A 115,343-nucleotide genomic window follows, 5' to 3' on the forward strand; every position below is an offset into this window, starting at 1 on the left:
CCTGGCCAGCACGCAGTTGCGGCAGGCGAATGCCGACCTGGCCGCACGGGCCGCGCAAGACGGCTTGACGGGCCTGGCCAACCGCCGCTGTTTCGACGAAACGCTGGCACATGAACTCCATCGCGCCCAGCGCAGCGGCCATCCGGTGTCGCTGATCATGCTGGACGTGGATTTCTTTAAAAAATTTAACGACCAGTACGGCCACGTGGCCGGTGACGCCTGCCTGCAGGCCGTTGCCGGCGCCGTGGCACGCAGCGTGGGCCGGGCCGAAGACCTGGCGGCCCGCTATGGCGGCGAAGAGTTCGCCGTGATCATGCCTGGCACCCATGCCGCAGGCGCGCTGGAAGTGGCCGAAGCCATCCGCTCGGCCGTCGAGGCGCTGCAAGTCCCCCACGCGGCCAGCGCGAACGGCGTCGTGACCGTCAGCCTGGGCGCGGCCACGCTCCTGCCCGGCCAGGAGAAGCGCACGGATAGCAGCGAGCTGATACGCCAGGCCGATGACTTGCTGTACCAGTCGAAAAACAGCGGCCGCAACCGCGTCACCATCCATGCACCAGCAACATGACATCGAGATTTTCCATGCAAAAAATTCATATCACCATGCCGCTTGCCCTGGGTGCGCTGGCCGTCTGGCTGGCCCTGAGCATGGGCGGCCGCTGGCTGGAAGCGGCCGGCTACGCCTTGCCGGGCGCCGCCGTCACCGGCCGTATCGGCCTGTCGTGGGCGCTGGCCGCCGTGTTCGCACTGGCGCTGCTGCTGGCCTCCAGCCGGCCCCGCGAAGCGGGCCTGTGCGCGCCGCAGCCGTGGAAAAGCATGTGGCTGGTCTGGCCGCCGCTGCTGTATGCGCTGCTGATGCTGTTGCTGGCCTGGGCCGGCGGCTGGCCGCAGCCGCGCGTGCTGCTGATCGTGGCCTGCAACGCGGCGCTGGTGGCCATCTCGGAAGAGCTGATGTTCCGCGCCATCTTGCTGCAGGGCATGCTGGAGCGCTACACCGTCTGGCCCGCCGTGCTGATGTCCTCGGCGCTGTTCGGCCTGGCCCATACGGCCAACGGCCTGGCCTCGGGCGACGTCAGCGGCGCCCTGTGGCAAGCCGTCGCGGCGACACTGCAAGGCATCGGCTACGCGGCCATCCGCCTGCGCACGCGCTCCATCTGGCCGATGGTGCTCGTGCATGGACTGTGGGACTACGCGCTCGTGACGGCCACCTTGCCGCACCCGGCCGAGGATGGCGCATCGATCCTGCCGTATATCGCCCTGCTGGCCGTGCTGCCCTTGTGCCTGTATGGCGTCTACCTGCTGCGCCCCAGCCAGCGGGCGGCCATATCTCAACTGCAACGATAAGGACTGTGCATGGCGTTTTTTTCACGTGATTACGAGGTATTCCTGCTGCTGGCCGCGCCCGATGCCGCGCCGCTGTGGGATGCGGCGCAATGGACGCCGTTTGCCGCCAGCCTCGACGGCCTCGTGGCGCAAGCGCGGGGCAAGGCCGGCGTGCGCAGCCATCAATACAATCCCAAGGGCAAGCCGATTCCCTTTGGCCGCCTGGGCTGGAACGACAAATCGCACGCGAAGTGGACGCATACGCCGGCCACGACGGATGCGCGCTTCATGAGCCTGGAAGCATGGGCACCCACCTGGACCGTCTGCGAAAAGGACGACCAGGCGCCCGACCTGTTCCTCGCCCTGGCCAATGAATCGCTGCTGGGACTGGCAGGCAAGCGCCTGCAGTTCAGCCAGCGCCTCGTGTGCGCCATCGCCACGGACCTGGGCCCGGAAGCGGCCACCACCTTGCGGCAAGCGCTGGCGCAACTGGCCGCGCAGCAAGACGCCGTCGTCTTCGCTCACACGCGGCGCCAGTGGGGCCGCGCCTCGTCGTATGGCGGTTTCACGGGCGCCATCCAGGACATGCTGATCGGCGGCCTGTTCCGGCAGGACGATCCGCATGCGCGGCCGCTCGATGCGGCCGCGTTCCGCGAAACCTGGACCTTGCTCGACATACCCCATGCATGAACGGACTCCGATGCCACGCCTGACCTTCGCCATCCTGCTGTGCTGGAGCGTCCATGCGGGCGCCTTCGAACTGAGCGGCGCCATCCGCAGCAACGGCCCGCCGCTGCCGCCAGCCATCAGCATCGTTGCCGAGCGCATGCACGGCGAGCCGCAGATACATGGCACGGTCGAGCATGGCCGCTACCGCATTGATGTACCGGAAGGCACCTTGCTGGCGCTGGTCGCGCGGGCGCCGCAATGGGAAGCGGAACCGAAGATCATCCACGACGCCACCACGGCGAGCGCACTGGACATCCTGCTGTATCCGGCGGCAGTGCCGGAACCGGCGCTGGCGCAGGAATTGCTGGCCATGGAAAAGGAAGACCAGGCCGCGCGCACGGCGTGGCCGGCAACGGGATCCGATGCGCAGGCACGCCGGCGCATGCGCGAGACGGACGACAAAAACGAAGCGCGGCTGCGCCACATCATCGCCAGCAAGGGCTGGCCCACGCAAACGATGGTCGGCCACAAGGCGGCAGGCAGCGCCTGGCTGATCGCCCAGCATGGATCCAATGCCTTCCTCAAAAGCAGCCTGGTCCTGATGCGCGCAGCAGCGGCACGGGGAGAGATCACGCCCTCGAAGCTGGCACTGGCGATCGACCGCGACTTGAGCAATGACAAGCTGCCGCAGCTGTACGGCAGCCAGTTCCGCACGGATAGCACCGGCAAGACGGTTCCCTTTCCCATCGCGGATCCACTGCACTTGGATCAGCGCCGCGCCAGCATGGGGCTCGAACCGTATGCGCAATACCGGCAGCTATTCGAACAGGACAATTGACAACGCCATCCGTCGCATGGCATCGTTAGCCCATGCCATCGCCATTCCCGCCCCTGCCATCGATTATTGCCGCCATTTCACACATGGTGGCTGGGCAGGAATGACATTGACCAAGCCGCCTGCAAGGCGGCTTGGATCGGCAACAAACAATCAAGACGTCTCGCAGGTTTTATTTTTTTCTTTCAGCGAGCGACCATGCACACCACTTCCAGCACCCTGCTTACCCCCACCCTGCACCTCGTGTGCGGCAAGATTGCCTCGGGCAAATCCACCTTGACCAGCCAGCTTGCGCAAGCGCCACATACCGTGCGCATCAGCGAAGACAGCCTGCTGGCGCAGCTGTATCCGGGCCAGATCGCCAGCCTGGCCGACTATGTCGATTGCGCGGCGCGGCTGCGCGCGGCCGTCGCGCCTTTGGCCCTGCAGATGCTGCGGGCGGGCGTGTCCGTCGTGCTCGATTTCCCCGCAAATACGCCCGCCAGCCGGGCCTGGATGCGCGAACTGTTCCAGCAGGCAGGCGTGCCGCACGTGCTGCACTACCTCGACGTGACGGACGACGAATGCAAGGCGCGCTTGCGCCGGCGCAATGCCAGCGGACTGCACCCGTTCTCCACCAGCGACGCGCAATTTGATGAAATCACGCGCCACTTCACGCCGCCCGACACCTCGGAAGGCTTTGATATCGTGCGGATTGCCGCTTAAAAAGTCCCCGGCAGCAGGATCTTATTGTCCACCTGCTGCAGGTCGCGCAAGCCGCAAAAGGCCATCGTCAAGTCGAGTTCGTTGCGGATGATGTCCAGGCATTTGGTCACGCCCGGGCCGCCCATGGCGCCCAGGCCATACAGGAACGGGCGCCCGATGTAGACGCCCTTGGCGCCCAGCGCCACGGCCTTGATCACATCCTGGCCCGAGCGGATGCCGCCGTCCATGTGCACTTCGATCTGGCTGCCGACGGCGTCGACGATGGCGGGCAAGGCTGCGATCGACGATTGCGCGCCGTCAAGCTGGCGCCCGCCGTGGTTCGAGACGATCAGCGCGTCGGCGCCGCTGTTGACGGCCAGGCGCGCGTCTTCCGGGTCCATGATGCCCTTGATGATGAGTTTGCCGCCCCAGCGCTGCTTGATCCATTCCACGTCGGCCCACGACAGGCTCAGGTCGAACTGCTGCTGCGTCCAGGCCGACAGCGACGACATGTCCGACACGGACGTGGCATGGCCGACGATATTGCCGAAACCGCGGCGTTTCGTGCCCAGCATGCCCGCCACCCAGCGCGGCTTGGTGGCCATGTTGAGAATGTTCGGAATGGTGAGCTTGGGCGGCGCCGATAGGCCGTTGCGCAAGTCCTTGTGGCGCTGGCCCAGCACCTGCAAATCCAGCGTCAATACGAGCGCGCCGCATTTGGCCGCCTTGGCGCGGTCGATCAGGCGGTTGATGAATTCGCGGTCCTTCATCACGTACAGCTGGAACCAGAACGGCTTTGTCGTGTTCGCCGCCACGTCCTCGATCGAGCAGATGCTCATGGTCGACAGCGTGAACGGCACGCCAAACTTCTCGGCCGCCTGGGCCGCGAGGATTTCGCCATCGGCATGCTGCATGCCCGTCAAGCCCGTGGGCGACAGGGCCACCGGCATGGAAACGGCCTGTCCGACCATGGTCGAGGCCAGGCTGCGGTTTTCCAGGTTGACGGCCACGCGCTGGCGGAACTTGATCTTGGCGAAATCGCTGTTGTTGGCGCGGTACGTCGATTCCGTCCAGGAGCCGGAATCGGCGTAGTCGTAAAACATGCGCGGCACCCGTTTCTGGGCCAGCACGCGCAAGTCTTCGATGCAGGTGATGATACTCATGCGTTTCCTCGGTCGATGGCTAGTCAGGCCATGATCGTGCATTTGCCGGCAATTGTCTATCCGGCAGGCAAGCCTGACGGACAGCGCGTGGCTTACCAGTCGCGCGCGCCGAGGATCTGCTCGCCCAGCTCGGTCAAGCGCGCCTGCGGATAGCGCAGCTTTTCCTTTTCCTCGGGGTCGCCGGGAAAGGCATAGCCCTGCGGCGCGCTGCGTTCGCGCCAGCTTTGCACCCTCCAGTCGCGCAAGGCCTGCTTGTCTTGCTGGGCGGGCGTAAAGGAAATGTATTGCGCCAGGCGCACCTGGTCCGTCGACGTGTTCGGGCGGATGCCGTGCGCCAGCAGGCTGTTGAAGATCAACAGTTCGCCCTTCTGCATGGCGATGAATTCCATCGGGTACGGCACCGTCGCCAGGTCCGGCTGCCACGGGTTGCGGTCTTGCGGCACGGTCTTGCGCCATGCGAGCAAGTTGTTGAACAGTTCCGGATAGCACTGGAAACCGCCGCTCTCGGGCGAGGTGTCGGACAGGGCCAGCACGCCCTGCACGTTGACGGGCAGCGGGTCGAGCGTGGTATCGGCATCCCAGTGGATGAAGCCGCCAAACTTGCGCTTGCCATGGTTGGGCGTATTCAGGTTGGCGCGGTCGATGGTGACCCACAGATCCTGGCGGTCCCAGATGTCGACAAAGGCGTCAACCACGCGCGGGGTCTGGCGGTTATCCCACAGGGTCTGGTGGTGATAGGCCTCGACCATGCCGGAGCCGTTGAGTTCCTTCATCGCGTGGTCGCGCAATTGCTCCCGGTTCCAGGTGGAGGGATCGTTCTCGTCGAGTCCCTGGAATTCCCACAGGAAATCGGTCGTGCGCCGCACCTGCTCGGGCGACACGGCATCCTTGACGATGACGTAGCCATAGGTTTGCCAGTGTAAAAAATCGCTGGCGGACAGCACGCGCAGGGGCAGCTGTTTGCGGATGTCGCGCAACTGGGTCTGTTCCGTGTAGGCCACGGACGGGTTGCCGGGACGGTCTTCGCCGTATTGATATCGATCTTCTTGCATCGCTGTCTCCTGTGTTGGTGTGAGACAGATTGTGCGATGGCGCGGCCCGCTGAAATGCGCGCCAGGCAGCCAATACTGATACTATCCTGACCATTGACACCTTCAAAACGTCACAATGACGCCTTTATTCGAACAGGTCACGATCCCGGCGGGCCACTCCTGGGGCTTGCTGTGGCGCGAACTCGATGCCATCCCCTTCCTCTGGCACTACCACCCGCAGTTCGAGCTGACCCTGACGGTGAATGCACGGGGGCAACGCTACATCGGCGACCACCTGGGCGACTTCGAACCGGGCGACCTGGTGCTGCTGGGGCCGAATTTGCCGCACACCTGGTCGGCCAGCGAACGCATCGACAGCGCGCAACCGATGCTGGCCGTCGTCGTGTGGTTTACGCTGGAGTGGCTGGAGCGGCTGGCGGCCTGCTTTCCGGAGTTGCACGGCGTGCGGCAACTGGCGGCCCGCGCCGGCCCCGCCCTGCATTTTTCGCCGCAGACGAGCGCGCGCTGCGCCGCTCAGCTGCTGCAACTGAACGCCCTGCCCGTGCCGCGGCGCCTGCCGCTGCTGCTCGACGTGCTGCTGGACCTGGCGGGCGATACGGGCGCCCGGCCGCTGGCCTCGACGGCGCAGGCGCCGCTGCCCCATGGGCAGCATCAGCGCATGGCGGCCGTGTTCGATTTCATGCACGCGCATTTCCGGGAAGAGATCGCATTGGACACCCTGGCGCAGAAGGCGGCCCTGTCGCTGGGCGCGTTTCACCGCTGTTTCAAGCGCCACGCGCATTGCACGCCGGGCGACTACCTGGCGCGGCTGCGCATCGGCCGCGCCTGCCAACAGCTGATCGAGAGCAATCTCGCCATCGCCGTCATCGCGCAAGAGGCGGGCTATCGCAACCTCGCGCATTTCAACCGCCAGTTCCGCGCCGCCAAGCGCCTCACGCCGCGCGCGTTTCGCCAGCAGTACCGGCACGGCGCCAAAGACCTGTCGTAAATCCGTTCGGAAACGAAAAAGGGGACCAGATTTTACAATCTGATCCCCGATATTCTGGTGCGGCTGGCAGGAATTGAACCCACGACCCCTTGGTTCGTAGCCAAGTACTCTATCCAGCTGAGCTACAGCCGCCTAAGACAAGATTATAGCAGGGCTTTGCAGAATGGCAAAGGGCGTGGCGATGATATTTCACAATTAGGCGCGCCCCTATTGAAGACCGGTCTGCGGTCAAGTGCGGCAGCAAGAAAATGGCCGCACTGGCATACCGGCATTCCGTCGAATGCAAAAATGGCAACGCGATGAGAATATGATAGTATAAAAACAAGAAAATACCCTTTCGAGCCTGTCTCCCCCACCCCATCTGACGAGGAAACGATGCGCCTTATCCTATCCACACTCATCCTGGCCAGCACGGCTGTCACGCCTGTGCTGCATGCGCAAACCATGATGACCATCAGCGCGCTGCAAACCAATGCGGCGCCGCCGCCCGTGGTATTCATTTCGGATGCAGGCCGCGAAGGCCTGTTTTACCTGTCCGGCACGGGCACGGCCGCTGATGCGGACGGCGCGACGGCCATCTTGAGCGGCAACAAGCTGTACAAACGCTCGTACAGCGGGGCGCTCAATGCCAAATGGTTTGGCTTGTCCGAAGCGTCGAACAACAATACGCCAGCCGTCACTGCGGCGATCCAGCGCATGAAAAAGGGCCAGGAATTGCTGATTGACGCAGGCGAATACCAATTCCAGGGCTCCCTGCATCTGCCCGCCAACAAGCGCATCCGTTTCACGGCACTGGGCACGCTCGTCTTCGGCGCCGGCGATGGCCTGATCGTCGAAAATACGCATGATGTGTTTCTCGAACGCGTGATCGGACGGCCATGGACTGAAACGCCGGACTACAGCACCTATACGGGGTCGGGCGTGACCTTGCTCAATGCCAGCAATACCAATCTTACCGCGCGCTGGATCTCGGGATTCAAGCATGCCATCAAGCTCACCGGCGACGGCGTGCGCCACGGCTCGCAATATAACAAGGTCACATTCGACCTGCTGTATCAGAATGCCGTGGGCCTCTACTTAACCACCGAAAGTGGTGGCAGCCTGAACTGGGTGAACGAAAACACCTTCACCGGCGGCCGGATTGCGGGAGAAACAGGCTTATTGGCCGAAAAAGGTCCGAACCAGACCGATCATTTCAACGGCAATAAATTCTATAACATCGGCTTCGAAAGCCTCGTCAACGGCATTGTCGTCGACCACTTCAGCCACAACACCATCATCGCCCCCCGCTATGAACAGGTACAGCATGGCATCAACCTGAAATCCAACACGTATTACAATACATTCGTCAGCAGCAGCATCTACGAGGCCAGCTTTGTCGGCAATGGCACGCCCGGCTATGCGGGCAAATATACGACGGTGCTGGGAAATTTGCTGACGACGGGTGGCATCATGTCGGGCGCGCTCAGCGTTTCGAACGGCGAAGGTAAATTCCTTTCCGTCAACAGAGATCCCAGCCAGAGCGCGAATGGCGAAACGCTGGGCAAAATCCTCAGCCTGTCCAACTTGCTGAACGTCACGCCATAAGGGACGGGGTCGGACAGCAATCGGACAGCAATCGGGCAGTAAACAAAAAAAACCCCGGAAAGCGAACTTTCCGGGGCGTTTCTTTACTGCTGATACTGGTGCGGCTGGCAGGAATTGAACCCACGACCCCTTGGTTCGTAGCCAAGTACTCTATCCAGCTGAGCTACAGCCGCAAACTCTGACACACTTCGCCGGACGGCGCGAAGCTTGAAACTTTCATCGGAACGAAACGAACTTCATTCCGGCAACGATACTAATCAATACTGGTGCGGCTGGCAGGAATTGAACCCACGACCCCTTGGTTCGTAGCCAAGTACTCTATCCAGCTGAGCTACAGCCGCAAAACTTCTACAACATTCCATTGACAACATGGAGGTGAAACTTGGTACAACAAAACCAGGTAAAGTCTGATTTTCAGTATTCTGGTGCGGCTGGCAGGAATTGAACCCACGACCCCTTGGTTCGTAGCCAAGTACTCTATCCAGCTGAGCTACAGCCGCGCAGGCAAACATTATAGCGTATTCATTTCGCTTTGAAAAGTTCGATTTTTCAATCGCTTAGCTGATTTTGCAGAATACCGCCCCGCATCCCCAACCCTCTTTTCACTGCTAAAACATGCACGCCTTTTATCGGTGGCCACGCCTGCTTGCACAGGCGCTTCCAGCGAATCGAGAAGTTGCTGTCTCGAAAGAAGCGGGATTATAGGGACTGCACTCCCGCCTGTCCAGTGCTATCTGCGATGAAACGGAAAACGGACCTGCCGCCGCCGACCGGCGCCAAGCGTGTGGTGGTGGCCAGGCGCTTGGGACTACAATACCCTTCATCTACGGGGCGCTTGCGCTTTCAAAAAAACATGACGGTGTCGATTTCCATCATGACCCATTTAACTGAACTCAGCGACGGCACCACGGTGCGCCGGCCCGTGCGGCAGGCTGACTGTTGCAGGATTCCCGATGGCCAAGCATGAACACAAGCACAATCTGCTACCGCCATCGGCGCCGTTGAGCCTATCGGACGAACGCCTCGCCAATTTGCTCGAAGGTATCACCGACGGCTTTTGCCTGCTCGACCGCGACTGGACCATCCGCTATATCAATACGCGCGGCGCCGACATGCTGGCGCCGCGACGCCCGCCTGGCGCCGTGCTGGCAGGCAGCATCCTGTGGCAAGCCTGTCCCGAACTGCTGGGCAGCGAGCTGGAAACGCACTACCGGCGCGCCATGGCGCAACAGCAAAGCTGCAACTTCGAATGGCGCTACCAGCCGCTGGGCCGCTGGCTGGAAGTGCGCATCTTTCCGTCCAGCGAAGGCCTCACCACGTATATCCAGGACATCAGCCAGCGCAAGGCGGTCGAGGACACCTTGCGCCAGAGCGAGGAAGACTTGCGCGCGCTGGCCAACTCGATACCGCAGCTGGCCTGGATCGCCAGCTTCGACGGCACCATGTCCTGGTACAACCAGCGCTGGCACGACTACACGGGCACCACGGCCGAGCAGATGGCGGGCGACGGCTGGGCCATGGCCTATGACCCGGCCCACCTGCCGCAGATGCTGCAGGGCTGGAAGGCCGCGTTACGTGACGGCAAGCCCTTCGAGATGGAGTTCCCCATCCGAGGCAGCGACGGCCAGTACCGCTGGTTCCTCACGCGCGCCAACCCCGTGCGCGACCGTGGCGGCCAGCTGCTGCGCTGGTTCGGCACGAGCACCGATGTCGACCAGGTCAAGCGGGCCCAGGAAGCATTGCGCGATGAAACGCGCGTGCTCGAACTGCTCAACAACACGGGCGCGGCACTGGCGGGCACGCTCGATCTGCCCGCCCTGCTGCAGGAAACGGTCGACGCGGCCACGCGCATCACGGGCGCGCGCTTTGGCGTGTTCTTCTATGCCGACGACCATGTGCCCCACCACGCGGCCGGGTCCGGCGATACGCCGGCGCAGTCCCTGCCCCCGGCACAGGCCGTGACCGGCATCAGCCTGCGCCAGGCCGACGCCATCGCCACGGAACTGCGCGTGGGACCGACGCTGCGCGAAAACGACCTGCTGACGGCGCCCGAACATCGCAGCGACGAGGCGCCGCCCTTGCGCAGCTGCCTGAGCCTGCCGGTCAGGTCGCGCTCCGGCCAGCCGCTGGGACGCTTGCTGCTGGGCCATGCGCAGGCGGGCATGTTCAGCGCGCGCAGCGAACGCATCGTCGCCGCCATCGCGGCCCAGGCCGCCGTCGCGCTCGACAACACCAGCCTGTATGCGGCCGCCAGGCGCGCCGCCGAGGAACGCAAGGTGCTGCTCGACAGCGAACGCGAGGCGCGCGCCGAGGCCGAGCGCACCAACCAGCTGAAAGATGATTTTCTTGCCACGCTGTCGCACGAATTGCGCACGCCGCTGTCGGCCATCCTGGGCTGGGCCCAGGTGCTGCGGCGCGGCACGCGCGACCAGGCCGATCTGCACCGCGGCCTGCAAAGCATCGAACGCAATGCGCGCGCGCAGGCGCAGCTGATCGAAGACTTGCTCGACATGAGCCGCATCACCTCCGACAAGGTGCTGCTCGACCTGCAAACCATCATCCCGGCCACCGTCATCGCCTCGGCCATCGAAACCTTGCGGCCGGCGGCCGAGGCCAAGCACATCACCTTGCGCACGGCCATCGCGCCCGATGCGGGCACCATCAATGGCGACCCGAGCCGCATACAGCAGGTGATCTGGAACCTGCTGTCGAATGCACTGAAATTCACCCCGCAGGGCGGCAAGGTCGATATCGACGTGTACCGCGACGGCTCGCGCCTGGCCATCACCGTGGCCGACAATGGCGTAGGCATACGCGCCGATTTCCTGCCCCATGTTTTCGACCGTTTCCGCCAGGCCGATGCCTCGACCACGCGCAAGCACGGCGGCCTGGGACTGGGGCTGGCCATCGCCAAGCACCTGGTGGAGCAGCATGGCGGCAGCATCGCGGCCAGCAGCGCCGGCGAAATGCAGGGCAGCCGCTTTACCGTGCGCCTGCCCCTGAGCGGCCGCCCCACGACGGCGGACGCCGCCGACGCGCTGCCGCCCGCCGCCCACGACCTGAGCGGCGTCAAGGTGCTGGTGGTCGATGACGAAGCCGATGCGCGCGAACTGGCCGAACGCATCTTGCGTGACGGCAACGCCGACGTCCGTTGCGCCGCCAGCGCGGAGCAGGCGCTGCAATGGATGCTCGACGAACGGCCCGATGTCTTGGTCAGCGATATCGGCATGCCCGACGTCGACGGCTTCGACTTGCTGGCGCAACTGCGCGCGCGCGAGTCCCGCGGCGGCGGCACCCTGCCCGCGCTGGCCCTGACGGCGTTTGCCCGCCCGCAAGACCGCCAGCGCGCGCTCGACAGCGGCTTCCAGGCCTACGTCTCGAAGCCGCTGGACCCTGAGGAACTGCTGGCGGCCGTGGCGCGCCTGGCGGCACCGCGCCGGACAGCCCCCCAGCCCTAGACATGCCGTCAACAGATGATGCAAAGAAATACATCATTCAGGACAAAAAGACTATTTTCCCGGGTTACCCTTCCTACTTTCAGACGCGGCACTGTCCTACAAGCAACTTGCGCCAAATTTGCTACACTGAAATGCAGCAGCACATGGCAGCCTGGACGGCAGCGGCGACCCCGACGCTGTCGTGCGCCCTCTGTTGCTGCAAGGCGCTACTATTATTCTGACCCGCCGTCAGCCGATTAGCTGCGGTAAAAGCCAGCGTTGCATACACCGTATTAACCGAGACTACACATGCCCAGCCAAGATGAGATTTTGAAAGCCAAAATTTTGGTCGTCGACGACTCCCCCGACAATGTCGACCTGATGCTGGAAATCCTGCGCGATGCCGGTTATACCAACGTCACGGCCACCATGCGTCCGGCCCAGGTCTGCCCCTTGCACCAGGAACATTGCTATGACCTGATACTGCTGGACTTGCAGATGCCGGAACTGAATGGTTTTCAGGTCATGAAAGGCTTGAAGGAAATCGAGCATGGCGGCTACCTGCCCGTGCTGGCCCTGACGGCGCAACCGAGTTTCAAGATCGCCGCGCTGGAAGCGGGCGCGCGCGACTTCATCAGCAAGCCCTTCGACCTGATGGAAGTGCACAAGCGCATCCACAACATGCTGGAGGTGCGCCTGCTATACAAGGAGCTGGCGCAGTACAGCAAGCAGCAGCAGGAACTGGCGCTGCACGATCCACTGACGGGCTTGCCCAACCGCCGCCTGCTGGAGGACCGCATCGGCCACACGCTGCAGCATTCGGCCCGCAACCGGGGCAAATCGGCCATCCTGTACCTGGACCTCGATGGCTTCAAGGCCATCAACGATACCTATGGCCATGGCTATGGCGATGAAATCCTGAAAATGGTGGCGGCGCGCCTGGTGGGCGCCTCGCGCAAGGAAGATACGGTAGCCCGTATCGGTGGCGACGAATTCGTCATCGTGCTGAGCAACCTGGCCGGCAAGGGCGACGCGCGCGAGCCGGCCGCCAAGCTGATCGAAGTCATTTCCGAGCCCTATTTCATCAACGACCTGACCTTGCGCCTGTCCACCAGCATCGGCATCAGCATCTATCCGGACGACGCCACCTCCGTCGAATCGCTGCTGAGCGCGGCCGACACGGCCCTGTACGAAGCCAAGCGCGCCGGCAAGAACCGCTTTTGCTGCTCACCGCACGACGTGATCGTGCCGCAAATCAATATGCAGAAAAGCAGCATCGCCTCGATCGCCTGAGCCGCATTGCCCGCTGCCAACAAAAAAACCCGGCAAGCCACGCAGGCTTGCCGGGTTTTTTGCTGGCGCCGGGCGCTTACTTCTTGCCGGCCGCAGCCGCATGCTGGCCCGCATGCTGGTGATCCGTCTGCGCATCGACCGTTTCCGGCGCCACTTCGATACGCGTGATGCCGGCATCGACGGAAATCGGATCGCTGGCGGGGAAAGTCATTTCGACCGCATCGTCGAGCAACTCTTCCTTGGCCCGCTCTTCGCCGCTCATGCCCTCCTCGTCGGCCAGGATGGCCAGCGCACTGGCCCATTTGACGAAATTCAGGTTGGACAGCTCGCGCACGGTGCTCACGCCAAACGCCTGCTGCAGCGCCTTGGCATCCTTCGCACTGACGCCGCGCAGGGCGCTGATGGGGGCATTGACGATGTCGCGGAAGCTTTTGTCCGCATATTCCTGGTCAACAATAGTATCGATATTCATGGCATGTCCTTTCGTTGCAGTGGAAGGGCCGGTGACGCACCCTGCGCCACGATGGCGGTGCTTGCTGCATAGTGATTACGCACAAGCACACTATGGCAGCGCCGCGCGCGCCGGTATGTGCGCAGCCGTACGTAACTGCATACTGCGTGCGCGGCCATGGCGGGCGCCAAAAGTTATGCATACTACAAAAATGATGGGTGGAGATTAAAATTGCCGAAAAGACAGAAATTTTTCATCCATGCGCCTTGCAATGAAATCCTCATGTATGATCCACACCTTGAATCCGGCCGTATCATTTTTACTATTCCACGGGGCGCTATGTCCGCACAAACAGATCCGAACAAGGAAACGACCCAGGCCGATGCGGAACGCGCCGCCGATCTCAGCGAATTGCTGGGCCATGTCAATACCAGCTGGGACAATGAACGGCGCGCCCTGTCGCGCCAGCTGCACGACAGCCTGGGCTCCTCGCTGACGGCGCTGACCATGCACCTGTCGCTGCTGACGCAAAAGATGCCCCAGGAAGCCGCCCTGCTCGACCGCGCGGCAACGATGAAGCAATTGCTGCTGAACGTGATCGAAACCAATCGCCAGATGCAGATGAAGCTGTGGAATGACAAGCTGGAGTTTCTGGGCGTCAATGTCGCGCTGGGCGAACTGGCCACGCAATTTGCCGATCAACACAAGATCACCGTGCGCTGCAGCCTGCCCGAAGATGAGCTGATTTGCCCGCGCAACGTGGGCGTGGCCCTGCTGCGCACGCTGGAAGAAGCCCTGAGCAACATCGCCACGCACGCCCGGGCCACGGAAGTGGACATCATCGTCGACGACAATGAAGATGCGCTGATGCTCACCATCAAGGACAATGGCGTGGGCCTGCCTGCCAGCGAAGCGGTGGAAATGAGCAAGCACGGCCTGCGCGCCGTGCGCGAGCGCGTGCACTATCTGGGTGGCACGCTGAGCCTGGCGGCCAATCCGCCAGGCGGCACGGCCCTGAGCGTGGTCTTGCCGCGCATTAGCCCGAAGGAATAGTCTCGGCGGTGCCTGGCCAGGACGCCACAGGCGCGCACCGGATGCGGCAAACGACGCAAGGACAGCTGAGGGCATGCCATGCCATCGCCGTGCCCATGACACGGGGCCGCCGCGAAGCGGCGCCCGTCGCGCATCGCCAATAAAAAGGGCAGCAAGGCCCTTTTTTGATACGGCGCAAACCGCTTAATGCAACTTGACCTGCGGCGTGCTGCGCTTGATCAGGAAGCGGCCCATGGCCATGACGGCCGTGCGCACGCTGCCCAGCACGGCATTGTGGTGCATCAGGTGCAGGCTCACATACATCATGCGCGCGATAAAACCCTCGACGAACCAGCTCAGGCCCTTCAACGAACCCATCAGGGTGCCCACCGACGTCGTGCGGCCGAACGACACCAGCGAACCGTAATCGAGGTATTCATACGGTTTCGTCTGCGGTGGCCTGCCCTTCGCCTGCAGCAGGAACGTTTTCAACAGGTAATCGGCCTGCTGGTGGGCCGCCTGGGCGCGCGGCGGCACCAGCTTGCCGTCCGGTCCCATGCAGGCGGCGCAGTCGCCCAGCGCGAAGATATTCGCATGGCCCTGCACATTGAGCATGCCCGTCACTTCCAGCTGGCCGGCGCGATTGGTCGGCAAGCCCAGCGTGGCCAGGAATTCCGGCGCGCGGATGCCGGCGGCCCACACGCAGATGTCGGCCGCATAGCTGGTGCCGCTGGCCACCGTCACCTGGTCGGGGCCGATGGACGTCACGCGCGTCTCGGTCACCACCGTGATGCCGTGCTGGTGCAACAGTTTCGAGGCGGCGATGGAAACGCGCTCGGGCAGCGGCGCCAGGATGCGCGGCGCCCCTTCGAGCAGGGTGATGCGCACATCCTTGATGGCGTTGAGGTTCTGGAAACCATACGCGGCATACACGCCGCTCGCTTCGCGCAATTCGGCCGCCAGTTCCACGCCCGTGGCGCCGCCGCCGATGATGACGATGTCGACGCCCGGATGGCCCGCGTCGCCCTGGCGCTGCTCGGCCATGGCCAGCAGTTTGAGCAGGGTCAAACGGAAACGTTCGGCGTCTTCCGTGGCATTCAGGGAAATCGTGTTTTCCTGGGCGCCGGGCACGCCGAAGTAATTCGAGGTACTGCCCACGGCCAGCACCAGCTGGTCATAGCTGACAGTGCGCTGCGGCAAGAGCTGCTCATCCTTGTCGGTGGCGATGGCGCCCACGGTCAGGCTGTTCGAGCCGGCGTCGAGCGCGATCAGGGGGCCATAGACATAGGTGAAGCCATTGTCATGCGCCAGCATCTGGTACGACAGCCCCTCCTGGTGGATGTCCAGCGTGCCGGCCGCCACTTCATGCAGCGACGGCTTCCAGATATGGTACAGGCGGCTGTCGACCAGGGTGACCTGGCCGGGGCCGAGCTTGCGGCTGAGTTTGCAGGCCAGCTCCAGGCCGCCCGCACCTCCCCCCACGATGACGATTTTACTATGCAAAGATCCTCCTGCTAACGCGTTTAATCCCGGTGCCCGTTGCCATGGCCGTTGCCGTTGCCGTTGCCGTTGCCGTTGCCGTTGCCATGGCCCTTGCCCGGCTTGTTGTCATGCTTGTCGCGCTTGTCATCGCGGCGGTCGTCATGACGGTCGTGGTCGCGGTAATCGGGACGGCCATGGTCGCCATGCTGCTGGCGGTAACGGGGCGCATATTGGTTGTTATACCAACTATCCTGAACGAAATATACTTCTTGGTTACAGGCATTATACTTGCGGCAGTGCTTGGACCAGTGTTTCGCATGGCCGGGCGGCACGCGCAGGTAGATGGGGTGGCCCGCATAATATTGCGGGCGTTGCACGATGACGGGCTGGGCATAGATCAATTGCGGCGCGGGATAGTCGCCGATGTCGAGGCGTCCGTAAAAGCCTGGCTGGCCGACGGTGACGGAGACGCCGACCTGGGCGACGGCGGCGGTACCGGCCGACAGCAGGACGGCGGCGAGAATGAGGGTTTTCATGGGGCACTCCTTTTATAGGTTATGCCTGAATTGTAGACCTTGTGCGACCAACTGTTTGTTCGCAAGGACACATAAGGTTCGCCGTGACAATCTCACCACAGCTTGCCCAAAGGCACTACCAATCCGCTGAACAGCGACCAGTCCGCCGACGCGCCCGTCAAGCCGCGCGCCATGCCGACGTCGATGGCCAGCCGGGGCGTGGGGCTGTAGGTGGCGGCCAGCAAGAGCTGCGCCGTGGCCGGCGCGCCGCGCAATCGCGTGCCGGACAGCTCGGCCGTGGCGCCCCAGCGGGCGCTGACGGGCGTGGAAAACGAGGCTGCCCAGCCCGTCTGCACGGTGCCCGTGCCCGGATCGGATGCGCCCAGGCGCGTGGCGCCCAGGTTGGCATCCATGTGCACGACGCCCAGGTCGCGGCTGACAATGCCGTTCAGCGACACGTCGCTCTTGCCGCTGCCGATGGCATTCTTGGCTGTTGGCAACTTCCAGCCCAGTTCCAGGCCCAGGGCCGTGGCGCTGTCAAGCAGGAAGGCGCGCTTGAGCACGAGCGTCGTGTCGCCCACGCCCGTCTCGCGCCGCCCGATAGCGTCGCGCGCGCCCACGGCCGCCTCGCCTTCCAGCAGCACGCCCCATGCGGGGGTGAAAGCCAGCTTGAACGTGTAGGGCAGGCTGGCGCGGCGCGTGGCGCCCGTCTTCGTGGCCAGGCCGCCCGCCTCGAATTCCAGCTGGCCCGGCACGCTCAGCTGTGCCGGGCTGGCCACCGAGGGACGGTACGGCAGGATGGCGTCGGCGGCATCGGCCTGCTGCGCCTGCAGCGGCGGCGCCAGCATGGCCAGGGGCAAGGTCAGGGCAGGCAGGAAGTGGCGCAGGCGCGACATGGCAGTCCGATACAAGTCAAAGACCACAGCCTACCACTGGCGGCCCTTGCGTGCAGGAACGCCAGCCCCGCCATGCTTCAGGCCAGGCGCCGCAGGGGGCGCGGCATCACCGGCACGGGGCGGCGCAAGGGAGTGACCTTGCCCGCCGCCGGCGCGCCGTCGGCCTGGCCGCCGAGACGGAACACCCCCACCAGTTCCGTCAGCGCATGGGCCTGGTCTTGCAGCGATTCGGCCGCGGCGGCCGCTTCCTCCACGAGCGCCGCATTTTGCTGCGTCACCTGGTCCATCTGCACGACGGCCTGGTTGACCTGCTCGATGCCGGCGCTCTGCTCGCTGCTGGCGGCCGTGATTTCCTGCATGATATCGGCCACCCGGCGCACGCTGGTGACCACCTCGTCCATCGTGTGTCCCGCATCGCGCACCAGCCGGGCGCCCACTTCCACCTGTTCGACGGAGTCGCCGATCAGGATCTTGATTTCCTTCGCGGCGCTCGCTGAGCGCTGCGCCAGGTTGCGCACCTCGGATGCCACGACGGCAAAGCCGCGCCCCTCCTCGCCCGCCCGGGCCGCTTCCACGGCCGCGTTCAAGGCCAGGATATTCGTCTGGAAGGCGATGCCGTCGATGACGCTGATGATGTCAACGATCTTGCGCGACGAGGCGTTGATCGACTCCATCGTCTGCACCACCTGCCCGACCGCCGCGCCGCCCTTGCCGGCCACCTCGGATGCGGCGCCGGCCAGCGCATTGGCCTGGCGCGCGTTATCCGCGTTCTGCCGCACGGCGGAAGTCAGTTCTTCCATCGACGAGGCCGTTTCTTCCAGCGAACTGGCCTGCTCTTCCGTGCGCGACGACAGGTCCAGGTTGCCCTGCGCGATTTCGCTGGAGGCCGTATGGATGGTTTCCGTGCCCGAACGCACCTGGCTGACGATGCCCACCAGCTTGTCGCGCATGGTTTGCATGGCAAAGATCAGGCTGTTGCTGTCATGGCCGGCCGTGCGGATATCCACCGTCAGGTCGCCTTCGGCAATGGCGCCCGCGATCTGCACGGCATATGCGGGTTCGCCGCCGAGCTGGCGCGTCAGGCCGCGCGTGATCAGCGCGCCCAGCGCCAGTCCCGCCGCCACGCTGCCCAGCACCAGGGCGATCATGAAAGTACGGCTGGCCCGGTACACCCTGCCGGCCTGGTCGGCGGCCGCCTTGGCCCGCTCTTCCTTCTGCTGCGAGAGTTGATCCAGCACGCTGTCGAGTTCGTCAGCGTGCCGGCGCGTCTGGGTCAGCAAAGCCGTCAACTGGGGACTGCGCTGCGCCAGCGGCTCGGCCGCCGCCAGCGCCAGCGCCTGCTGCATGGTGTGCACGTATTCGGCTTCGACCGTGGCGAAGCGGGCAAACAGGTCCTTGGCCGCCTGCGTGACGAACAGGGGCTGGGCCTTGGCCAGGTTTGTCTTGTTCAGTTCGATGAATTTGGCGATATCGGCCTGGCGCGTGGCGCGCTCCTCGGCAGTAGTGGCCAGCAAGAAATTACTGCGTGCCCGTCCCACCTTGATGAGGGCGATATTCGCCTCCTTGATGTACGACAGGCCCAGCAATTCATTGTTGTACATCTGCCCCGCCATGGTGTCGATCTTGCCCATGTTGAAGATGCCGATACCGGCCACGACGGCCCCCAGCAGCGCCACGCAAAAAAACGCCGCGATCAGGCGCGTGCCGACCTTCATCCGATTCAACATGATTCCTCCGTAATCCGCAGCCAGTACCCGATGAAGCGTATTGACTTGAATATAAAGAAAAACCACGCAAGAAAATGCTCGGATTGTCACCAAGTAATAAATCATTGATTTAAAGCAACACCCGCAACGACTTGCCGTGCTAGGCAAGCCGTCTTGCCGCTATCGTTCGCGGCCGGGATCAGTGCCCGGCATGGCCCTTAGGCTTGCGCACCGTCATCTCGACGCTGCCCCTGGCCACCGGCTTGCCCGCGCCCTGGCCGCGCACCGGTTCCGGCAAGGCGCCCGTCCATTCATAGGCCACGCTGCCGGCAGGATGCTTGTACCAGCCCGGGTCGCGGTAGTCGCCGGCTTTTTGGTCCTTGCGCACCTTCACCGTGGTAAACATGCCGCCCATGCCGATGGCGCCGAACGGACCGTCGCCGGCCATCATCGGCAAGGTGTTGTCGGGGATCGGCATCTGCATCTCGCCCATGTCGGCCATGCCCCGCTCGCCCATCACCATGTAGCCGGGCACGAGCTGGTTGATCTTCGCCGCCACGCCCTGGTGGTCGACGCCGATCATGGTGGGCACGTCATGCCCCATGGCATTCATCGTGTGGTGCGACTTGTGGCAGTGGAAGGCCCAGTCGCCCAGGTCCGTGGCGGTGAACTCCACGGCGCGCATCTGGCCCACGGCGATATCGGTCGTCACTTCGGGCCAGCGCGATTCGGGGCGCGTCCAGCCGCCATCCGTGCCCGTCACCTCGAATTCATGGCCATGCATGTGAATCGGGTGATTCGTCATGGTCAGGTTGCCCACGCGCACGCGCACCTTGTCGCCCTGGCGCACGACCATGGGATCGATGCCGGGGAAGACGCGGCTGTTGAAGGTGAACAAATTGAAATCCGTCATGGTCATGATCTTCGGCGTGTAGCTGCCGGGATCGATGTCGTAGTTGCTGAGAAGGAAGACGAAATCGCGGTCCACCTTCATGGCATGCGGGTCTTTCGGGTGCGTCACCCAGAAACCCATCATGCCCATGGCCATCTGCGTCATTTCGTCCGCATGCGGGTGGTACATGAAGGTGCCGGGCCGCTTGGCGACGAATTCATAGACGAAAGTCTTGCCGGGTGGAATGCCCGGCTGGGTCAGGCCCGTGACGCCGTCCATGCCGTTGGGCAAGCGCTGCCCATGCCAGTGCACGCTCGTGTGTTCCGGCAACTTGTTGGTGACAAAGATGCGCACGCGGTCGCCCTCGACCACTTCGATGGTGGGACCGGGCGACTGGCCGTTGTAGCCCCACAGGTTGGCCATCATGCCGGGTGCCAGTTCGCGCACGACGGGTTCGGCCACCAGATGAAATTCCTTGACGTTGTTGTTCATGCGCCAAGGCAAGGACCAGCCATTCAGGGTGACGACGGGATTGTACGGGCGCCCGTTCGGCGGCGGTGGCGGCGCCTTGGTCTGCGCGCCGGCCATGCTGACGGCTTCCGGCAACGACGCCGCCCCCACGCGGCTGACCGCTGCGGCACTCAGGGCGACGGCGCCCGCGTTCATGAAAAAGTTTCTACGTGTAATCATCATTATTCCTTTGCCGCAGCTGCCACGCCTGGGCCGCTGCCATTGATGGCCGATTGCAATTCGGTTTGGGCTATCCAGAAATCGCGCTGGGTCTCGATGGCGCCGTTCACGCTGGCAACCTGCTCGCGCGCGTCGGCCAGCAGCTCGAACACGCTGGCCAGCATGCCGTTGTAACGCAGCAACACTTCATGCGAGATCGTCTTGCGCAAGGGCACGACTTCATCGCGGTAGTGGCGCGCCAGGTCGTAGGCCGTGCGGTAGCTGGAATACGCCTCGCGCACTTCCGAGCGGGCCCGCACGGCCGTGCCAGCCGTGCGCTGCAGCGACTGTTCATACAGCGCTTGCGCCTTGGCATTGCGCGCCGCGCCCCAGTCGAACAGCGGCAGTTCCAGCGACACCTCGTAGCCGTTTTCGCGCGGCGCCTCGCTGCTGCTCTTGTTGGTATAGCCCACGTCGAGCACATTGATAACTCCTGTCACCTTGGCCAGGCCCAGCGCGTCCGCCGTCGCCTGCGCGTCGAGTTTCGCTCCTTGCACGTCCAGGCGCTGCTCCATGGCCTGCGCCTCGATATTGCCCGCGTCCGCCGGCTGGGCCGGCAAGTCGGGCAAACGCGACGGTAAAGTAAAGCTGGTCTGTTTGCCCCACAGGCCCAGCAAGCGCGTCAGGTGCTCGCGCGTCACCAATGCCTGGTGGCGGGCACGGGCCAGGTCGCTGACGGCATCGGCATAAAACACTTGCTGGCGCGCCTGGTCGAGGCGGCTCCAGTTGCCCGCCTGCCGCAGGCGCGTGGCCAGCTCGGCGCCCGCCTCGGCCGACAGCAGCGCCCGCTGCATGAATGCTTCCGTCTGCACGGCGGCGACCGCACTGAAATAGGCGCGGCGCGTGTCGCCGGCCAGCTGCACGGCACTGCTGGCGGCCTGCAGCTTGGCCTGCTCGAAACGGCCGCGCTCGATGTTCACGCGCATCGGCATGGTCAAGAGGCCCGCCAGGTCGAAGCTGACGCCCCGGTCGATTTCATTGCCATGGCTGCCGTGCGAGCGGCCGAACGACAGGCCCGGGTTGCGCAAGCGCCCCGCTTGCACCAGGTCCGCCTCGGACGCGCCCAGTTCGGCCAGCGCCACTTTCATGCCGTGGTTGTGCATCAGGGCGATGCGCACGGCGCTGTCGGCATCCAAGGGCTGGGCCAGCAGTTGCGCCAGTTTTTCCTCACCGCCCGTGTCCGACAATGCCGCGGGGGCGCCCGTGCGGACGTCGGCCAGCGTGGACACGGTCCGCATGCCGCCATCGGGGCTGAAGCTGGCGCAGCCGCTGAGCAGCACGGCGGCCGCCAGCGCCAGCGGCGTGAGGTAAGTTGATTTTATGAAACGTGCCATCTCAGTGTCCCTCATGCTGGTGTTGCGGGGCGGGCTTGGCATCGGGCTTGGCATCGGGCTTGGGGCCGGGCTTTTCCATCGGCATGGTGTGCCCTTCCATCTTGTGGCCCTGCATCTTGTGGCCCTGCATCTTCATCATGCCCATGTGGCCGCCGGCGTCGCCGACTTTCTGGTTCAGGGCGCGCCAGGTCTGGTCAGGCGTGGCATCGTCCTCGGCGGCGGGACGGTAGCCGGCGAAGGCGGAACGGTAGGTGGTGGCCGGCACGGACGCTTGCGCCTCGTGCGGAGCGGACGGGGATTGCGCTGCGGCGGCCAGCGGCAGTACAGCCAGCACAAAGCTGAACAGGTGTTTCATGGTATTCCTTGATGGACAGAGGATAGCGCGGCGGGCGCGCGACTGGAACGCCGGGGACCGGCCGGCACGGCCGCGATGGGCGTGCTGCGGCCGCACCGCCGGGTTCACGGGCGGTCAGGCGGAGCGCGTGCTTCTCGGGGGACGTTCCAGGCCGGACGGGATATGCCCGGCGAACAGGGAATCGGGCGCCAGCGCCGGGGGCGGCGCGCGCAGGGTCAAGGCTTGCACGGGGGCCATGCCGGGCGGCGCCGTGGCGCCCACGGTGCAGGCGCCATGGTTGCTGCAATCGTGTCCATGGTGGGTGGCGCCGCCATCGGCCATGGCCATGTCCAGCGGCCGGTCCTGCATCCGCATGTCGGCCATGTCGTGGCATTGGGGCGCCGGCATGGCCGCGACGGTGACGGTGACGGTGACCGCGGCCGCCAGCTCGTCCACGCAGCAGCTGCGCATGGCCGACGCAAAGCCCTGCAAGGGCAAGGTGACGGCCAGCAGCCAGAGCAGCGAGCGGGCGAGTGAGCGGAAAAAGGCGCGGTTCATGGCATGACTATAAACCTTCCCACGCACGGAAGGTCAAGCCCCTATTTGCGCCTGTAGCCGTGCGTCAGCCAGATGACGTAGGCGCCGTAATAGCCCTGCCCCTCGAAGATGGCCTGGCCATCGGCAAAATGGATGGTCTCGACTTGATTGATGGTGAAATACGCGCGGCCATCGGCCGCCTCCACGTCGCCCCAGTAACGGGCGCGGGGTGGAAGGTAGCCGCTGGCGCGCCCGATGGCCGACAGCAGGTCGCCGATCATGAAGTCATGCAGCATGTCGGCCAGCAGCGGACGGTGGCCCGCCAGCATGGCCGTGATGTCCGGGTAGCCCGTTTCCTTGAGTTCAGGCAAGTCGCTTTCCTCGTCCTGCAGGTCGTCTTCGCGGCAAGTCTGCACGAAACTGTTGAACGGCTCGTCGAGCAGGCCCGCCAGCGCCGCTTCCGGCACGCTCAGGCGGAACGGGTGCAGCGGCAGCGCGCTGTGCTGGCCGTAATTGAGTTCGCGGCAGCCGAGGAAGGCCAGCGGGTGCGGCTGGCCAGCGACCTCGCAGCGGATGCCCGGCACCTGCAATACCTGCGCCATCAGCTGCCCATCCCCGCCGCCCGCATCAGCAGGCGCATCGCCCAGGCCGCCAGGCCCAGGGTCGCCACGCTCGCCAGCCAGATGCCGGCCATCCACGCCAGTCGCTTGCGCCATATGTGTTGTCCCTGTTTACAATGTTCCATCAGTGATAACCATCTTCCGGCAAGACTTTGCCACGAAACACATAATATGACCACACCGTATACATCAGGATGATGGGAATGATGAACAGCGCGCCCACCAGGGTAAAGCCCTGGCTTTGCGGCGGCGAGGACGCCTCCCAGATCGATACCGACGGCGGAATGATGTTGGGCCACACGCTGATGCCCAGGCCCGTGTAGCCGAGGAAAACCAGGGCCAGGGTGCACAGGAACGGCGCCGTTTGCTGGCCGCGCCGCAGGGCGCGCAGCAGCAGCCAGCCCGCGCCCAGCACCAGCAGCGGCACGGGCAGGAAGCAGAACAGTTGCGGCAGCGCAAACCAGCGCGCGGCGATGGCCGGATCGACCAGCGGCGTCCAGGCGCTGATGACGGCGATCACGGCCAGCAGCAGCCACACCAGCGTGCGCGTGATGCGCGCCGCGCGCGCCTGCAGGCCACCCTGCGTCTTCATGATCAGCCAGGTACTGCCCAGCAAGGCATACGCCACCACCAGCCCCGCGCCCGTGAACAGGGAAAACGGCGTGAGCCAGTCCAGCGCGCCGCCCGCATAGCTGCGCCCCGCCACCGGCATGCCCTGGATGTAGGCGCCCAGGGTCACGCCCTGGAAGAAGGCGGCCGCCACCGAGCCGGCGATAAACGCCTTGTCCCACACATGGCGCTCGTGTTCGCGCGCCTTGAAGCGGAATTCGAAGGCCACGCCGCGGAAGATCAGGCCCATCAGCATGAAGCTGAGCGGCAAATAGCAGGCGCTCAGCACCACGGAATAGGCGAGCGGAAAGGCCGCCAGCATGCCGGCGCCGCCCAGCACCAGCCAGGTTTCGTTGCCGTCCCAGACGGGCGCGACCGTATTCATCATCACGTCGCGCTCGCTCTTCTCCTGGAAAAACGGATACAGGATGCCGATGCCCAGGTCAAAGCCATCCATCACCACATACATCATGATGCTGAACAGGATAATGACGGCCCACAGTAGTGGCAGATCAATGCCCATGCGAATTTCCTCCTTGTGCTTGCTCTTCAAGATGCGCGGCCGACAGGGGCCGCGCGGGCGTGCGTTCCTGGCCGGGGCCGCCGTGTTCGACGCTCTCCCCTTCGTGCGGCTGCGGCCCCACGCGGATCAGGCGCAGCAGGTAGCCGATGCCCGTGCCGAAGACGGCAAAATAGATGACGACGAACAGCACCAGGGTGATGCCCAGCTGCGTGGCGCCATGCGCCGAGACGGCGTCTTGCGTGCGCAGCAAGCCGTACACGGTCCACGGTTGGCGGCCGATCTCCGTCGTGTACCAGCCGGCCAGCATGGCCACCAGGCCGCTGGGCCCCATCCACAGCGCGCAGCGCAGGAACAGGCGCGAGCGCCACAGCGTGCCGCGCCAGCGCAGCCAGGCGCTCCAGATGCCGAGCGCGATCATCAGCATGCCCAGGCCCGCCATCAGGCGAAACGACCAGAACACGACGACGGAAGGGGGCCGGTCGCGCGGCGCGAAGTCCTTCAGCGCGGGGATCGTGCCATTCCAGTCGTGCGCCAGGATCAGGCCGCCCAGGCGCGGGATTTCCACCTTGTACCGGGTTTCCTCGCGCTCCATGTCGGGCCAGCCGAACAGGATCAGCGGCGTGCCCTCGCCTCCTTTGTTTTCCCAGTGGCCCTCCATGGCGGCCAGCTTGGCCGGCTGGTGCTCCAGCGTGTTCAAGCCATGCAGGTCGCCGATCACGGCCTGGATGGGCGCGACGACCAGCAGCATCGACAGGCCCATGCTCATCATCTTGCGGATGGCCGCATTGTCGTTACCACGCAGCAAGTGCCAGGCCGCCGACGCCACCACCAGCAAGGCCGTGGCGAGGAAGGCGGCCACGCTCATGTGCAGCAGCCGGTACGGGAACGAGGGATTGAAGATGACGGCCAGCCAGTCCACGGGCACCACGCGCCCGTCGATGATTGCATGACCTTGCGGCGTCTGCATCCAGCTGTTCGAGGCGATGATCCACGTGGCGGAAATCAGGGTGCCCAGCGCCACCATGGACGTGGCGAACATGTGCAGGCCGGGGCCGACGCGGTGCCAGCCGAACAGCATCACGCCGAGGAAGCCCGCTTCCAGGAAGAAGGCCGTCAGCACTTCATAGGCCAGCAGCGGCCCCGTGATGCTGCCGGCGAAGTCGGAAAAGAAGCTCCAGTTGGTGCCGAACTGGTAGGCCATGACGAGGCCGGACACGACGCCCATACCGAAGTTGACGGCGAAAATCTTCGACCAGAAGTGGTACAGGTCGCGGTACACGGCGTCCTGCGTGCGCAGCCACGACGCCTCGAGCACCGTCAGGTAACTGGCCAGGCCGATCGTGATGGCAGGAAAAATGATGTGGAACGAGATGGTGAAGCCGAACTGGACGCGCGCCAGTTCCAATGCAGTGAGCCCTAACATGTGTTGCCTTCCCGACGTATGACGTCTGTTTTACCCAGGCCTCCACTGTAGGCCCGGACGGCAAAACATAACAGACTCAGAAACGAGAGAAAACATAGGATCAGTTTGATGTTTGCCGAATGACAAGATCAAGCTGATGCGGCGAAAAACAGCTCAGACCGGTTCCGTGATGCCCACGCAGTTGCGCCCGTTTTCCTTGGCCACGTACAGGGCCGCGTCGGCCGCCAGCAGCACGGCATCCGCACCGCCCACCTTGCCGGCCGCCTGCTCCGAGGACACCACGCCCAGCGATACCGTGACCAGGCCCGCGCCGGGGATCTCGGCGGCGGCGACCCTGGCGCGCAGGCGTTCGGCCACCTGCAGCGCCACGTCGAGGTCGGCATCGGGCAGCAGCATGATGAATTCATCGCCGCCATTGCGGCACAGCACGTCGGCATCGCGCGAACAGGCGCGCATCAGCTGCGCCAGGTGCAGGATGACTTCATCGCCGACCGCATGGCCCCACTGGTCATTGACTTGCTTGAAATGGTCGATATCGATGGCGATCACGGAAAACGGCCGCGCCTGGGCCTGCCAGGCGTCCAGCGCGGAGGCCATGCCGCGCCGGTTCGACAGCCCCGTCAGCGGGTCCGTCTGCACGTCGAATTTCAGCTTGCCTATCTTTTGCTGCAGCAGGGACATCCCCACCAGCAAGGCGCGCTTGATCTGCGCCGCCTCCAGGTACCAGGCGCGGATGCCGCCGATGCGCTCGGCCATGCCGGGCGCGTCCATGCGGCTGGCGCCTTCGGCCAGCTGCACCAGGGGCCGCGAAATGAGGCGCGCCAGCCACCAGATGAACGGCAGGCTGAGCAAGGCGATGGGCAGGGAATGCCACAGGGTATTGAGCATCAGCTGGTTCAGCGGCGCCAGCGTGGCGGCCGTGGGACGCTGGGCCACGATGCCCCAGCCCGTCGACGGCAGCACGGCATAGCCGGCCAGCATGTCCATGCCCTTGCTGTTGACGGTGCTCCCGCTGCCATTTTCCTGGCGCAAGATGGCGTCGATCACGGCATTGTCGCCGGCCACCTCGCCGACCCGCAGGGGATCGGGGTGGTACAGCAGGCGCCGGCTCCGGTCGACCACGAACAGATACGAGCCATCGCGGTAGTAATGCTGGCCCAGCAAGCTGAACAGGATATTTTTTTGCTTCAGGTAAATCGAACCGCCCACATAGCCGAGGTAGCGGCCGGCGTCATCGAAGACGGGATGGGAGATGAAAACGACCAGGTTGCCGACCGACGACAGGTAGGGCTTGGTGATCAGGGGCCGGCGTTCGCGCAGGGCCTGGCGCGCGCCTTCCGACGCCAGCTGGCTGTTCTGCAGGGCCAGGGTCTCGGGCGAGACGGCCAGTACCTTGCCTTGCGCATTGACCACCAGGACGGAATTGAAGCTGTTGGTCTGCCCGCGCAGGCGCTCCGCTTCCGCCTTGAGGGCGGCCGGATCGGCAAAATGCCGCGGCAGCAGGCGGGCGCTGTAGGCCAGCTGCTGGCGCGTCGCCTGCAGGAAGTTTTCCGTGCTGCTGGCCAGCTTCTGCGCATACGCGTGGTTACTCTCCAGTGTCGTATCGATCAGCAACTGGCGCTGCACCTGATACGTGGCATGGAAGCTGTTCAGCAGGGAGATCACCGCGCTGGCAAACGCCACCAGCACGATCAGACGGCGCAGATTGATGCGCAACACAGGTTGCGCCACAGGTTGTAGCGGCATGGAAGGGACGGGGCAGCGGTATCTTGCGCGTGAAAAAACGCCCATTATACATATCCATACAGCAACAAAGTGCCTTGGACAACTATTTATTGCCCCATTTATCCCCGTCCGGCAAGCCTACCTCAATCAGGCATGCACGGCATGCTTGCGCACCCAGTCCGCGTAGCGCTGCATCCAGCCCTGGAAGAAGCCCAGGCTGGCCGGGCCGATGCCGCCCTGCTCGTCGAACAGGCCATCCTTGGCCTGGATAAACATTTCAGGCTGCCCCAGCAGCGGCACGTCCAGGTAGGCCAGCACATTGCGCAAATGCTGCTGCGCCAGCGCCGTGCCCGTCGCACCCACGGACACGCCGAGCACGGCGCCGGGCTTGCCGCCCCACACGCTCTGGCCATACGGGCGCGAACCGTGGTCGAGCGCGTTTTTCAGCACGCCGGGAATCGAGCGGTTGTATTCGGGAGTCAGGAACAGCAAGGCCTGCGAGGCGGCGATGTCCGATTTCAGGCGCAGCACCTGTCCGGCCTGCGCGCCATCGTCGTCCTGGTTATACAGCGGCAAGTCGCCGATCTCGATATGTTTAAAAGAAAACTCGGGCGGCGCCAGCTTGACGAGCGCATCGGCCAGCTTGCGGTTGAAGGAATCCTTGCGCAGGCTGCCGACGATGATTGCGACTTGATATTGACTCATAGAAATCCCCGATGATGGTAAAAAAATAACCCTGGAGTGAACCTCACTACAGGGCTATCTTGCCACACAATTATCGGTTTTGCGCTGCCTAAGATGCGCTTCGGGCGAGGCCCTGGTACTCGCGGTAATAGCGCCCGCCCAGGTTGGTCAATACCTCATAGCCGATGGTATTGGCCATGGCCGCCACGGCGTCGACCGGGTGTTCGGCGCAGATCAGGTCGACCAGGCTGCCCGGCGCGACGCGCTCCTGGTCGATGGCGCTCACGTCCAGGGTGATGGAATCCATCGAGATGGCGCCGATCTGCGGCACTTTCACGCCATCGACGATGGCCAGCCCCTGGTTGCTCATGCTGCGCAGCCAGCCGTCGGCATAGCCGACCGAAACAGTGGCCACCTGGCGCGGTTCGCTGGCCGTGTAGCGGCGGCTGTAGCCCACGTGGTCGCCGGCGAGAATCGTGCGCGTCTGCATGACCTTGCCCTGCAGGCGGACCACGGAACGCAGCGGATTCGGTTCGCCGCCCTGCGGCCCGATGCCGTACAGGGCCGCGCCGGGGCGCACCAGGTCGAAGTGGTAGTCGGGCGACAAAAAGATGCCCGAGGAATTGGCCAGGCTGGCGCGGTACTGCGGCAAGCGGGCGCGGATGGCGATGAAACGGGCCAGCTGCTCGCCGTTCATGGGATTGGCGCGTTCGTCGGCGCAGGCCAGGTGGCTCATGATGTAGCGCACCTTGATGCCGTCGAGAAAGTGAGCGTCCAGCAGCCAGGCGTCGATTTCCCGCGGCGACAGGCCCATGCGCGACATGCCCGTGTCGACCTGCACGACGGCGTCCAGGGTGGTGCCCAGCGCTGCCGCATGCGCGCGCCAGCCGGCCACCTGCGGCTCGCTGTTGAGCACGGGGATCAGGCCGTGGGCCGTGAATTCGCCTTCCGTGCCGACGGGCGGGCCGTGCAGCACGAAGATGGCCGCGTCCGGCGCCACGTGCGGGCGCAGGCTGATGCCCTCTTCCAGGTGGGCCACGAAGAAATGGCGGCAACCCTCTTCATACAGGGCCGCGCCCACTTGCGCGGCGCCCAGGCCATAGGCGTCGGACTTCACGACGGCCGAGCAGGCGGCCGGGTGCGCCTTGTCGCGCAACAGGCGGTAGTTGGCGCGCACGGCATCGAGGTCCACCGTCAGGATGGCGCCGCTACGTTCCTTTGGAGGCATGCTTCCCGCCATCTCAGGCTCCCGCGTATTGCAGCTTGCCGCCGCGCTGCGCGCTGCTGTAGCGACTGACGGACAGGTCGTCGGACAGGATGGCCGGCTGTTTCGACGACATCAGGTCGGCCAGCAATTGCGCCGAGCCGCAGGACATGGTCCAGCCCAGAGTGCCGTGGCCCGTGTTGAGGAACAGGTTGCGCAGCGGCGTGCGGCCGACGATCGGCGTGCCGTCCGGCGTCATCGGGCGCAAGCCCGTCCAGAACGTGGCCTGGGCCGTGTTGCCGCCGCCGGGGAACAGGTCGTTGACGACCATTTCCAGGGTTTCGCGGCGGCGCGGGTTCAGGTTCAGGTTGTAGCCGGCGATTTCCGCCATGCCGCCCACGCGGATGCGGTCGTCGAAGCGCGTCACGGCAATCTTGTACGTCTCATCGAGGATGGTCGACACGGGCGCCTTGGCCGCGTTGACGATAGGCACGGTGATCGAATAGCCCTTCAGCGGATACACGGGAATGTCCAGCAGCGGCTGCATGAAGCCCGTCGAGTAGGAACCGAGCGCCACCACGTAGGAGTCAGCCTTGATGACTTCCGCGCCACATTGCACACCAGCAATCGCGTCACCCTGCGTCAGCAGCGCGTCAATCGCCACGCCATAGCGGAACTTCACGCCCAGCGCCACGGCCATTTCGGACAGGCGCGTGGTAAACAGCTGGCAATCGCCCGTTTCATCGTTGGGCAGGCGCAGGCCGCCGAACAGTTTATCCTTGACCGCTTCCAGGGCCGGCTCCGCGCGCGACAACTCGTCGCGCTGCAAGACTTCATATGGCACGCCCGCATCCTTGAGCACTTCGATATCCTTGGCCGCATCGTGGTACTGCTTTTCGGTGCGGAACAATTGCATCGTGCCTTGCTGGCGGCCTTCATACGTGATGCCGGCCTCGGCGCGCAAGACCTTGAAGCAGTCGCGGCTGTATTCGGCCAGGCGCACCATGCGCTCCTTGTTCACCGCATACGCTTCCGGTGTGCAATTACGCAACATCTGCCACATCCATTTCAGCTGGGCGGTGCTGCCGTCGAGCGAGATGGCCAGCGGCGCGTGGCGCTGCATCATCCACTTCACGGCCTTCAGCGGAATGCCGGGCGCGGCCCACGGCGAGGCGTAGCCGGGCGAGATTTGCCCCGCGTTGGCGAAGCTGGTTTCCAGTGCCGGGCCCGGCTGGCGGTCGATGACGGTGACTTCATGCCCTGCCTTGGCCAGATAGTAAGCACTGGTGACGCCGATGACGCCGCTACCCAGAATCACGATACGCATAGTTTCCTCATTATATTTTTTAGGCTAATGCCAGATTAACCGCTATCATATTGGGAATGATCCAGTATTTGTTCACGTATAAATTGAGAATTTCAGCAATAAATCATGAGAATACTTAAAGAATCAGCACGCGGGCTGGATAAGCTGGACCGCCACATCCTGCGCATCCTGCAACAGGACGGCCGCATCTCGATGAAAGACCTCGGCGAACAGGTGGGCCTGTCCATCACGCCCTGCATCGAACGGGTCAAGCGCATGGAACGCGACGGCGTCATCACGGGCTACCACGCCAAGGTCAACCCGGCTGCGCTGGGCGCCAAGCTGCTCGTCTTTGTAGAGATTACGCTGAATCAGAAATCCGCGTCAGCCTTCGAGCAATTCCGCCGCGAAGTGTTGCAAATTCCCGAAGTGCAGGAATGCCACCTGGTGTCGGGCGACTTCGACTACCTGATCAAGGCCCGTATCCATGAGATGGCCGAGTACCGCAAATTGCTCGGCGACATGCTGCTGCAGCTGCCCGGCGCCGCGCAGTCGAAAAGCTATGTGGTGATGGAAGAAATCAAGGAAACCCTGGCACTCTCGACCGAGGTACTGCAAAACCGATGAAGGTAGCGGATTCCAGGACCAACGGCATCATATTTTGAGCCTTTGTATAATCTGATAGCACATTGCCGCAAACAGCAGCACACTCTCTCCTGACATCACGCCCGTCCCCTCTGAGATTGGAAGCAGTGATGCACACTGGGAGTCCGTATGAATACATTCATGAAACTGGCATTTTCCTGCCTCGCGGGCCTGGCTGTCGCCATGTGCACCGCCAGTGAATATAAAGTCAACCGCGCGCCGGCCAACCTGGCCATCTATCAGAACATCACCGTCGGCAAGACCACCCGCCTCGACCTCGACGCGGCCCTGGGCAACGCCACCGTGGTCAGCTTCGACCCCGGCTATGAAGTCTGGGTCTACAAGAACCAGCTGCAGACGCCCAGCGTGACGCGGCTGATCCCGCTGCTCGGCGAAAAAGGCACGCGCGAAGTGGCCGTCATGTTCGACCAGGCGGGCATCGTCAGGAAATTCCGCATCCACGAGCCGCGCAAGTAAACAGCGCAAGCAAGCCATGGGGACGCGCCCGCCGCGTCCGCCTGTTCTACACTGGCGTTTTATACTCCGGTGCAACCATGCAACTACCCGCAAGCCTCGCGCAGATCTCGACAGACCAGGACTGGCGCCAGGACACGCCCTATCCGCCCCTCGGCTTCATCCCGTTCTTTGAGGGCGCACTGGGCAATGGCGACACCTTCGGCCTGTACTGGCCCATCGGGCGCGAAGCGTGCGAACCCATCGTTGTCGAAACCTGGCACGACGAATGGCGATTGCAGCCGCACTTTTCCAGCCTGGCGGCGTTTCTGCAAGCGTACGCAACGGCGGAAGACGAGTATGTCGCTACGCCCTCGCTGGCCGATGACCCCGCCTCGCCCCGCGCCGCCTATCTGGAAGCGAAGGAATTGATCGCCCAGCGCAAGCCGGACGCCGCCATCGCCCTGCTGGAAGCGGCGCTGGCCATCCTGCCCGAATACACGGACGCGCTGGTGTTGCTGCATGGCCAGTACGTGCGCGCGGGCAGGATCGACGACGCCGTCAAGGTGGCCATCCAGGCCATCATAGCGCCGCCGTCGTTTGGCGGCCCGCCATTGAAGGCCTTGCAATGGCTGCGCGCGCAGCCGGTGCCGGACGGGGAACCCGACCCCATCCGGCGCGCCTGCGGACAGCTGTCGTTCCACTTTGGCGGCAGCAAGGACAATGCCGACTACCCCGTGCTGCTGGCCGCCATCGCCACCTATCTGGAACAAGGCAAGCACGTCGCCGCCTCGACCCTGATGCAGACGTATGCCGAACTCATGAGTGCGGAAACCGTGTCCTTCCAGGAACGCTACGCCTTCGCGCCGGCCGCCTTCATCGCGCGGCAAATCGACGTCAGCGCGCAGCTGGCCACCGGCAGCCGCGACACCTCGACGCTATGGCTGCCCGGCCTGGCCTGATTGCTGCCGGAACAGCTTGCGGTACGCCGACGGCGACGTCTGCAAGCTGGCGCGGAAATGCTGGCGCAGCGACAGGGCCGTGCCGAAGCCGGCTTCTTGTGCCACGACATCGATCGAGGCCGCGCTTTGTTCCAGCAGGCTTTGCGCATGCGCAAGACGCTGGTTCAACAGCCATTGCTTGAACGACGTGCCCGTCGCCTGGCGGAAGTGGCGCGTAAAATTGCGCCGGCTCATGGCGGCCCGCTCGGCCAGCGCATCGATGCTGTGCGCCTGGCCCAGGCTGGCCGTCACGCAGGCGAGCACCTCGGCAAAGCGCCCTTCGCTGCCGGACACGGGCAGCGGGCGTTCGATGAACTGGGCCTGCCCGCCCTGGCGGTGCGGCGCCACCAGCAGCCGGCGCGCCACCCGGTTGGCCACCTCGGCGCCCGCCAGCTGGCGCAGCAGATACAAACAGCAATCGAGGCCGGCCGCCACGCCGGCCGACGTCAACACGCCGCCATCGTCCACGTACAGCACTTCCCGGTCCACCCTGACCTTCGGATAGCGGGCCGCCAGCCGCGCCGCCATGCCCCAGTGCGTGGCGGCGCTTTTGCCATCCAACAAGCCTGCCTGCGCCAGGGGAAACGCGCCCAGGCACAGGCCCACCATGCGCGCGCCGCGCCCGCTGGCCGCCCGCAGCGCCGCGACCAGCGATGGCGCCGCGTCGCGGCAATCATCGTGCCAGGCTGGCATGATGACGATATCGGCGCCGTCCAGCCCTTCCAGGCCGAACCCGGGCGTGATGGAAAAGCCGGCCGCCGTGCGCAAGGGCGCGGGATCGGCGGCGCAGACGCGCACGTGGAAAGGCGGCAGGTCGGCCTCGTCCGTCTGGGCGCCAAACACGAGGCAAGGCACGGACAGGTGAAATGGCGTCATGCCGTCAAAGGCGATCACGGCGATGGTCAGGGGGACGGAAGAAGCAGGGATCGTGGTCATGGCCCGATTTTATCGTAGATAGGCCTTCGGGCCACTTTTTGTTTGCGCCGCGCGGCTCGACAATGACTGTATCGGGGAAGTCCTTCCTCTTTCAACCATTCAGGAGTCAAGCATGTCCACCACTACCGCACCGCGCCGCGCCCTGCTCGTCATCGACGTGCAAAACGAATATTTCACGGGCGACATGCCCATCGAATACCCATCCGTCGACATTTCCCTGCCGAACATCGTCACCGCCATGGCCGCCGCCCGCGCCGCCGGCGTGCCCGTCATCGTCGTCCAGCACGATGCGCCGGAAGCTTCTCCCATCTTTGCAAAAGGCAGCGACGGCTGGCAGCTGCACCCGCAAGTGGCCGCGTTCGCCGCCGACCACCGCATCAACAAGGGCATGGGCAGCGCGTTTGCGGGCACGGACTTGCGCGCCTGGCTGGAGGGCCGCAACATCGACACCCTGGCGGTGGCCGGCTACATGACGCACAACTGCGACGCGGCCACCATCTACCAGGCCGCGCACGACGGCTTGCAAGTCGAGTTCCTGCGGGACGCCACGGGCACCCTGCCCTACGCGAATGCGGGCGGCACGGCCAGCGCCGAGGAAATCCACCGCGTCTTCAGCACGGTGTTCCACTCGAATTTCGCCGCCGTCACCAGCACGCAGGCGTGGCTCGATGCCGTGCGCGCAGGCAAGCCGCTGGAAAAGGACAATATTTATCTGTCGAACCAGCGCGCGAGAACAATTTCAATTACACCTTGATGGAAAGTACCGGATGCTTGAAAATATTTTCAGCCATCCCATTATCTTTCCCTGACACCGGCCGTCAGATACGTTAGAGTTTTAGAATTACACAGCTTAAAAGGGCTGTGTCCTTTTCCACGCTAACGGAACACGACCGAGATGGCTTTAGCTGTATTTGAATGCACACAATGTGGAGCGAATCTGGACGTAGAAGACCAGGCATCCACATTTACCTGTCCCTATTGTCACAATTCACATGAGCGCAGCCATGAGGCGGCATCCAGCCCCACCCCACAAACCTTGTGCGTCATGGCGGAGCGCTCGATTGCAAAAGAACTCTATGGCAAAGCCATGCAGTACGTTGAGCAGGGGCTGCTGCTTGATCCTTACCATGCAGGCTTGCTGGATCTGGAAATAAAAGCGCGCGATGGATTAAGCCAATTCAACAATACACAGGCTGCGCGACGTGCCAAAGAGGCAAAGCTGGCTGCCGACAAGGCCGAATCCGACCAGTATCACTATCAAGCGAAGCAAATGATGCGATTGCTGCGCGAGAATAAGAAAATCTACGGTACAAACATAGGTTTTAAAGTGCCGCAATCGGCCGATATGGATCTGGCACTGCAATATATCGACCGTTCGCTGGAGCTATTTCCCGAAAACCCGATCTCTCTCAATCTGAAGGGGCTGATTTTATGGGAAGGACACAAGAAAAAAGACGAGGCACGGGCTTTTCTGGAAAAAGCCGCCCAACTCGCGCCGCGCAATATCGACATCCAGAATAATCTCGCCTCGATCAATTCTTCGGCATGCTTCATCGCCACGGCGGCATTCGGAACACCTTTTGCAAGCGAAATCAATGTATTGCGGCATTGGCGTGATCGGCATCTGCTGCAATCTATTGGCGGACGCTGGTTTGTGGCGTGCTATTACCGCACCAGTCCTCCCTTCGCCAACTTCATTGCCACACGCCCAACATTGAAACGGCTGGTTCGCTGGCTACTCCAGCCACTGCTGACTTATGCGGCAATCCGCTTACGCAAGGGCCATCTCCATTCCGCCCCAGGAAAAACGTCACGGCATTGCGAATGATGCGAAAACTTATGCTCTTGGGCTTGGCCAGCTTTGCCACGTTCTCGCTGGCCACCGCGGCCCTGGTGCTGGCGGGCCTGAACGACAAGCTGGCCCCTGCCGACGTGATCGTCGTGCCGGGCAATACGATCCTGCCCGACGGCACGCCCAGCCCCCGCCTGCAGGCACGGCTCGACGCGGCGCTGACACAGTTCCAGGAACACAGGGCGCCGCGCATCCTCGTCAGCGGGGCGACGGGCAAGGAAGGTTTTGACGAGGCCGCGGCTATGGCCCGCTACCTGCTCAAGCGCGGCGTGCCGGCCGGCGCCATTATTGAGGATAATCAAGGCTGGACCACGGACGCCACGGCCCGCAACGCGGCGCTTCTCATGCGCGCGCACGGCTGGCAGACGGCCATGGTGGCCACGCAATATTTCCACGTGCCCCGCTTCCGGCTGGCTTTGGAGCGGGCCGGCATCGCCGTCAGCGGCAACGTGCATGCGCCGTATGTCGAGTGGCGCGACCTGTATTCCGTACCCAGGGAAACCGTGGGCTACCTTGTGTATTACGTGAAATCCTGAACATGAAGATACTTGCCTTTGCCGCCAGTTTTGGCCTGGTGGCCGCATGCACCGTGCCGTCGATGGCCGCCGCCGATGCGGAGCCGATCGGCGCCGCTGCAAGCCTGTACCTGTTTGGCGCGCTGATGCTGGGGGTGTGCATCGCCGCCTTTGGCGCGCTGGCGCGGCGTTTGGACGTGGCGCATGGCCACTGGCTGTCGGCCTGCGTGGGCGCGCTGTGCGGCGCGGTGCTGTATGGCAGTTTCGCGCTGGCATTTGCAACGCAATCGATCACGGCGAGCTTTGCCTATGCCGCCAGCGCCCTGTGCACCGCAAGCGCGGCCCTGTTGCTGCCGGGCCTGCTAAAGCGTGTGGCAAGGCTTATGGCAAGGCCAGGCCAGTGAGCAGTCACTCGCTCCAGTCGCGCGAGCGCTCCACCGCACGCTGCCACTTGTGCAAGCGCGTCAGCCGTTCGTCGGCTGCCATCTTTGGTTCGAAACGGCGTCCTACCTGCCATTGGGCGGCGATTTCTTCCTGCGAGGTCCAGAAGCCCACGGCCAGGCCCGCCAGGTAGGCGGCGCCCAGGGCCGTCGTTTCCGTCACCACGGGGCGCACCACGGGCACATTGAGTATGTCGGCCTGAAACTGCATCAGCATGTCGTTGCGGGCCGCGCCGCCGTCCACGCGCAATTCACTTAGAGCAATGCCCGCGTCGTCCTGCATGGCCGACAGGACGTCCACGTTCTGGTAGGCCACGCCTTCCAGCGCGGCGCGCGCGATGTGGGCCTTGCCCGTGCCGCGCGTGATGCCGATCAGGGTGCCGCGTGCATACGGGTCCCAGTATGGCGCGCCGAGGCCTGCGAAGGCGGGCACGAAGACCAGGCCGCCCGAATCGGGCACGCTGGTGGCCAGCGCTTCCACTTCGGACGAGTCGCGGATGATGCCGATGCCGTCGCGCATCCATTGCACGGCCGCGCCCGCGATAAAGGCGCTGCCTTCGAGCAGATAATCGGTTTGATTGGCATCAGGGCCCAGGCTCCAGCCCACGGTCGTCAACAGCCGGTTTTTTGAGGGCAAGGGGCGCTTGCCCACGTTCATCAGCATGAAGCAGCCCGTGCCATAGGTATTTTTCGCCATGCCCGGTTTCAAACATGCCTGGCCGAAGGTGGCGGCCTGCTGGTCGCCCGCGATGCCGGCGATGGGCACGGACACGCCCAGCAGGTCAACGTAGGTGTGCGCGGCCACGCCGCTCGATGGCACGACGTCGGGCAGCAGCGAGGCGGGAATGTCGAGCAGCGCCAGCAAATCCGTGTCCCACTGCAAAGTATGAATGTTGAACAGCATGGTGCGCGCCGCGTTGCTCGTGTCCGTCAAATGGGCGCCGCTCATCTTGTAGATCAGCCAGCTGTCGACGGTGCCGAAGGCCAGCTCGCCGCGCTCGGCGCGCGCGCGGGCGCCGGGCACGTTGTCGAGCAGCCATTTGAGCTTGGTGGCGGAAAAATAGGCGTCCAGCACCAAACCGGTCTTGCGCTGGATCACGTCCGCCTTGCCTTGTTCCACCAGTTGCTCGCAGAACGCGGCATTGCGGCGGTCTTGCCAGACGATGGCGTTGGCGACGGGCGCGCCCGTGGCGCGGTCCCACAGCACCGTCGTCTCGCGCTGGTTGGTCACGCCGATGGCGGCCACGTCGGAGGCGGCCACGCCGCTGTCGCGCAGCACTTGCTGCAGCACGCCTTCCTGCGAAGCCCAGATGTCGCCCGCGTCATGCTCGACCCAGCCCGGCTGGGGGAATATCTGGCGAAATTCGCGCTGCGCGCTGGCGTGCGGCCGGCCCGCATGGTCGAACAGGATGGCGCGCGAACTGGTGGTACCCTGGTCTAAAGCAAGTATGTATTTGGTCATGGTCGCTACTACGGCTATACAGTGAAGGGGCACGGACGAAGGTCCGTGCCCCGGGAAAGCGGCGGCGGAAGTCTACACGACTACCTTACCTTGCCTTCCTTCCAAGCCTGCAATAATTTATCGTAGGCAATGGTTTCGCCCTTGGGCTTTTCATTCGCCAGCTTTTTCCATGGGGCGTGCTGGTCCGACAGATACTGGTTCGGGTCGCCTTTCGGATTGAGCTTGGGCGCGCACGCCTTCATGCCGGCCCGCTGCAGGCGCGCCATGACCTGGTCCATTTCCTCGGCCAGGTTATCCATGGCCGCTTGCGGCGTTTTTTCCGCCGTGATGGCCGTGGCGACGTTCTTCCACCACAGCTGGGCCAGCTTCGGATAGTCGGGCACGTTGTTGCCGGTTGGCGTCCACGCCACGCGGGCGGGACTGCGGTAGAACTCGATCAAGCCGCCGTACTCGTTCGCGTGCTTGGTGAAGTAATCGTGGCGGATGTCGGAATCGCGGATGAAGGTCAGGCCGACGATGGATTTCTTCAGCGACACGGTTTTCGACGTGACGAACTGCGCATACAGCCAGGCGGCCGCCTTGCGGTCATCCGGCGTGGACTTGAACAGGAACCACGAGCCGACGTCCTGGTAGCCGTTCTGCATGCCCTCTTTCCAGTACGGGCCGTGCGGCGACGGCGCCATGCGCCATTTCGGCGTGCCGTCCTTGTTGACTACTGGCAAGCCCGGTTTCGTCATGCCGGCCGTAAATGCCGTGTACCAGAAGATTTGCTGCGCCACTTCGCCCTGCGCCGGCACGGGGCCCGCTTCCGAGAAATTCATGCCGTTGGCCTGCGGCGGCGCGTATTTCTTCATCCAGTCGATATATTTCGTCAGCGCAAATACAGCCGCCGGCGAATTCGTGGCGCCGCCGCGCGAAACGGATGCGCCGACCGGCGTGCACTTGTCGGCCGCCACCTTGATGCCCCACTCATCGACGGGCATGCCGTTCGGGATGCCCTTGTCGGCCGCGCCAGCCATCGACAGCCAGGCATCGGTGAAGCGCCAGCCCAGCGACGGATCTTTCTTGCCGTAATCCATGTGGCCGTAGACTTTCTTGCCGTCCAGTTCCTTCACGTCATTGGTGAAGAAGTCGGCGATGTCTTCATAGGCGGACCAGTTCTGCGGCACGCCCAGCTCGTAGCCATACTTGGCCTTGAACTTGGCTTGCAAGTCCTTGCGCGCGAACCAGTCGGCGCGGAACCAGTACAGGTTGGCAAATTGCTGGTCGGGCAGCTGGTACACCTTGCCGTCCGGCGCCGTCGTGAAGCTGATGCCGATGAAATCCTTCAGGTCCAGGCCGGGATTCGTGAATTCCTTGCCCTTGGCGGCCATGTAGTCGGACAGCGGTTCCACGGCGCCATAGCGGTAGTGCGTGCCGATCAGGTCGGAATCGGAAATCCAGCCGTCATAGATGCTCTTGCCCGACTGCATCGACGTCTGCAGCTTTTCCACCACGTCGCCTTCCTGGATGATGTCGTGGCGCACCTTGATGCCCGTGATGTCCTCGAAGGCCTTGGCCAGGGTCTTCGATTCGTAGACGTGGGTGTCGATGGTTTCCGAGACCACGGAAATTTCCTTGATGCCTTTCGCCTTCAGCTTGGCGGCCGCATCAATGAACCACTGCATTTCAGCCAGCTGCTGCTGCTTGCTCAGGCTCGATGGCTGGAATTCCTTGTCGATCCAGGTTTGCGCCTGCTTGGCGTCGGCCAGGGCCGCATTCGACACGAGCATGGCCGCAGCCGCGAAGACCGTGAACTTCAATTTCATCGTGAATCTCCTTTTTAGTTGTCATACGGCCTGCCAAAGGCGGACCGTTTTTTCTTCTACGACGTAACACACCTCACTTGTAGCGCCTGACAGACGTCTGGCGCCCTCACCCCCAACGCATCAATATTAACAACAACACAAAACTGATGGCGGCGCCTATCGGCTGCTGCATTTCCGTGAACCCCGCCCAGGCCAGATTCACGTAGGCGGCAGTAAGCAGGCCGATGAACAGGCGGTCGCCGCGCGTGGTCGGCATGGGCAAAAAGCCCTTGCGTGCTATGCTGGGCGAGCGGATTTGCCACACCGCCATGCCGGCCAGCATCAGGCCTATGCAGATGAAAAAGACGGCCACTTCGGGCGTCCACGCCATCCAGCCGAACAGGCTGGCCGTACTATCGTTTGTTTCCATGTCACACCCTCCCCATCGCAAAACCCTTGGCTATGTAATGCCGCACGAACCAGATCACCAGCGCGCCGGGCACGATGGTGAGCACGCCGGCCGCCGCCAGCACGCCCCAGTCCATGCCGGCCGCCGAGACGGTGCGCGTCATGGTGGCGGCGATGGGCTTGGCATTGACCGAGGTCAAGGTGCGCGCCAGCAGCAGTTCCACCCAGCTGAACATGAAGCAGAAGAAGGCCGTCACGCCCACGCCTGACTTGATCATCGGCAAGAAGATGCGGATGAAGAAGCGCGGGAAGCTGTAGCCATCGATATACGCCGTCTCGTCGATTTCCTTGGGCACGCCGGACATGAAGCCCTCCAAAATCCACACGGCCAGCGGCACGTTGAACACCATGTGCGCCAGCGCCACGGCCAGATGCGTATCCATCAGGCCCACCGTCGAATACAGCTGGAAGAACGGTACGAGGAAGACGGCGGGCGGCGTCATGCGGTTGGTCAGCAGCCAGAAGAACAAATGCTTGTCGCCGACGAAGTTATAGCGCGAAAACGCATACGCTGCCGGCAAGGCGACCGTCACCGACATCACCATGTTCAGCGCCACGTAGATCATGGAATTGATGTAGCCGCTGTACCACGAGGCATCGGTGAAGATGGTACGGTAGTTGGCAAACGTGAGCTGCTGCGGCCACAGGCTCAGCACGCCGACGATTTCCTCGTTGGTCTTGAGCGACATATTGAGCATCCAGTAGATGGGCAACAATGACGCCAGCAAAAAGACCGCGAGGATGGCACTGCTCATTTTCTTGTGCATCATTTCTGGTCTCCCGTACCGACGCGCTGCATCCAGGTGTACAGCACGAAGCAGAACAGCAGGATGATCAGGAAGTAAATCAATGAAAACGCCGAGGCCGGCCCCAGGTCGAACTGGCCCACGGCCTTTTGCGTCAGATACTGCGACAAGAAGGTGGTGGCATTGCCCGGTCCGCCACCGGTCAGCACGAACGGTTCCGTATAGATCATGAAACTGTCCATGAAGCGCAGCAAGACGGCGATCATCAGCACATTGCGCAGTTTCGGCAGCTGGATGTAGCGGAACACGGCCAGGCGCGAGGCGCCGTCGATGCGTGCCGCCTGGTAATACGCGTCGGGAATGGCGCGCAGACCCGCATAGCACAGCAGCACCACCAGCGGCGTCCAGTGCCAGATATCCATCACCATCACCGTCAGCCAGGCGTCGAGCGAGTTGCCGTTGTAGTTATAGTGAATGCCCAGCTGGTTCAGGGTGTAGCCCATCAGGCCGATGTCGCCACGGCCAAAGATTTGCCAGATGGTGCCCACCACGTTCCAGGGGATCAGCAAGGGCAGCGCGATGAGCACCAGCGCCAGCGAGGCCTTCCAGCCATCGGCCGGCATGCACAGGGCGATCAGGATACCGAGCGGAATCTGGATCGCCAGCACGGAGCCGGAAAACAGCAGCTGGCGCAGCAGCGCGCTGTGCAGGTCGCCGTCGAGCATGACCATGCGGAACCACTCCGTACCCACGAACACCTTTTGCGTGGGGCTCAGGATATCCTGCACGGAATAGTTCACCACCGTCATCAGGGGCAGGATGGCGGAAAAGGCCACGCACAGCAACACGGGCGCGATCAATAGCCAGGCGCGGCGGTTGTTATCGGTTTTACCATTATGTATCATCAGGCCACCCGCTTATCGTTGACATAAAACAAGGTGCGTTGCGGCGGAAAACGCAGCCGCACCACCTCACCGACCACCGCGTCGATGGCGCGCAGCTTGGCCGCCACCGTCGCGCCCCCCAGCTGGAATTCCGCCAGGTAGTGCGTGCCCATGTTGCGCACGGCCGTCACCGTGGCGTCCAGGCAATGGTCATTCCCCTCGCCCGCTTTCAGGCATGCGACAAATTCCGGCCGCACGCCCAGCGTGATTTTCCCTTGCGCGCCCGAGAGCGCGGCGCGGGCGGCGGCGGACAAGGCCAGCGGCTGCCCCGCCACCCTCGCCCCGCCATCGTCGAGGGTGCAATCGAGCAAATTCATGCCCGGGTTGCCGATGAAATAGCCGACAAAGGTGTGCTCGGGTTCCTCGAACAGCGCCTGCGCGCTGCCCGTCTGCACCACTTCGCCCTGCGTCATGACGACCACCTGGTCGGCAAAGGTCAAGGCTTCCACCTGGTCGTGCGTGACGTAGATCAGGGACAATTTCAGTTCGTGGTGGATTTCCTTCAACTTTCTGCGCAACAGCCATTTCAAATGCGGATCGATCACCGTCAGCGGTTCGTCGAACAGCACGGCCGCCACGTCGGGGCGCACAAGCCCCCGTCCCAGCGAAATCTTTTGCTTGGCGTCCACGGACAAGCCGCTGGCGCGCAATTTCAGGTCGCCCGTCAATTCCAGCATCTGCGCCACCTGCTGCACGCGCTTGCGCACTTCGGCCTCTTTCCAGCCGCGATTGCGCAGCGGAAACGCCAGGTTGTCGTGCACGGTCATGGTGTCGTAGATGACGGGAAACTGGAACACTTGCGCGATATTGCGTGCTTCCGTGGGCAATTGCGTCACGTCCTTGCCGTCGAACAGCACCTTGCCATGCGACGGTTTGACGAGGCCGGAGATAATATTGAGCAAGGTCGTCTTGCCGCAGCCGGACGGTCCCAGCAAGGCGTAGGCGCCGCCGTCGTGCCATTCCATGCTCATGGGCCGCAGCGCATAGTCGGCGGGAACAGACGGGTTCGGTTTGTAGGCGTGGGCCAGGTCGATCAGTTCGATGCGCGCCATGTCACACTCCTCCTTGCGCAGGAGCAAACAGCAGCCCGCCATCGTCCGCGAAGATCAGCAAGGCATGCGGCTGGCAATACACGGTGCAGGCGCTGCCGATCTCCAGGTTGTGCACGCCGCCGAGCTGGGCCACCAGGGCCAGCTCGCCGCGGCGCGCATGCACATAGGTTTCCGAGCCGCTGATTTCGGCCAGGTCCACCGTCGCTGCGATGGCCACGTCGCCCTCGGACTGCGGAGACAGATGCAGGCTGTGCGCGCGCACGCCGAGGATCACCTCGCGCCGCTCGCCGAGGCGGGCGCGCTGCGCGCCGCTCAGGTGGATGGCCAGGCCGTCCGCCGCCTGCGCCACGCCCTGCGCATCGACGCGCGCGGGAATCAGGTTGATCGGCGGGTCGCTGAAGGTGCGCGCCACGTCGATGGAATGGGGGGCGTTGAAGACGTCCAGCGTCGGTCCCTGCTGCAGCAAGCGTCCCTCGTGCAGCACGGCCACGTGGCCGCCCAGCTGCAGCGCTTCCAGCGGTTCCGTGGTCGCATACACGACCGTCGTGCTGCCGCTGGAAAACAGTTCCGTCAATTCGCGGCGCAATTCCTCGCGCAATTTGTAGTCGAGGTTGACCAGGGGCTCGTCGAGCAGCAGCAGCGAGGCATCCTTGATCAGCGCGCGCCCCAGCGCCGTGCGCTGCTGCTGCCCGCCGGACAATTCGCCGGGCGTGCGCTGCAGGTAGGGCGTGATGTGCAGGCGCTCGGCCAGCGCCAGCACTTTCGTGCGGATCTGCTCCTCGGGCTCCTTGCGCAAGCGCAAGGGCGAGGCGATATTGTCGTAGACGGTGAAGGCCGGATAGTTGATGAATTGCTGGTACACCATGGCCAGGTTGCGTTTGCTGACGGGCACGCCCGTCACGTCGACGCCGTCGGCCAGGACCTTGCCGCCGCTAGGCTTGTCCAGGCCGGCCATCACGCGCATCAAGGTCGTCTTGCCGGCACGCGTGGTGCCGAGCAAGACATTGATGGCGCCCGGCACCAGCGCCAGCGACATCGGATATAAATACGTGTCAGCGCCCTGCTTCTTGCTGATATCTTCCAATACAAGTTGCACGTGTTTCTCCTCCAGTGAATATTCTGATGCTTTTCGCCGCGCCCTCTGACGGGGCACGGTCGTCGTCCTGCTACCGCATCGCTACGCCAGCGGATGCCGCGCCAGCCACGCGTCGAGCGTGCCCGCCGTCTCGCGCGGCAGGTGCAGGCCCAGCTTGGAGCGCCGCCACAGGATGTCGGCCGCGCTGACGGCCCATTCATGGCGCCGCAAATAATCGACTTCCGCCGCGTACAGGCCGGCGCCGAGTTCCTCGCCCATGGCCGCCACATCCGTCCGCCCGTCGAGCAGCACGTGGATGCGGGTGCCGTAGGCGCGCGCATAGCGCGCCACCAGCGCCGCCGGCAGCCACGCGTACTGCCGCTGCAAGCCCTGCACGAACTGGCCGAAGTCGCGTACGGAACGGTTTTGCGGCACCGCGCCGTGCAGGTCGCCGCCGGGCAGGCAGGCATGTTCCGTCCAGGCGCCGCGCGCCCTGCCCGGCCCGCGCGCCAGCAGCGGTTCCAGCAGATCCAGCGCTTCCTCGGCCAGCTTGCGGAAGGTGGTGATCTTGCCGCCGAAAATACTCAGCAGCGGCGCGCCGTCCTGGTCCAGTTCGAAGCGGTAATCGCGCGTGACGGCCTTGGCATCGGCCGCCGCGTCTTCGACCAGCGGACGCACGCCCGCATACGTCCACACGACATCGTCTGGCACGATGGGCTTGCTGAAATAGTAACTTGAAAGTTCACACAAGTAACGAATTTCCTCGTCATCGATTTCCACCTTGCCGCTGTCGCCGTGATAGTCGAGGTCGGTCGTGCCGATCAGGGTAAAGTCTTGCTCATACGGAATGGCAAACACGATGCGGCCGTCCGGATGCTGGAAGATATACGCATGATCATGCTCGAACAGGCGCTTGACGACGATATGGCTGCCCTTGATCAGGCGCAAATGTCGGCCCTGTCCGCCAGGCGCCGCCTGCTGCAGGAATTCGGCCGTCCACGGTCCCGCCGCATTGACGACGGCGCGCGCGCGCAGCGACAGTGCGCGGCCATCGCTGTGCCGCAGGGTCGCCAGCCAGCCGTCAGCGTCGCGCGCCAGGGCCGCGCAGCGCGTGCGCGTGAGGATGGCCGCGCCCTTTTCCGCCGCATCCATGGCATTGAGCACCACCAGGCGCGCATCGTCGACCCAGCCGTCGGAATACACGAAGCCGCGCTTGAACTCGGGTTTTAACGGTGCTCCGGCCGCATGGCGCGTCAGGTCGATGCCGTGCGAGGCGGGCAGGATTTCGCGCTTCGCCAGCATGTCGTAGAGGAACAGGCCGGCGCGTATCAGCCAGGCCGGGCGCTGGCCCTGCGCATGCGGCATGACAAAGCGCAGCGGCCACATGATGTGGGGCGCCGAGCGCAGCAGCACTTCGCGCTCGATCAGCGCCTTGCGCACGAGGCCGAATTCATAGTATTCGAGGTAGCGCAGGCCGCCGTGTATCAGCTTGGTCGACGCCGACGAGGTATGCGCGGCCAGGTCGTCCTGTTCGCACAGCAGCACGGACAGGCCCCGCCCCGCCGCGTCGCGCGCGATGCCGGCGCCGTTGATGCCGCCGCCGACGACCAGCAGGTCGCACTCCATCGCTGCTGTCGCTGCTTTCACATCCTGCTGTGCTGCGGCCATCGGAACTCCATCGTTATCCAGCGCGGCTCGCCAGGAAAGACTAGGCACTGCCGGCGACTGTCGTTAAGATCACTAATCACTATTGAGTGATACGTATGCAATATGAATAAGATTACGCCAGAATACGAACCCATAGCAACATATTTTAATAACTATTTGTTCGTTTTTGTTCGTTTGTGACTTTTAAAGAGACAAGCCCATGATTTTGAATCCCCGCCAGCGCCGCCTGCTCGACGCGGTGCGCCAGCAGCTCACCATGTCGGTCGAGGAACTGGCCCAGCAACTGGGCGTGACGCCGCAAACCGTGCGGCGCGACGTCAAGCAGATGGAAGAGGCGCGCCTGCTGGCCCGCTACCACGGCGGCGTGGGCTTGCCCTCGTCCGTGGAAAACATCGATTACAGCCAGCGCCAGGTCTTCAACAGCGAGGCCAAGCGGCGCATCGCCGCCGCCGTCGCCGCGCAGGTGCCGCATGGCTGTTCGCTGCTGATCAATATCGGCACCACCACCGAGGAAGTGGCGCGCGCGCTGGGCCAGCACGCGGGCTTGCATGTGGTGACGAACAACCTGAACGTGGCGGCCATCCTGGCCGACAATGCCGCCTGCGAAGTCATCGTGGCCGGCGGCGTGGTGCGCGGGCGCGACCGCGGCATCGTGGGCGAAGCCACGATCGACTTCATCCGCCAGTTCAAGGTCGACATCGGCATCATCGGCATTTCCAGCATCGACGAGGACGGTAGCCTGCGCGACTTCGATGCGCGCGAAGTGAAAGTGGCGCAAGCGATCATCGAACAGTCGCGCGAAGTGTGGCTGGTGGCCGACCAGCACAAGTTCGGCCGCAAGGCCCTGGTGCGCCTGGCCGACCTGGCCCAGGTCGACATGCTGTTTACGGATGCGCCACCCCCGCCCCGCTTCGCCCAGGTGCTGCGCGAGGCCGGCGTGAAAGTCGTCGTGGCCGACTGAAGGCGGCGCGCCATGGCCCGGGCGGAGCCGGCTGCGCGACCGGAGCGGCAGGCTGTCGCGCCGAGCAGACGCTTGTGTGGCCGGCCGCACCTTGCCTCTTGAAATATTTATCAATACGGCAAAAATGATGTTACCATTGATGCAACATGCGTTATTTTTTTAATCTTCCTCTCCGGCAAGACGATTATTCGCTTGATATTGCTTTTTTACATATCGAAAGCAAGGAAATAAAGAAAACTCATAACAGGTAAATAATTTCCGGTGAAATCAGTGTTAGAAATGCCTCAAGCAAGACGATAGTTCCCAAACAAACCCACTCGACAGCAAGCGCGAAGGCCATAACCATGCCGGCTGCGCCGCCCAGTGAAGGAAAAGAAATGAGCCATAATTTTGAAGCGGCCGCTATGCCGCCAGTGTCCCGTCCCAATACTCCCCGCGTCAGCGAGCTGGAGGCGCATCTTGGCTACTGGCTGCGCTTCGTCTCCAACCACGTCTCCCACAGCTTCCAGAAAAAGGCCGAGGCGAATGGCGTGACGGTGTCCGAATGGGTGGTGCTGCGCGAAATGTTCCGCCTCGGCTGCACCTCGCCCACGGTGCTGGCGCAAGTGGCCGGCATGAGCAAGGGCGCCGTCTCGAAACTGATCGACCGCCTGGAAAGCAAGGGCATGGTCAGCAAATCGATCCTGCTGGCCGACCGCCGCCAGCATTCGATCGAGCTGACGACGGAAGGCGAAGCGCTGGTGCCCGTGCTGGCCGAGATGGCCGACCAGAACGACGAGGAGTTCTTTGGCAAGCTGCCCCGGCAGCTGCGCGAAGACCTGCTCGAAGCGATGAAGGAAGTGGCGCGCACGCATCAGCTAAAAAGCGCGCCCCTCAATTAACTGCGCCGCCCTGCGCCACAGGCGAGTCCGGCCCGTGATCGGCCCCGCTTGCCTGTGTAATAATATGGCCTGCCGCTCACTCGCACAGCCCATACCGATGTAGTTCCCCCTCGTCCCGCCATACTCCGTTCCCGGCGCCGCCTTCGGCCAGCGCCCGTATTCCTGCGCGCACGCGCTGCGCCGCATTTGTCATTGGAAGTCCATGTCCACACTCAGCCCGGCCGACATCAAGGTCAATGTCCTGAGCGGCGCCACTGTCGCCCTCGCCCTCGTACCGGAAGCGATCGCTTTCGCCCTGCTGGCCCATGTCAGCGCCCTCACCGGCCTGTATGCGGCCTTCTTCATGTGCCTGATCACGGCCGCGCTGGGCGGCCGGCCCGGCATGATTTCCGGCGCCACGGGCGCGCTGGCCGTGGTGATGGTCAGCCTCGTCGTCAGCCACGGCGCCGAGTACCTGTTCGCCACCGTCGTGCTGATGGGTCTGCTGCAAATGCTGTTTGCCGCCTGCCGCCTGGGCAAGCTGATACGCATGGTGCCCCACCCCGTCATGCTGGGCTTCGTCAACGGCCTGGCCATCGTCGTCTTCATGGCGCAGTTCGGCCACTTCAAGACGCCGGATGCCAGCGGCACGCTCGCCTGGATCAGCGGCGCCCCGCTCTACCTGATGCTGGCCCTGGTGGCCGTGACCGTGCTGGTCATCTATCTGCTGCCGCGCCTGACCACCGTCATCCCGTCCTCGCTGGCGGCCATCCTGCTGGTGGCCGGCCTGGTCTGGGCCTGCGGGCTGGAAACGAAGACCGTCGGCGACCTGGGTTCCATCGCGGGCGGCCTGCCGCGCTTCCACGTCCCGCAGGTGCCGCTGACGCTCGAGACGCTGGCCATTATCGGCCCGTACGCGCTGGTTCTCGCCACCATCGGCTTGCTGGAGACGCTGCTGACCCTCAACCTGATCGACACCCTCACCGACACGCGCGGCAAGCCGAACCGCGAAAGCCTGGCGCAAGGGCTCGCCAACATCGTCAGCGGCTTCTTCGCCTCGATGGGCGGCTGCGCCATGATAGGCCAGAGCATGATCAATATCGGCAACGGCGCCCGTTCGCGCCTGTCGGGCATCGTGGCCGGCGTGCTGCTGCTGGGCTTTATCCTGTTCCTCTCACCGTGGATCGAGAAAATTCCGCTGGCCGCGCTGGTGGGCCTGATGTTTGTCGTCTGCGCCAGGACCTTCGCCTGGGGCAGCCTGCAAACCCTGCGCAAGATCCCGCGCGCCGACGCCATCACCGTGGTCGGCGTGACCGTCATCACGGTGCTGACGGACCTGGCGGTGGCGGTGCTGGCCGGCGTGGTGTTTGCCGCCCTCGTCTTCGCCTGGCAGCATGCCAGGCAGATCGCCGCGCGCACCGGCACCGATGAACGTGGCCGGAAGGTGTACCTGCTGGAAGGCTCGCTGTTCTTCGCCTCGACGGCCAATTTCACGGCCCTGTTCACGCCGAAGGAAGATCCGCAGCACGTGGTGATCGATTTCGCGGGCGCGCGCGTGGTCGACCATTCCGCCATCGAGGCGATCGACGCGCTGGCGCAGCGCTACCAGCAGGCGGGCAAGACGCTGCAGCTGCGCCACCTGAGCCCCGATTGCCTGGCGATCCTGGACAAGGCGCGTCCCATGGTGGAAGTCAACGACCTGGAAGACCCGCACTACCGCGTGGCCGACAACCGCCTCGATTGAGCGGCACGCCGGCAAGCGTGGTGCCTGGGCGCCTGCGCTTCGGCTATGATGCTGGCCTGACTGACGACCTGGAAAACGCATGGCCCTGCATATCGAAACCCCCTTACTGAATTCGCGCGCGCTGAGCCTGCACAGCGAACGCGCCGTCTGGCTCAAGCTGGAAGCCTTGCAGCCGCCCGGCTCCTTCAAGATCCGCGGCATCGGCCTGGCGTGCGAAGAATATGCGCGGCGCGGCGCCCGCCGCTTCATCTCGTCTTCGGGCGGCAACGCGGGCATCGCGGTGGCGTACGCGGGCCGCCAGCTGGGCATTCCCGTCGTCGTCGTCGTGCCGGAAACGACCAGCGAACGGGCCAGGGCCCTGATCGTGCAGGAAGGCGCCGAGGTCATCGTGCACGGCGCCGCCTGGCAGGAAGCGAACGCGCTGGCGCAAGCCATGCTCACGCCGCAGGACGCCTTTTTGCATCCGTTCGACGACCCGCTGCTGTGGCAGGGCCATGCCGGCATGATCGACGAAGTGGCGCGCGCCGGCGTCAAGCCCGATGCCGTGGTGCTGTCGGTGGGCGGCGGCGGCTTGCTGGCCGGCGTGGCCGAAGGCCTGCAGCGCAACGGCTGGGACGACGTGGCCCTGGTGGCCGTGGAAACCGAGGGCGCGGCCTCGCTGGCGGCAGCCGTGGCCGCGCGCGAACACGTGGCCCTGCCGGCCGTGAGCAGCATCGCCACCTCGCTGGCGGCGCGCCAGGTATGCGCGCAGGCCTTTGCCGTCAGCCAGGCGCGCCTGCTCCACAGCGTGGTCGTTTCCGACCGCCAGGCCGTGGCGGCCTGCCAGCGCTTCATCGACGACCATCGCCTGGTGGTCGAGCCGGCCTGCGGCGCGGCGCTGGCCGCCGTCTACGGGCAGGTGCCGCAACTGGCCCCGTATGCCAGCGTGCTGGTGATCGTCTGCGGCGGCGTGACGGCCACCACGCGGCAGCTCGACCACTGGAGCGCCACCCTGTAGTGGCTAAGGCGCCGCCTCGCGCAGCGCCACGCTGTCGCGGCCCTGGCCCTTGGCCTGGTACAGGGCCTGGTCGGCCAGGTCCAGCAGCTGGGCCGGCGCCAGCGCGCCCTCGCGGAAGATGGCGATGCCGATGCTGGTCGTGACCGCCAGCGGGCCGCCGGCCAGCGCGAACGGCTGGCGGATGGCATCGAGGATCTTGTTGCCGATCTGGCGCACTTCGGCCGCGCTTTTCACGCCATCGAAGACGATGACGAATTCATCGCCGGCCAGACGCGCCACCAGGTCGCTGGCTCGCACGCTGCGCGCCAGGCGCGCGGCGAACTCCCTGAGCACCGCGTCGCCCGCATTGTGCCCCAGGCTGTCGTTGATGGCCTTGAAGCGGTCGATGTCGAGATAGGCCAGCGCCATCGGCGCGCGCGTGGCGCGCGTGCGCTGCATGCTCAAGTCCAGCTGCTCGTCGAAGCGGCGCCGGTTGGCGATGCCCGTCAGCGTGTCGGTGGCGGCGGCCGACTGCAACGCCGTATGCACGGCCTTGACCTTGGTGATTTCGTGGATCAGGCCATACACGCCCTCCACCGCGCCGCGCTCGCCCACGTCGGGCACGTAGGTGGTGTGGAAGGTGCGCTCCCCCGTCTCGCCGACGCCGGCGGCGGCACCGGCATCGACAGTGAATTCGTACTCGACCTCCTCGCCCTGGAAGGCCCGCCGCAGGTACTGCTCGCGCAGTTGATAGGCTTCCTCGCCCAGCACCTCGCGCATGGAATGCATCAGGCTCTCCCTGGCCGGGACGCCGAACCAGCGCTCAAAGGTGGCATTGATGAACTGGTAGCGGTGCTCGCGGTCGATGTAGACGATCACCACGGGCACGTGGTCGGTCAGCAGCTTCAGGCGCCGCTCGCTGTCGCGCGTCTGCGCCTCGGCGATTTCGCGCTCGGCCACCAGCGAGTAGAAATCGCGGCTCAAGTCGCCGATCTCGTCGCGCCGCTCGATCTGCAGCGCTTCGATGCCCAGCCGCTGGCGGCGGATTTCATGCACATGGTGGCGCAGGCGCGCCAAAGGCTGCAACAGGCGCAGCACCACGCGCCAGCCGGCCAGCCCTGCCAGGGCCGCCAGCAGCACGGCGGCCAGCAATATCTTGCTGCGGATCGCATGCAGCGGCGCGAACGCGTCGCGCATGGGATACACGGACGCCAGTATCCAGCCGGTGGCGGCGATGCGGTGGTAGGCAAACAGGGCATCGACGCCGCCCGTGGTGGTGCCCGTCAGCCAGCCCTCGAAGCCCTGCATGGCGCGCCGCGTCGGTTCGCTGATGCGGCCATGCGCTTCGATATGCTGCATGATGCGCGACTTGTCGGGATGCTCGACGATGACGCCTTCATTCGTCATGATGTACAGGTAGCCGCCCGGACCCGGCTTGAGGGCGCCCAGGCGGCCCAGGAAATCGGGCTGGCGCAGGTTGACGCTGGCCGCCAGCACATAACGCACGGCGCCCTGCGCGTCGAACACGGGCTGCGTCACCACCACGATGGGCATGCCGGAAATGCTGCCGTTGAGCGGCGCCGAGATCACCGAACGCCGGGTCGCCAGCGTCTGTTCGAAGTAAGGGCGGCCCTTCAGGTTCAGTCCCGCCTGCGGCTTGAAGGGACTCACGCTGGCCAGCACCGTCCCGTCGATGCCGACCACGCCGGCCGTGTAGAACTCCCTGCCCAGCACCGTCTGCGCGGCCAGGAAGCGCTGCAGGCTGGCGCCGTCGTGCGCGCCGCCGGCGGCGGCCAGGCTGTCGGCCATCGCGCGCAGCACATTGCGCCTGGCATTCAATTCTTCATCGATAAAGACGGCGGCGCTCGACAGCGACACGTGCTGCTGCCGTCCCGTCACGTCGCGCATGCCGCGCTCGGCCACGGCCAAGGTGGCCAGCGCCAGCAGGGCCACGGCACACAGCACCAGCAGGAAGACGACCACGCTCATGCGCGCCTTCAGGCTGGCGGGAAAGCGCCGGCGCAATCGTTTGCGCCAGGTCGTCACGGCCGCTGCCGCAGGTGCAGGCAAATGCGCTCGACCGACTCGTCCAGCGCCAAGGTGCCCGTATCCAGGGTCAGCGCGGCCGCCAGCGGTGCCTCGTAAGGCGCGGAAATGCCCGTAAATTGCGCGATCTGCCCGGCGCGCGCCTTTTCATACAGGCCCTTGGGATCGCGCGCCTCGCACACGGCCAGCGGCGTGCTGACGTGGACTTCGACGAAATGCGCTGCGCCGATGATGGCGGCGGCCATGGCGCGGTCGGCGCGGTAGGGAGAGATGAAGGCAGCCACGACGAGCAGGCCCGCCTCGTTCATCAGGCGCGCCACTTCCGCCACGCGGCGGATGTTTTCATGCCGGTCCGCGGGCGTAAACCCCAGGTCGCGGTTCAGGCCATGGCGCAGCTGGTCGCCGTCGAGCACCGCCACGGCGCGGCCCTGGGCCTTGAGCTGGCGCGCCAGCGCGTCGGCGATGCTGGACTTGCCGGCGCCGCTCAAGCCCGTCAGCCAGACCGTGGGGTGTTGTGCTGCTGTCATCGCACTGCCTCTCTGTTATAGAGCTGGCAATATAACAAAGCCGCGCCGGAAAGGACAGATTTTCAGGCCGCGCTGCGCGCCTCAAGCAGCAATTGTCGTATCTCGGGCACGCAGGAGCCGCAATTGCCGCCCGCCTTGACGCAGGCCGTCACCTGCGCCGTCGTCGTCAGCTGCTGTTCCACGATGGCGGCGCAGATGGTGTTGCGCCCCACCCCGAAGCACGAACACACGGTGGGTCCCGCATCCATGCCCTTGCCGATCGGCTGGCCCAGCAGCACGCCGGCGCGATCAAGCGCCTCCATTTGCGCGTGCGCAAACAGGCTGGCCAGCCAGCTGCGCGACGGCAGGTCGGGACGGGGCGAGACATACACGCATTGCGCGATGCGCCCCTCGTCCAGGTGCACGGCGCGGTACACGCCGGCGCTGGCGTCCGCATAATCGAGCCAGTCAGCCTTGTCGTCCGTGACGCCCAGCAGCGCGCGCGCCCAGGCGCCGAAATCCTCGATGCGCTGGCGGCCCGCCAGCTCGTAGCGCAGGAATTGCTCGCCCTGCACGCGCGTCCAGTGCGCCACGCCGTCGAGAATCAAAGGCGTGCGGCTCAGGACGAACGCATGCCAGTGCACGCGGAACTGCTCGATGCGCACGGGCGTATGCTTGAATTCCGGTTCGCCCGAGACGGGGTCGACGACCGGGTTGACGACGGCGCCCACGCGCGCGTCGGAGGCATTCGCGTCGCTCCAGTGGATGGGCACGAAGACCTGGCCGCGCGCGATGCCGCCGCCATGCACGACGCGCGCCACCATCGCGCCCCAGGCGCTGGAAATGCGCGCCAGCTCGCCCTCGCGCACGCTGTACAGCAATGCATCCTGCGGATGGAGGTCGATGAACGCTTCGGCGACGTGGCCCGACAATTTCGCCGCCTTGCCCGTGCGCGTCATCGTGTGCCACTGGTCGCGCACCCTGCCCGTGTTGAGGATCAGCGGATAGTCTTCGTCGGGCGCGTTGCGCGGCGCGCGCGGCGCCGTCGGCACGAAGCGCGCGCGCCCGTCCGCATGGGCGTAGCGGCCGTCGCCGAACAGCCGTGCCTGGCCCTGCGGCCACTGTTGCGGCGCCAGCGCGTCATATTGCGCCGCATCAAGGTTGTCCAGGCCAGCCAGGTTGAACAGCCGCGCCGTTTCCGCCCTATTGCGGAAGGTCGACAGGCGCGCATGCTCGTTAAAAATGGCTTGCGGCGAAGCGAAATCGAAGCCGGCATAGCCCATGCGCCGCGCCACGTCGCACAGCACGTCCCAGTCGGCGCGCGCCTCGCCCGGCGCCGGCAAGAACGCGCGCTGGCGCGAGATCCGGCGCTCCGAGTTCGTCACCGTGCCGTCCTTCTCGCCCCAGCCCAGCGCGGGCAGCAGCACGTCGGCGTGGGCATTCGTGTCCGACTGCGCGCTGATGTCCGACACCACCACCAGTTCGCATTGGTCGAGCGCGCGGCGCACCTGCTCGGCGTCCGGCATGCTGACCAGCGGGTTGGTGGCGATGATCCACACGGCCTTGACCTTGCCCGATTCGATCGCGTGGAACAGTTCCAAGGCCTTCAGGCCCGGCTTGTGCGCCATGCGGGGCGAGTCCCAGAAGGTTTGCACGGTGTCGCGGTGCAGCGGATTGTCCAGTTCCAGGTGCGTCGCCAGCATATTGGCCAGGCCGCCCACTTCGCGCCCGCCCATGGCGTTCGGTTGGCCCGTCAGCGAAAACGGCCCCATGCCGGGCTGGCCGATGCGCCCTGTCGCCAGGTGGCAGTTGATGATGCTGTTGACCTTGTCCGTGCCGGAGGATGACTGGTTCACGCCCTGCGAAAAGGCCGTGACCACCTTGCGCGTGGCGGCAAAGGCCTGGTAAAACGCCAGCAGGGCCTGCGGGTCGACCTTGCAGATGCGCGCCACCTGCAGCGGGTCGGCGCAGTCCACGTGCGCGGCCGCCAGCGCCTCGTCCAGGCCGCGGCTGTGCCGCGTGACGAAATCGCCGTCGATCGTGCCTTCGCGCGCCAGATAACACAGCAAGCCGTTGAACAGCCACACATCGGTGCCCGGCTTCACGGGCAGGTGCAGATCGGCCAGCTCGCAGGTGGCCGTGCGGCGCGGGTCGATCACCACCAGTTTCATCTCCGGCCGGGTTTCCTTGATGCGGGCGATGCGCTGGAACAAAATCGGGTGGCACCAGGCCGTGTTCGAGCCCACCAGCACCACCATGTCGGCCAGTTCCAGGTCTTCATAGCAGCCGGGCACGATATCCTCGCCGAACGCGCGCTTGTGGCCGGCCACGGCCGAGGACATGCACAGGCGCGAATTGGTGTCGATGTTCGCGCTGCCCACATAGCCTTTCATGAATTTATTGGCAATGTAATAATCTTCCGTCAACAGCTGGCCCGAGACATACAGGGCCACGGCGTCCGGGCCGTGTTCATCGATGATGGCGCGCAGGCTGCCCGCCACCCGGTCCAGCGCGGCATCCCAGGAAGCGCGCCGCAGCACGCCGTCGACGCGCACCTGCGGCTGCAGCAGGCGGTTGTCGAGGCCCACGGTGTCGCCCAGGGCCGAGCCTTTCACGCACAAACGGCCCAGGTTGGCCGGGTGGCTGGCGTCGCCGGCGATGCGGATGGCGCCATCGGGCAGGCGTGTCGCTTCCACGCCGCAGCCGACGCCGCAGTACGGGCAAGTGGTTTTTACGGGCGTGCAGCTTGTCATGGATGTGTCCTGTTGGTCGCGGTCAGGCGGCCTGGCCGCACAGGGCCTGGCCAAACAATAAATGGGCGCGCAGCTTGCTGATGTCGCGGCGCTGCTGGATCAGGTCGAAATACCAGGGACCGTCCTGCACGTCGCCATACAGCACGGCGCCGGCCAGGCGGCTGCCCTGCACCACCAGGCGCTTGTAGATGCCGCGGCGCGGATCGCGCAGCACCAGGTCTTCGCTGCCCTCGCCGCCGAGGATGTCGCCGGCCGAATACAGGTCGATGCCCGTCACTTTCAATTTGGTGGCGCTGGCCTGCTGCACATAGCGCCGGTGACCAGCGCCGGCCAGGTGGGCGCCGCACACGCGCGCCTGCTCCCAGATGGGCGCCACCAGGCCGAAGGTGGCGCGCCGGTGCTGCACGCATTCGCCCACCGCATACACGCGCGGATCGTAGCTTTGCAGGCAGTCGTCGACGACGATGGCCCGCTCGCAGTGCAGCCCCGCGTCCTGCGCCAGGGCGATGTTGGGCCGCACGCCGGCCGTCATCACCACCAGGTCGGCGGGAATGCTGCTGCCGTCCGCAAACTGCACGCCCTCCACCCGGCGCGTGCCCGTAATGACGCTGGTGCTCGCCTGCATCAAAAAGCGCAGGCCGCGCGCTTCCAGCGCCGATTTCAGCAGCAGCGACGCGGGTGCGTCGAGCTGCTGGTTCATCAGCGCGCCGCCCATGTGCACCACGGTGACGTCCATGCCCTGGCGCTGCAGGCCGTTGGCCGCTTCCAGCCCCAGCAAGCCGCCGCCGATGACGACCGCGTGGCGGTGCTGGCGCGCCGCGCGCAGCATGGTATCGACGTCGTCGAGGTCGCGAAAACCGATCACGCCGGGCAGTTCGTGGCCCGGCACGGGCACGATGAAGGGCGTGGAACCGGTGGCCAGCAGCAAACGGTCATAGGCGACCGTGATGCCGGACAGCGCCTGCACGGTGCGTGCCTGGCGGTCGATGCGCACCACGGGGTCGCCCGCGTGCAGGGTGATGCCGTTTTGCGCATACCAGTCGCGCGTGTGCAGCATGATGTCGTCCACCGTCTTTTCGCCGGCCAGCACCGGGGAGAGCAAAATGCGGTTGTAATTGCCGTGCGGCTCGGCGCCGAAGACGGTGATGTCATACAGGTCCGGGGCCAGTTTCAGCAATTCCTCGACCGTGCGCATGCCGGCCATGCCGTTGCCGACCACGACTAAAGACGGCCGTGCGGCGGTGTTCATATGGCCACCCACACCAGGCCGTCAAGCACGCGCGCCGGCCACGTGTCCACAGAATGCGCGGGCGCTTCGATGCACTCGCCGCTGGCCAGGTCGAAATGCTGCTTGTACAGCGGCGACGCCACCACGACGCGCTCGCCGATGCTGCCCACCAGGCCCCGCGAGAGCACCGAGGCGCCCGCGTTCGGGTCGATATTGTCGATGGCGTACACGCGCGGCGCGGCATCGCCGACGCGGAACACGGCCACGTGGCGGCCGCCCAGCAGCGCACACACGCCCGTGTCGGGCACGATGTCGGCCAGCGGGCAGACGGCCATCCAGCTGGCGTCGGCGACGGTGCCGCTCAATTCATTCATGGCATTCATGGCTCACGCCTCCACGGCAAGGATGGGGATGACGGCGCCGGCACGGCGCTCGTCCACGGTGGCGGGCCGGATCTGGCCCCGCTCTTCGACAAACACCACGTTTTCATCGTTATTCCCGCTGTTGACGAAATGGCGGAAGCGCTGGCGCACGGCGGGGTTGGAGACGGCTTCCTTCCACTCGCAGGCATAGGTGTCGACCACGTGCTGCATGTCCGCTTCCAGCTCGTGGGCGATGCCCAGGCTGTCGTCGACAATGACGCGCTTGAGGTAATCGAGGCCTCCTTCCAGGTTGTCACGCCACACGCTGGTGCGCTGCAGGCGGTCGGCCGTGCGCACGTAAAACATCAAAAAGCGGTCGACATAGCGCACCAGGGAGGCTTCGTCCAGATCGGATGCCAGCAGTTCCGCGTGGCGCGGCTTCATGCCGCCATTGCCGCACACGTACAGGTTCCAGCCCTTTTCCGTGGCGATCAGGCCGATGTCCTTGCCCTGCGCCTCGGCGCATTCGCGCGTGCAGCCGGACACGCCAAACTTGATCTTGTGCGGCGTGCGCAAGCCCTTGTAGCGGTTTTCCAGTTGAATCGCAAAGCCCACGCTGTCGGCCACGCCGTAGCGGCACCAGGTGGAGCCGACGCACGATTTGACCGTGCGCAAGGATTTGCCGTAGGCGTGGCCCGACTCGAAGCCGGCCGCGATCAGCTCTTCCCAGATGGCCGGCAACTGGTCCACGCGGGCGCCGAACAGGTCGACGCGCTGGCCGCCCGTGATCTTCGTATAGAGACCGTATTTTTTCGCCACCATGCCCACGGCGATCAAGCCGTCGGCCGTCACCTCGCCGCCCGGCATGCGCGGCACGACGGAATACGTGCCATCCTTCTGGATATTGCCAAGAAAATAATCATTGCTGTCCTGCAGGCTGGCATGCACGGGCGACAGCACGAAATCGTTCCAGCAAGACGCCAGGATATTCGCCGCCACGGGCTTGCACACGTCGCAACCGAGACCCTTTCCATGCGCGCCCAAGAGTTCGCCGAAGCTGCGGAGCTTGCCCACGCGTACCAGGTGGTGCAATTCCTGGCGCGAGTACGCAAAGTGTTCGCACACGTGATTGTTCACGGCCAGGCCCTGCTTCTGCATTTCCGCCTTCATGATCTGCGTCACCAGCGGCACGCAGCCGCCGCAGGCGGTGCCGGCCTTGGTGCAGCTTTTGAGGGCAGCGATGGTGGTCGCGCCCCCGGCGACGGCCGCGCACAAGGCGCCTTTCGACACGTCGTTGCACGAGCAGATTTGCGCCGACTCGGGCAAGGCGTCCACGCCGAGGCCCGCCTTTTGCTGGCCGTCCGCCTGCGGCAGGATCAGGAATTCGGGGAACTCGGGCAGCTCGATCTTGTTCAACATCATCTGCAGCAAGGTGCCATATTCGCTGGCGTCGCCCACCATCACGCCGCCCAGCAAATACTTGCCGCAGTCGGAGACGACGATCTTCTTGTAGATCTGCTTGCGCTCGTCCATGAACTGGTAGGAGCGGCTGCCCGGCGCATTGCCGTGCGGGTCGCCCAGGCTGGCCACGTCCACGCCCATCAGTTTGAGCTTGGTGCTCATGTCGGCGCCCTTGAACGAGGCTTCGCCCTCCTCCTGCAACAGGTGGCGGGCGGCGATGCGTGCCATCTCGTAGCCGGGCGCCACCAGGCCGAACACCAGGCCGCCCCACAGCGCGCATTCGCCGATCGCATAGATGTCCGGGTCGGAGGTGAGGCAGCTGTCGTCGATGGCGATGCCGCCGCGCGGTCCCACGTCCAGGCCGCAGGCGCGCGCCAGTTCGTCGCGCGGACGGATGCCGGCCGAGAAGACGATCATGTCCGCTTCCAGGTGGCTGCCGTCGGCGAACTGCATGCGGTGCGTGGCTGATTCGCCGTCAACGATGGCCAGCGTATTCTTTTGCGTGTGCACGGTCACGCCCAGTTCCTCGATCTTGCGGCGCAGGACGCGCGCGCCGCCCTCGTCCACCTGCACGGCCATCAGGCGCGGCGCGAATTCCACCACGTGGGTGTCGAGCTTCAGGTCGCGCAAGGCTTTCGCACATTCGAGGCCCAGCAAGCCGCCGCCGATGACCACGCCCGTTTTCGACTTGGCGCCCCAGGCCAGCATGGCTTCCAGGTCTTCGATGGTGCGGTAGACGAAGCAGCCATCGCGCTCCTTGCCCGGCAGCGGCGGCACGAACGGCGTCGAACCGGTGGCGAACACGAGTTTGTCATAGGCCAGCACTTCACCCGTGCTGGCCGTGACGGTTTTCGCCGCGCGGTCGATGGACACGGCGCGCGCATTGAGCTTCAACACGACGTTGTCCTTGTCGAAGAAGCCGGGCGTCACCAAGGAGAGGTCCTCGGCCGATTTTCCGCTGAAAAATTCGGACAGGTGCACCCGGTCGTAGGCGGGGCGCGGTTCTTCGCACAGCACGGTGACGTGCAGGTGCGGCGCGCTTTCCAGCGCCAGGCGTTCGAGGAATTTATGCCCGACCATGCCATGGCCAAGGACGACGATCTTCAGGGGGTGGTTCATGCTTGTCTCCTCAGGCCGCGGCCATGTTCGGTTCGGCCGCCAGCCCCGTGAAGCGGGCGGCGATGGCGCACAGGGCCGAGACCACCACCAGGGCGCTGAGGATGGTCAATGTCTGGCGGATGTCGCCCGTGCCCTTCATCAGGAAGCCGGCCGCCACGGCGCCCACGTTGCCGCCCGCGCCGATGATGCCGGCCACGCCGCCGAGAGCGCGGCTGTCGATGAAGGGCACCAGCGCGTAGGTGGCGCCGCAGGCCATGTGGGTGAACAGGCCGAAGACCAGCATGGCGATGACGGCATACGTGACGCTGTCGACCTTGGCAAACCACAGCAAGCCCACGCCTTCGCCTATCATCAGCATGAACAGCAGGGTGACGCGGCTGTTCAGGTTGCCGCGCAGGGCCAGCTTGTCGGACAGCCAGCCGCCCAGCGCGCGGGCAAACAGGGCCAGCAGGCCGAAGCTGCCGGCGGCCAGGCCCGCCGATTTCAAGGACAGGCCGAAATGGTCGACGTAGTAGACGGCCGCGATATTGTGGATGAAGATCTCGATGCCGAAGCAGGCGCCGTAGGTGACGAACAGCAGCCAGACGCGATAATTGCCGCTGGCGGCCTTGAAGCTGTCCCAGCCGCCCTTTTTTCCTCCTTCGATGGCCACGCCGGCGGCGCGCAAGTCCGAGTAATTTCCTTCCGGGCAATCCTGCGTATAGCGCCAGTACAGCGCGGCCATCCCCAGCATCAGCACGCCCGGCACCAGCAGCGCGATGCGCCAGCCCAGCGATTCGGACACGCCCAGCATCAGCACGGCGCCCAGCAGCAGCGGCATCAGCGCCTGCGCCGCGCCGCCGCCCGCATTGCCCCAGCCGGCGGCGGCCGCATTCGCCGTGCCCACGACGCGGGGCGCGAACATCACGGACGTATGATATTGCGTGATGACAAAGCTGGCACCGACAGCGCCGATGCCCAGGCGGAAGAACAGGAAACTTTCATAGCTTTGCGAGGCGGCCACGCCCAGCACGGGGATGGCACCGAGCAGCAGCAAGCCCGTGTAGGTCTTGCGCGGGCCGTAGCGGTCGCACAAGGGGCCGACGATCAGGCGCACGAGGATGGTGATGGCGACGGCGGCGATATTGATGTTCGCCACTTGCGCCAGGGAAAGACCGAACTCGCCCTTGATGACCGGCATCAGCGGCGCGCAAGCGAACCAGGCGAAGAAACACACGAAAAATGCCATCCACGTCAGGTGGAATGCGCGCATGGGCGGCGTGGCGAGGGAGAAGAGCGCGATGCGCGTTGCTTTTTGGCTGGCCATGATAGGTTCCCGAAATATCCCGTTGATAAAACAAAACGGCGCCCGCCCCGCCGATGAAAAAGATCAGCCAGAGCGGACGCCGTTGTCCAGGTGGTCCGTCGTTGGACCGTTGTTAAGTTTATTCAAGGGATCGCCGTTGATCCGTATCACCTGTTTAGCAAGCGCCGTGCCAGGCCCGTCCAGGGGTAGCTGTCGTATCCGCACGGACTTTGCGCCAGATCATGGCATTTGGCGGTGCAGGCACGCCTCTTCTTGGTGCGTCGCGGAACTCGAAAGTGCAATGATTGTCTAATTGTCATTGAGTTCATGAAGCGGAGGCCGGCATGCTCGGGCAACTGCGGCAGTGGCAGCCATGGCGCGGCGTGGCACGTGCGCTCGCGTGCGCCTGCGTGGGCGCGCTCTTGATCACGTGGAGTAGCAGTGCCGCGGCGCAAGATGGCGATGCCGAACCCAGGGAGCACAGCGAGCTGGACGCGACGGTATTCGCACCGTTCCACGCGGCGCGCGGCGCGCGGGCCACGCAGGCGCGCAGCGCGCAGTCACGTACGTTTATTGTGCGCCTCACGTATCCGGACGCAGGCCGCGCCCATGCCGTGCGCTGGACCTTGACCCTGTCCGGCCCCGGCCCGCAAGGGGCCGTGCTGCGGCGCTGGTCGGGCACGGAACAGGTCGATGCGGGCGGCACGAGCATCCGCTTGCCCTGGGATGGCCGCGCCGATGCCGATGCGCGCGAACGGCGCATGCTGGCGCCGGACGGCTTGTACGAATTGCGCCTGCTGGCCGTGGCGGACCAGGACACGGCCCGGGAAGCGGCCGTGGAACAAGTATGGCCCATCGCCGTCAACCGGGCCGGCGCCGCGCCGCCGCAGGTGCCCGCGTTCCACGCAGGCTTGCTCCGCCTCAATGGCGCCGCCTACCGCATCGTCTACGCCAACCTGCACAGCCAGACGCGCCACAGCGACGGCGGCGCCCCGCTGGACGCCTGCCATGGCGCGCAGGAACCGCAAACGGCGCCCTACGGTCCCATCGATGCATACAAATATGCGCAAGAACACGGGCTCGACGTCCTGCTGACGTCCGAGCACAACCACATGTATGACGGTTCTGACGGCACCAACAGCGCGGCCGTGCCGGCCGAAGCGACAGCGCTGTACCAGACGGGCCTGGCCGAAGCGGCCGCCTATACCAATGCCCACCCCGGCTTCCTGGCCCTGTACGGCATGGAATGGGGCGTCATCAACAAGGGCGGCCATTTGAACATCTTTAATAGCGATCAGTTGCTGGGCTGGGAAAGGAATGCCCAGGGCGAACTGCTGGCCGACGTGGAAACGCCGAAAAGCGACTACGCCGCCCTGTATGCGCTGATGCGCGCGCGGGGCTGGCTGGGCCAGTTCAACCACCCGGCGCAAACGGGGCAGTTTCTCGTCGACGACCAGCCGCTCGGCTACACGCCGGACGGCGACGCGGCCATGGTGCTGTGCGAAGTGATGAACACCTCCGCCTTTTCCAGCAACGACCAGGAAACGGAAACGCGGCGCAGCAATTACGAGGCGGCCTGCAACCGGGCGCTGGCGGCCGGCTACCACCTGGCCTTCAGCAGCAACCAGGACAACCACTGCGCCAACTGGGGCGCCTCCTACGGCAACCGCACGGCCGTGCTGGTGAAAGCCGATGCGGCCAACGCGCCGCTGTCGCGCGAGCAGCTGTTTGAGGCGCTGCGCGCGCGGCGCGTCTTTGCCACCATGGACAAGCACGCGCAACTGCTGTTGACGGCCAATGGCAGGATGATGGGTGAGCGCTTCGACAACCAGGGGCCCTTGCAACTGTCCGCCAGCTTCAGCAACGATGCGGGCCGGCAGGCGGCCGCCATCACCATCTTCCACGGCGTGCCTGGCAGCAATGGCAACGTCACGCCCCTGACGGACCAGGCCGAGGTCACCGTCACGCCCGCGCCCGGCCCCCATTTCTACTATGCGCGCCTGGTCCAGGACGACGGCAACATCGTCTGGTCGGCGCCCCTCTGGGTGATGCAGCTGCCCTGAGCGGACCGCGCCCTTGCCGCGCTGCCGCAGATTCTACGGCCAGCGGGCGCCACGGCAAATAATATTGGAAAGCATGTCTTTTCCTCACTGGATTCCATCTGACACTGGTTCCTAGAAGCAATCCATGGCACCATGGTTGCGCCGTTTTGAGCAGCAACACGGCATACACCCGAACCATCGAGGAAAAATCGTCCATGTCATCCTATCGTACCTTCGCCGGCAGCATGCTGCTCGGCCTGGCCGCAGCGGGCATCGCCCATGCGCAAGCCGCCGCTCCCGCCACCCCGGCCGATCCCCACCTGTGGCTGGAAGAAGTCCTCGGCGACAAGCCGCTGGCCTGGGTCAAGCAGCACAATGCCGTCACCGTCAAGGAACTGGAAGGCCGGCCCGGCTTCCCCGCCTTGCAGGCGCGCCTGAAAACCATCCTCAACTCGAAGGAACGCATTCCCTACGTCAGCAAGGAAGGCGAGTTTTACTATAACTTCTGGCGCGATGCCCAGCACGTGCGCGGCATCTGGCGCCGCACCACCCTGGCGCAGTACCAGCAGGCCGAACCCGTATGGGAAACCGTGATCGACCTGGACCAGCTGGCCGCCGGCGAGAACGAAAACTGGGTCTGGGGCGGCGCCTCCTGCCTGTATCCGAAGGGCGAACGCTGCCTCATCTCCCTGTCGCGCGGCGGCGGCGATGCCAAGGTGGTGCGCGAATACGACGTGGCCAAACGCGCCTTCGTCGACGGCGGCTTCAGCCTGCCCGAAGCGAAGAGCAGCGCCGGCTGGATCGACCAGGACACCTTGTTCGTCTCCACCGATTTCGGCCCCGGCTCGATGACCAGCTCGGGCTACCCGCGCATCATCAAAGAGTGGCAGCGCGGCACGCCGCTGGCGCAGGCGCGCACCTTGTATGAAGCCAAGCCCGACGACCTGAGCGCGGGCGCCTACAAGGATTTCACGCCCGGCCATGAACACCAGTTCGTCGAACGCCAGATCGATTTCTATAGCGGGGAAATGTTCCTGCGCGATGGAGCCAGCCTGAAAAAAGTGCCGAAACCGGACGACGCCACGGCATTCACCGTGCGCGACCAGCTGGTCATCACCTTGCGCTCGGACTGGAAAGTGAACGGCAAGACCTACCTGCAAGGCTCGCTGCTGGCCACGGATTTCAAGGCCTTCATGCAGGGCAAACAGGAGCTGGAAGTGCTGTACGCGCCCACGGCCACGTCGTCGCTGGACAATGTCACCCCAACGAAGTCGGCCATCCTGCTGACGACCCTGGACAAGGTCAAGAACCGCCTGACGGAACTGCGCCACGTGAACGGCCAATGGCAGCGCCGCCCGGTCGATGCGCCGGCACTGGGCACGCTGGCCGTCAGCGCGCTCGACCCGGTCGATTCGGAGCAGTACTTCCTGACCGTCACCGACTTCCTCAATCCCACCACGCTGTACCTGGCCACGGCCGGCAGCGACCAGCGCACGAAAATCAAGTCGCTGCCGGCCTTCTTCGACGCCGTGCCATACAAGGTGGAGCAATTCGAATCGACGTCGAAGGATGGCACCCGGGTACCCTACTTCGCCATCATGAACAAGGCCACGAAGTTCGACGGCACCAATCCCACCGTGCTGTATGGCTACGGCGGCTTCGAAGTGTCGCTGAAACCGAGCTACAGCGGCACCACGGGCGTGGCGTGGCTGGAAAAAGGCGGCGTCTACGTGCTGGCCAATATCCGCGGCGGCGGCGAGTTCGGTCCCCGCTGGCACCAGGCGGCGCTGAAGGAAAACCGCCAGCGCGCCTATGACGATTTCATCTCGGTGGCGCAGGATTTGATCAAGCGCAAGGTCACCAGTCCGCGCCACCTGGGCATCATGGGCGGCAGCAATGGCGGCCTGCTGACGGGTGCCGTGCTGGTGCAGCGTCCTGACCTGTTCAACGCCGTCGTCAGCCAGGTACCGCTGCTCGACATGCGCCGCTATAACAAGATGCTGGCGGGCGCTTCGTGGATGGGAGAGTACGGCGACCCGGACGTGCCGCAGCAGTGGGCCTACATCGGCAAGTACTCGCCGTACCAGAACGTCTTCAAGGACAAGAAATATCCGCGCGTGCTGTTTACCACCTCGACCCGCGACGACCGCGTGCACCCTGGCCACGCGCGCAAGATGGTGGCAAAGATGGAAGAGCAGGGCCACGACGTGCTGTACTGGGAAAACACGGAAGGCGGCCATGCGGGCGCCGCCAACAACGACCAGCAGGCGCTGATGTGGGCGCTGACCTACAGCTTCCTGCAGGAGCAGCTGAAGTAAGTGGTGATGTCGGATTACGCGTTCCGCTCATCCGACCTGCCGGCCTGTCGCTGGGCGTAGGCCGGCGTAGGTCGGCTTAGCCCAACGGGCGCAAGCCGACAACATAGTTGAAGCGGGCCGCACGCAGGGCTTACTTCGCCTGTGCGCTGGGCCGCTCGGCGATGCGGTCGCGGTAGGCCTGCAGGTTGGATAAGCCTTCCGCGCCCGGACGGTACTTCATCAGGCCGCGCGCGAATTCCAGCGCGCAGAAGGCCGTGATGTCGGCAATCGTAAACCGTTCGCCGGCGATGTAGGGCTGGTGCGCCAGCACCTGGTCCAGCCACTGCGTCGTCTCGCGCAGCTTGCCCGCCTGTGCCGCAGCGAAATCGGGAAACTGCGGGTTTTCCAGCGCCACCAGGGCCGGATGGCCGTGGCGCACCCAGTTGGCGGCGGCGCTGAACAGATGCAGTTCCACCCGGCGGTCGGCCATTTCGATGAAGGCGCGCTCCTCGAAACCCTCGCCCATCAGGTTCGGCTGCGGCTGCAAGCCTTCCAGGTAGGTGCAGATGGCGCGCGTCTCGGTCAGCACGCGCCCGTCGTCCAGTTCCAGCACGGGCACGCGGCCCAGCGGGTTTTTTGCCAGGAAGGCGGGATCGCGGTGCTGGCCCGCCATCAGGTCGAGCGCCACTTCCTCGATGCCGGCGATGCCCTTTTCGGCGATGAACATGGTGACGCGGCGGGGATTGGGCGTGCGGGGGCTGATAGTCAGTTTCATGTGCGTGGGTCTCGTCTCGTGATGGTGGTGGTCAATCAGGCGCGGCACCGGCCTGCGGCAGTACGCTCAGGCGTCCATCATACCAGCGCCCGGCAGCCTTGCGCCGCCCCTGGCGCGTTGACTTTGCCCCCGTTACGCCGTAGATTGCTGCACGGGAACGCTGGCATCCAGTTCCAGCGAGGTCCCCCAACCGTCATCGACGTCCCCGCCCTACCCGGCCGGCCGGCGTTTTACTCATGCAACCAGGGCATACCATGCATCGCACACCGACTCCCCGCTTCCGCCGCCGCCAGCTGGCCGCCGCCATCCTGGCACTGACTGCCGTCACCGCCTTCAAGCCGGGCCACGCGGCTCCCGCCGCCAAATACGCCTCGGCCAGCCATGCCGGCACCACCACGACCCAGCTGCCGCGCGGCGTCACGCCCCTGCACTATATCCTGTCGATCACGCCGGACGCCGCCGCCTCCGCCTTCAAGGGCGAGGCAGCCATCAAGGTGGCCGTCGACACGCCGACGGCCAGCATCACCTTCAATGCCCTGAACCTGGCGTTTACGGCCGCCGCCATCGAAGGCGCGGGCGGCAGCAAGCAGGTGACGCGCAAGATCGATATCGATGCGGACAAGCAGACGGCCACCGTGCATTTCGCCCAGCCCGTGGCCAGGGGCGAGTACCTGCTGCGCATCGACTACAGCGGCAAGATCGGCACGCAGGCCACGGGCCTGTTCTCGCTCGACTACGATACGCCGCAGGGCCGCCAGCGCGCGCTGTACACGCAGTTCGAAAATTCCGATGCGCGCAGCATGCTGCCGTCCTGGGATGAGCCGGACTACAAGGCCACCTTCGCGCTGGACGTGGTCGTGCCGAGCAGCCAGATGGCCGTCAGCAACATGCCGATCGCCAGCAGCGAAGACCTGGGCAATGGCAGGAAGCACGTGTACTTCGCCACCACGCCGCGCATGTCGACGTATCTGCTGTTCTTCGGCCTGGGCGACTTCGAACGGGCGACAACGATGGCCGACGGCACGGAGATAGGCGTCATCACCAAGAAAGGCGCGCTGGCGCAAAGCCGCTTCGCGCTCGACGAGTCAAGCGCCCTGCTGCGCGAGTACAACGATTATTTCGGCGTGCGCTACCCGCTGCCCAAGCTCGACAACATCGCCGCGCCGGGCCGCAGCCAGTTCTTCGGCGCCATGGAAAACTGGGGCGCCGTGTTCACCTTCGAATACGGCCTGCTGCTCGACCCGGCCATCTCGACCCAGTCGGACAAGGAAAACATCTACACCACGCTGTCGCATGAAATGGCGCACCAGTGGTTCGGCGACCTGGTCACCATGCGCTGGTGGGACGACCTGTGGCTCAACGAAGGTTTCGCCTCGTGGATGGAGAGCCGCACCACCGAACGCCTGCACCCGGAATGGAACACCGCCCTGTCCAACGTGGCCGGGCGCGAAACGGCCATGGCCAGGGATGCGCTGCGCACCACGCATCCGGTCATCCAGCGCATCGCCACGGTGGAACAGGCCAGCCAGGCCTTCGACACCATCACCTACCAGAAAGGCGAAGCGGTGATCCGCATGCTCGAAGCCTACGTGGGCGCCGACACCTGGCGCACGGCCGTGCGCAGCTACATGCGCAAGCATGCGTATGGCAATACGGTGTCGGACGACCTGTGGCGCGAAGTCGATGCGGCCGCCGGCAAGCCCGTCAGCGCCGTCGCGCACGACTTCACCCTGCAGCCCGGCGTGCCGATGATCACGGTGGGCGAGGCCGTGTGCCGCAAGGGCCGCACGCGCGTCACCCTGACGCAGACGGAATTGCGCCCGGACCAGCCGGACAGGAAGCCGCTGTCGTGGAAAGTGCCGGTGATCGCGTCGACGGTCGGCAATGGCAGGCAGGCGCGCGTGCTGGTGCAGGATGGCAAGGCGACCTTGAGCGTGCCTGGCTGCGGCGCCCTGCTGGTGAACGCGGGCCAGAGCGGCTACTACCGCACCGTGTACGCACCGGCCAACGCGCGCGCGCTGGCGCGCAGCTTTGCGCGCCTGGCGCCGATCGACCAGCTGGGCTTGCTGGCCGACAGCCAGTCGCTGGGCCTGGCGGGCGCGCAAAACCTGGCCGATTTCCTGGAACTGGTGAAAGCGACGCCCCTGTCGGCCGATCCGCAGGTGCTGGGCAAGGTGGCCGCCTCGCTCAATAGCCTGTACGAACAATACGCGGGCGACCCCGCGCGCCAGCAGGCCTTCGGCCGTTTCGCCGTAGCGCGCCTGGCGCCGATGATGGCGCAGACGGGCTGGCAAGCGCGCGCGGGCGAAGCATCGAGCGTGGCGACCCTGCGTGGCCAGCTGATCGCCATCCTCGGCGACATGGGCGAGCCGGGCGTGCTGGCCGAGGCGCGCCGCCGCCATGCGGCCGGCGAACAGGACCCGGCCGCCATGCCGGCGCCGCTGCGCCGCGTCATCCTGGGCGTGGTGGCGCAGCATGCGGACGCCGCCACCTGGGAGCAGCTGCACGCCAGGGCGCAGCAGGAAAAGACGCCGCTGGTGAGGAACCAGCTGTACGACCTGCTCGCCTCGAGCGACGATCCGGCCCTGGCGCAGCGCGCGCTGGCACTGGCGCTGACGGAGGAGCCGGGCGTGACGAACGGCCCGGCCATGATCTCGCGCGTCGCGCGCGCGCATCCCGACCTGGCCTTCGACTTTGCGCTGGCGCACCTCGAGCAGGTCAATGCGCGCATCGACGCCAGCTCGCGCAGCCGCTACTTCCCGCGCCTGGCCGCCGGCTCGGCGCGGCCGGACATGATCGCCAAGCTGCAGGCGTACGCGCAGGCCAACCTGCCCGAGGGCGCGCGCGGCGATGCCGACAGTTCCGCGGCCGGCATCGAATACCGCATCAAGCTGCGCGCCGAGCGCCTGCCGGCCGTTGACGCGTGGCTGGCGCGGCAGCAGGGATAAGGCGGAAAACGCCCCGGGCGCCGACGGCGCGCGGGGCGGCCGGATGGAAAGGCAAAAAAAAACCGGCTTCGCTAGTCGCGGCAGCCGGTTGAAACGCTGTTTCAGAGCGCAGGGATAAACAGGGACAAAGCGGAAATCGTGCCGGTCATTGAGGTGTCCGGCAACCTTGGGCCCGGGGTTTCCGTGCGCCATGTATCCACTATGCCAGTCCTTGCTTCAGGCAGGCTTAGGACTTCATTAAATCCGCCACCGATGGCCGCCTGTTTCCGCAAGTTCCCGCAAGTTCCTTCTCCTGTCCTGCTTTTCTTGCCAACGCAGCATGTTTTTTCGCTGCGCCGGCCTGTCTGGTGCCGATGGTTGAGCTCACCGGCTAAGCTGTTGAGTCATGCCTGCATCCTAGCGCTCCCGGAGCGTAGTGACCTGCGCAAGACATGCCATGTGCCAACAAAAGCATCATAACAGCGCCATATGACCGCCATATGACGTGGCGCTATCGCGCGCCACCACCGCGCCGCGAACGCTTGATGCAGCTCAAGCTCCCTGCGCGCGCCGCGCAGTGCCCGCCCGCCAGCCATCCCCTAGTATAGTGACGGCATACACCGCTCACCCCATTGTCCAGGAAGCCACATGTCCAATCCGTCCCGCCGCCTGTCCGCCCTGTGTGCCTGCCTGGCCCTGGCCGCCTGTTCGCCGCTGGCCGGTCCCCCGCCCGCGCAGCCGCAGGCCAGTGCCGCGCCGGCGCCGGCCGCGACCGCCCGGGCGGCCCCGGACTGGCAGGCCAGCGGCGCCCGCCTGTTGTACCTCGCCCCGCAAGAGTCGCTGCTGACCATCACCGTGCGCCGCGGCGGCGCGCTGGCGCGGCTCGGGCACGACCACGTGATCGCCAGCCGCACCTTGCAAGGCGCGGTGGCGCCCGCGCTGGGGCGCGCCGAATTCCGCTTCAGGCTCGACGAGATGAGCGTCGATGAAAGCGGCTTGCGCGCGGCGGCCGGGCTGACGACCACGCCGTCGGCCGAGGCGATTGCCGGCACGCGCCGCAATATGCTGGCACGCGTGCTCGATGCCGAACGCTATCCATGGGTGCGTATCGAGGCCCGGCGCGAGGGCGGCGCCGAGGTGCTGGACGCGGACATCACCTTGCACGGCGTGACGCGCAGGGTCAAGGTGCCGGCGCACATCACCGAAGCGGCCGACGGGCGCAGCCTGCAGGCGAGCGGCACGCTGCGCTTGAAGCAAAGCGATTTCGGCATCGTGCCCTTTGCCATCCTGGGCGGCGCCATGGCCGTGCAGGACGAAATGGAACTGGCCTTTCACATCACGGCCGTGGCGCACGGCAGCGACGGTTCTAGCGCGACAGGATCAGGCGCAGGCCCAGCCCGATGAAGATGGTGCCGGCCACGCGGTCCAGCCACAGGCCCGCGCGCGGATGGCGGTTGACCCATTTGCCGACGGCGCCAGAGAAATAGCCTAGCAGCCCGAACAGCACGCAAGCCTGGGCCGTGAATACCAGGCCCAGCTGGGCCGTCTGCCAGCTGGCGCTGCCTTGTCCCGCGACCACGAATTGCGGCAAAAAGGACAGAAAAAACAGCACGACTTTCGGATTGATACTGTTGGCAAGCAAACCCTTGGCAAACAGGCGCGCCAGCGATTCATCGACCAAGGCCGTGGCGCCGTCGACCCGGGCGCCGCCGCGGCTGCGCAGGGCGCCGATGCCCAGCCACACCAGATACAGGCCGCCGGCCACTTTCAGCATGGAAAATGCCGTCGGCGAGGCGGCCAGCAGGGCCGATACGCCGATGCTCGCCAGCAGCGTATGCGTGAGGCAGCCCAGGGCGCAGCCGAGGCCAAAGACCATGCCCTGGCGCCTGCCGCGCGACATGCCCACGCCCAGCACCATCAGGTTGTCGGGGCCGGGACTGGCGGTGATGAGCACGGCGGCGGCCAGGAAGGCCAGTAATTGGTCGGGACTGAGCATGGTGGAACTCGCAGGCAAAAAAGCGCCATGATACCGGAGCCGGCCGGATTGCATGCCGTCCTCATGCCAACATGACATGAAATTGCGCGTGCGCCACGCGAGTCGATTAAAATGGCCATATCCACAGCACAGGGCTTGCCGCCTATCCCCGCGCGACAATCACCATACCGACCGATGCCAGCCCACCCGATCCCGCCCCGCCGCTGCGCTTCCCGTCCCTGCGCCAGCGCCTGGCTCTGCCGGTGGCTGCTCCTGGCCAGCCTGCTTGGCCTGGCGTGCCTGGCACAGGCCGCGCCGCTGCCGCTGACCGTGCACGGCATCCATCACCTGGGCGACGGCGGCCGCCTGTACGCGGCGGCCGATGCCCTGCCGCCCGCCGATGCCGCCGCCCTGCCCGCCTGGCTGGCCCGCCAGCGCCCGGCCGCCGAGGTGGACCTGTTCGGCGGCGCCTACTGGCTGCATGCGCAGGTGCGCAACGACAGCCATGAAAAAGCCTGGGTCATCGATCCCAACGATACCCTGATCGACCTGGTCGACATCCACGTGTATGGACCGGGCCTGCGCGCCGCGCCGCAAACCATGCTGTCGGGCTACCAGCGGCCACATGAATACCTGCTGCACTACGGCAAGAATGTCTTGCTGGAACCGGGCGCCACCTACGAGGTGCTGATCCATTTTTCCAGTCCGTATTACGCGCGCCCGCCCATGTTCGGCATCCAGACGCAGGCGGCCTACCGCAAGCTGGTAGGCCAGGAAAACTTCCTGATGGTGGCGTCCATCGGCGCCCTGCTGGCGCTGGGCCTGTTCAATTTCTTCATCTTTTCCATCACGCTGGACAAGGCCTCGATTTACTACGCGCTGTACGTGCTGACCTATGGCCTGGCCTGGGCCATGACCTTCCACGTCTTCGCCGACCTGTTCGACTGGCATCTGCTGCGGCTGCATTACGTGCCCTTCTTCCTGCTGCCCGTCTTCAGCACGCTGTTCTACACGCACTTCCTGCGCCTGCGCGAATATTCGCCGCTGCTCGACCGCCTGAGCCGCATCAACCTGGTCCTGCCCCTGCTGCTGCTGCCCAGCTGCTTCTTCTACCTGCAGTACGCGCATGCGCTGGCCACCATCGTCATCACCGTGTGGATGGTGCTGGCGCTCACCTGCGGCATCGTCGTGTGGCGCCGCGGCTACCAGCCGGCGCGCTTCTTCATCATGGCCTTCATCGCGCTGATGCTGCCAGGCCTGCTGATCCTGCCCGCCAACCTGGGGCTGATTCCCGCCGTGGTGGCCAATGCGCAGCTGCTGGCCCTGCTGGGCGGCACGCTGGACGGCTTGCTGCTGGCGTTCGCGCTGGCCGACCAGATCCGGCTGCTGCGCAACAACCTGGAGCAGCGGGTGCAGGAGCGCACGCTGGCGCTGACCCTCAGCAACGACGCGCTGCTGGCGGCCAAGGAGCACGCGGAAGTGGTCAGCCGCCACCGCATCGACTTCCTGTCGGCCATGAGCCACGACATCCGCACGCCGCTGGCCGGCGTGATCGGCATGCTGAAATTCGCGCTGCGCGACCAGACGGTGCGCGGCCGCACGCAGGAATACCTGCGCATCGGCCTGCACAACAGCGAATCGCTGCTGGCCATCCTCAATGACATCCTCGATTTTTCCAAGATCGATGCGGGCAAGCTGAGTCTTGAAACGCTGGACTTCGACCTGCTGGCGCTGATCGGCGACGCGGCCGGCATCGTGCAGGGCCAGGCCGATGCCAAGAGCCTGCTGCTGCGCCGCGAACTGGCGCTGGACCTGCCCCGCTACGTGCGCGCCGACCCCACGCGCCTGCGCCAGATCCTGATCAACCTGCTGGGCAATGCGATCAAGTTCACGGCCAACGGCGAAGTGCTGCTGGAAGTGCGGCGCAGGCGCGCGCCGCGGCGCAAGGACGGCCGCAGCGAGATCGAGTTCGTCATCAGCGACACGGGGCCCGGCATCGATGCCGATACCCTGCCCCGTTTGTTCCAGAAGTTCGAGCAGGCCGACCATTCGACCACGCGACGCTACGGCGGCACGGGCCTGGGCCTGGCCATCTGCAAGGAGCTGGTGGAACTGATGCAGGGCGCCATCGGCGTGGAAAGCCGCGTCGGCATCGGCTCGCGCTTTCACTTCAGCCTGCCCCTGGCCGACGGCAATGCGCCGCCCGCCGACGCGCGGCTGGCGGCACGCCATGCGCGCCACGCCTGCCGCCTGCGCATCCTGTGCGCCGAAGACGTGCGCACCAACCAGATCATCATCGGCACGCTGCTGGAGAGCATGGGCCACGACGTGACGATCGTCGAGAATGGCGAGGAAGCCCTGCGCGCGCTGGGCAACGGCGGCTACGATGCCGTGCTGATGGACGGCCGCATGCCGCTGATGGATGGCGAACAGGCGGCGCGCCTGATCCGCGCCGGCGGCGACGCGCGCTTTGCCATCCCCGACGCGCGCATTCCCATCATCGCGCTGACGGCCAACGCCAGCGAACATGACCGCCGCCGCTACCTCGATTCCGGCATGGACGATTTCCTCAGCAAGCCCGTCGATGAAACGCTGCTGTTCCAGAAGATCGATGCCCTGATCGACCTGCTGCTGGCGCGCGGCCATGCGCTGCCGCCCGCCGTGGCCGGCGATGACGACGCGCTGGCGCGCCAGTTCGGCCTGGACCAGGACAGCGCGCCGGCTGCGGCGGCGCCGGCCGACCCCATGTCGCTGCCCGTGCACATCCTGCCGCTGGCCGGCCTGTCGCCGCAGCACCTGCAGCGCATCGCGCAAGCGTTTCTCGACGAGGCGCCGCGCCGCCTGGACCTGGCCTGCCATGCCGTCAGCAACGGCAATGCCAGCGCGGCGGCCGCCGCCTTCCATGCATTGAAGGGCAGCGCCGGCTACCTGAGCCGCCCCACCTTGCACGGCCTGTGCCACCAGATGGAAACGCTGGCCTCGAACGGCCAGCTGGACGAGGTGGAGCACTTCCTGCCGCAGATCCGGGCGGTGCTGGGCGAGGCGCGCGAGGACCTGGCCGCGCCGTCGAACGCCGGGGATTGAGCCGGGCAGCACTACCCGCGGCTGCCCTGCCCGCGCCGGGCTTAAAAGTCCGTCTCGCCCTGGATCACGGCCGGATGGCCGGTCATGGCGCGCGACGTCTGCATGCCCGCCATCACGGCCGCCTCCACGCAGCCCGCATTGATGCCCGTCCTGATCCAGTCGCCCGTGAGGAACAGGTTGCTGAAACCCGACTGGTCGGTGGCCAGCCGGTACTGCGTGCTGCCCACCACCGACATCACGTAGCGCTCGGACGGGTCGACATTGGCGCGCCAGTACTGGCTGTCGAAGCGCGCCGGGCCACTGCCCTCCTTCGCGTCGACCAGCCATTGCCAGGGAAAAGCGCCGGGTGCGCCCGCCTCCGGCCACAGCGCGCCGATTTCGCGCTCCAACTGGTGCAGCGCGCCCGCTTTCGCCCTGGCGGCGCAGCGCGCGGGGAAATCCGTGTCGGTGACGGGCGGGTAGCTGTCGACGGGGAAGGCGCTGCAAAAGTACGAGACGTTTTTCGGCGCCAGCCCCGCCGGCCAGTCCTCATGGGCCAGCAGCTGGTCCATCGGCGCCCACGTGTCGTACGGCTCCGTGAAGGCCGACAGCACGGGCTGCTGGCCCTTCGGCTGCGTGGTCCAGCCCATCTGATGCAAATCCTTGTTGAGCCACACCTGGTAGGCCTGCGTGGCCACCGTTTTCACCTTGTCGGCCGCCAGCTGCAGGGCCGGGCTTTGCGCCAGCAGTTGCGGGCACAGGGCCGGCAGCGAGCCGATGGAAATGCCGAACACCACCTTGTCAAAGTCGACGCCCTTCTTCAGGACCGTGGCGGGCAGCGCGCGGCCGAACGCCTGCCGGTACTGCCGCGGCCAGTCGCTCCAGTACGATTCCAGGTTGACTTGCTGCTCCTGCAGCAGTGCCGCTTGCGCCGCATCAAGCTGCGCATAATCGGGCGCGCTGGGCCAGCAAGCCAGGCCTTTCACGTCCACCAGCGGCGCGTAGCCGGCGGCCGGGTCCTTCAATTGCACCTGCTCGGTGATGCGGATGCTGTCGATGTCGCCCGCGCCCGGCACCAGTTCTTCCACGCGCTGGAAGAACTTGAATTCCACTCCGCGCTTGCGCAGCACCTGGTACAGCGGCGTGAAGATGGTGTCGCCCATGCCGGCCTGCATCTTGAACATGATGCCGCCCTTGTAGGCCAGGCCGATGCGCGCCATCGCCCGCAACAGTGTCCCCGCTTCGATGTTCGGCTTGGCGAAATCGCCGCCCTCGTAGGCGAACACCAGGTCGTAGAAGCCGCGCACGGGCGCCGAATTGACGCTGAACTGCTCGTCGCCGCCATGTTTTCTCAGCCAGGCGCGGAAGTCGATGTCGTTGATGACGTCGAAGCCATTCTTGAACACGCCATCCTCGAACATGCCCTTCATGACCGTGATGCCCAGGTCCAGACAGGTGAACAGGCGGCGCAATTCATCGTCGCCATCGATCAGGGCGCGGTAGCGCAGGCGCAGCCAGGCGCGGATGCCGTTCAGGGTGCTGGCCAGCAGCTGGTGGCGGGCCTGGTCGTGGCGCGAGGAGTCCGGCGCCAGGTCGGCCACCAGCGCCGCCAGCGCGCCGACGGACAAGCCCACGTCCAGCCCCAGTTCATCGGCCTGCCCCACCACGGCATCGGCCAGGCGGCGCAGCCAGCCCGGCCACACGCCCTCTCCTTGCGAGGCACTGGCACGCACGATGCGCGCGTCGGCATCGGCCACTTGCCGGATCTGGCGCAGCCACTGCTCGATCCAGCCCACCATGGCGATGGCCATCTGCCACAGGGTGATGTCTTCGCCGCCCTCGCCCGGCTCGCCCGGCAAGGTGGGAAACACGATGGACCAGTTGCGCCATTGTCCCTTGACGTCTTCCGACAGGGCCACGTAATCGTGCTGCTTGAAGGCGTCGCGCCAGGTGGCCAGCGGCGATCCGGGCGGGCGTTCCAGGCTCGCATACGCTTCCTTGATCATCTTGAAGGCGTTCGCATAAAAGCCGAACCAGATGTGCAGGCCGTGCTCCTCGATGCGCTGGCCCGCCTGCGCATTGCGTCCGCTGGCCCCCTTGCCGCCCAGGCGCCAGCCCAGCTGGTAGACGGTGATGGCGTGCCGGTTTTGCCAGCCCGGCTGGTTCGTCAAATAATACGCCGCCGTCATGGCGGCCACGCCGCCGCCGAGGATGGCGATCTTTTCCGGCGCGATGCGCGAATTGTCGACCAGTTCCTCGCCCGGCATGGCCGTGAAGTCGAAATTCACATTGAAGGGCAGGATGGCCGCCTGCGGCCCCAGCTGCAAGCCCAGGGTCTGGTCCAGCGGGAAGCTGTCGAAGGCGTGCACCGTGCATTCGTATTCGTAACCGAGCAGGCGCGCGCTGTGCAGGCGGTTGATCTCGGCCGGCGCGGCCACCAGGGCCTGGTACACGGCCTTGACGCCCGCGCTGTCGGGGAATTGCTTGAGGAAAATCTGGTCGATGCGCGGCTTGCGCAGCAGCGACAGGATGTCTGCCCAGCCGGCCTGGTCCATGTCGAAGAAATCGGGGATGGAGAGAAAAATCTGGAACGCCTGCTCGATGAGTTCCAGGAAACTGTTGACGGGCTTGTGCGCTCCCGTCCGTACCGTGGCATTGATTTCCAACAAAGGATGCAGGGCCAGTTTTGTTTCCGGCGAAAAATGCTGGAAACCCTTGGCGGCCACGGAACAGCGCAGCGGCTCGCTGCCGGCGGCGGGAATCTCGTAGTCGCACAGGTACTTGGGATAGCCGAACAGTTCGCGCCCGTTGATCAGGGCCATGGCGTCATCGACAAAGATATGGCAAGGATACCAGTAGATATGCGCGAGCTTGCCGTGCTCATCCATCTGCCCGACCATGATCCAGGTGACGATGTCGACTTCCGTGATCCAGCCCTTGGCCTGGTCCACGGGATTGCTTGAATCCGCATGGTTGACGCGCGTAAACGTCAGCATCACGTACGGTGACAGGGCTTTCAGGGTCATCCTGCCGCCGGCCACCTGGTTCAGCGTGGTGTTGACGGTGGCCTGCAGTTTCGCCAGGTTGCCCTTGACGAAATAGCCATACATTTCCGATTGTTTCAATTGCAGCGGCGAGTGCATCATCACCGAACCGCCCTGGTAAATATAACTAGGTCTTGCCGCCATCGCCATGCCCCCAATTAAGTTTCAATTAAACAATATTCTCACAGTGTATTTGAGAAAGAACAATGAATGGTATGAAATTAATTGAAGGATTTGCCAATATGCATAGCTGCGGCCGCGCGGTGCGCCAGGCACGGGAAAAGGCAGGCGCGCGCCGCCCGGTGTAGGATGGCATGGTAGCGCCCCCTGCGATGAACATGACTATCGACATGATTACGACCGATTACGTTTCCACCTTTTCCGGCAACCGCTTCTATCCCTTGCGGCCGCATATCGACAAGGTCGCCATCGAGGATATTGCGCATGGCCTCGCCTACCAGTGCCGCTTCAATGGCCAGACGCAAGTGTTCTACTCGATCGCCCAGCACAGCCTGATCGTCGCCGACCTGGTGCCGCCGCCCTTGCGCCTGGCCGCGCTGCTGCACGACGCGGCCGAAGCCTACCTCGGCGACATGGTGAAGCCCCTGAAAGTGCTGTTGCCGGAATTTGCCGCCCTGGAAGACAAGGTCAGCGCCATCATCGCCGCCACGTATGGCATCGACTTCGCCGATTACGCTCCCATCAAGCGCGCCGACCTGATCGCGCTGGCCACGGAAAAGCGCGACCTGATGCCCCATTCCGCCGAGCGGTGGGCCTATCTTGACGGCATCGCCCCCCTCCCCGGTATAATCGTTGCCATGGACCCCGGCCTGGCCAAGCAACGCTTCCTCCAGTATTTTGCCGAGCTGAGCGGCCAAGACCCGGCCGCCTGAGGCGCACGGCCGCCGCTGCCGGCCTAAGCCCCGGTTTTTGCACGGCTTTTTCAGATATCCACAGCAACTGTGGATAAGGTTGTTGATAAGCCCCTCTTGACAAGCCGCAACGCCAGTACTGGTGCGGCTTCCAACAATTTGCTGATTTCACAGGCATTTTTTTAATGCAATGAAATCAACGACTTACAAGCCGGCTCTTGCGCCGGAACAAAGTCACTTTACATCCATCAAAATATATTTTACGGTGCATGATGCGTCGTCGCCCGGGTGCCGTGCGCCCGCCCGCTATCCTTTGACAAACGGGGCGGACTGGCATAGTGTGGATAGGGCGAGCACGATCAACGTTGGGAAAATGCATGAAATCGCATGACTATGGATACCGATAGCACCACGCGGGTGGCCGATGAACCCGACTGGCTGGTGGATGAGCCGCCGGCCGGCACCGGGCAGGCCGGCGAGCCGCGCAATGCGCCGCCGCCGTGGCGCGTGCTGATCGTCGACGATGATGTCGACGTGCACGTGGTGACCAAGTTCGCCCTCAGCCAGGCCAGCTTCCAGGGGCGCAGGCTGAGCTTTCTGCATGCGTATTCGGGCGCGGAGGCATTGGCCGTGCTGCGCAGCACGCCCGATATCGCCGTGGTGCTGCTTGATGTCATCATGGAAACCCAGGATGCGGGCTTGCAGGTGGCGCGCCAGATCCGCGAAGAACTGCACAACAGCGCCGTGCGCATCATCCTGCGCACGGGCCAGCCGGGCCAGGCGCTGGAACACCGTATCATCATCGACTACGACATCAATGATTTCTGGTGCAAGACCGACCTGACCACGCGCAAGCTGTTTACCACCGTCATCGCCTCGCTGCGCACCTATGCCACCCTGCGCGAAGCCCAGCAGCAAGTGAGCAACCTGGCCGCCGCCCTGGCACAGCACGGCGACAAGCCGCCGGCCCCGGGCCAAAACAGCTGAGCTCGAACAACCGACTTTTGGTTAAAAAACAATTGCACTGGATGCATATACAGCCTTGTCAGCCAGCACGTTTTCGGGCTCGGCGCAACAGCATGGCCCCGCCCGATCCGCCGAAACGACCTAAGTGGCGGATTGTTAAGCGCTTTTTCAGATATCCACACGGACTGTGGATATCTTTGTGGATAAGCGCCTATTGACAGCCTCCAAAGCCACAGCCCGTGCGGCTTTCAATAAACTGCTCAATCAAACAGCAAAAATAAAACCCATCAAAATCAAGCACTTACAAACTCACAGATATGCACGTGAAAATTATTTCGGGAATTTCACCAACCCATCATTTGTGCATAACTGAGCCGTAATGAGCATGTAGACAAGGCCCGCCTGAAGCTCATGGCAACACGGCGTCCCTGCCCCGCATCAATGGAGGGCCTGGCGCCGCTGCTCGGGATGCAGCAGCACCCTTTCGATCAGTTCCGGGTCGATATTGTATGACTTCAGGTATTCCAACGCGCACAAGGTACTGAAGGCGGCCTGCACGGCGATGCCCAGGTTGACGATATCGCACATCTTCTGGTCGACGCGGACATGGCGCACCATGGCCTGGGCGGGCATATGCAGCGTTTGGGGTGAACTAGGCATGATGGAGCACTCCTGCGAAGAGGGGGAAGGATGGGACGGCAGCGTGGCGCCACGGCACCGGCATGCGCGGGGACAGCGAAAGTATTGCCTATAAATTCTCGATGTCAATGACATGCGGACATGAGGCGCTATTTTTTCTGCCACAGCTGAGGCTAAAAGCAATGGACAAGCGCGCGCGGACACAGCGATAATCAGCGATGCCTACCTCGTTTTCGTCCCAGCCGCCCCGTCCGCAGCCCGCCTCGCTTGCCGACCTGTTTTTTTCATTTACCTGGCTGGCCCTGCAAGGCTTTGGCGGCGTGCTGGCCGTGATCCAGCGGGAAATGGTCGAACGCAAGCGCTGGCTCACGCAAGAGGAATTCCTGGAAGACTGGGCCGTGGCGCAAATCATGCCCGGGCCCAACGTGGTCAACCTGTCGCTGATGGTGGGCGGGCGCTATTTCGGCTTGCGGGGCGCGCTGGCGGCCCTGGCCGGCATGCTGGCCGTGCCCCTCGTCATCGTCCTGCTGCTGGGCGTGCTGTACACGCGCTTTGGCGACAACCCGCAGATGGCCGGCGCCTTGCGCGGCATGGCGGCCGTCTCGGCCGGCATGATCGCCGCCACGGGCGTGAAACTGGCCGCCGCCCTGGGCAAGCACCCGCTGCCCCTGTGGCTGACCTTGTCCATCACCGTGCTGGGCGTGCTGATGGTGGCCGTGCTGCGCTGGCCCCTGCTGTATATCCTGCTGGGCCTGGGCGGCATCGGCTGCCTGCTGACGTACCGGAAGCTGTCCGCATGAACCCGCCCTTGCAACTGGTGCTGAGCACGGGCGACTGGCTGAACCTGTTCGGCCACTACCTGATGCTGTCGCTGATGTCGATCGGCGGCGCCATTTCCACCACCGCGGAAATGCACCGCTTCCTCGTCGAACAGCATGGCTGGCTGACGCAGGCCCAGTTCAACGAATCGATCGCCATCGCCCAGGCCGCACCGGGGCCCAACGTGCTGTTCGTCGCCCTGATGGGCTGGAACGTGGGCATGAACGCGGGCAGCTACGCGGCCGCCTACCTGGGCGTGCTGGTGACGATGGTGGGCATCATGCTGCCCAGCACGACCCTCACCTACGTGGCGGCCCAGTGGGGCTACCGCAACCGCGACCTGCGGCCCGTGCGCGCCTTCAAGCAAGGCATGGCGCCCATCGTCGTCGCCCTCTTGATTTCCACCGGCATGATCTTGGGCGGCGCCAACCATGACCTCCGCACGGACTGGCCCCTGTGGAGCCTGTCCATCGTGGCCGGCCTGATCATCTGGCGCACGAAGATCCATTTGCTGTGGCTGCTGGCAGCCGGCGCCGTACTGGGCTGGTTCCAGCTCGTCTGACCTTACACGGCCAGATGCCGTTTTACCTCATCGCCATCCATCTGTTCCGCCTTGCCGCTGGCCACCACGCTGCCGCGCGACAGCACGATGAATTCGTCAGCCAATTCGCGGGCGAAATCAAAATACTGTTCGCACAGCACGATGGCCATGTCGCCCCGCTGTTTCAACAAGGAAATAACGCGGCCGATATCCTTGATGACGGAGGGCTGGATGCCCTCGGTCGGCTCGTCGAAGATGATCAGCTGCGGCTCGGCCAGCAGGGCGCGTGCGATGGCCAGCTGCTGTTGTTGCCCGCCGGACAAATCTCCGCCGCGCCGCGCCAGCATCTCTTTTAATACAGGAAACAGCTCATACACGTGGGGATCGATGCGCGCAGCCTGCCTGCCCAGCTTGCTCGCCATGCCCATCAGCAAGTTCTCCTCGACCGTCAGGCGTGCAAAGATATCCCTCCCCTGCGGCACGTAAGCCATGCCCAGCCTGGCCCGCGCATGTGGCGCCAGCCTGCTGATGTCGCGGCCATCGAGCACGACCTTGCCCTGCGCCACGGGCAGCACGCCCATCAGGCATTTGAGCAAGGTCGTCTTGCCGACGCCATTGCGCCCCAGCAAGGCCAGGCACTCGCCCTGGCGCGCCAACAGGTTGATGCCGCGCAAGGTGTGCGAGGAGCCATAGTATTGATTCAATTCTTGCACTTCGAGCATGGCCTGTGATCTCCCCTTATTATCTTCCCATATAGACTTCGATGACCCGCTCGTCGGCTTGCACTTCGTCCATACGCCCCTGCGCCAGCACGGCCCCTTCATGCAGCACGGTGACGATGCCTTGCCGGGCAATCTCCGCGACGAAACCCATGTCATGCTCGACCACCATGATCGAATGCTTGCCGCGCAATTCATCGAGCAATTCCGCCGTGCGCGCCGTTTCCGCGTCCGACATGCCGGCCACCGGTTCATCCAATAAAATCAGCTGCGGCTCCTGCATCAGGAGCATGCCGATTTCCAGCCACTGCTTTTGCCCGTGCGACAGTAAACCGGCCAGCCGCGCCTCGTGGCCATGGAGGCGGATCAGGCGCAATATCGCGTCGATCCTGCCTGCCTGCTCCGAAGACAGGCGCGCAAACAGGGTGGGCGCCACGCGCTTGTCCATCTTCATCGCCAGTTCCAGGTTGTCGAACACCGTGTGCTGCTCGAACACGGTGGGACGCTGGAACTTGCGGCCGATGCCCGCGTGGGCGATCTGCGCTTCCGTCATCGTGGCCAGGTTCATGGTCTGGCCGAACCAGGCCGTGCCGGACGTGGGCCGCGTCTTGCCCGTGATCACATCCATCATCGTCGTCTTGCCCGCCCCGTTAGGACCTATGATGCAGCGCAACTCGCCCACGGAAATGTCGAGGCTCAGCTTGTTGATGGCCTTGAAGCCGTCGAACGACACGCTGATATCTTCCAGATACAGAATCGCGCCGTGCGTCGTATCGACGCCCTCGCCTTTTACGCGCGAATATGTCGGCCCCGCTTCCGCGCTGGCCATGCCGGGCAACATGCGGATGCTCATGCGGCCTCCCCTGCCACGGCGGCGGCCTTTTTACGTTTGAGCTTGCGCAACACGCCCAGCATGCCCTGCTGCATGAACAGGGTGACGACGATGAAGAGCAAGCCCAGCGCGAACAGCCACAGTTCCGGCAAGGCGGCCGTGAACCAGCTTTTCAAGCCGTTGACGGTAAAGGCGCCCAGAATCGGGCCGAGCAAGGTGCCGCGTCCGCCCACGGCTACCCACACGACCATCTCGATGGAGTTGGCGGGCGACATTTCGGACGGGTTGATGATGCCCACCTGGGGCACGTACAGGGCGCCGGCGATGCCGCACAGCACGGCGGATAAAGTCCAGACGAACAGCTTGAACCACAGCGGGTTGTAGCCGAGAAACATCAAGCGCGCCTCGCTGTCGCGTACGCCCTGCAGCACCCTACCCAGTTTCGACGCGACGATGGCGCGCGCGCCCACCAACGCCGCCAGCAGGATGGCCAGGGTCAGCAGGAACAGCACGGCACGGGTGGCGGGCGCCGTGATACTGTGGCCTAATATCGTCTTGAAATCCGTGAAACCATTGTTACCGCCAAAGCCGGTGTCGTTGCGGAAGAACAAGAGCATGAAGGCATACGTCATCGCCTGCGTGATGATGGAAAAATACACGCCCTTGATGCGCGAGCGAAAGGCAAAGTAGCCAAACACGAAGGCCAGCACGCCGGGCACCAGCACGACGAGGGCCATGCAGTACCAGAAGTGTTCCGTGAAGGCCCAGTACCACGGGTAAGTTTTCCAGTCGAGAAAGACCATGAAATCGGGCAAGCTGCTGTGGTACTGGCCCTGCTCGCCGATGGCGCGCATCAGGTACATGCCGTGCGCATACGCGCCCAGCGCAAAGAACACGCCGTGTCCGAGCGACAAAATGCCCGTATAGCCCCAGACGAGGTCCAGCGCCAGCGCGGCCAGCGCGTAGCACATGAACTTGCCCACCAGCGCCACCGTGTAGGCGGACACGTGCAAGGCATGCCCTTCGGCAAACGCCAGGTTAAAAATCGGCAACAGCGCCGCCAGCACGCTGCAGGCGGCAATCGCCAGCCAGACGGGCCGCGTGAACAGGCCCTGTTTGATCGGGTAGGAGGTAGTCATTCGACGCTGCGTCCCTTCATGGCAAACAGGCCCTGCGGCCGGCGCTGGATGAAAATGATGATGAATACCAGGATGGCGATCTTCGCCAGCACGGCGCCCGCCACCGGTTCGAGGAATTTGTTGACTTCGCCCAGGCCCAGCGCGGCGATCACGGTGCCGGCCAGCTGGCCCACGCCACCGAGCACCACCACCATGAAGGAATCGACGATGTAGCTTTGGCCCAGGTCCGGCCCCACATTGCCCAGCTGCGACAGGGCCACGCCACCGAGCCCGGCGATGCCGGAACCGAGGCCGAAGGTCAGCATGTCGACCTTGCCCGTGGCCACGCCCACGCAATCGGCCATGCGGCGGTTTTGCGTAACGGCCCGCACGAACAGGCCCAGCCGCGTCTTGTTCAGGATCAACCACACGGCCACGACGACGACGATGGCAAAGACGATGATGGCCAGCCGGTTGTACGGCAGCACGAGGCCGCCCAGCACGGTGACGCCGCCCGACATCCAGGCCGGATTGGCCACTTCCACGTTTTGCGCGCCAAAGATGGTGCGGACCAGCTGCATCAGGATCAGGCTGATGCCCGAGGTGGCCAGCAGGGTTTCCAGCGGCCGCCCGTACAGCCAGCGGATCACCGTGCGCTCGAGCGCCACGCCCACCAGTCCCGCGACGAGAAAGGCGGCCGGCAGGGCGGCCAGCAGATATATATCCTGCAGGCCAGGCAAATAGGTGCGGAAGAACAGCTGGCACAGATAGGTCGTGTAAGCGCCTATCATCAGCAATTCGCCGTGCGCCATATTGATGATGCCCATCAAGCCGAAGGTGATGGCCAGCCCCAGCGCCGCCAGCAGCAGCACGCTGCCCAGCGAGATGCCGTAGAACACATTGCCGGCCAATTCCATGCGCGCCACTCTTCCCTTGATCTGGCGCAGGGTCTCGATGGCGGCCAGCTGCACGGCTTCGTCCGGCTCACCCCCCTTCTCCAGCATGGCTTGCAGCACGGGCAGCAAGCGCGCGTCGCTGCTGCCGGCCAACGCCTGCACGGCGGCCTTGCGCGTGGCCGCATCGGGCGCATGCAGGTTGGCGCTGGCGATCAGCAGCTGCAATAGCTGTTTGATGTCGGCATCGTTTTCCCGCGCCAGCGCCGTGCGGATCAGGGGCAGCTGCGCGGGATCAACGGCCTGTTGCAAGGCTTGCGCGGCCGCCAGCCGTACCGTCCGTTCCGGCGCCAGCAGCTGCAAGCCCGACAAGGCGCCCGCCACGGCCGCGCGCAGGCGGTTGTTGACCATCACGCCGTCGATGCCGTCCGGCAGCGGCACGTTCCGGCCGCTTGCAGGGTCATATGCCTGCTCGCCATCGACGAGGTACACCTTGCCGTCGGGCGCGGCGTACAGGCTGTCATCCTGCAGGGCGCGCAGCACGCGGGCGGCCTCGGGCGTGGCCAGGGCGGCGATCCGGGCCACGGCGGCGACCCTTGTATCGGGGTCGTCGCCAGCCAGCGGCTTGAGCAGGTCGGGAGCGATGGCGGCCTGCGCCAGCGAGGATAGCAACAGGCAGGCGAGGACCAGCAGTTTGGGGAGAAGCTGCATGTGCGTTCCAAAGAATGACTGCACGGGGGCGTATGCTGCCCCCAAGGGCGACGACTGGGGTCGGATGGGGACGCCTAGTCCCTGAGGGTCCGACCCCGGCAGTTGCTGCTGGGTTAAATATCAGCGCCTACAGCTTTTGCTTGCCCTCATTACCCTTGATATACGGGCTCCACGGCTGGGCGCGTAGCGGTTCCTTGGTTTTCCACACGACATTGAATTGCCCATCGGCCTTGATCTCGCCGATCATCACGGGCTTGTGCAAGTGGTGATTGCTCGCATCCATGGTCAGGGTGAAGCCCGATGGCGCCTTGAAGCTCTGGCCGGCCATGGCGGCGATCACCTTGTCCGTGTCCGTCGATTTCGCCTTTTCCACGGCTTGCGCCCACATGTGGATGCCGACATAGGTCGCTTCCATCGGGTCGTTCGTCACCACCGAAGCCGCGTTCGGCAGTTTTTGCGCCACGGCATACGCCTTCCACTGCTTGATGAAGGCCGTATTCACGGGGTTCTTGACGGATTCGAAATAATTCCACGCCGCCAGATGCCCGAGCAGCGGCTTGGCATCGATGCCGCGCAGCTCTTCCTCGCCCACGGAAAACGCGACGACGGGCACGTCCGTGGCTTTCAAGCCCGCATTGCCCAGTTCCTTGTAGAACGGCACGTTCGAGTCGCCATTGATGGTGGAAATGACGGCCGTCTTGCCGCCGGCGGAAAACTTCTTGATATTGGCGACGATGGTTTGATAGTCGGCATGGCCGAACGGCGTGTAGACCTCGCTGATATCGCCATCCTTGACTCCCTTGCTTCTCAGAAAGGCGCGCAAGATCTTGTTGGTGGTGCGCGGATACACGTAATCAGTGCCCAGCAGCACGAAGCGCTTGGCGCCGCCGCCATCTGTGCTCATCAAATATTCCACGGCGGGGATCGCCTGCTGGTTGGGCGCGGCGCCCGTATAAAACACATTCTTTTCCAGTTCCTCGCCCTCGTATTGCACCGGGTAAAACAGCAGGCTGTTGAGTTCCTTGAAGACGGGTAAAACCGACTTGCGCGAGACAGACGTCCAGCAGCCGAACACCACGGCGACTTTATCCTGCGCCACCAGCTGTCTCGCTTTTTCCGCGAACAGGGGCCAGTTCGAGGCCGGATCGACGACGACCGGCTCCAGCTTCTTGCCCAGCACGCCGCCCTTGGCATTGATCTCGGCGATCGTCATCAGCGCCACGTCCTTCAGCGACGTTTCGGAAATGGCCATGGTGCCCGACAGCGAGTGCAAGATGCCTACCTTGATGGTATCGGCGGCCAGGGCCGCCTGCATGCAGATGGAGGTGGCCAGGGCCAGGGCGCCGGCGGCGGCCGCTTTCAGGATGATGCGTCGTGACATGGGGACTCCTGTGATGGGTTCGTGGGGTCGAGCTGGGTCTGCCATGTTGTTAAAGCAGAATGCATGCCAGCACCAAGAGGTGGCCGCCATGGTGCAAGCGGCCCTCGCCGCACGAAAAAAAACCTGGCTGCACAAGGACTGTGCAGCCAGGTTTCAAATTGCCGTAAAACGGTGCGCGGCAGGCTTAATTCTTGCGCATCAATCCTTGCGCGGAGCTCCACGAAGACGGCGCCAGCCCTTGCGTCCCAGCGGGAACAGCAGCACGAACGCGACCAGCCACGGCAAAATATACGCCATGGCCGTGATGGCGTTGGCCACGCCTTCCGACAGGTTGTCCGTGAAATTGCCCAGCGCACGCTTGACGGGCGTCCAGAACGATTGCTTGCCTTCCGCGCTGATGGCCACGTTCAGCAAGTCCGTGTCTATGCGCTGCATCAACAGGGCATTGGCCGCCGTCGCCTGTTCCAGCTCCACCTGCACGGTGGCCAGCTCCTTGCTCACCTTGATCAGCGCATCGACATTCGTGCCCGAGCGCTTTTCCAGGTCTTGCAGCTGCGCCTGGTACTGCTTGAGCATGTCCAGGCGTTTCTTGCTGTCGAGCACAGGGCGGCCCAGGTCTTCCACCTTGGTGCCCTGGCTGGTGACGTCGCCTTCGGCCGCGACCAGCGCAACGAGCTTCTTGATGCCGGCCGGCTTGGCGCGCATGCTGATGCGCGCATGCACGTAGCGGCCGCTGTCGATGCTCGAATCGAGCAGCAGGCAGCCGTTTTCCGTATCGGCCTTGCAGGCGGCGACGACTTTTTCATACAGGGGCCGCACTTGCGCCTCGTGCGTATCGACGCTGACATTATGTTCATAGGCCAGGAACTCGCTGCCCTTTTCCTTGCCGTCCAGGCGCGCGGCGCTCGATGGACCGCCGCTCTCGCCCTTGCCGCCGCAACCGGCCAGTAACATCAGGCCGAACAGACCAACATACACTTTTTTCATGATTTCTTTCTTGAGATTATTTTTGCAGCGGCAACAATTCGATATCGGGCAAGTGCGCGGCCACATCCTGCACGGTCGCATGGCCGGTCAGCGATGCGATCACCTGCGGCAGCGGCTCCGCCCAGATTTCCGGCAGATCGCGCTCTTCCGGCGCCAGCACGGGAAAGGCCAGCTGTTCCTGCGGGGGCGCGAAGGCGGCGGCGACACCGGGCTTGTTGCCGCGCGCATCGATGCGGTACCAGCCAAATTCTTGCAAGTACACGGCATTCAAGCCATGCAGGCAGAACGGCGGCCCCACTTCCCCCACGGCCAGGCGCTGGTAGCACAGGCCGGCGGGGATGCCATTGGCGCGCAGCAGCGCGGCCAGCAGATGGCTCTTCGCATAACAGTATCCCGTGCCATGCTGCAAGACGTCGGAGGCGCGGCAGGTGACGGGATTGCGCCGGTAATCCCAGCTGTGGGCGATCTCGTCGCGCACGAAGGCAAAGCAGCGGGCCGCGATGGCGGCGTCGCCCACGGCGCCTGCCGCCAGTGCGGCCGCCTTGGCGCGCACGGCTGGATGCTCGCTGTCGATATGCGTGCTGCTGGCCAGATATATGGAAAAGTCGGGGGAAAATTCGGTAGCCATGGCATCAAGATCATGCAAAAAGATAATGCGCGATTCTAGTCGAAGCGGCACGAAATCGAGCGTTTCCTTGCGCAGGAACAAAGAAAATCCCCGCCTCGGGCAGGCTGCGCGGGTGGCGGCGACTTTGGCGCCGGCGCCGTAGCTGGTATCATGCGGGCAAACGCCAGCCGGCCTGACATGCACAACGGGCCGGCGCATGCAACACCTTGCGAAGCGGCCCGCCCTTCAGCGCACCGCCGACGCCCCCCCTACAGATCAGAGAAACGAGTTCCTATGAGCACACCATCGTCCCACCCATCGTTCTGGCGCAGAGTCCCGCTGGCCTTCGGCGCCTTCTTCAGCACCCTGTCCGACGCCGCCTATGCGGCCCGCGTGGAAAAGCTGTCGCTGCCCGAAGCCGCCCCGGTGGCGCCCGTGCCCCCTGCTCCGGCCCCCGTGCCGACGCCGGCCGCCGCCCCCGTCATCTTGAAAGAAGCGACGCCTGACGCGGCCCTGCAATTGCTGGCCCTGCTGCAGCGCGAAGCGCGCCTGATCGACTTCACCCAGGAAAACCTGGGCAGCCATGCCGATGCCGACATCGGCGCGGCCGCCCGCGTCGTGCATGAAGGCTGCGCCAAGGTCATGCGCGAATACTTCACCATCGACGCCGTGCGCCAGGAAGCCGAGGGCAGCCGCATCGTGCTGCAGGAAGGTTTTGACAGCGCGCAAGTACGCCTGACGGGCAACGTCGTCGGGTCCGCGCCATTCACGGGCACCCTCAGCCACCGCGGCTGGCGCGCTTCGAGCGTGCGCCTGCCGAAACTGAGCGGGCAGCACGACGCGTCCATCCTCGCACCGGCCGAGGTGGAACTGTGAACGATATAACGAGCAACAGCCCGAACAACAGCCCGCGCTACGCCATCGGCATCGACCTGGGCACCACCCACAGCGCCCTGTCGTATGTGAACCTGGTCGAGAGCGACGGCGAGCAATCGAGCCACGGCGTGCTGAAAGTGCCGCAGTTGTCGGCGCCTGGCACCGTCGAAGAATTGTCGCTACTGCCGTCCTTCGTCTACCTGCCGCACGCCGATGAAGTGGCGGCGGGCGACCTGGCCCTGCCCTGGGTCACGGAAGAAGCCGAAGCGCCGTTCGTCGTCGGCGAAATGGCCCGCAGCCGCGGCGCCACCACGCCGATCCGTCTGGTGTCGAGCGCAAAAAGCTGGCTGTGCCACCCGGGCGTGGACCGCCGCGCGGCCATCCTGCCGAACGACGCACCGGCCGAAGTGGCGCGCATCTCGCCGATCACGGCCGCCACGCGCTACCTGACGCACTTGCGCCAGGCCTGGGACCACGCCCACCCGCAAGCGCCGTTCGCCGAGCAGGAAATCACGGTGACGATACCCGCCTCGTTCGACCCGGCCGCGCGCGAGCTGACGATGGAAGCGGCGCAGGCGGCCGGCTACGCGTCGCTGACCCTGCTGGAAGAGCCGCAGGCGGCCCTGTACAGCTGGATACAGACCAGCGAAGGCCGCTGGCGCAAGGAAGTCAAGCCGGGCGACATCATTTTAGTGGTCGACGTGGGCGGCGGCACCAGCGACTTTTCGCTGATCGCCGTGCTCGAGCGCGACGGCGTGCTGGAGCCGCACCGCGTGGCGGTCGGCGAACATATCCTGCTGGGCGGCGACAATATGGACCTGGCCCTGGCCCACCTGGTGGCGCGCAAGCTGGCCGCCAACGGCACCCAGCTGGACGCTTGGCAGATGCGCGCACTCACTTACGGCTGCCGCAGCGCCAAGGAAAGCCTGCTGGCCGACAGCGGCCTCGATGTGGCGCCGATCGTCGTGCCCAGCCGCGGCTCGAAACTGATCGGCGGCTCCATCCGCACGGAATTGACGCGCGCGGAAGTGTCCACCTTCATCCTCGACGGCTTCTTCCCGCAGGTGGAAGCGTCGAGCCGCCCCGCCGTGCGCACGCGCGCCGGCCTGACGCAATTGGGCTTGCCGTATGCGCAGGACGCGGCCATCACGCGCCACCTGGCCGCCTTCCTGGGCCGCCAAGTGGCGGCCACCAGCGAGCTGGAAGGCTTCGCCGGCCGCCAGGCGGAAGGCGCCAGCTTCTTGCATCCGACGGCCGTGCTGTTCAACGGCGGCGTCTTCAAGTCGGACTTGCTGGTGCAGCGCATCATGGCGACCGTCAACGACTGGCTCTACATGGAAGGCGCGGAGCCGGCGCGCATGCTGGCCGGGGCCGACCTGGACCTGGCCGTCGCGCGCGGCGCGGCCTATTACAGCTACGTGCGGCGCGGCCATGGCGTGCGCATCCGCGGCGGCACGGCCAGCTCCTTTTATGTGGCCATCGAATCGGCCATGCCCGCCATCCCCGGCATGGAACCGCCTATCCAGGCCCTGTGCGTGGCGCCGTTCGGCATGGAAGAAGGCAGCGAGCTGGAACTGCCGGGCCAGCAATTCGGCCTCGTCGTGGGCGAACCCGTGCACTTCCGCTTCTTCGCCTCGTCCACGCGCCGCAACGACCAGATCGGCGACTTGCTCGACTTCTGGGGTCCCGATGAATTGCAGGAGCTGAGCGAAATCCAGGCGACGCTGTCCGCCGAAGGCCGCTCGGCCGGCGATGTCGTGCAAGTCAAGCTGCACGCACGCGTGACGGAAGCGGGCACCCTGGAACTGCTGGCCGTCTCCCCTGACGGCGCCGAGCGCTGGAAGGTGGAGTTCGACGTGCGCGGCACGCCGCAATAAGCGCCATGGGCAGCACTGCGGGCAAGCCGGCCTTCCTGGTCGGCATCGACCTGGGTACCACCAATACGGTGGTCGCTTATGCCAATGCGGCCAATGCGGCCGATGCGCAGGCGGGAATAAACCTGTTCGCCATCGAACAGCTGGTCGCGCCCGGCGAAGTGGCCGCACGCCCCCTGCTGCCCTCCTTGCGCTACCACCCCGCCGCCGGCGAGCTGGCGGCGGGCGACTTGCAGCTGCCGTGGCCGCAGCAGGACGGTGCTGGCATGGAAGCTGCCGTGCTGGGCGCCCTGGCGCGCCAGCTCGGCGCCCAGGTGCCGGGCCGGCTGGTCACCAGCGCGAAGAGCTGGCTGTCGCATGCGAACGTGGACCGCCAGGCACCGATCTTGCCGTGGGGCGCCGAAGCCGACGTGGCCAAGGTCTCGCCCGTGGCGGCCAGCGCCAGCTACCTCGCCTATGTGCGCGCGGCGTGGAATCACCGCTTCCCCGACGCGCCCCTCGAAGAGCAGGAACTGGTGCTGACCATCCCCGCCTCGTTCGACGAGGGTGCGCGCGCACTCACCTTGGCAGCAGCTCGCATGGCGGGCCTGCCCACCTTGCGGCTGGTGGAAGAACCGCAGGCCGCCTTTTATGACTACCTGCAGCGCCAGCGCGACACCCTGCGCGCAGACTTGTCCAACACGCGCCGCATTTTGGTCTGCGACGTGGGCGGCGGCACCACGGATTTCAGCCTGATCGACGTCGCCTTCGATGACGACGACGCACCGCAGCTCACGCGCAGCAGCGTGGGCAACCACCTGATCCTCGGCGGCGACAATATGGACCTGGCGCTGGCCCACCTGGTGGAAACGCGCATGGCGGCAGGCGTCGAGGGCGGCATGAAACTGTCCGCCGCGCGCCTGTCGCAGCTGATGGAGCGCTGCCGCGCGGCCAAGGAGCTGCTGCTGTCGAACGACGCGCCCGAGAGCGCCACCGTCACCCTGCTGGGCGCCGGTTCGCGTTTGATCGGTGGCAGCCGTTCCGCCGACCTCACGCGCGAGGAAGTGGCGGCCATGGTGGTCGACGGCTTCTTCCCGACAGTGGAATTGAGCGACACGGCGAAAAAAGGCCGCGCCGGCATCGTCGAATTCGGCCTGCCGTATGCGCAGGACGCGGCCATCACGCGCCACCTGGCCAGCTTCCTGCACCAGCAGCAGGGCGACCTGCCCGATACCCTGCTGCTCAATGGCGGCGTATTCCGCGCCGACGCATTGGCGCGCCGCCTGGCCGAGACGCTGGCGCACTGGCGGGGCCAGCCCCTGACCATCCTGCACAACGATAACCCCGACGTGGCCGTGGCGCGTGGCGCCGTCGCCTACGCGCTGGCGCGGCGCGGCCAGGCGCCGCGCATCGGCGGCGGTTCGCCGCGCAGCTACTTCCTCGTGCTGGGCGAGTCGGGCAAGGACCACCGCGCCGTCTGCATCCTGCCACGCGGCAGCGCCAGCGGCGAGGAAATCCGCCTGACGCAGCGCCTGTTCGCGCTGCGCCTGGGCCGGCCCGTGCGCTTCCACCTGGCCTCATCGATCGCGGAAACAGGCACGCCGCCCAGGCTGGGCGACATCATCGACCTGGCCGAAGGCGAGTACCTGCGCCTGCCGCCGCTGGCCAGCGTGCTGCATGATAAACAGGATGCCGGCGACAAGCGCGAAATCACCGTGCAGCTGGCCACCGTGATGACGGAAGTGGGCACCCTGGAAGTGCATTGCGTGGCCGCAGCCGATGCGGGCCAGCGCTGGCTGCTGGAATTCCAGTTGCGGGGCGAAGAGGAAACGCAGGCCGAAACGTCCAGCGTGCCGCCACGCGTGAAGGAAGCGGTCGAGAAGATCGAGCGCATCTTCGGCGGCAAGGCGCAAAAGGTCGACACCAAGGAAGTGCGCCAGTTGCGCCAGCACCTGGAACGGGGACTGGGCGGGCGCGAAAGCTGGGAGACTCCCTTGCTGCGCCAGCTGTTCGACGCCCTCCTGCTGCGCGCGCGTGGCCGCCGCCGCTCCGCCGAGCACGAGCGGGTGTGGCTGAACCTGGCCGGCTACTGTTTGCGCCCCGGCTATGGCGAGGCGCTCGATCCATGGCGCATGGAGCAGCTGTGGGCGCTGTTCGACACGGGCGTCCAGCATCACAAGGACAACCAGGTGTGCGCCGAATGGTGGACCCTGTGGCGCCGCGTGGCCGGCGGCTTGAGTTCGGAGCAGCAATTGCGCCTGCTCGACGACTTTGCCTTCAACCTGCAAGCCGACGCGGCCCAGCGCGGCAGCCGCCCCGTCACCCTGGTGAACGGCAGTGACGACGACATGCTGCGCCTCGGTGCCTCGCTCGAGCGCATCCCCGGCGCCTACAAGGCGGAAGTGGGCGCCTGGCTGCTGAAACGCCTGCAAAAGGCCGATAAAAAGGGCGAAGCGGCCGACACGAATACCCTGTGGGCGCTGGCCAGGGTCGGCGCGCGCCAGCCCTTCCACGGCAGCGCGCACGAAGTGGTCGACAGCGCCACCGTGGCCGAATGGCTCACCATGCTGCTGGCGCTGGACTGGAAAAAGGTGGAGCCGGCGGCGTTTGCCGCCGCCCACCTGGCGCGCATGACGGGCGACCGCTCGCGCGACATCGGCGACGACCTGCGGGCCACCATCCTGGCCCGCCTGAAAGCCGTCGGCGCCCCGCCCCTGTGGCAAACGATGGTCAGCGAAGTGACGCCACTGGACGAAGCGGCTACCAAGCGCATGCTGGGCGAGGCGCTGCCGCCGGGCTTGAAGCTGATCGGCTGAAACCATGGATCACGTAGGTCGGATTAGCGTAGCGTAATCCGACAGGCATCGCCAACAATGTTGTCGGATGACGGCCTGCGGCCTGATCCGACCTACCCTTCGCTGCGCGCGCCGCAATACCGCGGCAAACTATCGGCCAGCCATACCCAGGCCATTGCGGCACGCCGCCATGGCTAAATCACTGCGATGATCAACAACAGCACCGCCAGCGGTGCCTGCACCAGCACGATGCCCGGATGCGTACGGCGCAACCGGGTCCAGACGGACAGGCCAGGCGCTTCCGCGTGCGGGTGGTGGGCTTCGTCGCGCAGCGACATCGCGTGCAGGAACATGCCGGCGATCAGGGGGCCGGGGTTGACCCACCAGCCCTGCTCGAGCAAGCCGCGCGACAGGTAGATGGCCAGCGCGCCGATGGCAAACGGCGAAGCCCACACCAGCGCCAGCATCAGGCGGATGCCATAGAATTCCGCCACGGTGCCCATGCGGTGCAAACGGCTGAAATCGTGGTCTTCCATGCGCTGGTCGATGGCCAGTTCGGCGCGGCCATACAGCGTCCACAGGCCGCCGAACAGGCAGCCCAGCAGCACGCCGATGACGATGTCGGCCGCGAACACCACGTATTTGTTGACGTCGGCCGTGCCGATGCCCAGCGACGTGTGGGCGGCCGCGTGCAGGTGCAGGCCCGCCTGCTCGCCTTCGGCCGTCGTATAGCGGTCGCGCACATCATAGCTGCTGCCGATGTACACGACGTTCTTGCGTAGAGCATTCGCCGCCACGCCCGCCTGGCCGTCGATCAGTTGGACGCGCGTGCGCGTGGGGTTCAGGAATGGCGGCGCCATGGCGGCCGGGTGGAATGGCGCGGTGACGGCATTCTGTTCGGCCGCCGCCTTGGCGTCGCCGTGGATGACGGGTTCAAATGCCCAGCGCGCCAATTCCTTTTCGCTGCCCGTGCGCCGCGCCAGCTGGCACACGCGGCCGGCCAGTGCCAGCCCTTCCTTTTGCTCGGACAGCACGGCCGGCATGGGCTGCTGCCGCTCCTGCTCGTCGGCGCCATGCGCCAGCTCGAAGGCCACGGCCGCCAGCACGGGGCTTTTCAGCTCGATGCGCGTGACGGCGCCCATGCGTTCGCGGATCCGCGGGCTGGCGAAGTGGATGCCGGCCGCGCAGCGCGCGCGTATCCAGGCCAGGTTCGCGTTGCGGTCCGATTGTTCGGGCAGGATCAGCACCAGTTTCCGGCCATCGGCGGCCAGCCGGTCGAGCAGGCGGTCCAGCGGCCGTTCGCCCGCCTTGTGCTGTTCATACACGGCCGGCGCCAGGTCCAGGTCGATGGCCAGCACCTGGCTGCCGCGCGCGGCGGCGCTGGCGATCACTTGCTCCAGGCGCGTGCGTTCCAGCGGTTCGCGCTCGTCGAACACCTGTTCGAACGCGGGCTGGTCGATTTCGATGATGCCGGGACGGTAGGCGGCGCCCGGGTCCTTGTCCCGCTCCAGCAGCTGGCCCTGTTCCGCGCTGGCGCGCAGCATGGCGGCATCGAGCCATTCGAGCACGTGAAAACCTTCGAGCACCAGCATCAGCGCGGCGATCAGGCTGGCGCCGATCACGTGGTGCAGCAGATGCGTGCCCGTCAGCTTGAAGGCCGAGCCCAGCTGGGCCACCGGCCATAGCAGGCGCCGCCAGAGCGGCGGGCGCGGTTGTTCTGGCTGGCTGGTTTCCACGGTGCTTCCCCTTGCGTGCGGCGCTGAATTATCACTCAAGCAACAAGTAATGACGAAAGGACAGTGTATTGCAGTTGCGTCCGTTCCGCCGCACGGCTGCCACAGGCCAGCCTGGCAGCTTACTTCGGCTTGGCCAGCAGCAGCTTGCCCAGCGCTTCGAAGGCCGGCGTGGTGGTCGGGTCGTTGGCCGCGTTGGCCGCCGTCGGCGTCGAGGCGAAGCGCACGATCACCATTTCCGCCTTCGGATCGACGTAGATGCGCTGGCCGTACACGCCGCGCGCCATGTAGGCGCCATGGTCGTTGTGCGTGACCCACCACATGTCGCGGTAGCTCCAGCCCTTGAGCAAATCGTAGCCGCCCTTGGCGAACAGCTGCTTGTCGCCGCCGCGGCGGATATCCTCGACGGCCGCCTTGGGCAGTATCTGCTGGCCGTTGTAGCGGCCATCGTTGCGCAGCATTTCGCCGAAGCGCGCCAGGTCGCGCAAGCCCGCATTCAAGCCGCCGCCGGCAAACGGCGTGCCCGTCGAATCGACCGTCATGTAGGCATCCTGCTCGGCGCCCAGCTTCTGCCAGACATGCTCGGACAGGTAGTCGTTGACGTTCTGCCCCGTGACGCGGGCGATGATCCAGCCCAGCACGTCGGAATTGACCGTGCGGTAGCCGAAGGCCTCGCCATGCCGGCCCTCGTGCCGCACCGTTTGCAGGTACTCGAAATAGCTGCGCGGCCCCGTGTAATCCTTGGGCTTGGGCAGCGGGCTGCCGGCCGCCGCGTGCTGCCACACTTCCGCCTTCGGGTCGGCGTAGTCTTCGCTGAATTTCAGGCCCGTGGTCATGTCGAGCACCTGGCGCACGGTGGCGTCGCCAAACGCCGATTTCGCCAGTTCCGGCACATACTCGGCCACAATCTTGCCAGGATCGAGCTTGCCTTCGGCCACCAGCGCCGCGCCGATGGTGCCCATGACGGACTTCGTCACCGACATGGCGCCGTGCTGGCCGCTGTCCTTCAGCACGCCGAGGTAACGTTCATACACGATGCGGCCCCGGTGCAGCACCACGATGCCATCCGTGTAGTTGGCGCCCAGCGACTGTTCCCAGGTCATCGTGTCCTGCGCGCCCAGGGGCGTGAAGCGCAGGCTGTCGATATCGTTGCGCAGCGCGCGTTTCAAGGGCACGGGCGCCTTCAAGCCGCGCTCCACTGCCACCGTCGGCATCAGCTGGCGGAAGTGCGACACGCTCCAGCGCAGCTGCGGGAAGTTGAAATAGCTGCCATCGTCGAAACGGATGATCTTGTCGGCCGGCGGCGGCGCGCCCACCATCCATTGCAAGGCGGCCGGATCGCTGGCGGCGGCCGACAGCGGGGTGGCAGCCACCTTGGTCGTCTCTGCCGCGTGGGCGCCGGCGGCCAGCGCCAGGCAGGCGGCGGCCAGGGCCAGGCGTTTCATGCTGGGAAAATCGTTCATGCGATGCTCTCCTTGATCAACAAAATACTTAATAAACCCATACCACGTTCGCCAGCCAGCCCGTCCAGGTCCTGGCCTGGCCATTCACCAGCTGGTTGACCCCGGACTGTGCGAACGAGGCGCTGAAACCCAGCGTCAGGTAGGTATTCGGGTTCACCACGCGCACGTACTTGACGAAGACATCGTTGGCCAGCATCGGGCGCAGCACGCCGGCGATCACCACGGGCGCGTCGCCCGGCACGTCGAGGCGCGTGGCCTGGCCGAACTGCAGCGGGCTGCCCATCCGGTTGGCCCGCACCTGGGCCAGGTAGGCGGTCACGGTGTCCTTCGGCGTCGGGTGCAGCTCGATGGTGGCCTGCAGCGCATTCACGTTGGCATTCACGAAAACCCAGGTGGCCTTGCTGCCCGACGCCCAGGCGCCCGGCGTGCCTTCGAAGAACAGCGGGTCGAAGCGCTCGTTGCGCGCCGTACGCGGGTCGTCGCCTGAAAAGCTCTGGTAGCCAAGCGTGAACTTCGGCGTCCACGTCACGCCGGGCAGCGAAAAACCCCCTTCCGTGCGCCAGCCCCAGGCCCGCATCGGCTCGCGCGTATTCCACTCGCGCGCGGCGTCGACGCCGAACCAGCCTTGCGACAGCACGGCGGGCAGCACGGGAACGCGGGCGTAGCCATACACGAACTGCAAGTCCTTGCGCCCATCGGGCACGGCCAGCGGTGCGCCGACGCCGCCCGGCGCCGCCTGCGGATACGCGGCATGCGAACGGGGCACCTTGCCATACGCGATGCCGGCCTTGCGCTCGTTCGTGGGGGCGTAGCTGACATCGACGCCGACGACGCGCGTGCCGCTATCGTTGTCGGGGTTTTCATTCGGGTCGAGGTAAAACGCCTGGGCGCTGAACGCGTCCTGGCTTATCTTGGCCACCACGGAATTCTGGAAGGCCTTGCGCGGCCCCAGTTTCAGCGCGCCACGGTCAAAGCCGTTCGAGCCGCCATTGGCGATCAGCATGCCCGTGCCCAGCGTGAAATTCTGCGCGCCGGCCGACAGGTCGAGCATGGCGCGCGTGCCGCCGAGCGGCATGCGGATGCCGGCGACGAATTCCTCGATCGAGATGCGGCCCGTGTCGCCCGCGCCAAACGGGTCGTGGCGCACGGTGGCCGAGCCGACGGCGGAAACGCGCGCATACAGCTGTTTGCCGTCGCCCAGCTTGCGCTTGAAGCCGAGCGCCGGCTTGACATAGAACTCGTACCAGTAGGGCTTGAAATCGAAGTCGGGATTGCGCGCCGGCGTATTCGACAGCTTCCAGAACAGATTGCTCTCGCCGGCTACCTGCACGCCCGCTTCCACGGAACGCGTCGTTTGCCAGCCGGCGCCCATGGCCGGTTCGACGGCGGCGCGCCGGGCCACCTCTTTTTCCATGCTGCTGCGGCCATCGGGATCGAGCTGGCCGGCGGCGCCGCAGGCGGCGCTCCAGCCCAGCAGGGCCAGGACGAGTGCATGGCGCACCGGGAACATCGCTTGCGTTGCCATAGATATCCCTTGCGTTAACTGACTGTCGATTTGAGCGGATGTTATCAGAGATGCTCTTTTTTATTGTTGTAAAGCATCCTATTGTGCGGCGCCGGGCGCTGAGACGAACGTCTCACGCGCGCGCCATGCTGCAGCGCAGGATGCGCCATCCCCGCCTTCATGCTACAAACGGGCATACCATACAAAATACCGAGACACCGGAGAGCGCCATGCCCTACGTCCGCCAGACCAGCCATATCGACCGCGTGCGCGACCTGATCGCCGGGCGCATCGTCAATCCGGGGGCCGACATGGCCAGGCTGGCCTCGTCGTACCGGCGCTCGCTGGACGACTACCGGCTCGACCCCGCCTCCACCACGGGGCCGCGCATCCTGACGGGCGCCGAGCTGCGCGCGATCCAGCAGTCCGAGGAAAATTTTCTGCGCTCCACGGGCCAGTGCCTGCCGCGCCTGCACGCCATGGTGCGCGAGGCGGGCTACTGCGTGATCCTCGCCAACGCGCGCGGCGTGACCATCGACTACGTGGTCGACACGGACCAGCGCAAGGACTTCAAGAAGGCGGGCCTGTATCCGGGATCATGCTGGTCGGAAGACGAGGAAGGCACCTGCGGCATCGCTTCCGTGCTGCTCGACCAGGAAGCCATCACCGTGCACAAGACCGACCATTTCCGCGCCGCGTTCACAGGGCTGACCTGCAGCGCCGCGCCCATCTTTTCGCCGCATGGCGAGTTGATCGGCGTGCTCGACGCGTCGGCTTTGAGCTCCCCCGACGCGCGCGACAGCCAGCGCCTGGTCAAACAGCTGGTGCGGCAGGGCGCCACCCTGATCGAAGACGGCTTTTTTCTCAAGTCCTACGGCCATTGCTGCATCCTGCTGGCGCACCGCAACCGCCATTTCGTGGAAGTGCAGCCGGAAATGCTGCTCGCCATCGACGAACACGGCGACATCGTTGCCGCCAACGGCTGCGCGCGCGACGTCATCGGGGGCCTCGATACCCTGCCGCGTCCGGTCGCCGAGGTGCTGGAAGTGCGCGCCGAACGCCTGTTCGATGCGCGCGCGGGACACAGCCTGCTGTCGCTGCGCCTGGCCGGCGGTGGCGGCTGGCTGCATGCGCGCGTGCGCGCGCCGCTGCGCCAGGCCAGCGCGCGCCTGCGCGCCGGAAGCGAGGCCCCCGTGGCGGACAAGGCGGTGCAATACGCGCCGCAGGAACTGGCCGAGCGCACGCGCATCGTCAACGCCATGCATGCCGCCAAATGGCGTCCGCTGCAGGCGGCGGCCATGCTGGGCGTCTCGCGCGCCACCCTGTACCGGCGCCTCAAGCAGTTGAAGATCGTGCCGCCGCACCGGCAATAAGGCGATAAACACCCTGAGACTTCCGTCTCAATAGCCGCCATGCTGCAATGCAGGATGCGGCGCCAGAACGGCAGTGATACAACATCGTCAGCGGCAACACAGCCGCATCCCATCATAAAGTCATCAGACTTGGAGGAGACACGATGCAAACCGATATCAAGCAAGCCGACCTGGCCGTGGCCAGCATCCTGGAGCAGCTCGAAGGTGCCCTGCGCGCCAGCGACAGCACGGGCGCCGCGCAGCTGTTCGAAGAGGACGGCTACTGGCGCGACCTGGTGCTGTTTACCTGGAACCTGAAAACCCTGGAGGGCCGCGGGCAGATCGCCGCCATGCTGGCCGCCCAACTGGGCGCCGTGCAGCCCGTGACCATCCGCATCGCCGACGGCGAACATGCGGTCGAAGCGGGCGGCGTGCTGCAAAGCTGGATCACGGTGGAGACGCAGGTGGCGCGCGGCGTGGGCTTCATCCGCATCCGCGACGGCAAGATCTGGACCCTGCTCACCACCATGAGCGAATTGAAGGGTTTCGAGGAAGCCAAGGGCGGCCGGCGGCCCATGGGCGCGGAACACGGCGCGCACACGAACCGCAGCAGCTGGCTGGAGCACCGCGAGCAGGAAGCCAGGGAACTCGGTTACGCGCGCCAGCCGTATTGCGTCATCATCGGCGGCGGCCAGGGCGGCATCGCGCTCGGTGCGCGGCTGCGCCAGCTCAATGTCCCCACCATCATCATCGAGAAAAACGCCCGCCCCGGCGACAGCTGGCGCAAGCGCTATAAATCGCTGTGCCTGCACGACCCCGTCTGGTACGACCACATGCCGTATATCCCGTTCCCGGACAACTGGCCCGTCTTCACACCGAAGGACAAGGTCGGCGACTGGCTGGAAATGTACACCAAGGTGATGGAACTCAATTACTGGGGTTCGACCTCATGCGAATCGGCCAGCTTCGACGAGGCCAGCGGCGAGTGGACGGTGCAGGTGCTGCGCGACGGCCAGCCCGTCACCCTGAAGCCGAAGCAGCTGGTGCTGGCCACGGGCATGTCGGGCAAGGCGAACATGCCGAAGTTCAAGGGCATGGACGTGTTCCAGGGCGAGCAGCAGCACTCGTCGCAGCACCCGGGGCCGGACGCGTATGTCGGCAAGAAGGTGGTGGTCATCGGCGCGAACAATTCCGCGCACGATATCTGCGCCGCCCTGTGGGAGGCGGGCGTGGACGTGACCATGGTGCAGCGCTCGTCGACGCACATCGTCAAGTCCGATTCCCTGATGGACCTGGCCTTGGGCGACCTGTATTCGGAACGGGCGCTGGCGGCCGGCATGACCACAAACAAGGCCGACCTCACGTTCGCCTCGATCCCCTATAAAATCCTGGCCGACTTCCAGAAACCCGTCTTCAAGGCCATCCGCGAGCGCGATGCGGATTTTTACCGGCGCCTGGAAGAGCGGGGCTTCATGCTCGATTTCGGCGACGACGATTCGGGCCTGTTCATGAAATACCTGCGCCGCGGCTCCGGCTACTACATCGACGTGGGCGCCTCGGAACTGGTCGCCGACGGCAAGATCAAGCTGAAAAGCGGCGTCGGCGTGCAGGAACTGAAAAGCCATTCCATCGTGCTGTCGGACGGCACTGAACTGCCGGCCGACCTGGTGGTGTACGCCACCGGCTACGGCTCCATGAATGGCTGGGCGGCCGACCTGATCTCGCCCGAGGTGGCGAATAAAGTGGGCAAGGTGTGGGGCCTGGGATCAAACACGACGAAGGACCCGGGCCCGTGGGAGGGAGAGCAGCGCAATATGTGGAAACCCACGCAGCAGCAAGCGCTGTGGTTCCACGGCGGTAACCTGCACCAGTCGCGCCATTATTCGCAGTACCTGTCGCTGCAGCTGAAGGCGCGCATGGAGGGGTTGAGCACGCCCGTGTACGGGCAGCAGGAGGTACATCACCTGGCGTAAAGGTGATGCAGCCCGCGTAGGTCGGATGAGCGGCACGCCGCGTAATCCGACACATTGTTGGCGGCTCATGTCGGATTACGCGCGGCTTTGCCGCACTAATCCGGCCTACCGCCACTCAAAAAAAATGGCGGCGGACCGAAGTCCGCCGCCATTTTTACGTCATGCAGCCAACGATTACTGCTTGATCGCTTCGATGGCGAACGTCAAGGTCACGTCATCGCTGACGGCTGGCGCATATTTGCCGGCGTTGAATTCCGAGCGCTTGATCTTGGCCGTGGCATTGGCGCCGCAGGCGTCTTTCTTCAGCATCGGGTGCGGCGCGCAGGCGAACGAGGTGACGGTCAGGGTCACCGGCTTGGTCACGCCCTTCAAGGTCAGGTTGCCTTCGACGGAGGCCAGCTTGTCGCCGTCGAAATTGAACTTGGTCGACTTGTAGGTGGCGACCGGGTATTTGGCCGTGTCGAGGAAGTCTTCGCCCTGGATGTGCGAGTTGAACAGGGTCGAGCCCGTGTCGACGGATTTGGTGTCAATCAGCACTTCGACGGCGCCCGTCCTGGCGGCGCGGTCCAGGGTGACCTTGCCGGTGGTGTTATTGAAACGGCTTTGCTGCGTCGAGAAGCCCATGTGGGTGTACTCGAAACGGGGGAAAGTGTGGCTGCCATCGATGACATAGACTTCCGGGGCGGCAACAGCGGACAGCGAGAAGCCGGCGGCGGCGATAAAAGCGAGCAGTTTTTTCATTGTAAATTCCTGATAGGGAGTGGAGGATGTCAAAACCGCAACCGGCCGCAGGCGGGAAGCGCTGCGGCTGATTGTCTGGCTTCAGTTGCAACAGATTATGCATGGCATGAAGATCGATGTAAAACGGAAAATTTACCTAATTAGCATCGATAAAATCGATAATAACGGCGATTGTGTCCGCGACAGCGCCTTCTGCTGCCGATTATTGTCCGCCTTGCTAAAAATATCCAGCGTTATCCACACCATAGATGAGAATGATTCTTGTTATTATTTGATGGGCTTGCTATCATGGCGCGCTTTGATCACGGGGACATGCGCGGTGCTTGAACGCTATTACCAGGAATTGCTGCGCCTGATTTCGCGCTCCACCGGATGCCGCGACAAGGCACAGGACGTGGTGCAGGAAGCCTATGCGCGCATCCTGGCGCGCAAGACGGCCAGCGGCGCCTGCGTCCTGCGCGGCGATGCGCCGCCCGACAGCGGCCAGCGCGCCCTGCTGTACGTCACGGCGAAAAACATCGCCATCGACGAACAGCGGCTGCGCCAGAGGCGGCCCCACGACGCGCTCGACGAGCCGCACATGCAGCTGCGCGCGCCGCGCGCCGACGAACCCGAGCAACGGCTGCACGACCGGCAAACCATGGAGCGCCTGCTGGCCATCATCGACGCCTTGCCGCCGCGCTGCCGCCAGGCTTTCGCGCTGTACAAGTTCGACGGCCTGAGCCAGATCGAGATCGCCGCCCAGATGGGCATCTCCGTCAACATGGTGGAAAAACACATCATCAACGGCATGCTCGCCTGTAAAAAAGGCTTGCCCGAGCGGGACACGGTATGAAACAGCGCATGACATCACAAGACACGACGGCAGACGACATCGACTACCAGGCGGCACAGTGGCTGCTGCGCCACGACGCAGGCCTGGCCGCACATGAACTGGCGGCATTGCGGCAATGGCTGCAAACCGATGCCCGCCACCAGCGCGCCTGGGACGAGCTGGCCCGCGCCGACGTCCTGCTGGCCGCCTTGCCGGCGCAGCGCGTGGCGGCCTTCAGCCAGCCCGCCCCGGCGCCCGGCCTGCCGTCAGCGCTGCTGCGGCGGCTGCGACAGCTGCGCCATGCGGCCAGCTTGCCGCCGCGCGCTGCGCTGGCCGGCGGCTGCCTGCTGCTGTGCGGCCTGCTGGCCTGGCCGCTGGCCAGCCATCTGCGCCAGCCCGGCTTCCAGCACGACTACAGCACGGCGCGCGGCCAGCTGGCCACGCAAGTGCTGCCCGACGGCAGCCGCATCGAACTCGATAGCGGCAGCGCCATCGAAGTGACCCTGTACCGCGACCGGCGCAGCGTGCGCCTGCTGCGTGGCCAGGCCATGTTCCATGTGCATGCCGATGCGGCACGCCCATTCCAGGTGCTGGCGGGAGCGGCCACGGCGACGGTGCTGGGCACGCATTTTTCAGTGCGCCACGTGGGCGCCGCGACACAGGTGAGCGTGGCGCAAGGCACGGTACGCGTCGAAAGCGAAAACGCCGCCACCGGTACCCACGCTACCGTGCTGCATGCCGGCGAGACGGTGGCAGTCACGGCGCGGGGCATGGGTGCGCCGGCCGGCGTCAGCGCGCAGGCGGTGGGCAACTGGCGCGAGGGACGGCTCAATTTCGAGAACGCCACCCTGGCCGACGCGCTGGCGGAATTCGAGCGCTATGGCGATACGGGCCTGCTGCTGGACGATCCCGTGCTGGCCAGGCTGCGCCTGAACGGCAGCTTCGACGCCAAACAGCCCGCGCAATTCGCGGCCGCCCTGCCGCTGGCGCTGCCCGTGCGGCTGGTGGCGGCCGGCGGCAGACAGCGCATCGTCGCCCGCTGAACTCCTTACGCCGATACAAATAAAATCCAGCGGGACGTCAGGGTAAATGATACTCATTCGTTTTAACTATGAATGATCCACCACATCACCATAGGAAAAACGATGCATACCACGCCAAGACACAGTGCCCTTCCTGCCAGCGCCCTGCCCCGTCCGTCCACCCGCCTCACCCCGCTGCTGCTGGCCATCGGCCTGGCCTTCGGCGCGCCCGCCTTCGCGGCGGCCGCCGCAGCGCCCGCGGCCCAGGTGGAATGGCACATTCCGGCGCAACCCCTGAACCGTGCGCTGAATGAACTGGCGCGCCAGGCCGGCATGGTGCTGCTGGCCGATGCGCGCCTGACGCAGGGACGGCAAAGCGCGCCGCTGCAAGGCCGACATTCGCTGCCGGACGCGCTGCGCCAGCTGCTGGCCGGCAGCGGCCTGCAGGCGCAGCTGCAAGGCGGCACGACCATCATCATCAGCGCACCGGCATCGGTCGCCACCGGCGCGGTGCAGATCGGCACCCTGCGCGTGAATGGCCAGGGCGGCAGCGGCCTGTTCGAGGCGGACGACACCGACCCGGCCGACCTGCCCTACACCACGCCAGCAGCCTCCGTGTACATCGGGCGCGAACAGATCGAACGCTTCCGCGGCACCTCGCCGGCCGATATCTTCAAGGGCGTGGCCGGCGTGCAGGTGGGCGACAGCCGCAACAGCGGCGCCGTCGACGTCAACGTGCGCGGCATGCAGGGCCAGGGCCGCGTGCCCGTGCTGATCGACGGCAGCCTGCAATCGTCGACCGTCTACCGCGGCTACGCGGGCATCGCCGACCGCAGCTACATCGATCCTGACCTGATCAGCGCCATCCGCATCGACAAGGGCCCGAACCTGTCGGCGCAGGGCGCGGGCGCCATCGGCGGCATGGTCAGCATGCAGACCTTGCGCCCGGAAGACATCCTGCTGCCCGGCCAGCGCACGGGCGTGCGCCTGCGCGGCGGCATCCAGGACAACAGCGTGACGGCACCCGGCGATTTCGGCAGCGCGCCGCGCACGCAGCGCAACAAGCTGGGCGACCCGCGCAGCGGCTTTGCCAGCATCGCCGTGGCCACGCGCCAGGACGACTACGACCTGCTGGCCGCCATCAGCCACCGCAGCATCGGCAATTATTTTTCCGGCACGCGCGGTTTCGAACGCTATCAGCTCCCCAATGCATGGGGTGGCGACGATGGCGTGACGCAGTTCTTCAAGAAAGGCGACGAAGTGCTCAATACGGCCAACCGCACCACCTCGGCCCTGCTGAAGGCCAACCTGCGCCTGCCGCACGCGCAGAAACTGGAATTGGGCTACCGCTATTTCGACAGCAGCTATGGCGAAATCATGCCCTCGCAAATCTACCGCAACAGCACCGGCAGCATTCCCCAGTGGGACCCGAGCCAGGTGCGCACCAACGCCCTGACGGCGCGCTACGAGTGGAAGCCCGAAGGCCAGCAGCTGATCGACCTGAAGGCCAACCTGTGGCTGACCGACATGCAGAGCAAGTCGCGCAACGGCGACATCTTCAGCAATCCGCTCGAAGGCAAGCCCAATCCCGGCGACCATGAATGCAAGGAATGCGTGGAAGTGCTGTACCTGGCGAAGAACCAGGCGCGCAGGGTCGGCGCCGACCTGACGAATACCTCGCGCTTCGCCAGCGGCATGGGCGCGCTCAAGCTCGACTACGGCCTGTCGCTGCAAAACGAGGATATCGGCCCGGCCGACAGCGTGACCATCCTCGACGACGACCTGAACGCCAACCACACGCTGCGCAACGGCAAGCGCCACGAGCAAAGCGTGTTCGCCTCGCTGCAGTGGCAGGCGCGCGACTGGCTGAGCGTCGAGGCCGGCGGGCGCTTCCAGCGCTTCGATACGCGTGACCGCAACCGCCGCGCCGAACAGCAGTATCATCCGCAGGGCTGGCAATGGGTCACCATGTGGGACAAGAACGGCGGGCAGATCGGCGCCGCGAAATGGTACCAGGATGCGCAGGGCCGCTTCACGCCCGCCACCAATCCGGCGCTGGTGGGCGGCATGGTGGAGCGCTATGGCGAGGAACCGGCGCCGCTGGACCTGTCGCAGGTGGACCAGTGGAACGGCAACGGCTATGTGTTCCGCGACGCCATCGCCGGCCAATTCAAGTACAGCACGCCGATCCGCCGCCAGGACCACGGTTTTGCGCCCACGTTTGCGCTGACGGCGCGCCTGTCCGACAGCGTCAGCCTGTTCCTGCGCGACGCGCGCGGCCTGCGCATGCCCAGCCTGTACGAATCGACGATGGGCTTTTCGGCCACCTATTCTTCGCCCTTGAAGGCCGAGCGCAGCCATAATCGCGAAGTGGGCCTGAGCGTGATCCGGGATGGCGTGTGGAGCGCCGCCGACAAGCTGCGCCTGCGCGTGGCCTACTTCGACAACGTCACCCACGGCTACATCACGCGCCGTCCGATTCCCGACCTGCCGGCCCATGCGCAGAACTTCTCGATGGCGAACACGGACAAATACAGCGTCTCGGGCGTCGAATTGCAGTCGTCGTACGACCGGGGCAGCGTGTTTGCCGACTTTTCCGGCACCTGGAACCGCAAGACCCTGATCTGCGACGCGGCCACGGCGGCCTACCTGCGCAAGGCCAGCAAGTGGCAATCGGATATCTGGAACACGCCCGACTGCTCGCCCGTCGGCTTCTCCAGTTCCTACGTGAGCAACCATATCCAGCCCAAGCTGAGCGCCAACCTGACCCTGGGCACGCGCTGGCTGCAGGAAAAACTCACCGTCGGCACGCGCCTGACCCACGTCGGCCATCCGCTGGCGCGCCAGGACGACAAGGCCGTGTGGCAGTCGTGGACGGGCACCTCGCCGCAGGTGCTGACGCAGGCGTATACGCTGGCCGACCTGTTCGCCAGCTACAAGATCACGCCCAACGCCACCGTCGACGTGGCGGTGGACAACCTGACGGACCGTTACTACCTCGATCCGCTGACCCTGAGCCTGATGCCGGGACCGGGCCGCACGGCGCGCGTCACGCTTGGCGTGCGGTTCTAACGTGATTCATCCTTATAATAGAGAGTAAATATTCCATGCATGCAACAAGCGCCACCACCACCACCACCTTGAACGCCATTCCAATTGACGCGGCCCCGACCCGCAGCCAGCGCCTGAAAGCCGACACCATGGCCACCCACGACTTGCTGGACCAGCGCATCATGGCCAGCGCGCCGTTTTCCAGCCGCGACAATTACGCGCGCTTCCTGCAGGCGCAGTACGCGTTCCTGCGCGATGTCGACGCGCTGTACGACAACGCCCAACTGGCCGCCCTGCTGCCGGACCTGGACCAGCGCCGCCGCTACGCCAGCATCGCGGCCGACCTGCGCGACCTGGGCACGACCCTGCCCGCCGATGCGGCCACGCCGCCGTTCGACGCGCAACTGGACCTGGCCACGGCGCTGGGCTGGCTGTATGTCAGCGAGGGCTCGAAGCTGGGCGCGGCCATCCTGTATAAACTGGCCGGCAAGATCGGCCTCGATGAACACCACGGCGCGCGCCACCTGGCCGGCCATCCGGACGGGCGCGCGCGCCACTGGCGCGAGTTTACGTCGGTGCTCGATACGGCCGCCCTCGATGACGCCGGCGAAGCGCGCGTGATCGACGGCGCGCGCGCCGCCTTTTTGCGCATGCACGGCCACGTGGAGGCTTGCGCCTGATGGAGCAGCCAGTGAAACAGGCGCCGGTGGAAGCGCACACGGCACGGCTGCGCCGCTGGGCCTGGACGGCGGCCGGCATGCTGATGGTGGCGCTGGGCGTGATCGGCGCCCTGCTGCCCGTCATGCCGACGACGATCTTCCTGATCCTGGCGCTGGCCTGCTTCAGCCGCGCCTCGCCGCGCCTGGAACACTGGCTGCTGCACCACCCGCGCTTCGGCGCGCCGCTGCGCCAGTGGCGCGAACACCGCGCCGTGTCGCGCCGCGGCAAGGCCCTCGCTTGCCTGGGCATGACGATAGGCTTCGTCGCCATGTGCCTCGGCCATCCGCCATGGTGGGTCATCGTCCTCGTGGCAACGCTGGAAATGGCCGTCATCATTTACCTGCTGCGCCGCCCGGAAGGGCCGGTGCCGGCGCCGCCGCCAGACAAGACGCCGCCGACGGACTGGCACAAGCCGTTGACCGTCGCCGCCGTCTTCGCCATGCATGGCGCGCTGCTGGGATGGGTACTGTACCAGCGCGCTGCCGCAGCGCCCGTGCTGGCCAGCGTGCCCGACTCCGCGCAGCCGGCCATGCTGCTGTACCTGCCGGCCGCCGCCCCGCCGCGTCCGTTGGAGCAGAATCTTGCCGAACGGCCCAGCGCTGCGGCCGCGCCGTCGCGCGCCCTTGCCAAAAAGACAGCGCCAGCCATGCCGCAATTCGTGCTGCCGCAGCCGGATGCCGCGCCCATGCCGCCGCAAGCCGAGGCCGTCGCGGCCGTCGCCGAGGTGCGCCATGCCCCCGTCACGCCGGCGCCGGTGGCCACGGCGTCTGTCGCGGCGGCGCCGCCCTCGCCGGCCCTGCCGCCGGCGCCACAGGAGCGGCGCAGCGGCCTATCGAGCTGGGAAGGCAAGGTGCTGGCGCGCATGGAGCGCTTCCGCCGCTATCCGACGGCGTCGCGCGCGAAGCAGGAACAGGGCGTGGTCTACCTGCGCTGCCGCATCGACCGCGACGGCCAGGTGCTGGCGGCCGCCGTCGAGCGCAGTTCCGGTTCCGCAGCGCTGGACCAGGCCGCGCTCGACACCTTGCAACGGGCGGCGCCACTGCCGCGCATCCCCAAGGAACGGCCGGACCCGCTGGAATTATCGATTCCCGTCGAATTTTCCATCGGCTGAGCGCACAAAAACCGCTTTTACTCTCGCCAAATACCCATATAGACATTATTTGCATATTCAAAGCAAGATTCTGTCGTAGGAGTAATAACACGATCGGAGGTATACTACGCAACCGACGTAACAGGCTGGGCGATTTGGCCCCTGCAAGCGCGCCTGTCACGGTCCAATAAAAAAGGAAACACTGCATGACCACACCACACCGTACGCCGGTGATTCGCATCGATGGCGCCAACAAAACCTTCGCGCTGCCCAAGGGCGAACAATTTCACGCGGTCAAATCGGTCACGCTGGAAGTCTATCCCGGTGATATTTTCGGCCTGATCGGCAAGAGCGGCGCCGGCAAATCGACCTTGCTGCGCCTGATTAACCTGCTCGAGCGCCCCGACAGCGGCACCATTACCGTGGCCGGGCGCGAATTGACGCGCCTGGGCAAGAGCGAACTGCGCGACGCGCGCCAGAACATCGGCATGATTTTCCAGCAATTCAACCTGCTGCAAAACGCCAGCGTCTTCGACAACGTCGCCTTCCCCCTGAAAATCCATGGCACGACCAAGGGCGAGCAGATCGCCGCGCGCGTCGAGGAATGCCTGGCGCTCGTCGGCCTGTCCGACAAGCTGCACAGCTATCCGGCGCAATTGTCCGGCGGGCAGAAACAGCGCGTGGCCATCGCGCGCGCCCTGGCCAGCCACCCCGACGTGCTGCTGTGCGACGAGCCGACGTCCGCGCTGGACGCGGAAACCACGCGCGCCCTGCTCGACACCTTGCGCGACATCAATGCGCGCCTCGGCGTGACCATCGTCATCGTCAGCCATGAGCTGTCGGTGCTGGGCGCCATCTGCAACCGCGTCGCCGTCGTGGAAAACGGCGCCATCGCCGAACAATTCGACTTGAGCGACACGGCCACCCCGCGCAAGACGGCGCTGGGCCGCGAGCTGGCGTATTACGGCACCGAGGCGTTTGAAGCGACCGCATGGAAGGATGCAACACATGTTTGAAGAATCGATCAATAACGTCGTCAACCTGCTGCCGGAAATCTGGGTGGCGCTGGGCCAGACCATGACCATGCTGGGCATCGGCCTCACGGCCGCCATCCTGATCGGCGGCCCGCTGGGCATTTTGCTGTTCCTCGTCTCGGAAGGCCAGTCGCTGGAAAACCGCCCGCTGTCGACCATCCTGGGCTGGCTGGTCAATACCGTGCGCAGCTTCCCCTTCATCATTTTGCTCGTCGCCCTGACGCCGTTTACCCGCATCATCGCGGGCACCTCGATCGGCCCGCTGGCGGCTGCCGTGCCGCTGTCGTTCGCCGCCATTCCCTACCTGGCGCGCCTGGTGGAACAGAACCTGCGCGAAGTGCCGCGCGGCGTGATCGAGGCGGCGCACGCCATGGGCGCCTCGGAAATGCAGATCATCTTCCGCGTGCTGCTGGTCGAAGCGCGTTCCGGCCTGGTGCTGGCCCTGACCGTGCTGTCGATCAGCTTCCTGTCGTATTCGGCCGTGGCCGGCGTGGTGGGTGGCGGCGGCATCGGCGACCTGGCCATCCGCTACGGCTACTACCGCTTCGAGACGGACATCATGGTTGCCACCGTGGCCATCCTGATCGTGCTGGTGCAAACCATCCAGTTCGCCGGCACGCGCATCGCCAAGCGCCTCGACAAACGTTAATTCATATTCAGAAACAAGGACCTGCATGAACCACATTCGCCGCACCGTGCTCCTGGCCGCCGCCAGCCTGGCCTTCGCCACCGCCGCCCACGCCAAGGATCCGAAGGAAATCGTCATCGGCACCAGCTCCGGCCCGTATTCGGACCAGCTGAAGCTGGGCATCAAGCCCATCCTGGAAAAACAGGGCTACAAGGTCAAGATCGTCGAATTCAACGACTACGTGCAGCCGAACTACGCGCTGGCCGAAGGCTCGCTGGACGCCAACGTGTTCCAGCACATCGTCTATCTGACCAAGTTCGCCACCGATAACAAGCTGCCACTGAGCGCATTAATCACCGTGCCGACCATGCCGATCGGCCTGTACGGCGGCAAGCAAAAGACGCTGGCCGACGTGAAGAACGGCGCCACCATCACCATGCCGAACGACCCGACCAACCAGGCGCGCGCGCTGGTGATGCTGGCCAAGATGGGCTGGATCAAGCTCAAACCGAACGTCGACCCGCTGCGCGCCTCCGAGCGCGACGTGCTGGAAAATCCAAAAAAACTGAAACTGGTGCCGCTGGAAGCGGCGCAGCTGCCACGCTCGCTGGCCGACGCCGACTACGCTTTCGTCAATGGCAATTTCGCCCTGGCCGCCGGCATGAAGCTGACCTCGGCCCTCGCCGTGGAAAAAATCTCGGACAGCTACATCAACCTGGTGGCCATCCGCACGGCCGACAAGGGCAAGCCGTGGGTGAAGGACCTGGAAGCGGCCTACCGCTCGCGCGCCTTCCTCGACGCGACGAACAAATACCTGGCCGGCTACGAAAAGACGGATTACCAGCTGGCGCTGGAAAAGACCCTCAAGAAGTAAACCGCGCGGCGACATGCGAAAGGACGGTCCGGCCGTCCTTTTTTTACGCCCTCAGTTTGCCGCGGGCCGGCGTTTGACGTGCATCAGCAGATGCGCGGCCAGCCCCGCCAGCAATCCCCACAGCGCGCCACCCACGCCCAGCAGGGTGACATTGGCAGCCGTCGCCAGGAAGGTGATCAGGGCCGTCTCGCGCATGCGCGCGTCGGCCATCGCATGGGCCAGGCTGTTGCCGATGGCACCCAGCAGGGCCAGGCCGGCCAGGGCCGTGATGAAGGTGCGCGGCAAGACCATGAACAGGCTGGCCAGGGTCACGCCGAAAATCCCCACCGTGATGTACAGCACCCCGCACACCAGGCCGGCCAGATAGCGCTTGGCAGGATCTTCGTGCGCGTCCTTGCCGGTGCAGATGGCAGCCGTGATGGCGGCCACGTTGAAGGCGTGCGCGCCGAACGGCGCCATGAGCAGCGAACCGAGGCCCGTCGTCACGAGGATGGGATTGGCGCTGACCTGGTAGCCGTCATTGCGCAGCACCAGCATGCCCGGCATGTATTGTCCCGTCAGGGTGATCAGGAACAGCGGCAGCGCCACGCCCAGCAGCGCCTGCACGGAAAAGCGCGGCAGCTCCAGCACGGGCGCGGCCAGGCGCAACTCGATGCCCTGCACGTCGATGCGCCCCTGCGCCAGCAGCAGGCCCACGCCGATCAGCATGATGCCGACCACCGCAAAGCGCGAGGTGTAGCGGCGCAGCACGGCATACGACAGCAGCAGCACGGTGACCAGCAGCGGATCGGCGCTGGCGCCGCCGAAGGCGTTCACGCCGAACTGCAGCAATATCCCGGCCAGCAGGCCGGCGGCGATACCGCCCGGTATCAGGCGCACCAGGCGCTCGAAGGCGCCGGACATGCCCAGCACGATGAAGGCGATGGCGGAAACGACATAGGCGCCGATCACTTCCGCATACGGCGTGCCGGGCATGACGGTGGCCAGGAAGGCCACGCCCGGCGTGGACCAGGCCGTGATGACGGGAGTGCGGTAGCGGTAGCTGAGCCAGATGCCCGTCACGCCCACGCCGATACTCAGCGACCAGACCCAGGACGCCGTCTGCGCCGCGCTGAGCTGTGCCAGCTGGGCCGCCTGGAAGACCAGCACGAAAGTGCCGCCATAATTGACGAGGACCGAAATGAAGGCGGCCATCGCGGGCGAGGCGAGATCCTTCCAGCGCGGCCGCCCTGCCGCCCGCGTGTGCTCGATTGCTGCTGTCCTGTTCATGCGCGTATCCTTTCCGATGGTGTCGATGCGGCAGGAGGACGGCATGCGGCCCCCTGCCGCGGAAAGCAGGCATCTTAGCCTTGACGCGGACTGCTCGAGCAGTCCAATTGCAGATCACGCGACAGACCACATTGGCGGCACCAGCTCACAATGGTTTGTTTTTGCATCGCCATTCAGGCAAGCGCACGCGCCAGGCGCCGGATGCCGCTCTCGATGTCGTGCGGCGTGAGCGCGGCATAGCCCAGCAGCCATCCGCCGCGCGCCGGCGGCGTCGCGTACAGGCGGCTCAGGCCCGGCAGCGCGATGCCGGCGCGCGCCGCGCGCCGTATCGTGTCCGGCTCCGACCAGCCTTCGTGCAGCAGGCAGGGCAACTGCAGGCCGCCGGGCGGCAGGTGTGCCGTGGCGACGTGCGGCAAGTGGCGCCGCACCGCGTGCGCCGCCGCATCGCGGCGCACCGCATAGATCTTGCGCATGGCGCGCAAGTGCGCGGCAAAGTGGCCATCGGCGATGAAACGCGCCAGCGTCAGCTGGGCCAGCTGCGGCGTGTGGCCGTCGAGGATGCTGCGCGCATACGTCATCGGCGCGACCAGCGCATGCGGCAGCACCATATACCCCATGCGCAGGCCCGGATACAGCGACTTGCTGAAAGTGCCGATGTAGATGGTGCGCTGCTGGCGGTCGAGTCCCTGCACGCAGGCCGTGGGCAAGCCTTCGTAGTGGTACTGGCTGTCGTAGTCGTCTTCGATGATCCAGCCCTGCCGCTCGCGCGCCCAGGCGACCAGGGCCAGGCGGCGCTCCAGCGCCAGCGTCACGCCCGTCGGATACTGGTGCGATGGCGTGACATACACCGTATTCGCGCCGCTGCGGTCCGCCAGCAGGCTGTCCATGCGCATCCCGTGTTCGTCCACGGGCACCGGCACGATCTTCAGCTGCGCCATCTCGAAGGCCTTGCGCGCGCCGAAGTAGCCGGGATCTTCCATCAGGATCGGTGCGTGGGCATCGGCCAGCACCTGTGCGCACAGGTACAGGGCCTGGCGCGTGCTGCTCAGCACCAGCACCTGCTCCGCCGTCGCCGTCGCGCCCCGCTCCAGGTTGACATAATCGGCAATCGCCTGCCGCAATGGCGCGGCGCCCTGCGGGTCGCCGTGCAGCAGGATGCTGGCGCGGTGCTCGCCGGCGACCTGGCGCTGCAGGCGCTCCCATAATTCGACGGGAAACGACCGGGTTTCCGGCAATCCCGTGGCAAACGCCTGCACGCGCTGCTGGTCGCTCACGCCGCCGCTGGCAAGTATCTGCGCGCCCCTGGCGCTGAGCGCCACGGGCGGGGCCGGCAAAGGCGGCGGCGCCTGCGACGCGCGCGCGCGCATGCCCAGCAGGTCGGCCCCTATGGTCTCCGAGACAAAGCTGCCCGAGCCCTCGCGGCGCCGGATATAGCCGTCCAGACGCAGCTGCAGGTAGGCCATTTCCACCGTGTCGCGCGACACGCCCAGCGATTGCGACAGCGCGCGCGTGGCCGGCAGGCGCAGGCCGGGAGCCAGCACGCCGTCAAGTATCAGCTGGCGCAGCGCGCGCTGCACGCGCACGCGCAGCTCCAGCGCGGCCAGCTGCGGCTCGGCAAGGCGCATTTTCAGGGTATCGAGCTCGAAGCCGGGCGTCATGTGGCGCTTCGCCCGGCCAGGCCGGCATTGACGGCGGCCACGCTGCTGGCATGGGAAAAGCCATGCTGCTGCAGCACACCCACCAGCTGTTCGCCGGCGCAGCCCAGGCGCAGGTTTTCCGCCACCCACTCGCGCCATGCGTGGCTGATTTCCGCCATCGGCTCGTCTTCCACGGCCATATCGAGAATCAGCCTGGCCAGCAAGCCATTGATGCGCCGCGTGTCGATCAGGTGCTGCACCACCGCGTGGCCCGAATGAGGGAACGGATGCAGCGTGCAGCGGCCGAACGCCGCCAGGCGCTGCGCATGCA

The 115,343-nt window shown here is 65.1% G+C and carries 96 protein-coding genes and 4 tRNA genes (2 of these 100 running past the window's edge); 43 read left to right on the forward strand and 57 right to left on the reverse strand.

Translation table 11 applies throughout. The features are described from left to right. The 5 genes from AC3RCJ_RS19505 to AC3RCJ_RS19525 all read left to right on the forward strand — a co-directional run. Positions 1–565, forward strand: partial view of a diguanylate cyclase gene (locus AC3RCJ_RS19505; protein ID WP_492964795.1) — the 3' end only. It extends 1,019 nt beyond the left edge of the window; only the last 565 of its 1,584 coding nucleotides appear in the window; its start codon lies beyond the left edge, outside the window; the stop codon is at positions 563–565. Positions 566–579: 14 nt separating this feature from the next. Next, positions 580–1,341, forward strand: coding sequence for a CPBP family intramembrane glutamic endopeptidase (locus tag AC3RCJ_RS19510; protein WP_492964797.1), 762 nt, complete (start codon positions 580–582; stop codon positions 1,339–1,341). A 9-nt stretch (positions 1,342–1,350) separates the two neighbouring features. Beyond that, positions 1,351–2,010, forward strand: a complete 660-nt coding sequence (locus tag AC3RCJ_RS19515) for a hypothetical protein (protein ID WP_492964798.1) — start codon at positions 1,351–1,353, stop codon at positions 2,008–2,010. After that, a complete protein-coding gene (locus tag AC3RCJ_RS19520) occupies positions 2,003–2,827 on the forward strand; it encodes a DUF6624 domain-containing protein (RefSeq protein WP_492964796.1) in 825 nt (274 codons plus the stop codon). The genes AC3RCJ_RS19515 and AC3RCJ_RS19520 overlap by 8 nt, the downstream gene beginning before the upstream one ends. A gap of 195 nt (positions 2,828–3,022) precedes the next feature. Continuing rightward, entirely contained in the window at positions 3,023–3,529 is a 507-nt protein-coding gene (locus AC3RCJ_RS19525) for a P-loop nucleotide/nucleoside kinase family protein (protein ID WP_492964794.1), read from the forward strand. On the opposite strand, the gene AC3RCJ_RS19530 is transcribed toward AC3RCJ_RS19525, so the two are convergent. Both AC3RCJ_RS19530 and AC3RCJ_RS19535 read right to left on the reverse strand, forming a co-directional pair. Next, positions 3,526–4,671, reverse strand: a complete 1,146-nt coding sequence (locus tag AC3RCJ_RS19530; protein ID WP_492964792.1) for an alpha-hydroxy acid oxidase — start codon at positions 4,669–4,671, stop codon at positions 3,526–3,528. The two genes, AC3RCJ_RS19525 and AC3RCJ_RS19530, sit on opposite strands and share 4 nt — an antisense overlap. A 92-nt stretch (positions 4,672–4,763) precedes the next feature. After that, complete coding sequence (locus AC3RCJ_RS19535) at positions 4,764–5,723, reverse strand: phytanoyl-CoA dioxygenase family protein (protein WP_492964790.1); 960 nt, start codon at positions 5,721–5,723, stop codon at positions 4,764–4,766. A gap of 115 nt (positions 5,724–5,838) precedes the next feature. On the opposite strand from AC3RCJ_RS19535, the gene AC3RCJ_RS19540 reads away from it, so the two are divergent. Next, positions 5,839–6,711: a helix-turn-helix domain-containing protein gene (locus AC3RCJ_RS19540; protein ID WP_492964788.1), complete on the forward strand. Its 873-nt coding sequence runs from the start codon at positions 5,839–5,841 to the stop codon at positions 6,709–6,711. Between the two features lie 55 nt (positions 6,712–6,766). Here the strand turns inward: AC3RCJ_RS19540 and AC3RCJ_RS19545 are convergent. Next, positions 6,767–6,843 (reverse strand) — tRNA-Arg (locus AC3RCJ_RS19545). Between the two features lie 243 nt (positions 6,844–7,086). Between AC3RCJ_RS19545 and AC3RCJ_RS19550 the strand changes: the two genes are divergently transcribed. Continuing rightward, complete coding sequence (locus AC3RCJ_RS19550) at positions 7,087–8,298, forward strand: hypothetical protein (RefSeq protein ID WP_492964786.1); 1,212 nt, start codon at positions 7,087–7,089, stop codon at positions 8,296–8,298. A gap of 96 nt (positions 8,299–8,394) precedes the next feature. On the opposite strand, the gene AC3RCJ_RS19555 is transcribed toward AC3RCJ_RS19550, so the two are convergent. The 3 genes from AC3RCJ_RS19555 to AC3RCJ_RS19565 all read right to left on the reverse strand — a co-directional run bounded on the left by AC3RCJ_RS19555 (position 8,395) and on the right by AC3RCJ_RS19565 (position 8,798). After that, a tRNA-Arg gene (locus tag AC3RCJ_RS19555) sits at positions 8,395–8,471 on the reverse strand. Positions 8,472–8,562: 91 nt separating this feature from the next. After that, a tRNA-Arg gene (locus tag AC3RCJ_RS19560) sits at positions 8,563–8,639 on the reverse strand. A gap of 82 nt (positions 8,640–8,721) precedes the next feature. Further along, positions 8,722–8,798: transfer RNA gene (locus AC3RCJ_RS19565), tRNA-Arg, on the reverse strand. A gap of 453 nt (positions 8,799–9,251) precedes the next feature. Here AC3RCJ_RS19565 and AC3RCJ_RS19570 point away from each other — a divergent pair. Next, positions 9,252–11,756 carry an ATP-binding protein gene (locus AC3RCJ_RS19570; protein ID WP_492963892.1) on the forward strand — a complete coding sequence of 835 codons (2,505 nt, stop codon included), beginning with the start codon at positions 9,252–9,254 and terminating at the stop codon, positions 11,754–11,756. Positions 11,757–12,044: 288 nt separating this feature from the next. Then, positions 12,045–13,028 carry a response regulator gene (locus AC3RCJ_RS19575; RefSeq protein ID WP_492963894.1) on the forward strand — a complete coding sequence of 328 codons (984 nt, stop codon included), beginning with the start codon at positions 12,045–12,047 and terminating at the stop codon, positions 13,026–13,028. A 76-nt stretch (positions 13,029–13,104) separates the two neighbouring features. On the opposite strand, the gene AC3RCJ_RS19580 is transcribed toward AC3RCJ_RS19575, so the two are convergent. Continuing rightward, the gene (locus tag AC3RCJ_RS19580; protein WP_492963896.1) at positions 13,105–13,500 is read right to left on the reverse strand and encodes a hypothetical protein; all 396 of its coding nucleotides are present in this window, start codon (positions 13,498–13,500) and stop codon (positions 13,105–13,107) included. A gap of 318 nt (positions 13,501–13,818) precedes the next feature. Here AC3RCJ_RS19580 and AC3RCJ_RS19585 point away from each other — a divergent pair, with 318 nt between their 5' ends. Continuing rightward, entirely contained in the window at positions 13,819–14,532 is a 714-nt protein-coding gene (locus AC3RCJ_RS19585) for a sensor histidine kinase (RefSeq protein WP_492963898.1), read from the forward strand. A gap of 183 nt (positions 14,533–14,715) precedes the next feature. Here the strand turns inward: AC3RCJ_RS19585 and AC3RCJ_RS19590 are convergent, their stop codons facing one another. The 16 genes from AC3RCJ_RS19590 to AC3RCJ_RS19665 all read right to left on the reverse strand — a co-directional run bounded on the left by AC3RCJ_RS19590 (position 14,716) and on the right by AC3RCJ_RS19665 (position 31,051). Continuing rightward, positions 14,716–16,014 carry an NAD(P)/FAD-dependent oxidoreductase gene (locus AC3RCJ_RS19590; RefSeq protein WP_492963900.1) on the reverse strand — a complete coding sequence of 433 codons (1,299 nt, stop codon included), beginning with the start codon at positions 16,012–16,014 and terminating at the stop codon, positions 14,716–14,718. Between the two features lie 20 nt (positions 16,015–16,034). Continuing rightward, entirely contained in the window at positions 16,035–16,529 is a 495-nt protein-coding gene (locus AC3RCJ_RS19595) for a hypothetical protein (RefSeq protein WP_492963902.1), read from the reverse strand. A 92-nt stretch (positions 16,530–16,621) separates the two neighbouring features. Next, the gene (locus AC3RCJ_RS19600) at positions 16,622–17,404 is read right to left on the reverse strand and encodes a transporter (RefSeq protein ID WP_492963904.1); all 783 of its coding nucleotides are present in this window, start codon (positions 17,402–17,404) and stop codon (positions 16,622–16,624) included. A gap of 77 nt (positions 17,405–17,481) precedes the next feature. Then, positions 17,482–19,131 (reverse strand): methyl-accepting chemotaxis protein, encoded by a 1,650-nt coding sequence (locus AC3RCJ_RS19605; protein ID WP_492963906.1) that lies wholly within the window; start codon positions 19,129–19,131, stop codon positions 17,482–17,484. A gap of 178 nt (positions 19,132–19,309) precedes the next feature. Then, a complete protein-coding gene (locus AC3RCJ_RS19610) occupies positions 19,310–20,692 on the reverse strand; it encodes a multicopper oxidase family protein (protein ID WP_492963908.1) in 1,383 nt (460 codons plus the stop codon). A 2-nt stretch (positions 20,693–20,694) separates the two neighbouring features. Further along, a complete protein-coding gene (locus tag AC3RCJ_RS19615) occupies positions 20,695–22,065 on the reverse strand; it encodes a TolC family protein (RefSeq protein ID WP_492963910.1) in 1,371 nt (456 codons plus the stop codon). Position 22,066: 1 nt separating this feature from the next. Then, positions 22,067–22,420 carry a hypothetical protein gene (locus tag AC3RCJ_RS19620; RefSeq protein WP_492963912.1) on the reverse strand — a complete coding sequence of 118 codons (354 nt, stop codon included), beginning with the start codon at positions 22,418–22,420 and terminating at the stop codon, positions 22,067–22,069. A gap of 114 nt (positions 22,421–22,534) precedes the next feature. Further along, complete coding sequence (locus AC3RCJ_RS19625) at positions 22,535–22,957, reverse strand: hypothetical protein (RefSeq protein ID WP_492963914.1); 423 nt, start codon at positions 22,955–22,957, stop codon at positions 22,535–22,537. A 41-nt stretch (positions 22,958–22,998) separates the two neighbouring features. After that, positions 22,999–23,538, reverse strand: coding sequence for a hypothetical protein (locus AC3RCJ_RS19630; protein WP_492963916.1), 540 nt, complete (start codon positions 23,536–23,538; stop codon positions 22,999–23,001). Then, entirely contained in the window at positions 23,538–23,681 is a 144-nt protein-coding gene (locus AC3RCJ_RS19635; protein ID WP_492963918.1) for a DUF2474 domain-containing protein, read from the reverse strand. The genes AC3RCJ_RS19630 and AC3RCJ_RS19635 overlap by 1 nt, the downstream gene beginning before the upstream one ends. Further along, entirely contained in the window at positions 23,681–24,688 is a 1,008-nt protein-coding gene (gene cydB, locus AC3RCJ_RS19640; RefSeq protein ID WP_492963920.1) for a cytochrome d ubiquinol oxidase subunit II, read from the reverse strand. The genes AC3RCJ_RS19635 and cydB overlap by 1 nt, the downstream gene beginning before the upstream one ends. Beyond that, positions 24,678–26,111 (reverse strand): cytochrome ubiquinol oxidase subunit I, encoded by a 1,434-nt coding sequence (locus tag AC3RCJ_RS19645; protein WP_492963922.1) that lies wholly within the window; start codon positions 26,109–26,111, stop codon positions 24,678–24,680. The genes cydB and AC3RCJ_RS19645 overlap by 11 nt, the downstream gene beginning before the upstream one ends. 153 nt (positions 26,112–26,264) lie before the next feature. Continuing rightward, complete coding sequence (locus tag AC3RCJ_RS19650; protein ID WP_492963924.1) at positions 26,265–27,830, reverse strand: GGDEF domain-containing protein; 1,566 nt, start codon at positions 27,828–27,830, stop codon at positions 26,265–26,267. 153 nt (positions 27,831–27,983) lie between these two features. Beyond that, complete coding sequence (locus AC3RCJ_RS19655) at positions 27,984–28,541, reverse strand: NADPH-dependent FMN reductase (RefSeq protein WP_492963926.1); 558 nt, start codon at positions 28,539–28,541, stop codon at positions 27,984–27,986. Between the two features lie 88 nt (positions 28,542–28,629). Then, on the reverse strand, positions 28,630–29,748 hold the full coding sequence (gene alr / locus AC3RCJ_RS19660; protein WP_492963928.1) for an alanine racemase: 1,119 nt from the start codon (positions 29,746–29,748) through the stop codon (positions 28,630–28,632). Between the two features lie 13 nt (positions 29,749–29,761). Next, positions 29,762–31,051 (reverse strand): D-amino acid dehydrogenase, encoded by a 1,290-nt coding sequence (locus AC3RCJ_RS19665; RefSeq protein ID WP_492963930.1) that lies wholly within the window; start codon positions 31,049–31,051, stop codon positions 29,762–29,764. Between the two features lie 105 nt (positions 31,052–31,156). Here AC3RCJ_RS19665 and AC3RCJ_RS19670 point away from each other — a divergent pair, with 105 nt between their 5' ends. From AC3RCJ_RS19670 to AC3RCJ_RS19680, 3 genes are all read left to right on the forward strand, one after another. Beyond that, positions 31,157–31,657 (forward strand): Lrp/AsnC ligand binding domain-containing protein, encoded by a 501-nt coding sequence (locus tag AC3RCJ_RS19670; protein WP_071322999.1) that lies wholly within the window; start codon positions 31,157–31,159, stop codon positions 31,655–31,657. Positions 31,658–31,804: 147 nt separating this feature from the next. Beyond that, entirely contained in the window at positions 31,805–32,152 is a 348-nt protein-coding gene (locus tag AC3RCJ_RS19675) for a hypothetical protein (protein WP_492965017.1), read from the forward strand. Between the two features lie 77 nt (positions 32,153–32,229). Continuing rightward, positions 32,230–33,090 carry a tetratricopeptide repeat protein gene (locus AC3RCJ_RS19680; protein ID WP_492963934.1) on the forward strand — a complete coding sequence of 287 codons (861 nt, stop codon included), beginning with the start codon at positions 32,230–32,232 and terminating at the stop codon, positions 33,088–33,090. Here the strand turns inward: AC3RCJ_RS19680 and AC3RCJ_RS19685 are convergent. Next, positions 33,067–34,035: a GlxA family transcriptional regulator gene (locus AC3RCJ_RS19685; protein WP_492963984.1), complete on the reverse strand. Its 969-nt coding sequence runs from the start codon at positions 34,033–34,035 to the stop codon at positions 33,067–33,069. The genes AC3RCJ_RS19680 and AC3RCJ_RS19685 overlap by 24 nt on opposite strands. Positions 34,036–34,177: 142 nt before the next feature. On the opposite strand from AC3RCJ_RS19685, the gene AC3RCJ_RS19690 reads away from it, so the two are divergent. The 4 genes from AC3RCJ_RS19690 (at position 34,178) to AC3RCJ_RS19705 (ending at position 36,836) form a co-directional block, all read left to right on the forward strand. Then, positions 34,178–34,819 carry a cysteine hydrolase family protein gene (locus AC3RCJ_RS19690; RefSeq protein WP_492963936.1) on the forward strand — a complete coding sequence of 214 codons (642 nt, stop codon included), beginning with the start codon at positions 34,178–34,180 and terminating at the stop codon, positions 34,817–34,819. Positions 34,820–34,960: 141 nt separating this feature from the next. Beyond that, on the forward strand, positions 34,961–35,893 hold the full coding sequence (locus tag AC3RCJ_RS19695) for a CFI-box-CTERM domain-containing protein (protein WP_492963937.1): 933 nt from the start codon (positions 34,961–34,963) through the stop codon (positions 35,891–35,893). A gap of 11 nt (positions 35,894–35,904) precedes the next feature. After that, the gene (locus tag AC3RCJ_RS19700) at positions 35,905–36,453 is read left to right on the forward strand and encodes a YdcF family protein (RefSeq protein WP_492963938.1); all 549 of its coding nucleotides are present in this window, start codon (positions 35,905–35,907) and stop codon (positions 36,451–36,453) included. A gap of 2 nt (positions 36,454–36,455) precedes the next feature. After that, entirely contained in the window at positions 36,456–36,836 is a 381-nt protein-coding gene (locus tag AC3RCJ_RS19705; protein WP_492963940.1) for a hypothetical protein, read from the forward strand. A 4-nt stretch (positions 36,837–36,840) separates the two neighbouring features. Here the strand turns inward: AC3RCJ_RS19705 and glpK are convergent, their stop codons facing one another. From glpK to glpD, 8 genes are all read right to left on the reverse strand, one after another. Further along, positions 36,841–38,334: a glycerol kinase GlpK gene (gene glpK / locus AC3RCJ_RS19710; protein ID WP_492963942.1), complete on the reverse strand. Its 1,494-nt coding sequence runs from the start codon at positions 38,332–38,334 to the stop codon at positions 36,841–36,843. An 80-nt stretch (positions 38,335–38,414) separates the two neighbouring features. Next, positions 38,415–40,142 (reverse strand): ABC transporter substrate-binding protein, encoded by a 1,728-nt coding sequence (locus AC3RCJ_RS19715; RefSeq protein ID WP_492963944.1) that lies wholly within the window; start codon positions 40,140–40,142, stop codon positions 38,415–38,417. A gap of 106 nt (positions 40,143–40,248) precedes the next feature. Then, complete coding sequence (locus AC3RCJ_RS19720) at positions 40,249–40,524, reverse strand: DUF2160 domain-containing protein (RefSeq protein ID WP_492963986.1); 276 nt, start codon at positions 40,522–40,524, stop codon at positions 40,249–40,251. Positions 40,525–40,552: 28 nt separating this feature from the next. Then, on the reverse strand, positions 40,553–41,359 hold the full coding sequence (locus AC3RCJ_RS19725) for a carbohydrate ABC transporter permease (RefSeq protein WP_492963946.1): 807 nt from the start codon (positions 41,357–41,359) through the stop codon (positions 40,553–40,555). After that, a complete protein-coding gene (locus tag AC3RCJ_RS19730) occupies positions 41,356–42,240 on the reverse strand; it encodes a carbohydrate ABC transporter permease (RefSeq protein ID WP_492963948.1) in 885 nt (294 codons plus the stop codon). The genes AC3RCJ_RS19725 and AC3RCJ_RS19730 overlap by 4 nt, the downstream gene beginning before the upstream one ends. After that, positions 42,240–43,331: an ABC transporter ATP-binding protein gene (locus tag AC3RCJ_RS19735; protein ID WP_492963950.1), complete on the reverse strand. Its 1,092-nt coding sequence runs from the start codon at positions 43,329–43,331 to the stop codon at positions 42,240–42,242. The genes AC3RCJ_RS19730 and AC3RCJ_RS19735 overlap by 1 nt, the downstream gene beginning before the upstream one ends. Position 43,332: 1 nt before the next feature. After that, positions 43,333–44,427 carry an ABC transporter ATP-binding protein gene (locus AC3RCJ_RS19740; protein WP_492963952.1) on the reverse strand — a complete coding sequence of 365 codons (1,095 nt, stop codon included), beginning with the start codon at positions 44,425–44,427 and terminating at the stop codon, positions 43,333–43,335. An 81-nt stretch (positions 44,428–44,508) separates the two neighbouring features. Next, complete coding sequence (gene glpD / locus AC3RCJ_RS19745) at positions 44,509–46,074, reverse strand: glycerol-3-phosphate dehydrogenase (RefSeq protein ID WP_492963954.1); 1,566 nt, start codon at positions 46,072–46,074, stop codon at positions 44,509–44,511. A 199-nt stretch (positions 46,075–46,273) separates the two neighbouring features. Here glpD and AC3RCJ_RS19750 point away from each other — a divergent pair, with 199 nt between their 5' ends. The 4 genes from AC3RCJ_RS19750 to AC3RCJ_RS19765 all read left to right on the forward strand — a co-directional run bounded on the left by AC3RCJ_RS19750 (position 46,274) and on the right by AC3RCJ_RS19765 (position 50,636). Then, positions 46,274–47,035 (forward strand): DeoR/GlpR family DNA-binding transcription regulator, encoded by a 762-nt coding sequence (locus tag AC3RCJ_RS19750; protein ID WP_492963956.1) that lies wholly within the window; start codon positions 46,274–46,276, stop codon positions 47,033–47,035. Between the two features lie 377 nt (positions 47,036–47,412). Then, entirely contained in the window at positions 47,413–47,916 is a 504-nt protein-coding gene (locus AC3RCJ_RS19755) for a MarR family winged helix-turn-helix transcriptional regulator (protein ID WP_492963959.1), read from the forward strand. 202 nt (positions 47,917–48,118) lie between these two features. Next, on the forward strand, positions 48,119–49,639 hold the full coding sequence (locus tag AC3RCJ_RS19760) for a SulP family inorganic anion transporter (RefSeq protein WP_492963961.1): 1,521 nt from the start codon (positions 48,119–48,121) through the stop codon (positions 49,637–49,639). Positions 49,640–49,718: 79 nt separating this feature from the next. Next, positions 49,719–50,636 (forward strand): pyridoxal-phosphate dependent enzyme, encoded by a 918-nt coding sequence (locus AC3RCJ_RS19765; protein WP_492963963.1) that lies wholly within the window; start codon positions 49,719–49,721, stop codon positions 50,634–50,636. 3 nt (positions 50,637–50,639) lie between these two features. Here the strand turns inward: AC3RCJ_RS19765 and AC3RCJ_RS19770 are convergent, their stop codons facing one another. The 7 genes from AC3RCJ_RS19770 to AC3RCJ_RS19800 all read right to left on the reverse strand — a co-directional run bounded on the left by AC3RCJ_RS19770 (position 50,640) and on the right by AC3RCJ_RS19800 (position 61,396). Then, positions 50,640–52,661: a diguanylate cyclase domain-containing protein gene (locus AC3RCJ_RS19770; protein WP_492963965.1), complete on the reverse strand. Its 2,022-nt coding sequence runs from the start codon at positions 52,659–52,661 to the stop codon at positions 50,640–50,642. Beyond that, positions 52,658–53,188 (reverse strand): adenylyl-sulfate kinase, encoded by a 531-nt coding sequence (cysC, locus tag AC3RCJ_RS19775; protein WP_492963967.1) that lies wholly within the window; start codon positions 53,186–53,188, stop codon positions 52,658–52,660. Before cysC ends, AC3RCJ_RS19770 begins: the two co-directional genes overlap by 4 nt. Positions 53,189–53,250: 62 nt before the next feature. Next, positions 53,251–55,920, reverse strand: a complete 2,670-nt coding sequence (locus tag AC3RCJ_RS19780) for a molybdopterin-dependent oxidoreductase (RefSeq protein ID WP_492963969.1) — start codon at positions 55,918–55,920, stop codon at positions 53,251–53,253. Between the two features lie 22 nt (positions 55,921–55,942). Further along, positions 55,943–57,169 carry an NAD(P)/FAD-dependent oxidoreductase gene (locus tag AC3RCJ_RS19785; RefSeq protein WP_492963971.1) on the reverse strand — a complete coding sequence of 409 codons (1,227 nt, stop codon included), beginning with the start codon at positions 57,167–57,169 and terminating at the stop codon, positions 55,943–55,945. Further along, positions 57,166–57,522 (reverse strand): nitrite reductase small subunit NirD, encoded by a 357-nt coding sequence (gene nirD, locus AC3RCJ_RS19790; RefSeq protein WP_492963987.1) that lies wholly within the window; start codon positions 57,520–57,522, stop codon positions 57,166–57,168. Before nirD ends, AC3RCJ_RS19785 begins: the two co-directional genes overlap by 4 nt. 12 nt (positions 57,523–57,534) lie before the next feature. After that, positions 57,535–60,090, reverse strand: coding sequence for a nitrite reductase large subunit NirB (gene nirB / locus AC3RCJ_RS19795; protein ID WP_492963973.1), 2,556 nt, complete (start codon positions 60,088–60,090; stop codon positions 57,535–57,537). Between the two features lie 10 nt (positions 60,091–60,100). After that, a complete protein-coding gene (locus AC3RCJ_RS19800) occupies positions 60,101–61,396 on the reverse strand; it encodes an MFS transporter (RefSeq protein WP_492963975.1) in 1,296 nt (431 codons plus the stop codon). Between the two features lie 323 nt (positions 61,397–61,719). On the opposite strand from AC3RCJ_RS19800, the gene AC3RCJ_RS19805 reads away from it, so the two are divergent. Both AC3RCJ_RS19805 and AC3RCJ_RS19810 read left to right on the forward strand, forming a co-directional pair. Next, a complete protein-coding gene (locus AC3RCJ_RS19805; protein WP_492963977.1) occupies positions 61,720–63,438 on the forward strand; it encodes a CehA/McbA family metallohydrolase in 1,719 nt (572 codons plus the stop codon). 194 nt (positions 63,439–63,632) lie between these two features. Continuing rightward, entirely contained in the window at positions 63,633–65,735 is a 2,103-nt protein-coding gene (locus AC3RCJ_RS19810; RefSeq protein ID WP_492963979.1) for a prolyl oligopeptidase family serine peptidase, read from the forward strand. 130 nt (positions 65,736–65,865) lie between these two features. On the opposite strand, the gene AC3RCJ_RS19815 is transcribed toward AC3RCJ_RS19810, so the two are convergent. Continuing rightward, positions 65,866–66,489, reverse strand: coding sequence for a glutathione S-transferase family protein (locus tag AC3RCJ_RS19815; RefSeq protein WP_492963980.1), 624 nt, complete (start codon positions 66,487–66,489; stop codon positions 65,866–65,868). A 254-nt stretch (positions 66,490–66,743) separates the two neighbouring features. On the opposite strand from AC3RCJ_RS19815, the gene AC3RCJ_RS19820 reads away from it, so the two are divergent. Beyond that, on the forward strand, positions 66,744–69,437 hold the full coding sequence (locus tag AC3RCJ_RS19820) for a M1 family metallopeptidase (RefSeq protein WP_492963982.1): 2,694 nt from the start codon (positions 66,744–66,746) through the stop codon (positions 69,435–69,437). A 627-nt stretch (positions 69,438–70,064) separates the two neighbouring features. Further along, a complete protein-coding gene (locus tag AC3RCJ_RS19825; RefSeq protein WP_492965024.1) occupies positions 70,065–70,820 on the forward strand; it encodes a YceI family protein in 756 nt (251 codons plus the stop codon). Here the strand turns inward: AC3RCJ_RS19825 and AC3RCJ_RS19830 are convergent. Beyond that, a complete protein-coding gene (locus AC3RCJ_RS19830; RefSeq protein WP_492964467.1) occupies positions 70,783–71,412 on the reverse strand; it encodes a LysE family translocator in 630 nt (209 codons plus the stop codon). The two genes, AC3RCJ_RS19825 and AC3RCJ_RS19830, sit on opposite strands and share 38 nt — an antisense overlap. A 174-nt stretch (positions 71,413–71,586) precedes the next feature. Here AC3RCJ_RS19830 and AC3RCJ_RS19835 point away from each other — a divergent pair, with 174 nt between their 5' ends. Further along, positions 71,587–74,475 (forward strand): hybrid sensor histidine kinase/response regulator, encoded by a 2,889-nt coding sequence (locus AC3RCJ_RS19835; RefSeq protein WP_492964469.1) that lies wholly within the window; start codon positions 71,587–71,589, stop codon positions 74,473–74,475. Between the two features lie 41 nt (positions 74,476–74,516). Here AC3RCJ_RS19835 and AC3RCJ_RS19840 read toward each other — a convergent pair whose 3' ends face one another. Continuing rightward, entirely contained in the window at positions 74,517–77,600 is a 3,084-nt protein-coding gene (locus tag AC3RCJ_RS19840; RefSeq protein WP_492965027.1) for an NAD(P)-binding protein, read from the reverse strand. 236 nt (positions 77,601–77,836) lie between these two features. Between AC3RCJ_RS19840 and AC3RCJ_RS19845 the strand changes: the two genes are divergently transcribed. Then, complete coding sequence (locus AC3RCJ_RS19845) at positions 77,837–78,391, forward strand: phosphohydrolase (RefSeq protein ID WP_492964473.1); 555 nt, start codon at positions 77,837–77,839, stop codon at positions 78,389–78,391. A gap of 366 nt (positions 78,392–78,757) precedes the next feature. After that, positions 78,758–79,357, forward strand: coding sequence for a response regulator (locus AC3RCJ_RS19850; protein ID WP_492964475.1), 600 nt, complete (start codon positions 78,758–78,760; stop codon positions 79,355–79,357). Positions 79,358–79,774: 417 nt separating this feature from the next. Here AC3RCJ_RS19850 and AC3RCJ_RS19855 read toward each other — a convergent pair whose 3' ends face one another. Then, positions 79,775–79,996: a hypothetical protein gene (locus AC3RCJ_RS19855; RefSeq protein WP_492964477.1), complete on the reverse strand. Its 222-nt coding sequence runs from the start codon at positions 79,994–79,996 to the stop codon at positions 79,775–79,777. A gap of 197 nt (positions 79,997–80,193) precedes the next feature. Between AC3RCJ_RS19855 and AC3RCJ_RS19860 the strand changes: the two genes are divergently transcribed. Both AC3RCJ_RS19860 and AC3RCJ_RS19865 read left to right on the forward strand, forming a co-directional pair. After that, the gene (locus tag AC3RCJ_RS19860) at positions 80,194–80,775 is read left to right on the forward strand and encodes a chromate transporter (RefSeq protein ID WP_492964479.1); all 582 of its coding nucleotides are present in this window, start codon (positions 80,194–80,196) and stop codon (positions 80,773–80,775) included. Next, a complete protein-coding gene (locus tag AC3RCJ_RS19865; protein ID WP_492964481.1) occupies positions 80,772–81,356 on the forward strand; it encodes a chromate transporter in 585 nt (194 codons plus the stop codon). The genes AC3RCJ_RS19860 and AC3RCJ_RS19865 overlap by 4 nt, the downstream gene beginning before the upstream one ends. Before the next feature lie 2 nt (positions 81,357–81,358). Here AC3RCJ_RS19865 and urtE read toward each other — a convergent pair whose 3' ends face one another. From urtE to AC3RCJ_RS19900, 7 genes are all read right to left on the reverse strand, one after another. Further along, positions 81,359–82,057 (reverse strand): urea ABC transporter ATP-binding subunit UrtE, encoded by a 699-nt coding sequence (urtE, locus tag AC3RCJ_RS19870; RefSeq protein ID WP_492964483.1) that lies wholly within the window; start codon positions 82,055–82,057, stop codon positions 81,359–81,361. A gap of 19 nt (positions 82,058–82,076) precedes the next feature. Next, the gene (gene urtD, locus AC3RCJ_RS19875; protein ID WP_492964485.1) at positions 82,077–82,907 is read right to left on the reverse strand and encodes an urea ABC transporter ATP-binding protein UrtD; all 831 of its coding nucleotides are present in this window, start codon (positions 82,905–82,907) and stop codon (positions 82,077–82,079) included. Further along, positions 82,904–84,025, reverse strand: coding sequence for an urea ABC transporter permease subunit UrtC (urtC, locus tag AC3RCJ_RS19880; protein ID WP_492964487.1), 1,122 nt, complete (start codon positions 84,023–84,025; stop codon positions 82,904–82,906). Before urtC ends, urtD begins: the two co-directional genes overlap by 4 nt. Beyond that, positions 84,022–85,608 (reverse strand): urea ABC transporter permease subunit UrtB, encoded by a 1,587-nt coding sequence (urtB, locus tag AC3RCJ_RS19885; RefSeq protein ID WP_492964488.1) that lies wholly within the window; start codon positions 85,606–85,608, stop codon positions 84,022–84,024. The genes urtC and urtB overlap by 4 nt, the downstream gene beginning before the upstream one ends. A 127-nt stretch (positions 85,609–85,735) precedes the next feature. Further along, positions 85,736–86,989 (reverse strand): urea ABC transporter substrate-binding protein, encoded by a 1,254-nt coding sequence (gene urtA / locus AC3RCJ_RS19890; RefSeq protein WP_492964489.1) that lies wholly within the window; start codon positions 86,987–86,989, stop codon positions 85,736–85,738. Positions 86,990–87,187: 198 nt separating this feature from the next. Beyond that, complete coding sequence (locus tag AC3RCJ_RS19895) at positions 87,188–87,976, reverse strand: DUF4349 domain-containing protein (protein ID WP_492964490.1); 789 nt, start codon at positions 87,974–87,976, stop codon at positions 87,188–87,190. 16 nt (positions 87,977–87,992) lie between these two features. After that, on the reverse strand, positions 87,993–88,604 hold the full coding sequence (locus AC3RCJ_RS19900; RefSeq protein WP_492964491.1) for a transglutaminase-like domain-containing protein: 612 nt from the start codon (positions 88,602–88,604) through the stop codon (positions 87,993–87,995). A 273-nt stretch (positions 88,605–88,877) separates the two neighbouring features. On the opposite strand from AC3RCJ_RS19900, the gene AC3RCJ_RS19905 reads away from it, so the two are divergent. The 3 genes from AC3RCJ_RS19905 to AC3RCJ_RS19915 are packed head-to-tail and all read left to right on the forward strand — an operon-like array spanning position 88,878 to position 94,128. Further along, positions 88,878–89,459 carry a DUF2760 domain-containing protein gene (locus AC3RCJ_RS19905; protein ID WP_492964492.1) on the forward strand — a complete coding sequence of 194 codons (582 nt, stop codon included), beginning with the start codon at positions 88,878–88,880 and terminating at the stop codon, positions 89,457–89,459. Beyond that, positions 89,456–91,336, forward strand: coding sequence for an Hsp70 family protein (locus tag AC3RCJ_RS19910; protein WP_492964493.1), 1,881 nt, complete (start codon positions 89,456–89,458; stop codon positions 91,334–91,336). Before AC3RCJ_RS19905 ends, AC3RCJ_RS19910 begins: the two co-directional genes overlap by 4 nt. A 5-nt stretch (positions 91,337–91,341) precedes the next feature. Next, a complete protein-coding gene (locus tag AC3RCJ_RS19915; protein WP_492964494.1) occupies positions 91,342–94,128 on the forward strand; it encodes an Hsp70 family protein in 2,787 nt (928 codons plus the stop codon). Positions 94,129–94,301: 173 nt separating this feature from the next. Here the strand turns inward: AC3RCJ_RS19915 and AC3RCJ_RS19920 are convergent, their stop codons facing one another. From AC3RCJ_RS19920 to AC3RCJ_RS19930, 3 genes are all read right to left on the reverse strand, one after another. Next, positions 94,302–95,843 carry a CHASE2 domain-containing protein gene (locus AC3RCJ_RS19920; RefSeq protein WP_492964495.1) on the reverse strand — a complete coding sequence of 514 codons (1,542 nt, stop codon included), beginning with the start codon at positions 95,841–95,843 and terminating at the stop codon, positions 94,302–94,304. 119 nt (positions 95,844–95,962) lie between these two features. Beyond that, positions 95,963–97,159: a serine hydrolase domain-containing protein gene (locus tag AC3RCJ_RS19925; protein WP_492964502.1), complete on the reverse strand. Its 1,197-nt coding sequence runs from the start codon at positions 97,157–97,159 to the stop codon at positions 95,963–95,965. Between the two features lie 172 nt (positions 97,160–97,331). Then, positions 97,332–98,828 (reverse strand): alginate export family protein, encoded by a 1,497-nt coding sequence (locus tag AC3RCJ_RS19930; RefSeq protein WP_492964496.1) that lies wholly within the window; start codon positions 98,826–98,828, stop codon positions 97,332–97,334. A gap of 209 nt (positions 98,829–99,037) precedes the next feature. Between AC3RCJ_RS19930 and AC3RCJ_RS19935 the strand changes: the two genes are divergently transcribed. Both AC3RCJ_RS19935 and AC3RCJ_RS19940 read left to right on the forward strand, forming a co-directional pair. After that, positions 99,038–100,180: a sigma-54-dependent Fis family transcriptional regulator gene (locus AC3RCJ_RS19935; RefSeq protein ID WP_492964497.1), complete on the forward strand. Its 1,143-nt coding sequence runs from the start codon at positions 99,038–99,040 to the stop codon at positions 100,178–100,180. Between the two features lie 143 nt (positions 100,181–100,323). Then, on the forward strand, positions 100,324–102,132 hold the full coding sequence (locus AC3RCJ_RS19940; RefSeq protein WP_492964498.1) for an NAD(P)/FAD-dependent oxidoreductase: 1,809 nt from the start codon (positions 100,324–100,326) through the stop codon (positions 102,130–102,132). Between the two features lie 174 nt (positions 102,133–102,306). Here AC3RCJ_RS19940 and AC3RCJ_RS19945 read toward each other — a convergent pair whose 3' ends face one another. Further along, a complete protein-coding gene (locus tag AC3RCJ_RS19945; protein WP_492964499.1) occupies positions 102,307–102,873 on the reverse strand; it encodes a YceI family protein in 567 nt (188 codons plus the stop codon). 319 nt (positions 102,874–103,192) lie between these two features. Between AC3RCJ_RS19945 and AC3RCJ_RS19950 the strand changes: the two genes are divergently transcribed. The 8 genes from AC3RCJ_RS19950 to AC3RCJ_RS19985 all read left to right on the forward strand — a co-directional run bounded on the left by AC3RCJ_RS19950 (position 103,193) and on the right by AC3RCJ_RS19985 (position 112,106). Then, complete coding sequence (locus AC3RCJ_RS19950) at positions 103,193–103,708, forward strand: sigma-70 family RNA polymerase sigma factor (protein ID WP_492964500.1); 516 nt, start codon at positions 103,193–103,195, stop codon at positions 103,706–103,708. 8 nt (positions 103,709–103,716) lie between these two features. After that, positions 103,717–104,730 carry a FecR family protein gene (locus AC3RCJ_RS19955; RefSeq protein ID WP_492965036.1) on the forward strand — a complete coding sequence of 338 codons (1,014 nt, stop codon included), beginning with the start codon at positions 103,717–103,719 and terminating at the stop codon, positions 104,728–104,730. Positions 104,731–104,832: 102 nt separating this feature from the next. Beyond that, positions 104,833–107,781, forward strand: a complete 2,949-nt coding sequence (locus AC3RCJ_RS19960; RefSeq protein ID WP_492965010.1) for a TonB-dependent receptor — start codon at positions 104,833–104,835, stop codon at positions 107,779–107,781. A 35-nt stretch (positions 107,782–107,816) separates the two neighbouring features. Next, the gene (locus tag AC3RCJ_RS19965; RefSeq protein WP_492965011.1) at positions 107,817–108,440 is read left to right on the forward strand and encodes a biliverdin-producing heme oxygenase; all 624 of its coding nucleotides are present in this window, start codon (positions 107,817–107,819) and stop codon (positions 108,438–108,440) included. 11 nt (positions 108,441–108,451) lie between these two features. Beyond that, entirely contained in the window at positions 108,452–109,591 is a 1,140-nt protein-coding gene (locus tag AC3RCJ_RS19970; protein WP_492965012.1) for a TonB family protein, read from the forward strand. Between the two features lie 185 nt (positions 109,592–109,776). Further along, a complete protein-coding gene (locus AC3RCJ_RS19975) occupies positions 109,777–110,586 on the forward strand; it encodes a methionine ABC transporter ATP-binding protein (RefSeq protein WP_070222288.1) in 810 nt (269 codons plus the stop codon). Beyond that, a complete protein-coding gene (locus AC3RCJ_RS19980) occupies positions 110,579–111,253 on the forward strand; it encodes a methionine ABC transporter permease (RefSeq protein ID WP_121669992.1) in 675 nt (224 codons plus the stop codon). The genes AC3RCJ_RS19975 and AC3RCJ_RS19980 overlap by 8 nt, the downstream gene beginning before the upstream one ends. 25 nt (positions 111,254–111,278) lie before the next feature. After that, positions 111,279–112,106, forward strand: coding sequence for a MetQ/NlpA family ABC transporter substrate-binding protein (locus AC3RCJ_RS19985; RefSeq protein WP_492965013.1), 828 nt, complete (start codon positions 111,279–111,281; stop codon positions 112,104–112,106). Positions 112,107–112,157: 51 nt separating this feature from the next. Here the strand turns inward: AC3RCJ_RS19985 and AC3RCJ_RS19990 are convergent, their stop codons facing one another. The 3 genes from AC3RCJ_RS19990 to AC3RCJ_RS20000 all read right to left on the reverse strand — a co-directional run. Then, positions 112,158–113,300: a benzoate/H(+) symporter BenE family transporter gene (locus tag AC3RCJ_RS19990; RefSeq protein WP_492965021.1), complete on the reverse strand. Its 1,143-nt coding sequence runs from the start codon at positions 113,298–113,300 to the stop codon at positions 112,158–112,160. Positions 113,301–113,548: 248 nt separating this feature from the next. Next, positions 113,549–115,033: a MocR-like pyridoxine biosynthesis transcription factor PdxR gene (pdxR, locus tag AC3RCJ_RS19995; protein WP_492965014.1), complete on the reverse strand. Its 1,485-nt coding sequence runs from the start codon at positions 115,031–115,033 to the stop codon at positions 113,549–113,551. After that, positions 115,030–115,343, reverse strand: the 3' end of a protein-coding gene (locus AC3RCJ_RS20000) for a hypothetical protein (RefSeq protein WP_492965015.1). The gene runs 616 nt beyond the window's last position; the window shows 314 of its 930 coding nt (coding positions 617–930); its start codon lies beyond the right edge, outside the window; it ends in the stop codon at positions 115,030–115,032. The genes pdxR and AC3RCJ_RS20000 overlap by 4 nt, the downstream gene beginning before the upstream one ends.

It is taken from the genome of Janthinobacterium sp. GW822-FHT07H11 (genome assembly GCF_058798615.1).

Coding starts and splice junctions, on each gene's coding strand:
- cysC (WP_492963967.1), bottom strand. CDS start 53,188: ATGACAGCAGCACAACACCCCACGGTCTGGCTGACGGGCTTGAGCGGC.
- AC3RCJ_RS19925 (WP_492964502.1), bottom strand. CDS start 97,159: ATGGTGGGCGCGCCGCCGCCGGCCGACAAGATCATCCGTTTCGACGAT.
- AC3RCJ_RS19575 (WP_492963894.1), top strand. CDS start 12,045: ATGCCCAGCCAAGATGAGATTTTGAAAGCCAAAATTTTGGTCGTCGAC.
- AC3RCJ_RS19635 (WP_492963918.1), bottom strand. CDS start 23,681: ATGGAACATTGTAAACAGGGACAACACATATGGCGCAAGCGACTGGCG.
- AC3RCJ_RS19625 (WP_492963914.1), bottom strand. CDS start 22,957: ATGAACCGCGCCTTTTTCCGCTCACTCGCCCGCTCGCTGCTCTGGCTG.
- AC3RCJ_RS19860 (WP_492964479.1), top strand. CDS start 80,194: ATGCCTACCTCGTTTTCGTCCCAGCCGCCCCGTCCGCAGCCCGCCTCG.
- AC3RCJ_RS19515 (WP_492964798.1), top strand. CDS start 1,351: ATGGCGTTTTTTTCACGTGATTACGAGGTATTCCTGCTGCTGGCCGCG.
- AC3RCJ_RS19800 (WP_492963975.1), bottom strand. CDS start 61,396: ATGGCCAGCCAAAAAGCAACGCGCATCGCGCTCTTCTCCCTCGCCACG.
- urtB (WP_492964488.1), bottom strand. CDS start 85,608: ATGCAGCTTCTCCCCAAACTGCTGGTCCTCGCCTGCCTGTTGCTATCC.
- AC3RCJ_RS19965 (WP_492965011.1), top strand. CDS start 107,817: ATGCATGCAACAAGCGCCACCACCACCACCACCTTGAACGCCATTCCA.
- AC3RCJ_RS19730 (WP_492963948.1), bottom strand. CDS start 42,240: ATGATACATAATGGTAAAACCGATAACAACCGCCGCGCCTGGCTATTG.
- AC3RCJ_RS19945 (WP_492964499.1), bottom strand. CDS start 102,873: ATGAAAAAACTGCTCGCTTTTATCGCCGCCGCCGGCTTCTCGCTGTCC.
- nirB (WP_492963973.1), bottom strand. CDS start 60,090: ATGAACCACCCCCTGAAGATCGTCGTCCTTGGCCATGGCATGGTCGGG.
- AC3RCJ_RS19690 (WP_492963936.1), top strand. CDS start 34,178: ATGTCCACCACTACCGCACCGCGCCGCGCCCTGCTCGTCATCGACGTG.
- cydB (WP_492963920.1), bottom strand. CDS start 24,688: ATGGGCATTGATCTGCCACTACTGTGGGCCGTCATTATCCTGTTCAGC.
- urtC (WP_492964487.1), bottom strand. CDS start 84,025: ATGACTACCTCCTACCCGATCAAACAGGGCCTGTTCACGCGGCCCGTC.
- AC3RCJ_RS19610 (WP_492963908.1), bottom strand. CDS start 20,692: ATGATTACACGTAGAAACTTTTTCATGAACGCGGGCGCCGTCGCCCTG.
- AC3RCJ_RS19865 (WP_492964481.1), top strand. CDS start 80,772: ATGAACCCGCCCTTGCAACTGGTGCTGAGCACGGGCGACTGGCTGAAC.
- AC3RCJ_RS19550 (WP_492964786.1), top strand. CDS start 7,087: ATGCGCCTTATCCTATCCACACTCATCCTGGCCAGCACGGCTGTCACG.
- AC3RCJ_RS19820 (WP_492963982.1), top strand. CDS start 66,744: ATGCATCGCACACCGACTCCCCGCTTCCGCCGCCGCCAGCTGGCCGCC.
- AC3RCJ_RS19700 (WP_492963938.1), top strand. CDS start 35,905: ATGCTCTTGGGCTTGGCCAGCTTTGCCACGTTCTCGCTGGCCACCGCG.
- urtD (WP_492964485.1), bottom strand. CDS start 82,907: ATGAGCATCCGCATGTTGCCCGGCATGGCCAGCGCGGAAGCGGGGCCG.
- AC3RCJ_RS19525 (WP_492964794.1), top strand. CDS start 3,023: ATGCACACCACTTCCAGCACCCTGCTTACCCCCACCCTGCACCTCGTG.
- AC3RCJ_RS19900 (WP_492964491.1), bottom strand. CDS start 88,604: ATGGCTACCGAATTTTCCCCCGACTTTTCCATATATCTGGCCAGCAGC.
- AC3RCJ_RS19530 (WP_492964792.1), bottom strand. CDS start 4,671: ATGAGTATCATCACCTGCATCGAAGACTTGCGCGTGCTGGCCCAGAAA.
- AC3RCJ_RS19825 (WP_492965024.1), top strand. CDS start 70,065: ATGTCCAATCCGTCCCGCCGCCTGTCCGCCCTGTGTGCCTGCCTGGCC.
- AC3RCJ_RS19835 (WP_492964469.1), top strand. CDS start 71,587: ATGCCAGCCCACCCGATCCCGCCCCGCCGCTGCGCTTCCCGTCCCTGC.
- AC3RCJ_RS19520 (WP_492964796.1), top strand. CDS start 2,003: ATGCATGAACGGACTCCGATGCCACGCCTGACCTTCGCCATCCTGCTG.
- AC3RCJ_RS19760 (WP_492963961.1), top strand. CDS start 48,119: ATGTCCACACTCAGCCCGGCCGACATCAAGGTCAATGTCCTGAGCGGC.
- AC3RCJ_RS19935 (WP_492964497.1), top strand. CDS start 99,038: ATGCCCTACGTCCGCCAGACCAGCCATATCGACCGCGTGCGCGACCTG.
- AC3RCJ_RS19675 (WP_492965017.1), top strand. CDS start 31,805: ATGAATACATTCATGAAACTGGCATTTTCCTGCCTCGCGGGCCTGGCT.
- alr (WP_492963928.1), bottom strand. CDS start 29,748: ATGCCTCCAAAGGAACGTAGCGGCGCCATCCTGACGGTGGACCTCGAT.
- AC3RCJ_RS19725 (WP_492963946.1), bottom strand. CDS start 41,359: ATGATGCACAAGAAAATGAGCAGTGCCATCCTCGCGGTCTTTTTGCTG.
- AC3RCJ_RS19895 (WP_492964490.1), bottom strand. CDS start 87,976: ATGAAAAAAGTGTATGTTGGTCTGTTCGGCCTGATGTTACTGGCCGGT.
- glpK (WP_492963942.1), bottom strand. CDS start 38,334: ATGACCAAATACATACTTGCTTTAGACCAGGGTACCACCAGTTCGCGC.
- AC3RCJ_RS19975 (WP_070222288.1), top strand. CDS start 109,777: ATGACCACACCACACCGTACGCCGGTGATTCGCATCGATGGCGCCAAC.
- AC3RCJ_RS19615 (WP_492963910.1), bottom strand. CDS start 22,065: ATGGCACGTTTCATAAAATCAACTTACCTCACGCCGCTGGCGCTGGCG.
- nirD (WP_492963987.1), bottom strand. CDS start 57,522: ATGAATGAATTGAGCGGCACCGTCGCCGACGCCAGCTGGATGGCCGTC.
- AC3RCJ_RS19815 (WP_492963980.1), bottom strand. CDS start 66,489: ATGAAACTGACTATCAGCCCCCGCACGCCCAATCCCCGCCGCGTCACC.
- AC3RCJ_RS19805 (WP_492963977.1), top strand. CDS start 61,720: ATGCTCGGGCAACTGCGGCAGTGGCAGCCATGGCGCGGCGTGGCACGT.
- AC3RCJ_RS19570 (WP_492963892.1), top strand. CDS start 9,252: ATGGCCAAGCATGAACACAAGCACAATCTGCTACCGCCATCGGCGCCG.
- AC3RCJ_RS19955 (WP_492965036.1), top strand. CDS start 103,717: ATGACATCACAAGACACGACGGCAGACGACATCGACTACCAGGCGGCA.
- AC3RCJ_RS19655 (WP_492963926.1), bottom strand. CDS start 28,541: ATGAGTCAATATCAAGTCGCAATCATCGTCGGCAGCCTGCGCAAGGAT.
- AC3RCJ_RS19765 (WP_492963963.1), top strand. CDS start 49,719: ATGGCCCTGCATATCGAAACCCCCTTACTGAATTCGCGCGCGCTGAGC.
- AC3RCJ_RS19600 (WP_492963904.1), bottom strand. CDS start 17,404: ATGTCGCGCCTGCGCCACTTCCTGCCTGCCCTGACCTTGCCCCTGGCC.
- AC3RCJ_RS19645 (WP_492963922.1), bottom strand. CDS start 26,111: ATGTTAGGGCTCACTGCATTGGAACTGGCGCGCGTCCAGTTCGGCTTC.
- AC3RCJ_RS19670 (WP_071322999.1), top strand. CDS start 31,157: ATGAGAATACTTAAAGAATCAGCACGCGGGCTGGATAAGCTGGACCGC.
- AC3RCJ_RS19620 (WP_492963912.1), bottom strand. CDS start 22,420: ATGAAACACCTGTTCAGCTTTGTGCTGGCTGTACTGCCGCTGGCCGCC.
- AC3RCJ_RS19580 (WP_492963896.1), bottom strand. CDS start 13,500: ATGAATATCGATACTATTGTTGACCAGGAATATGCGGACAAAAGCTTC.
- AC3RCJ_RS19755 (WP_492963959.1), top strand. CDS start 47,413: ATGAGCCATAATTTTGAAGCGGCCGCTATGCCGCCAGTGTCCCGTCCC.
- AC3RCJ_RS19960 (WP_492965010.1), top strand. CDS start 104,833: ATGCATACCACGCCAAGACACAGTGCCCTTCCTGCCAGCGCCCTGCCC.
- glpD (WP_492963954.1), bottom strand. CDS start 46,074: ATGGCCGCAGCACAGCAGGATGTGAAAGCAGCGACAGCAGCGATGGAG.
- AC3RCJ_RS19855 (WP_492964477.1), bottom strand. CDS start 79,996: ATGCCTAGTTCACCCCAAACGCTGCATATGCCCGCCCAGGCCATGGTG.
- AC3RCJ_RS19665 (WP_492963930.1), bottom strand. CDS start 31,051: ATGCGTATCGTGATTCTGGGTAGCGGCGTCATCGGCGTCACCAGTGCT.
- urtA (WP_492964489.1), bottom strand. CDS start 86,989: ATGTCACGACGCATCATCCTGAAAGCGGCCGCCGCCGGCGCCCTGGCC.
- AC3RCJ_RS19840 (WP_492965027.1), bottom strand. CDS start 77,600: ATGATGCACTCGCCGCTGCAATTGAAACAATCGGAAATGTATGGCTAT.
- AC3RCJ_RS19845 (WP_492964473.1), top strand. CDS start 77,837: ATGACTATCGACATGATTACGACCGATTACGTTTCCACCTTTTCCGGC.
- AC3RCJ_RS19940 (WP_492964498.1), top strand. CDS start 100,324: ATGCAAACCGATATCAAGCAAGCCGACCTGGCCGTGGCCAGCATCCTG.
- AC3RCJ_RS19980 (WP_121669992.1), top strand. CDS start 110,579: ATGTTTGAAGAATCGATCAATAACGTCGTCAACCTGCTGCCGGAAATC.
- AC3RCJ_RS19830 (WP_492964467.1), bottom strand. CDS start 71,412: ATGCTCAGTCCCGACCAATTACTGGCCTTCCTGGCCGCCGCCGTGCTC.
- AC3RCJ_RS19905 (WP_492964492.1), top strand. CDS start 88,878: ATGAGCACACCATCGTCCCACCCATCGTTCTGGCGCAGAGTCCCGCTG.
- urtE (WP_492964483.1), bottom strand. CDS start 82,057: ATGCTCGAAGTGCAAGAATTGAATCAATACTATGGCTCCTCGCACACC.
- AC3RCJ_RS19750 (WP_492963956.1), top strand. CDS start 46,274: ATGATTTTGAATCCCCGCCAGCGCCGCCTGCTCGACGCGGTGCGCCAG.
- AC3RCJ_RS19595 (WP_492963902.1), bottom strand. CDS start 16,529: ATGAAAACCCTCATTCTCGCCGCCGTCCTGCTGTCGGCCGGTACCGCC.
- AC3RCJ_RS19915 (WP_492964494.1), top strand. CDS start 91,342: ATGGGCAGCACTGCGGGCAAGCCGGCCTTCCTGGTCGGCATCGACCTG.
- AC3RCJ_RS19510 (WP_492964797.1), top strand. CDS start 580: ATGCAAAAAATTCATATCACCATGCCGCTTGCCCTGGGTGCGCTGGCC.
- AC3RCJ_RS19930 (WP_492964496.1), bottom strand. CDS start 98,828: ATGGCAACGCAAGCGATGTTCCCGGTGCGCCATGCACTCGTCCTGGCC.
- AC3RCJ_RS19695 (WP_492963937.1), top strand. CDS start 34,961: ATGGCTTTAGCTGTATTTGAATGCACACAATGTGGAGCGAATCTGGAC.
- AC3RCJ_RS19735 (WP_492963950.1), bottom strand. CDS start 43,331: ATGGCGCGCATCGAACTGATCGACCTGGCCCACGCCTACAAACCGAAC.
- pdxR (WP_492965014.1), bottom strand. CDS start 115,033: ATGACGCCCGGCTTCGAGCTCGATACCCTGAAAATGCGCCTTGCCGAG.
- AC3RCJ_RS19850 (WP_492964475.1), top strand. CDS start 78,758: ATGACTATGGATACCGATAGCACCACGCGGGTGGCCGATGAACCCGAC.
- AC3RCJ_RS19810 (WP_492963979.1), top strand. CDS start 63,633: ATGTCATCCTATCGTACCTTCGCCGGCAGCATGCTGCTCGGCCTGGCC.
- AC3RCJ_RS19680 (WP_492963934.1), top strand. CDS start 32,230: ATGCAACTACCCGCAAGCCTCGCGCAGATCTCGACAGACCAGGACTGG.
- AC3RCJ_RS19715 (WP_492963944.1), bottom strand. CDS start 40,142: ATGAAATTGAAGTTCACGGTCTTCGCGGCTGCGGCCATGCTCGTGTCG.
- AC3RCJ_RS19705 (WP_492963940.1), top strand. CDS start 36,456: ATGAAGATACTTGCCTTTGCCGCCAGTTTTGGCCTGGTGGCCGCATGC.
- AC3RCJ_RS19605 (WP_492963906.1), bottom strand. CDS start 19,131: ATGTTGAATCGGATGAAGGTCGGCACGCGCCTGATCGCGGCGTTTTTT.
- AC3RCJ_RS19985 (WP_492965013.1), top strand. CDS start 111,279: ATGAACCACATTCGCCGCACCGTGCTCCTGGCCGCCGCCAGCCTGGCC.
- AC3RCJ_RS19585 (WP_492963898.1), top strand. CDS start 13,819: ATGTCCGCACAAACAGATCCGAACAAGGAAACGACCCAGGCCGATGCG.
- AC3RCJ_RS19630 (WP_492963916.1), bottom strand. CDS start 23,538: ATGGCGCAGGTATTGCAGGTGCCGGGCATCCGCTGCGAGGTCGCTGGC.
- AC3RCJ_RS19540 (WP_492964788.1), top strand. CDS start 5,839: ATGACGCCTTTATTCGAACAGGTCACGATCCCGGCGGGCCACTCCTGG.
- AC3RCJ_RS19990 (WP_492965021.1), bottom strand. CDS start 113,300: ATGGCCGCCTTCATTTCGGTCCTCGTCAATTATGGCGGCACTTTCGTG.
- AC3RCJ_RS19535 (WP_492964790.1), bottom strand. CDS start 5,723: ATGCAAGAAGATCGATATCAATACGGCGAAGACCGTCCCGGCAACCCG.
- AC3RCJ_RS19785 (WP_492963971.1), bottom strand. CDS start 57,169: ATGAACACCGCCGCACGGCCGTCTTTAGTCGTGGTCGGCAACGGCATG.
- AC3RCJ_RS19780 (WP_492963969.1), bottom strand. CDS start 55,920: ATGACAAGCTGCACGCCCGTAAAAACCACTTGCCCGTACTGCGGCGTC.